General features: G+C 59.6%; 107 protein-coding genes and 3 pseudogenes (2 of these 110 cut by a window edge). 63 read left to right on the forward strand and 47 right to left on the reverse strand.

Features of this window, described 5'->3' with window-relative positions; genetic code table 11:
• A protein-coding gene (locus HNR03_RS15985) for a P1 family peptidase (protein ID WP_222587212.1) crosses the window boundary here: on the forward strand, positions 1–903 show its 3' portion. It extends 228 nt beyond the left edge of the window; 903 of the gene's 1,131 nt are visible here — the last part of the coding sequence; the start codon falls outside the window, past its left edge; its stop codon occupies positions 901–903.
• A 50-nt stretch (positions 904–953) separates the two neighbouring features.
• On the opposite strand, the gene HNR03_RS15990 is transcribed toward HNR03_RS15985, so the two are convergent.
• The gene (locus tag HNR03_RS15990) at positions 954–1,418 is read right to left on the reverse strand and encodes a cupin domain-containing protein (protein WP_259154570.1); all 465 of its coding nucleotides are present in this window, start codon (positions 1,416–1,418) and stop codon (positions 954–956) included.
• Between the two features lie 151 nt (positions 1,419–1,569).
• Positions 1,570–2,019 (reverse strand): helix-turn-helix domain-containing protein, encoded by a 450-nt coding sequence (locus HNR03_RS15995; RefSeq protein ID WP_222587214.1) that lies wholly within the window; start codon positions 2,017–2,019, stop codon positions 1,570–1,572.
• 211 nt (positions 2,020–2,230) lie between these two features.
• Between HNR03_RS15995 and HNR03_RS16000 the strand changes: the two genes are divergently transcribed.
• The 4 genes and pseudogenes from HNR03_RS16000 to HNR03_RS16015 all read left to right on the forward strand — a co-directional run.
• Positions 2,231–3,013 carry an SDR family oxidoreductase gene (locus tag HNR03_RS16000; RefSeq protein ID WP_259154571.1) on the forward strand — a complete coding sequence of 261 codons (783 nt, stop codon included), beginning with the start codon at positions 2,231–2,233 and terminating at the stop codon, positions 3,011–3,013.
• Between the two features lie 169 nt (positions 3,014–3,182).
• Positions 3,183–3,602, forward strand: a complete 420-nt coding sequence (locus HNR03_RS16005) for an organic hydroperoxide resistance protein (protein ID WP_259154572.1) — start codon at positions 3,183–3,185, stop codon at positions 3,600–3,602.
• 605 nt (positions 3,603–4,207) lie between these two features.
• Entirely contained in the window at positions 4,208–4,717 is a 510-nt protein-coding gene (msrA, locus tag HNR03_RS16010) for a peptide-methionine (S)-S-oxide reductase MsrA (protein WP_259154573.1), read from the forward strand.
• A 120-nt stretch (positions 4,718–4,837) separates the two neighbouring features.
• Positions 4,838–5,095, forward strand: a pseudogene (locus HNR03_RS16015) (LysR family transcriptional regulator); the annotation flags it as partial.
• A 114-nt stretch (positions 5,096–5,209) separates the two neighbouring features.
• Here the strand turns inward: HNR03_RS16015 and HNR03_RS16020 are convergent.
• Complete coding sequence (locus HNR03_RS16020) at positions 5,210–6,100, reverse strand: putrescine utilization regulator PtrR (RefSeq protein ID WP_259154574.1); 891 nt, start codon at positions 6,098–6,100, stop codon at positions 5,210–5,212.
• A 100-nt stretch (positions 6,101–6,200) separates the two neighbouring features.
• Here HNR03_RS16020 and HNR03_RS16025 point away from each other — a divergent pair, with 100 nt between their 5' ends.
• A complete protein-coding gene (locus HNR03_RS16025; RefSeq protein ID WP_259154575.1) occupies positions 6,201–7,592 on the forward strand; it encodes an aldehyde dehydrogenase family protein in 1,392 nt (463 codons plus the stop codon).
• Between the two features lie 47 nt (positions 7,593–7,639).
• Here HNR03_RS16025 and HNR03_RS16030 read toward each other — a convergent pair whose 3' ends face one another.
• Positions 7,640–8,011, reverse strand: a complete 372-nt coding sequence (locus HNR03_RS16030; protein WP_222587222.1) for a nuclear transport factor 2 family protein — start codon at positions 8,009–8,011, stop codon at positions 7,640–7,642.
• Positions 8,012–8,122: 111 nt separating this feature from the next.
• Between HNR03_RS16030 and HNR03_RS16035 the strand changes: the two genes are divergently transcribed.
• Positions 8,123–8,785, forward strand: a complete 663-nt coding sequence (locus tag HNR03_RS16035) for a glutathione S-transferase family protein (RefSeq protein WP_259154576.1) — start codon at positions 8,123–8,125, stop codon at positions 8,783–8,785.
• A gap of 5 nt (positions 8,786–8,790) precedes the next feature.
• Here the strand turns inward: HNR03_RS16035 and HNR03_RS16040 are convergent, their stop codons facing one another.
• Positions 8,791–9,735 carry an aldo/keto reductase gene (locus HNR03_RS16040; RefSeq protein ID WP_222587224.1) on the reverse strand — a complete coding sequence of 315 codons (945 nt, stop codon included), beginning with the start codon at positions 9,733–9,735 and terminating at the stop codon, positions 8,791–8,793.
• Positions 9,736–9,809: 74 nt separating this feature from the next.
• Here HNR03_RS16040 and HNR03_RS16045 point away from each other — a divergent pair, with 74 nt between their 5' ends.
• The 17 genes from HNR03_RS16045 (at position 9,810) to HNR03_RS16125 (ending at position 29,039) form a co-directional block, all read left to right on the forward strand.
• Complete coding sequence (locus HNR03_RS16045) at positions 9,810–10,598, forward strand: alpha/beta hydrolase (RefSeq protein WP_259154577.1); 789 nt, start codon at positions 9,810–9,812, stop codon at positions 10,596–10,598.
• Between the two features lie 139 nt (positions 10,599–10,737).
• Positions 10,738–11,637 (forward strand): bestrophin family protein, encoded by a 900-nt coding sequence (locus HNR03_RS16050; protein WP_259154578.1) that lies wholly within the window; start codon positions 10,738–10,740, stop codon positions 11,635–11,637.
• A 679-nt stretch (positions 11,638–12,316) separates the two neighbouring features.
• On the forward strand, positions 12,317–12,853 hold the full coding sequence (gene rfaH / locus HNR03_RS16055) for a transcription/translation regulatory transformer protein RfaH (protein ID WP_259154579.1): 537 nt from the start codon (positions 12,317–12,319) through the stop codon (positions 12,851–12,853).
• Between the two features lie 27 nt (positions 12,854–12,880).
• On the forward strand, positions 12,881–14,041 hold the full coding sequence (locus HNR03_RS16060) for an outer membrane beta-barrel protein (protein ID WP_259154580.1): 1,161 nt from the start codon (positions 12,881–12,883) through the stop codon (positions 14,039–14,041).
• Positions 14,042–14,053: 12 nt separating this feature from the next.
• Positions 14,054–14,587 (forward strand): polysaccharide biosynthesis/export family protein, encoded by a 534-nt coding sequence (locus HNR03_RS16065; RefSeq protein WP_259154581.1) that lies wholly within the window; start codon positions 14,054–14,056, stop codon positions 14,585–14,587.
• A gap of 2 nt (positions 14,588–14,589) precedes the next feature.
• A complete protein-coding gene (locus HNR03_RS16070; protein ID WP_259154582.1) occupies positions 14,590–16,905 on the forward strand; it encodes a polysaccharide biosynthesis tyrosine autokinase in 2,316 nt (771 codons plus the stop codon).
• A gap of 143 nt (positions 16,906–17,048) precedes the next feature.
• Positions 17,049–18,440 carry an undecaprenyl-phosphate glucose phosphotransferase gene (locus tag HNR03_RS16075; RefSeq protein WP_259154583.1) on the forward strand — a complete coding sequence of 464 codons (1,392 nt, stop codon included), beginning with the start codon at positions 17,049–17,051 and terminating at the stop codon, positions 18,438–18,440.
• Positions 18,441–18,498: 58 nt separating this feature from the next.
• Positions 18,499–19,203 carry a WecB/TagA/CpsF family glycosyltransferase gene (locus HNR03_RS16080; RefSeq protein ID WP_222587232.1) on the forward strand — a complete coding sequence of 235 codons (705 nt, stop codon included), beginning with the start codon at positions 18,499–18,501 and terminating at the stop codon, positions 19,201–19,203.
• 2 nt (positions 19,204–19,205) lie between these two features.
• The gene (locus HNR03_RS16085; RefSeq protein ID WP_259154584.1) at positions 19,206–20,276 is read left to right on the forward strand and encodes a glycosyltransferase; all 1,071 of its coding nucleotides are present in this window, start codon (positions 19,206–19,208) and stop codon (positions 20,274–20,276) included.
• Positions 20,273–21,385 carry a glycosyltransferase gene (locus tag HNR03_RS16090; protein WP_259154585.1) on the forward strand — a complete coding sequence of 371 codons (1,113 nt, stop codon included), beginning with the start codon at positions 20,273–20,275 and terminating at the stop codon, positions 21,383–21,385. Before HNR03_RS16085 ends, HNR03_RS16090 begins: the two co-directional genes overlap by 4 nt.
• Entirely contained in the window at positions 21,382–22,713 is a 1,332-nt protein-coding gene (locus HNR03_RS16095; protein ID WP_259154586.1) for an O-antigen ligase, read from the forward strand. Before HNR03_RS16090 ends, HNR03_RS16095 begins: the two co-directional genes overlap by 4 nt.
• Entirely contained in the window at positions 22,707–23,642 is a 936-nt protein-coding gene (locus tag HNR03_RS16100) for a glycosyltransferase family 2 protein (protein WP_259154587.1), read from the forward strand. Before HNR03_RS16095 ends, HNR03_RS16100 begins: the two co-directional genes overlap by 7 nt.
• 32 nt (positions 23,643–23,674) lie before the next feature.
• A complete protein-coding gene (locus HNR03_RS16105) occupies positions 23,675–25,093 on the forward strand; it encodes an oligosaccharide flippase family protein (RefSeq protein WP_222587237.1) in 1,419 nt (472 codons plus the stop codon).
• Positions 25,094–25,122: 29 nt separating this feature from the next.
• Entirely contained in the window at positions 25,123–26,178 is a 1,056-nt protein-coding gene (gene galE, locus HNR03_RS16110) for a UDP-glucose 4-epimerase GalE (protein ID WP_259154588.1), read from the forward strand.
• A complete protein-coding gene (locus HNR03_RS16115; protein ID WP_259154589.1) occupies positions 26,178–27,656 on the forward strand; it encodes a family 16 glycosylhydrolase in 1,479 nt (492 codons plus the stop codon). Before galE ends, HNR03_RS16115 begins: the two co-directional genes overlap by 1 nt.
• Before the next feature lie 104 nt (positions 27,657–27,760).
• Positions 27,761–28,390: a hypothetical protein gene (locus HNR03_RS16120; protein ID WP_259154590.1), complete on the forward strand. Its 630-nt coding sequence runs from the start codon at positions 27,761–27,763 to the stop codon at positions 28,388–28,390.
• 19 nt (positions 28,391–28,409) lie between these two features.
• On the forward strand, positions 28,410–29,039 hold the full coding sequence (locus HNR03_RS16125) for a metalloregulator ArsR/SmtB family transcription factor (protein ID WP_259154591.1): 630 nt from the start codon (positions 28,410–28,412) through the stop codon (positions 29,037–29,039).
• A gap of 41 nt (positions 29,040–29,080) precedes the next feature.
• Here the strand turns inward: HNR03_RS16125 and treS are convergent, their stop codons facing one another.
• Positions 29,081–31,147 (reverse strand): maltose alpha-D-glucosyltransferase, encoded by a 2,067-nt coding sequence (gene treS, locus HNR03_RS16130; RefSeq protein ID WP_259154592.1) that lies wholly within the window; start codon positions 31,145–31,147, stop codon positions 29,081–29,083.
• A 381-nt stretch (positions 31,148–31,528) separates the two neighbouring features.
• Positions 31,529–32,932, reverse strand: a complete 1,404-nt coding sequence (locus HNR03_RS16135) for an MFS transporter (RefSeq protein ID WP_259154593.1) — start codon at positions 32,930–32,932, stop codon at positions 31,529–31,531.
• Between the two features lie 129 nt (positions 32,933–33,061).
• Here HNR03_RS16135 and HNR03_RS16140 point away from each other — a divergent pair, with 129 nt between their 5' ends.
• Positions 33,062–33,964: a LysR family transcriptional regulator gene (locus tag HNR03_RS16140; protein WP_259154594.1), complete on the forward strand. Its 903-nt coding sequence runs from the start codon at positions 33,062–33,064 to the stop codon at positions 33,962–33,964.
• A gap of 88 nt (positions 33,965–34,052) precedes the next feature.
• A complete protein-coding gene (ilvD, locus tag HNR03_RS16145) occupies positions 34,053–35,735 on the forward strand; it encodes a dihydroxy-acid dehydratase (protein WP_208668852.1) in 1,683 nt (560 codons plus the stop codon).
• A gap of 106 nt (positions 35,736–35,841) precedes the next feature.
• Here the strand turns inward: ilvD and HNR03_RS31925 are convergent, their stop codons facing one another.
• Entirely contained in the window at positions 35,842–36,705 is an 864-nt protein-coding gene (locus HNR03_RS31925) for a methyl-accepting chemotaxis protein (RefSeq protein ID WP_405046057.1), read from the reverse strand.
• A pseudogene (locus tag HNR03_RS31930) lies at positions 36,700–37,455 on the reverse strand (MCP four helix bundle domain-containing protein); the annotation flags it as partial. The pseudogene HNR03_RS31930 and the gene HNR03_RS31925, both read right to left, overlap by 6 nt.
• 227 nt (positions 37,456–37,682) lie before the next feature.
• Between HNR03_RS31930 and HNR03_RS16155 the strand changes: the two are divergent.
• The gene (locus HNR03_RS16155; protein WP_259154596.1) at positions 37,683–38,543 is read left to right on the forward strand and encodes a CAP domain-containing protein; all 861 of its coding nucleotides are present in this window, start codon (positions 37,683–37,685) and stop codon (positions 38,541–38,543) included.
• A 67-nt stretch (positions 38,544–38,610) separates the two neighbouring features.
• Here the strand turns inward: HNR03_RS16155 and HNR03_RS16160 are convergent, their stop codons facing one another.
• From HNR03_RS16160 to HNR03_RS16170, 3 genes are all read right to left on the reverse strand, one after another.
• The gene (locus tag HNR03_RS16160) at positions 38,611–38,970 is read right to left on the reverse strand and encodes a hypothetical protein (RefSeq protein WP_259154597.1); all 360 of its coding nucleotides are present in this window, start codon (positions 38,968–38,970) and stop codon (positions 38,611–38,613) included.
• Positions 38,971–39,042: 72 nt separating this feature from the next.
• Positions 39,043–39,474: a DNA methylase gene (locus tag HNR03_RS16165; protein WP_259154598.1), complete on the reverse strand. Its 432-nt coding sequence runs from the start codon at positions 39,472–39,474 to the stop codon at positions 39,043–39,045.
• A gap of 78 nt (positions 39,475–39,552) precedes the next feature.
• Positions 39,553–39,825, reverse strand: coding sequence for a hypothetical protein (locus HNR03_RS16170; RefSeq protein WP_259154599.1), 273 nt, complete (start codon positions 39,823–39,825; stop codon positions 39,553–39,555).
• 485 nt (positions 39,826–40,310) lie between these two features.
• Between HNR03_RS16170 and katG the strand changes: the two genes are divergently transcribed.
• Positions 40,311–42,566 carry a catalase/peroxidase HPI gene (gene katG / locus HNR03_RS16175; protein ID WP_259154728.1) on the forward strand — a complete coding sequence of 752 codons (2,256 nt, stop codon included), beginning with the start codon at positions 40,311–40,313 and terminating at the stop codon, positions 42,564–42,566.
• A gap of 124 nt (positions 42,567–42,690) precedes the next feature.
• On the opposite strand, the gene HNR03_RS16180 is transcribed toward katG, so the two are convergent.
• Positions 42,691–42,888: a hypothetical protein gene (locus HNR03_RS16180; RefSeq protein ID WP_222587251.1), complete on the reverse strand. Its 198-nt coding sequence runs from the start codon at positions 42,886–42,888 to the stop codon at positions 42,691–42,693.
• 338 nt (positions 42,889–43,226) lie between these two features.
• On the opposite strand from HNR03_RS16180, the gene HNR03_RS16185 reads away from it, so the two are divergent.
• From HNR03_RS16185 to HNR03_RS16220, 8 genes are all read left to right on the forward strand, one after another.
• Positions 43,227–43,817 (forward strand): amino acid synthesis family protein, encoded by a 591-nt coding sequence (locus HNR03_RS16185; RefSeq protein WP_259154600.1) that lies wholly within the window; start codon positions 43,227–43,229, stop codon positions 43,815–43,817.
• 43 nt (positions 43,818–43,860) lie between these two features.
• Entirely contained in the window at positions 43,861–44,694 is an 834-nt protein-coding gene (locus HNR03_RS16190; protein ID WP_090185179.1) for an alpha/beta fold hydrolase, read from the forward strand.
• A complete protein-coding gene (locus tag HNR03_RS16195) occupies positions 44,691–46,172 on the forward strand; it encodes an aldehyde dehydrogenase (RefSeq protein WP_259154601.1) in 1,482 nt (493 codons plus the stop codon). Before HNR03_RS16190 ends, HNR03_RS16195 begins: the two co-directional genes overlap by 4 nt.
• A gap of 12 nt (positions 46,173–46,184) precedes the next feature.
• Positions 46,185–46,670: a flavin reductase family protein gene (locus HNR03_RS16200; protein ID WP_259154602.1), complete on the forward strand. Its 486-nt coding sequence runs from the start codon at positions 46,185–46,187 to the stop codon at positions 46,668–46,670.
• A gap of 136 nt (positions 46,671–46,806) precedes the next feature.
• Entirely contained in the window at positions 46,807–47,196 is a 390-nt protein-coding gene (locus HNR03_RS16205; RefSeq protein WP_259154603.1) for a carboxymuconolactone decarboxylase family protein, read from the forward strand.
• Between the two features lie 86 nt (positions 47,197–47,282).
• Positions 47,283–48,035, forward strand: coding sequence for a GntR family transcriptional regulator (locus tag HNR03_RS16210; RefSeq protein ID WP_222587253.1), 753 nt, complete (start codon positions 47,283–47,285; stop codon positions 48,033–48,035).
• Between the two features lie 2 nt (positions 48,036–48,037).
• A complete protein-coding gene (locus HNR03_RS16215) occupies positions 48,038–48,601 on the forward strand; it encodes an NUDIX hydrolase (protein WP_222587254.1) in 564 nt (187 codons plus the stop codon).
• A gap of 1,284 nt (positions 48,602–49,885) precedes the next feature.
• On the forward strand, positions 49,886–50,620 hold the full coding sequence (locus tag HNR03_RS16220) for an ABC transporter substrate-binding protein (protein WP_259154604.1): 735 nt from the start codon (positions 49,886–49,888) through the stop codon (positions 50,618–50,620).
• Between the two features lie 172 nt (positions 50,621–50,792).
• On the opposite strand, the gene HNR03_RS16225 is transcribed toward HNR03_RS16220, so the two are convergent.
• From HNR03_RS16225 to HNR03_RS16275, 11 genes are all read right to left on the reverse strand, one after another.
• On the reverse strand, positions 50,793–52,223 hold the full coding sequence (locus tag HNR03_RS16225; RefSeq protein WP_259154605.1) for an FAD/NAD(P)-binding protein: 1,431 nt from the start codon (positions 52,221–52,223) through the stop codon (positions 50,793–50,795).
• Positions 52,224–52,237: 14 nt separating this feature from the next.
• Positions 52,238–53,005 carry an ABC transporter ATP-binding protein gene (locus HNR03_RS16230; protein WP_259154606.1) on the reverse strand — a complete coding sequence of 256 codons (768 nt, stop codon included), beginning with the start codon at positions 53,003–53,005 and terminating at the stop codon, positions 52,238–52,240.
• A 3-nt stretch (positions 53,006–53,008) separates the two neighbouring features.
• Positions 53,009–54,349 (reverse strand): ABC transporter substrate-binding protein, encoded by a 1,341-nt coding sequence (locus HNR03_RS16235; protein ID WP_259154607.1) that lies wholly within the window; start codon positions 54,347–54,349, stop codon positions 53,009–53,011.
• Positions 54,350–54,374: 25 nt separating this feature from the next.
• Positions 54,375–55,424: a branched-chain amino acid ABC transporter permease gene (locus tag HNR03_RS16240; protein ID WP_259154608.1), complete on the reverse strand. Its 1,050-nt coding sequence runs from the start codon at positions 55,422–55,424 to the stop codon at positions 54,375–54,377.
• A gap of 4 nt (positions 55,425–55,428) precedes the next feature.
• Complete coding sequence (locus tag HNR03_RS16245; protein ID WP_259154609.1) at positions 55,429–56,310, reverse strand: branched-chain amino acid ABC transporter permease; 882 nt, start codon at positions 56,308–56,310, stop codon at positions 55,429–55,431.
• The gene (locus tag HNR03_RS16250; protein ID WP_259154610.1) at positions 56,310–57,086 is read right to left on the reverse strand and encodes an ABC transporter ATP-binding protein; all 777 of its coding nucleotides are present in this window, start codon (positions 57,084–57,086) and stop codon (positions 56,310–56,312) included. Before HNR03_RS16250 ends, HNR03_RS16245 begins: the two co-directional genes overlap by 1 nt.
• A complete protein-coding gene (locus HNR03_RS16255; protein WP_259154611.1) occupies positions 57,083–57,988 on the reverse strand; it encodes an AMP-binding protein in 906 nt (301 codons plus the stop codon). Before HNR03_RS16255 ends, HNR03_RS16250 begins: the two co-directional genes overlap by 4 nt.
• Positions 57,989–58,736: 748 nt before the next feature.
• A complete protein-coding gene (locus HNR03_RS16260) occupies positions 58,737–60,140 on the reverse strand; it encodes an LLM class flavin-dependent oxidoreductase (protein WP_259154612.1) in 1,404 nt (467 codons plus the stop codon).
• A complete protein-coding gene (locus HNR03_RS16265; protein ID WP_259154613.1) occupies positions 60,140–60,577 on the reverse strand; it encodes an acyl-CoA dehydrogenase family protein in 438 nt (145 codons plus the stop codon). The genes HNR03_RS16260 and HNR03_RS16265 overlap by 1 nt, the downstream gene beginning before the upstream one ends.
• A 10-nt stretch (positions 60,578–60,587) precedes the next feature.
• Entirely contained in the window at positions 60,588–61,790 is a 1,203-nt protein-coding gene (locus HNR03_RS16270) for an SfnB family sulfur acquisition oxidoreductase (protein ID WP_259154614.1), read from the reverse strand.
• A 155-nt stretch (positions 61,791–61,945) separates the two neighbouring features.
• Positions 61,946–62,509, reverse strand: a complete 564-nt coding sequence (locus HNR03_RS16275; RefSeq protein ID WP_208668873.1) for a helix-turn-helix domain-containing protein — start codon at positions 62,507–62,509, stop codon at positions 61,946–61,948.
• On the opposite strand from HNR03_RS16275, the gene HNR03_RS16280 reads away from it, so the two are divergent.
• The 7 genes from HNR03_RS16280 (at position 62,504) to HNR03_RS16310 (ending at position 69,906) form a co-directional block, all read left to right on the forward strand.
• The gene (locus HNR03_RS16280) at positions 62,504–63,526 is read left to right on the forward strand and encodes a DMT family transporter (RefSeq protein ID WP_259154615.1); all 1,023 of its coding nucleotides are present in this window, start codon (positions 62,504–62,506) and stop codon (positions 63,524–63,526) included. The genes HNR03_RS16275 and HNR03_RS16280 overlap by 6 nt on opposite strands.
• A gap of 316 nt (positions 63,527–63,842) precedes the next feature.
• Positions 63,843–66,761 carry a monovalent cation/H+ antiporter subunit A gene (locus HNR03_RS16285; RefSeq protein WP_259154616.1) on the forward strand — a complete coding sequence of 973 codons (2,919 nt, stop codon included), beginning with the start codon at positions 63,843–63,845 and terminating at the stop codon, positions 66,759–66,761.
• Complete coding sequence (locus HNR03_RS16290) at positions 66,761–67,105, forward strand: Na+/H+ antiporter subunit C (RefSeq protein WP_007986256.1); 345 nt, start codon at positions 66,761–66,763, stop codon at positions 67,103–67,105. The genes HNR03_RS16285 and HNR03_RS16290 overlap by 1 nt, the downstream gene beginning before the upstream one ends.
• Positions 67,102–68,787: a monovalent cation/H+ antiporter subunit D gene (locus HNR03_RS16295; RefSeq protein WP_259154619.1), complete on the forward strand. Its 1,686-nt coding sequence runs from the start codon at positions 67,102–67,104 to the stop codon at positions 68,785–68,787. Before HNR03_RS16290 ends, HNR03_RS16295 begins: the two co-directional genes overlap by 4 nt.
• Positions 68,784–69,272: a Na+/H+ antiporter subunit E gene (locus tag HNR03_RS16300; RefSeq protein ID WP_259154620.1), complete on the forward strand. Its 489-nt coding sequence runs from the start codon at positions 68,784–68,786 to the stop codon at positions 69,270–69,272. Before HNR03_RS16295 ends, HNR03_RS16300 begins: the two co-directional genes overlap by 4 nt.
• The gene (locus HNR03_RS16305; protein ID WP_157714510.1) at positions 69,269–69,547 is read left to right on the forward strand and encodes a K+/H+ antiporter subunit F; all 279 of its coding nucleotides are present in this window, start codon (positions 69,269–69,271) and stop codon (positions 69,545–69,547) included. The genes HNR03_RS16300 and HNR03_RS16305 overlap by 4 nt, the downstream gene beginning before the upstream one ends.
• Entirely contained in the window at positions 69,544–69,906 is a 363-nt protein-coding gene (locus HNR03_RS16310; protein ID WP_259154624.1) for a Na+/H+ antiporter subunit G, read from the forward strand. Before HNR03_RS16305 ends, HNR03_RS16310 begins: the two co-directional genes overlap by 4 nt.
• A 117-nt stretch (positions 69,907–70,023) precedes the next feature.
• Here HNR03_RS16310 and HNR03_RS16315 read toward each other — a convergent pair whose 3' ends face one another.
• The 4 genes from HNR03_RS16315 to HNR03_RS16330 form a co-directional block, all read right to left on the reverse strand.
• Positions 70,024–70,461: a DUF3995 domain-containing protein gene (locus HNR03_RS16315; protein ID WP_259154625.1), complete on the reverse strand. Its 438-nt coding sequence runs from the start codon at positions 70,459–70,461 to the stop codon at positions 70,024–70,026.
• A 120-nt stretch (positions 70,462–70,581) separates the two neighbouring features.
• Positions 70,582–71,601 carry an ABC transporter substrate-binding protein gene (locus tag HNR03_RS16320; protein WP_222587274.1) on the reverse strand — a complete coding sequence of 340 codons (1,020 nt, stop codon included), beginning with the start codon at positions 71,599–71,601 and terminating at the stop codon, positions 70,582–70,584.
• 116 nt (positions 71,602–71,717) lie between these two features.
• The gene (locus tag HNR03_RS16325) at positions 71,718–71,921 is read right to left on the reverse strand and encodes a hypothetical protein (RefSeq protein WP_222587275.1); all 204 of its coding nucleotides are present in this window, start codon (positions 71,919–71,921) and stop codon (positions 71,718–71,720) included.
• Positions 71,921–72,391: a hypothetical protein gene (locus HNR03_RS16330; protein ID WP_090185257.1), complete on the reverse strand. Its 471-nt coding sequence runs from the start codon at positions 72,389–72,391 to the stop codon at positions 71,921–71,923. The genes HNR03_RS16325 and HNR03_RS16330 overlap by 1 nt, the downstream gene beginning before the upstream one ends.
• Positions 72,392–72,861: 470 nt before the next feature.
• On the opposite strand from HNR03_RS16330, the gene HNR03_RS31935 reads away from it, so the two are divergent.
• The 3 genes from HNR03_RS31935 to HNR03_RS16345 all read left to right on the forward strand — a co-directional run bounded on the left by HNR03_RS31935 (position 72,862) and on the right by HNR03_RS16345 (position 73,810).
• A complete protein-coding gene (locus tag HNR03_RS31935; protein WP_405046058.1) occupies positions 72,862–73,050 on the forward strand; it encodes a hypothetical protein in 189 nt (62 codons plus the stop codon).
• Positions 73,051–73,208: 158 nt separating this feature from the next.
• On the forward strand, positions 73,209–73,439 hold the full coding sequence (locus HNR03_RS16340; RefSeq protein WP_222590456.1) for a hypothetical protein: 231 nt from the start codon (positions 73,209–73,211) through the stop codon (positions 73,437–73,439).
• 131 nt (positions 73,440–73,570) lie between these two features.
• The gene (locus HNR03_RS16345) at positions 73,571–73,810 is read left to right on the forward strand and encodes a DUF2789 domain-containing protein (protein ID WP_259154627.1); all 240 of its coding nucleotides are present in this window, start codon (positions 73,571–73,573) and stop codon (positions 73,808–73,810) included.
• A 9-nt stretch (positions 73,811–73,819) separates the two neighbouring features.
• Here the strand turns inward: HNR03_RS16345 and HNR03_RS16350 are convergent, their stop codons facing one another.
• From HNR03_RS16350 to iolC, 14 genes are all read right to left on the reverse strand, one after another.
• Positions 73,820–74,023 (reverse strand): hypothetical protein, encoded by a 204-nt coding sequence (locus tag HNR03_RS16350; protein ID WP_259154628.1) that lies wholly within the window; start codon positions 74,021–74,023, stop codon positions 73,820–73,822.
• Positions 74,024–74,144: 121 nt separating this feature from the next.
• On the reverse strand, positions 74,145–75,749 hold the full coding sequence (locus HNR03_RS16355; protein WP_259154629.1) for a methyl-accepting chemotaxis protein: 1,605 nt from the start codon (positions 75,747–75,749) through the stop codon (positions 74,145–74,147).
• Between the two features lie 199 nt (positions 75,750–75,948).
• Positions 75,949–76,353 (reverse strand): TraR/DksA family transcriptional regulator, encoded by a 405-nt coding sequence (locus HNR03_RS16360; protein WP_007907888.1) that lies wholly within the window; start codon positions 76,351–76,353, stop codon positions 75,949–75,951.
• Positions 76,354–76,680: 327 nt separating this feature from the next.
• Positions 76,681–77,703 carry an ABC transporter permease gene (locus HNR03_RS16365; protein WP_259154634.1) on the reverse strand — a complete coding sequence of 341 codons (1,023 nt, stop codon included), beginning with the start codon at positions 77,701–77,703 and terminating at the stop codon, positions 76,681–76,683.
• Positions 77,704–77,760: 57 nt separating this feature from the next.
• On the reverse strand, positions 77,761–79,326 hold the full coding sequence (locus HNR03_RS16370) for a sugar ABC transporter ATP-binding protein (RefSeq protein ID WP_259154635.1): 1,566 nt from the start codon (positions 79,324–79,326) through the stop codon (positions 77,761–77,763).
• Positions 79,327–79,396: 70 nt separating this feature from the next.
• On the reverse strand, positions 79,397–80,323 hold the full coding sequence (locus tag HNR03_RS16375) for a sugar ABC transporter substrate-binding protein (protein ID WP_259154636.1): 927 nt from the start codon (positions 80,321–80,323) through the stop codon (positions 79,397–79,399).
• Positions 80,324–80,472: 149 nt separating this feature from the next.
• Positions 80,473–81,525, reverse strand: coding sequence for a Gfo/Idh/MocA family oxidoreductase (locus tag HNR03_RS16380; RefSeq protein ID WP_259154637.1), 1,053 nt, complete (start codon positions 81,523–81,525; stop codon positions 80,473–80,475).
• A gap of 179 nt (positions 81,526–81,704) precedes the next feature.
• A complete protein-coding gene (locus HNR03_RS16385) occupies positions 81,705–82,715 on the reverse strand; it encodes a Gfo/Idh/MocA family protein (protein WP_259154638.1) in 1,011 nt (336 codons plus the stop codon).
• A 33-nt stretch (positions 82,716–82,748) separates the two neighbouring features.
• Positions 82,749–84,680, reverse strand: coding sequence for a 3D-(3,5/4)-trihydroxycyclohexane-1,2-dione acylhydrolase (decyclizing) (iolD, locus tag HNR03_RS16390; RefSeq protein ID WP_259154640.1), 1,932 nt, complete (start codon positions 84,678–84,680; stop codon positions 82,749–82,751).
• 130 nt (positions 84,681–84,810) lie between these two features.
• A complete protein-coding gene (locus HNR03_RS16395) occupies positions 84,811–85,626 on the reverse strand; it encodes a TIM barrel protein (RefSeq protein WP_259154641.1) in 816 nt (271 codons plus the stop codon).
• 22 nt (positions 85,627–85,648) lie between these two features.
• Complete coding sequence (locus tag HNR03_RS16400) at positions 85,649–87,151, reverse strand: CoA-acylating methylmalonate-semialdehyde dehydrogenase (RefSeq protein ID WP_259154642.1); 1,503 nt, start codon at positions 87,149–87,151, stop codon at positions 85,649–85,651.
• A gap of 44 nt (positions 87,152–87,195) precedes the next feature.
• A complete protein-coding gene (iolB, locus tag HNR03_RS16405; RefSeq protein ID WP_259154643.1) occupies positions 87,196–88,005 on the reverse strand; it encodes a 5-deoxy-glucuronate isomerase in 810 nt (269 codons plus the stop codon).
• Complete coding sequence (gene iolE, locus HNR03_RS16410; protein WP_222587287.1) at positions 88,002–88,895, reverse strand: myo-inosose-2 dehydratase; 894 nt, start codon at positions 88,893–88,895, stop codon at positions 88,002–88,004. Before iolE ends, iolB begins: the two co-directional genes overlap by 4 nt.
• A 160-nt stretch (positions 88,896–89,055) precedes the next feature.
• Positions 89,056–90,993 (reverse strand): 5-dehydro-2-deoxygluconokinase, encoded by a 1,938-nt coding sequence (gene iolC, locus HNR03_RS16415; RefSeq protein WP_259154644.1) that lies wholly within the window; start codon positions 90,991–90,993, stop codon positions 89,056–89,058.
• A gap of 309 nt (positions 90,994–91,302) precedes the next feature.
• Between iolC and HNR03_RS16420 the strand changes: the two genes are divergently transcribed.
• From HNR03_RS16420 to HNR03_RS16430, 3 genes are all read left to right on the forward strand, one after another.
• Positions 91,303–92,223: a MurR/RpiR family transcriptional regulator gene (locus HNR03_RS16420; RefSeq protein ID WP_222587289.1), complete on the forward strand. Its 921-nt coding sequence runs from the start codon at positions 91,303–91,305 to the stop codon at positions 92,221–92,223.
• 76 nt (positions 92,224–92,299) lie between these two features.
• On the forward strand, positions 92,300–92,911 hold the full coding sequence (locus HNR03_RS16425) for a glutathione S-transferase (RefSeq protein WP_259154645.1): 612 nt from the start codon (positions 92,300–92,302) through the stop codon (positions 92,909–92,911).
• Positions 92,912–92,936: 25 nt separating this feature from the next.
• Positions 92,937–94,040, forward strand: a complete 1,104-nt coding sequence (locus tag HNR03_RS16430; RefSeq protein WP_259154646.1) for a DNA alkylation repair protein — start codon at positions 92,937–92,939, stop codon at positions 94,038–94,040.
• A gap of 24 nt (positions 94,041–94,064) precedes the next feature.
• On the opposite strand, the gene HNR03_RS16435 is transcribed toward HNR03_RS16430, so the two are convergent.
• Positions 94,065–94,829, reverse strand: coding sequence for a tetratricopeptide repeat protein (locus tag HNR03_RS16435; RefSeq protein WP_259154648.1), 765 nt, complete (start codon positions 94,827–94,829; stop codon positions 94,065–94,067).
• A 298-nt stretch (positions 94,830–95,127) separates the two neighbouring features.
• Between HNR03_RS16435 and HNR03_RS16440 the strand changes: the two are divergent.
• Positions 95,128–95,769, forward strand: a pseudogene (locus HNR03_RS16440) (DNA alkylation repair protein); the annotation flags it as partial.
• 154 nt (positions 95,770–95,923) lie between these two features.
• Here the strand turns inward: HNR03_RS16440 and HNR03_RS16445 are convergent.
• Positions 95,924–96,835: a YeeE/YedE thiosulfate transporter family protein gene (locus tag HNR03_RS16445; protein WP_310504539.1), complete on the reverse strand. Its 912-nt coding sequence runs from the start codon at positions 96,833–96,835 to the stop codon at positions 95,924–95,926.
• Between the two features lie 420 nt (positions 96,836–97,255).
• Here HNR03_RS16445 and HNR03_RS16450 point away from each other — a divergent pair, with 420 nt between their 5' ends.
• A complete protein-coding gene (locus HNR03_RS16450; RefSeq protein ID WP_259154649.1) occupies positions 97,256–98,647 on the forward strand; it encodes an MFS transporter in 1,392 nt (463 codons plus the stop codon).
• A 361-nt stretch (positions 98,648–99,008) separates the two neighbouring features.
• Complete coding sequence (locus HNR03_RS16455) at positions 99,009–99,260, forward strand: DUF2790 domain-containing protein (protein WP_058426063.1); 252 nt, start codon at positions 99,009–99,011, stop codon at positions 99,258–99,260.
• A 76-nt stretch (positions 99,261–99,336) separates the two neighbouring features.
• Here the strand turns inward: HNR03_RS16455 and HNR03_RS16460 are convergent, their stop codons facing one another.
• Complete coding sequence (locus HNR03_RS16460) at positions 99,337–100,263, reverse strand: LysR family transcriptional regulator (RefSeq protein WP_116832068.1); 927 nt, start codon at positions 100,261–100,263, stop codon at positions 99,337–99,339.
• A 219-nt stretch (positions 100,264–100,482) separates the two neighbouring features.
• Between HNR03_RS16460 and HNR03_RS16465 the strand changes: the two genes are divergently transcribed.
• The 3 genes from HNR03_RS16465 to HNR03_RS16475 are packed head-to-tail and all read left to right on the forward strand — an operon-like array spanning position 100,483 to position 103,265.
• Entirely contained in the window at positions 100,483–101,919 is a 1,437-nt protein-coding gene (locus HNR03_RS16465) for an NAD-dependent succinate-semialdehyde dehydrogenase (RefSeq protein ID WP_058426061.1), read from the forward strand.
• A gap of 11 nt (positions 101,920–101,930) precedes the next feature.
• Positions 101,931–102,263 (forward strand): carboxymuconolactone decarboxylase family protein, encoded by a 333-nt coding sequence (locus tag HNR03_RS16470; RefSeq protein ID WP_163854186.1) that lies wholly within the window; start codon positions 101,931–101,933, stop codon positions 102,261–102,263.
• Positions 102,264–103,265 carry an NAD(P)H-quinone oxidoreductase gene (locus tag HNR03_RS16475; RefSeq protein WP_259154653.1) on the forward strand — a complete coding sequence of 334 codons (1,002 nt, stop codon included), beginning with the start codon at positions 102,264–102,266 and terminating at the stop codon, positions 103,263–103,265.
• Between the two features lie 871 nt (positions 103,266–104,136).
• Here the strand turns inward: HNR03_RS16475 and HNR03_RS16480 are convergent.
• Positions 104,137–104,499 (reverse strand): DUF6124 family protein, encoded by a 363-nt coding sequence (locus HNR03_RS16480; protein ID WP_259154654.1) that lies wholly within the window; start codon positions 104,497–104,499, stop codon positions 104,137–104,139.
• 523 nt (positions 104,500–105,022) lie between these two features.
• Positions 105,023–105,985 (reverse strand): isopenicillin N synthase family oxygenase, encoded by a 963-nt coding sequence (locus HNR03_RS16485; protein WP_259154656.1) that lies wholly within the window; start codon positions 105,983–105,985, stop codon positions 105,023–105,025.
• 405 nt (positions 105,986–106,390) lie between these two features.
• On the opposite strand from HNR03_RS16485, the gene hutH reads away from it, so the two are divergent.
• The 8 genes from hutH to hisC all read left to right on the forward strand — a co-directional run.
• A complete protein-coding gene (gene hutH / locus HNR03_RS16490; RefSeq protein WP_259154657.1) occupies positions 106,391–107,920 on the forward strand; it encodes a histidine ammonia-lyase in 1,530 nt (509 codons plus the stop codon).
• Positions 107,921–107,997: 77 nt separating this feature from the next.
• On the forward strand, positions 107,998–109,194 hold the full coding sequence (locus tag HNR03_RS16495; RefSeq protein ID WP_259154658.1) for an alpha-hydroxy acid oxidase: 1,197 nt from the start codon (positions 107,998–108,000) through the stop codon (positions 109,192–109,194).
• A 4-nt stretch (positions 109,195–109,198) separates the two neighbouring features.
• Positions 109,199–110,575: an FAD-binding oxidoreductase gene (locus HNR03_RS16500; RefSeq protein ID WP_259154659.1), complete on the forward strand. Its 1,377-nt coding sequence runs from the start codon at positions 109,199–109,201 to the stop codon at positions 110,573–110,575.
• A 128-nt stretch (positions 110,576–110,703) separates the two neighbouring features.
• Positions 110,704–111,540, forward strand: coding sequence for a transporter substrate-binding domain-containing protein (locus HNR03_RS16505; RefSeq protein WP_222587299.1), 837 nt, complete (start codon positions 110,704–110,706; stop codon positions 111,538–111,540).
• Between the two features lie 75 nt (positions 111,541–111,615).
• Positions 111,616–112,275 (forward strand): amino acid ABC transporter permease, encoded by a 660-nt coding sequence (locus HNR03_RS16510; RefSeq protein WP_259154660.1) that lies wholly within the window; start codon positions 111,616–111,618, stop codon positions 112,273–112,275.
• Positions 112,272–112,943 (forward strand): amino acid ABC transporter permease, encoded by a 672-nt coding sequence (locus tag HNR03_RS16515; protein ID WP_259154661.1) that lies wholly within the window; start codon positions 112,272–112,274, stop codon positions 112,941–112,943. The genes HNR03_RS16510 and HNR03_RS16515 overlap by 4 nt, the downstream gene beginning before the upstream one ends.
• A 104-nt stretch (positions 112,944–113,047) precedes the next feature.
• Complete coding sequence (locus tag HNR03_RS16520; protein WP_259154731.1) at positions 113,048–113,848, forward strand: amino acid ABC transporter ATP-binding protein; 801 nt, start codon at positions 113,048–113,050, stop codon at positions 113,846–113,848.
• A protein-coding gene (hisC, locus tag HNR03_RS16525) for a histidinol-phosphate transaminase (RefSeq protein WP_259154662.1) crosses the window boundary here: on the forward strand, positions 113,845–114,266 show its 5' portion. The gene runs 715 nt beyond the window's last position; 422 of the gene's 1,137 nt are visible here — the first part of the coding sequence; it begins with the start codon at positions 113,845–113,847; its stop codon lies off the right edge, out of view. The genes HNR03_RS16520 and hisC overlap by 4 nt, the downstream gene beginning before the upstream one ends.

Genomic DNA, 114,266 nt, shown 5'->3' on the forward strand with positions numbered 1-114,266 from the left:
GATGCCACCGGTCTTGAGTGGATTCGCGAAGCAGGGCTACTGACCAGCCCGATTGCCTTCACCAACACCCACAGCCTGGGCGTGGTGCGTGATGCGCTGATTGCGCTGGATCGCGAAACCCAACCCGACGACGGCCGACTTTACTGGAACATGCCGGTGGTGCTGGAGACTTACGACGGCCTGCTCAGCGACATCAACGGTTTTCATGTGAAGCCCGAACACGTGGCCCAGGCGCAGCGCAACGCAGTGGGCGGCGCGGTAACGGAAGGTGCCGTGGGCGGCGGCAGCGGGATGATCTGCCACGAATTCAAGGGCGGCATCGGCACCTCCTCGCGGCAATTGAGCAAGGCACAGGGCGGCTGGACCGTCGGCGCCATCGTCCAGGCCAATCACGGTATTCGCAACGAATTGCGCGTCGACGGCTATCCCGTCGGGCGGTACATGGAAAAGGCCGACTCGCCGTTTCTCAGGGCGTCGCTGCCTCATCCGGGGATGGGTTCAATCGTCGTTTGCCTGGCTACCGACGCGCCATTGCTGCCGCACCAATGCACGCGCCTGGCACAGCGCGCCAGCCTGGGCCTTGCCCGCACCGGCGGCGGCAACGAAGACCACAGCGGCGATATTTTCATTGCCTTCGCCACCGGTAATCAGCACGTGCCGCCAGCGGCCTATGAAGGCAAAGGCGCGCCAACCTGCGACAACCTGCGCATGGTCAACAACGACCACATCAGCGAGTTGTTCCTGGCCGCCACCGAAGCTGTCGAAGAAGCCATCATCAACGCCCTGCTGGCCTCTGAAACGACTGAAGGCAACGGTCACGCCGTACCGGGCCTGGATGAGAAAACACTGCTCAAGGCCCTGCGTCAGGCTGGATGGCCCGGAGATTCGACAGCCAGTCACTAAACGCGCGGTTTAAGCATGACGCCCGGTGCAACCCATCGGGCGTCCATCGCTTACTGCTCCAGCACCACCAGCGGCACGTCTTTCGTCACGATGTAAGTCGCCAGTTCCGAGGCTTTGCCGTCACCGACGTTCTTGGCAATGTGGGCAGTGCCAGCGGGGATGTACAAGGAATCGCCCGCCTTGAGCGTAACCGGGGCCCGTCCTTCAAGCTGATACTCGAACGTACCCGAGATGACGTGGGCCACTTCAACCCCTGGATGAGAGTGTTTGGGGGAAGCCACACCCGCATCGAAATCCACCAGAACCTGAATCACTTCACGCCCGGAGACGTCGAGGTCCTGACGCAACAGATCCGTGCGATGCAGCCCTGCCTGCCAGCTTTTTGCCGGCGCGGCTTGCGCGGGAACCTTCACCTCTTCGGCTTGAGAGAAACTCGCGAATGCGCCGAGCGCTACGACGACAGCCAGGGCGATGCCGAGCTTGCTTGCGGTGTTACTGGGTTTGATACGGGACATCTCGACTCTCCAATGGATGCACGGCAAGGCCGGCGAGAGCTGCATTACGAGGTCGCTGTGTATCGCACAAGTGTCAAACAAGCCTGAATTTGTATGCCAGGTTGGCTACCGGTGCCGGGGATACGTTCAGATACAAACCTGGGCGTACACGTTAGTGCGGTACGCCCAATTTGGTCACGATATCTTCTGGCTTTAGCTGACGGCCGTCCGTCGAAACCAACTGCAGTTTCTGCAGTGGCTTGCGGTCTTTTGCATCGACCATGACCGATCCCGATTCGCCGGGTTCGTACAAAAACTCGTTGCCCCATTGCGACAGCGCAATCAGCACGGTCTGCAACGCCCTGCCCTTTTCGGTCAGCACGTACTCCTTGTAAATACTCCCGTCAGCCGCCGGTTCCATGCGCATCACGCCCTCTGCCACCAGGCTTTTGAGGCGGGTGCTCAAAATGTTTTTCGCGACATCCAGGTTTTTCTGGAAATCACTGAAGCGCTTCGTGCCCGAGAGCGCATCACGGATGATCAGCAACGACCACCAATCGCCAATGAGATCCAGGGATCGAGCGACGGGACAGGGACTGCCCTGCAAACTTTTGCGCTTCACGTCAATAAACCTCCAACAGAAAAGGCCGCCGGTACTGGCGCATATCCGTCAGTCCGGTAGGTGGTTGCATAATACAACCGGCGTTGGTAGAAATAACACCACTTGGTTTCATCATGAAACCATGAACCTGTTCTCAGGTAGCTCATGGCTGTGCCAGACGCGCAGTCACTTCATCATCAATGGTTGCATGATAAAACCGTAGGAGAGTCCCATGAAACTGGCTGGAAAAACTGCATTCATCACTGGCGGCAACAGCGGCCTGGGCCTGGCCACCGCGAAACTGTTCATCGCCGAAGGCGCAAAAGTGGCGATCACCGGTCGCAGTCAAAAAACCCTGGATGAAGCCCGGGAAGCACTCGGTCCAAACCTGTTGGCAATCAAGGCCGACCTGACGGATGTGAGCGAGATCGAGCGCGCCGTCACCGAGGCGGTCGCCGCCTTCGGCAAGCTGGATATTGTTTTCGCCAATGCCGGCATTGCCGGGCAAACCCCAGTCGGCGGAACCTCATTGGAGACCTTCCAGAACATTATCCAGACCAACCTCACCGGCACGTTTTTCACCGTGCAAGCGACCGAGCCGCACCTCAATCCGGGTGCCTCGATCATCTTGAACGGGTCGGTGCATGCCATCCTCGGATGGCCGGGCTACAGCGCCTACGCGGCCAGTAAAGCCGCGGTTCGCGCCATGACTCGCGTGATGGCCGCCGAATTTGCGCCACGGGGTATTCGCGTCAATCAGATTACCCCTGGCGCGGCGCGCACCCCGGTTTGGAACCCTCACGCCGTCAAGGTTGGCATGGACGCGCTGGAGGAAAAACTGATCACCACCATTCCGCTGGGTCGCATCGGTGAAGCCGATGAAGTCGCCTCGGTCGCGCTGTTCCTCGCCTCCAGCGATTCTTCAAACGTGGTCGGCGCAGAAATCGTCGTCGATGGCGCTGCATCCAGTTCACCCATGGGCGCACCTGCTCACCGGAAAAACTGGCAGGCGTAATGGCTTTGTATCGGTGTGTAATTTCGCGGGGCGATCTTACACACCGATACACAAGCGCAGGTTCAGGACACACACGCACTACATGAAGGTGAAAAAGTGAGCATGTCGCCGGCTCTTCCAGCATCCGGCTGACATCAATGGTCAACCCAACTTTTCCGCAGGAACCGTCATGATCAATAAAATCGACACTGTGCTTTATACCGGCAAGACCCACACCATTGGCGGCCGTAACGGCGAATCACGAAGCGAAGATGGACGCCTGGACATCAAGCTTTCTCCGCCAGGCTCTTCGGGGAATGGCACCAACCCTGAACAGCTGCTGGGTGCAGGCTGGTCGGCTTGCTTCATCGGCGCATTGGGCAAGGCCGCTGCAGCGTTGAAGGTCGCGTTGCCAACCGACACCGCCGTCGATGCCGAAGTGGATCTGGGCAAAACCGAAAACGCTTTTTTCCTCCAGGCACGGCTCAATGTCAGCCTTCCGGGCCTGGATCCTGCCGTCGCACAGACATTGGTGGATGCCGCGCATCAAACCTGCCCGTACTCCAAGGCGACCCGTGGCAACATCGACGTAGAAATCAACCTGGTTTAACCCGCGTCCTTGGTACAGCCTGCCTCGCTGGCAGGCTGTATCGGGTTGTTGCCTATAGCAATTTTCAATCCTGAGACTGTGCCTAAAGGACGAAATCGGTCTAAAAATCCAGAGGCGCGTTTCGCAAGCTTTGCTAATCTGAATTTTGTAGGTGAAGACGCAGACTGATGCGCAAGAGGATAGCGAGGAAGCGTGGGGCGCGCTCCTAAGGGTACACGGTTAGAAAGATCTCCGAGGTGAGATCCAGCCCTTATGCCGTGTGAAGCAAGACAGCACAAGACTGTTCTGTCAGAAGCCTGATAAATCTCGTAAGCCAGAGACCAGCGCTGGCCACCTACTCGATTCCAAAGCCCGCCCCGTGCGGGCTTTTTCGTTTTGCCCCGACGCAAAACCGCAAGCCTGTCCCGGCCATCCGCGCAAACATCGACGTGGCGCTGAACGTCCCCCTGTGTCTAACCTGTCGCCCACCATTGATCACACACTGACCTGGAGCACTTGCGATACCATCGCAAAGCCTGACGCAAGAAGAGTTCACGCAACTGCAGAAGTCGATCGTGACGCTGCGCAACAACCTGATCAAATCAATGAACACTGAGGAGTAAGCAATGACCACGCACACTGAAACTGCACTTCTGGCCGGTGGCTGCTTCTGGGGCATGCAGGATTTGCTGAGGAAACAACCCGGCGTGCTGTCGACGCGAGTCGGTTACTCCGGTGGCGATGTACCCAACGCCACTTACCGCAACCATGGCACTCACGCCGAAGCGATCGAGATTGTGTTTGACCCGAGCATCACCAGCTATCGGCAAATCCTCGAGTTTTTCTTCCAGATTCATGATCCGTCGACCGCCAATCGTCAGGGTAACGACATCGGCCTCAGCTACCGCTCGGCAATTTTCTATTTGAATGAAGACCAACGAGCGATAGCCGAAGACACAGCGGCGGATGTCGATGCCTCCGGTCTGTGGCCCGGCAGGGTCGTGACTGAAATCGTACCCGCTGGCCCGTTCTGGGAAGCAGAGCCGGAGCATCAGGACTACCTGGAAAGATTGCCCAACGGCTACACCTGCCACTTCATCCGGCCAAACTGGAAACTTCCGAAACGCGCCTTATGAAAAAAATCCCCGGGAGCCAGTGTCGACTCCCGGGGATTTTTTTAGGCATGACCACCATGTCGAGCCACAGAGTCGAACCTTCATCCGGAATCGAATAGGCGATGTCGATGCCGTTCCCACGGCAAACCGCTGGAAGCCTATCGACACATCCCCTTCAATCTCGATGAACTGGCCCTGGATGCCGCCGCGCGCGGCTTGGGGGTGGCCGTGACTGACCTGACCCTGGCTGAAGAATCGATTGATCGCGGCGTGCTCGTTGTCCCGTTCGGGTTACCGCTCAAAACCCGGGGCGTTTATTCGCTGTGCCTGCAACCTTCGGCGGCGTCGCATCCCACGTGCGCACAGGTGATGCAATGGTTTTCCGCGCAGGCTGAATAGAACCCCATTCCCCTGTGGGAGCGAGCTTGCTCGCGATAGCGGTTTGTCAGTCAAAAAATTGATAACTGTCACACCGCTATCGCGAGCAGGCTCACTCCCACCGGGGGTTTGCGTTTATCCAGGGATTGCGGCCTCTTGCTGAACCACACCGCGTTCTTCCAGCAAACGCACAAACATCGTCAGGCTCTGCGACACCGTGCCCCTGCGCCACACCAGCCAGGTGCGCAAATAACGGAACGATTGCGACAACGGCCAGATGCTCACGGTGCTGCAGCCCGGCATGCTTTCGAGCATGCTGCGCGGCATCAGCGCCAGGCCGGCACCGGCGCTGACACAGGCCAGCATGCCGTGATAGGACTCCATCTCGAAAATCTTGCCGGGCACCGCCGCGTCGTTGGCGAACCAGCTTTCGAAGTGGTGGCGGTAGGAGCAATTGGAACGGAAGGCGTAGATGTTTTCGCCGTTCACATCCTGCGCACGCTGGATGGGCGAATGGTGCAGCGGTGCGATCAGCACCATCTCTTCCTCGAAGGCCGGCACGCCCTCCAGCGCCGGGTGCAACACCGGGCCGTCGACAAACGCAGCAGCCAATCGCCCCGACAACACGCCATCGATCATGGTCCCCGAAGGTCCGGTGGACAGGTCCAGCTCGACCTTGGCGTGTTTCTGGTTATAGGCGGCCAGCAGCTCGGGAATGCGCACCGCCGCTGTGCTTTCCAGCGACCCGAGCGGAAACGATCCTTGCGGTTCTTCACCGGCGACCGTCGCCCGGGCTTCCTGGACCAGATCAAGAATGCGCCGGGCATAGTCGAGAAAGCTCCAGCCGGCCGGTGACAGGCGCAGGCGGCTTTTCTCGCGGATAAACAGGTCCACGCCCAAATCCAGCTCAAGCTGTTTAATGCGCGTCGTCAGGTTCGATGGCACCCGATGGATATGCTGGGCGGCCACGCTGATGCTGCCGTGCTCGGCGACAGCTTTGAAGATTTCGAGCTGAACCAGATCCAAGTCATTCTCCAAACGTGAACGATATGCTCAGTATTATTCAGTTTCCAGAAAATTAACACCGCCGTAATCTGAGCACATCCCCACCTCGCAGGACGGTGCCATGACCAACGTTTCCAGCCTTACCCATGCCATTTCGATCAACCCCGCCAATGGCGAGCAGATTGGTCACTACGCTTTTGAATCCGATTCGGCGCTGCAAGCCGCACTGGCGCGTGCCGCGACCGGATTCCGTGCCTGGCGCAGCAAGCCGGTGGCGCAACGCGCGCAGCTGTTGATCGTGCTGGCCAAGGCCTTGCGCGACAACTCGGCAGCCATGGCCAACATGATCACCCTGGAAATGGGCAAGCCGATCACCCAGGCCCGTGGCGAAATCGAAAAATGCGCGCAACTGTGCGAGTGGTACGCCGAACACGGCCCGGCCATGCTCAACGCCGAATCGACACTGGTTGAAGGTGGCAAAGCGCGCATTGAATACCGCCCGCTCGGCCCGATTCTCGCGGTGATGCCGTGGAACTTCCCGATCTGGCAGGTCCTGCGCGGCGCCGTTCCAGCGTTGATCGCTGGCAACACCTACGTGCTCAAGCATGCACCAAACGTGATGGGCAGCGCCTATTTGCTGCTTGAAGCCTTCAAGCAAGCCGACTTCCCTGAAGGCGTGTTCGAAGTCATCAACGTCACGCCAGAAGGTGTTTCCACCGCGATCAAAGACACGCGCATCGCTGCGGTCACCCTCACCGGCAGCGTGCGCGCCGGCATGGCCATCGGCGCGCAGGCCGGTGCGGCATTGAAAAAATGCGTCCTGGAGCTGGGCGGTTCCGACCCGTTCATCGTGCTCAACGATGCCGACCTCGACGAAGCGGTCAAAGCCGCCGTGATTGGTCGCTATCAAAACACCGGGCAAGTCTGCGCGGCGGCCAAGCGCCTGATTGTCGAGCAAGGCATCGTCGAGGAATTCACGCGCAAGTTCGTCGAAGCGACCGACAAACTGGTGGTCGGTGATCCGCTGGCGAGCGACACTTACATCGGTCCGATGGCTCGCTTTGATCTGCGTGATGAACTCGATCAACAGGTACGCGACACCCTGGAAGAAGGCGCAACATTATTGATGGGCGGCAAGAAGGCCGAAGGCCCGGGCAACTTCTACGAGCCGACGGTCTTTGCAAACGTCACCGATCAGATGACCTCGTTCAAGCAGGAACTGTTTGGCCCGGTGGCTTCGATCATCACCGCTCGCGACGCAGCCCATGCGCTGGAACTGGCGAACGACAGTGAGTTCGGCCTCGCCGCGACGATCTACACGCGCAATGTCGAACTGGCCGAGCAAATGACCAGCGAACTGGAAACCGGTGGCGTGTTCATCAACGGCTACTGCGCCAGTGATCCACGCGTGACCTTTGGCGGCGTGAAGAAAAGTGGTTTCGGTCGTGAGTTGTCGCACTTCGGCGTTCGCGAGTTCTGCAACGCGCAGACCGTGTGGCTGGACCGCCGCTGATCGCCTCCGCTTGCCTGGGTGTCTTTCAACACCCAGGCAACTGCGCTTTATTCGTTGAGGTAATACACCTTGTTGACGATCATCCAGCGCTCCCTGATCTTCAATAACGACAGATAATCCGTGAACCGCATGCCGAGATAGTCATCAATGACTTTCACGGCGGCGGCATCGCCCGTTACATCAACGCTAACGGTTTGCCAGAACGGATTGACGTCCTTGGCTGCCGGTCCCTCGGCCTTGATCGCGTTGATAAAGTCATTCAACGGCAACCATTCCAGTTCATTGTGATAATGACCAATGATGCGACAGTCGGGATGAAACGCCTGCCGCAGCAGCACTTCGTCGGCGAATACCATCCCTTCCACGTAATTGCGCACCACAATGCTGATGAGCTCTTTGTCCAGCGTTTGAGCCGTCATGACACACCTCCAGCGAACTCATGCCACCTGAAAAGTCTAGCACCGCGTTTCAGTCAACCACCGGGGCGGCGACTATGCTGTTGAAGGCCAACTCTGCGGGAGGATTTGAAGATGTCATTGACGCTTTACTACCATCCGTTGTCGTCGTACTGCCACAAGGTGCTGATCGCGCTGTATGAAAACGCTACCGACTTCGACAGGCGAATCATCGAGCTGGGGGACGTGGCGCAGCGAGCAGAGCTTCAAGCACTGTGGCCACTGGTCAAGTTCCCGGTCATCCATGACGCCGCTCGCCAGCGAACGGTGCCGGAATCCAGCATCATCATTGAATACCTCGACCGGTTTTTCCCGGGCGCCAACGCGCTGATTCCCGGCGATTGGGAAAGCGCCTTGGAGGTTCGGCTCTGGGACCGGTTTTTCGACAACCATGTTCAAGGGCCGATGCATCAGATTGTTGTTGATCGCATGCGCTCGGCCCACGGCGATCTGACCAGGGAACGCGCGGCGCTGGACACCGCGTACGGCATTCTCGAACATCAGATGGCCTCTCGGATATGGGCGGCCAGCGCGGATTTCAGCCTCGCTGATTGCGCGGCGGCCCCGGCCTTGTTCTATGCCAGCACACTCCAGCCGTTCCACGACGAACATCATCACCTGCAGGCTTATTTCGAGCGGCTGATGGCGCGGCCGTCAGTGCGGCGAGTCCTCGACGAAGCCAAGCCCTACTTATCGATGTTTCCGTTCGCCGAGGCCATCCCGGAGCGGTTTCGCTAGCGCACTCATTTAACGATATCGATCAATTGCTCACGCTGCGCCCCGGTCAGCATCGGCCCGAAACCGGCACCGGCATTGTCGGCCATGTAGCGCGGGTTGCCGGTGCCGGGAATCACGCAGGTCACCGCCGGGTGGGCCAGGAGGAACTTCAGCGCCATTTGCGGCCAACTGTTGACCCTGACATCCGCCGCCCATCGCGGTAACGGTTTGTCCTGCAAGCGGGTGAGCAAGCCACCGCCGCCGAACGGCCGATTACAGATCACCGCCACGCCACGCTCGCGGCACAGGGGCAGGATGCGCTTTTCGACGCCGCGATCATCCAGGGCATAGTTGATCTGCAAAAAATCCAGCGGCTCGGCCTTGAGCACCGCTTCCACCTCGTCATACGCCGACGCGGTGTAATGGGTGATGCCGATGTAGCGGATGCGCCCTGCTTTCTTCCATTCGCGCAAGGTCGGCAGATGAGTTTGCCAGTCCAGCAGGTTGTGGATCTGCATCAGGTCGATACGATCGGTTTGCAGCAGCTTGAAGGACTGTTCCATCTGCGCGATGCCTTCTTCACGGCCACGGGTCCAGACCTTGGTGGCCAGAAAGGCCGGCGAGCGCGGCTGATGGATCGACAGCAATTCACCGGTGGTCTGTTCGGCGCGACCGTACATGGGCGAGCTATCGATGAGCGTCCCACCCTTCTCGAACAACGCGCGCAGCACGGCAGGCAGTTGTTTGTAAGCCGCACTGGAAGGCTCGACATCAAACCCGCGATACGTCCCCAACCCGACGATGGGCAATGGCTCGTTGCTGGAAGGTATGGGCCGGGTCAGCATGTTCATGCCTCCTGTTTCCGTCGACGGCGCAGATGCTGCAAAGGCCGGATCGAAGGTGAAAACCGCCGAAGCACCGGCAACCAGCCTGAGCAGTTGTCGACGCGTGTACCCATCAGTGTGGCTCATGGAATGGCCCTCTACCGATGAACTAGACTCTGGCTCCGATCCAGTGGATTGCATCCCTCAGCCCAGAGCCGTCAATGTTGCCCACTAAAGTTAGCCGAATGCCACGAATCCTGATGCTCATCGTCGTCATCCTGGCAGCGTTGTACCTGACGCTTTGTGCGGCACTGTTCCTGTTTCAGCGCTCGCTGATCTACTACCCGCGGCCCAGCGCTATCCAGACGCCGGAGTCGGTTCTGATGCTGGCGGTCGACGATGCCCAGGTTCAGGTGTCCGTCAGGCCGCACGACGGGCCCAAGGCGTTGATCTATTTCGGCGGCAATGCCGAGGATGTGTCGCGCAACCTGCCCGAATTTGCGAAGGCGTTTCCAGACCACGCGATCTACTTGCTGAACTATCGAGGTTTCGGTGCAAGCTCCGGCTCGCCGTCCGAAGAGGCGATCCAGCGTGATGCCATGACCCTGTTTGACAAGGTCTACGACAACCACGCACAAATCGCGCTGGTGGGTCGCAGCCTCGGGTCAGGCGTCGCCGTGCGCCTCGCCAGTCAACGCCCGGCTTCAAGCCTGATTCTGATTACGCCCTACAACAGCCTGGAAGACCTCGCCGTGCGCCAGTTCCCGTGGTTGCCGGTGAGGTGGCTGCTACAGGAACGGTTTGAATCATGGCGGTACGCGGCGCACATCACGATACCGACGCTGTTGATCGTGGCCGAACAGGACGAAGTCATACCGCGCGCCAGCACCGAACAGCTCTACACCCACTTCGCCAAAGGCGTGGCCACGCTGCAGGTCATCCGTGGTGTAGGCCACAACTCAATCTCCGAGAGTCCCGAATACTTGCCGTTGCTGGGCACCGGGCTGTGATGACAAACGATGCGGTGATAGAGCCCATCGATCATTCAGTCATAAACAGTGATTGGACGGCAGGCCCCCTTGCTCTTAGCCTGCGCCCGACCGGCTATCAACTATCTGGATCACACGTATTTTCCGTAGGCAGGACACCATGATCGTCAGACCCAAACCGAACTTCCTCAACATCATGAGTGCGATCAAGGGCTCGATCGCCAAACGGATTGCCCTGCGTTGCCTGATGGTGACGCTGCTCGCGTCAGTGATCGTGCTGGTCGAGACCTTGCACCCCAGCTACTTCTCCAAGGTCAGCGCGACACCGTTCACGCTGCTGGGCCTGTCGCTCTCGATCTTCATGAGTTTTCGCAACAACGCCTGTTATGACCGCTGGTACGAAGGCCGCAAGGCCTGGGGTGACGTGATGGTCGCCATCCGCTCGATGATCCGCGAAACCCGGATCATCCAGGACGCAAACGAACGTCGCACACTCCTTCGTCACCTGTGCGGGTTCGCCCACGCGCTCAACGCGAAACTGCGTCTGGAAAACGAACTCGCGGCCAGTGGCCGCTGGCTCGACGTCGTGCCGGACGACAATACGCCAGACTTCAGCGGACACCTGTTGCAGCAGGTCGGGCAGCAATGTTCGACACTCAGCGAGTCAGGAGTGATCAACGAATGGCGCTACACCATCATGAGCAATCATCTGACTCACCTGACCCAGGCGCAGGCGACCTGCGAACGCATCAAACACACGCCGCTGCCGTTCGCCTATACCTTGTTGCTGCACCGAACCAGCTACCTGTTCTGCTTCCTGCTGCCCTTCGCGATGGCCGAGCCCCTGGGCTGGCTGACACCGATTTTCACCGCGATTGTCAGCTACACCTTTTTCGGACTGGATGCGATTGGCGACGAGCTGGAGGACCCGTTTGGACGCGATGAAAATGACCTGCCGATCGATGCCATTGTGCGCACTATCGAGCGGGAGATTCTTGCGGCACTGGGAGAAACCCCTCTACCTCCGGTGCTCAAGCCAGTGGATTTTGTATTGGGGTGATAACACCTGAGGGCAGCGCTAATACCACGCAACATATTACAATATGGCAAGTTTGATTCTCAATTACAGTAACGCATATAGACCTGTCCCTTATTAATTCTTGCTCATTAGTTATAGCACTGTGATAGCAGTGGCTTGAACTTCATACCTAGACCCACTATCGGGGCACTGCAACACGCCATTCAGCCATACATGACTATTAATAATTTAAAAAGTTTAATCCGCCCGACGGAAGAAAATTCCTTTTCAAAAACAATCAGTTAAGCACTACCGAATTCACTATTGGATAAAAGGCATGTTTTTTGGCGAGGAACGTTTGACAGGGCGCCAAGACTGGTCGATAACTACACGGGTCCATTAGAACAGGGCGCGAGCGCATATTACTCGCTTCTTGCTGTTCCCCGGACAACTTGAAAATGACTTGTCTTCAGGCCCTTGTAAGGACCGTGCGGTAGCTTTGCCAACGGCAAATTGCCACCTCCCTACACCCAATATGCCATCTCACATATATCCCAATTATTACCTCACTGTTACAGGGACGCAACAGAGCCTGATTCACTATTGATACACGCTCAAGTAAACCACATAAAAATTATAATACTGTCCAACTCAACACTTTCCGGGACGCCAAAAGAGCCACTGCCTGTCTAAACTTTCGATAATTACGGAGTTTACCAGCATGTCTGCAATCAGTTGCGAACGTTCCGCCTGGTACCTGCTGCAATGCAAACCTCACCAGGATGAACGAGCCCGTATCAACCTGATTCAACAGAACTTTGTCGTGTTCCACCCTCAGTTGATAAGTGATCGCCTCATTCGCGGCAAACAACAGCGCGTGCGTGAATCACTTTTCCCCGGTTATCTGTTCATCCATCTTGGCGGCAACGACAACTGGGCGCCCATACGCTCCACTCGCGGCGTCAGTCGTATCGTCGAATTCAATCATGGTCCCGCGACGGTGTCCGAGAACGTCATCGAGCACCTGCGTGCGCGCTGTTTCGAATCATCGATTCCCCATGATGCGCCGCCCCTGACGCCCGGAGACCACCTGCAAATAATCCGCGGACCGCTGTCGACACTGGAGGGCGTTTTCATCGCTGCGCATGGGGCCGAGCGCGTGATGATCCTGCTGCAATTTCTGAATCGCGAGCAGCCTATCTGTGTGCCGTTAAGTGACCTCGAGCGCCAGCACACCCCGTTGCAGCTCAATATTTGACTGATTGATTATTCCAGGAGCCATCACATGGCCTTGAAATCACGTTGCCTTATTGCACTGATCATGGCCTCGCTGTATCCCTCAATGGCCTGGAGCATTCGCCCGGCGCCGATTGATCTATACGGGTTGGACTTCACACCGACCTTCCTGCTTTCAGAAAGTTATGACGATAATTTCCGGGAGCTGGAAAACAACAAGCAGTCTTCCATGATCACCCAATTGCTGCCCTCCTTCGAGCTCAAGGCCGAAGATCGCAACAGCGCCACGCGATTAATCTGGCAACCCTCCCGGCATATTTACCACGACGAACCGGATGCTTCGTACACGGCTCAACGGGTGCGGGGGGAAAGCATTATGGAGTTCACTGACAGGCACCGACTGAAACTTGAAGCCGACTACCATAAATACCAGACCACGGAATCAACGGCAGTCGAAGGCGTCAACGACAAGCTCAACAACAAACTCGTGGGCGGCCTCTACACCTACGGAGCCAAGAGCGCTGACAATCAGATCGATTTCGGCGCCAATTACGATGAACTTCGCTACGACAATGCCGACGGCGTCAATGACGACAAAGAGCGCAATACCACCGGCCTGACCACCACCTGGTATCACCGCATCGGCAGCAACACCCGCAGCCTGCTGGAATACGATCACACCCGTTTTGATTACCTGCAATCCAACAGTCCGCGCAGCAGTAATTCCGATGCCGTCCTCGCCGGTGCCGTTTGGGACATCACCGCTCGCACCACCGGTAAAGTCCGCGTCGGTTATGAGAAAAAGAACTTCGATAGCAGCCAATCCAACGACCTCAACAACCCCACCTGGCAAATAGACCTGCAATGGAAGCCACGCACTTATTCGACATTCACCTTCGTTGCCCGCCAGGCCCTCGCCGAGGGCGATGATGGCGCCGAGGCCGTCAAGTCGACCTTTACCCAGGTTGGTTGGCGCCACGGCTGGACCGAGCGGATCACCACAGTGGCCGAAGCCGGGATCGGTCGATATGTCTACGAAGGCCAAACTCGCACGGATAACCTTCAGGACTACAACCTGGCCGTGATGTACGCGATGCGTCGCTGGCTGGATATCGAACTCGGTTATCGATTCCGCGATAACAGCTCCGATGCCGACAATCAAAGTTTCACCCGCAATGTGGTGCACATCAGCTTCAACATAAGCCTCTAAGAGGGTTTAGATATGAACTCACAGACGCTTGGTTTGTTATTCGCGCTGGCGGTTCTACCCAATACGTATGCAGCAGACTCCGGGACCCAATACAAACTGGCCGCCGGCGATGTCTTGCGCATCACCGTATTTGGCGAACCGGAGTTGAGCCTGAAAAGAATCCGCCTCAGCGACGCCGGCACGTTTTCCTACCCGTTCCTGGGTGAGATATCCGCGAAGGGCCTGACACCCGGTCAAGTTGAAAAGATCATCGTCGACGGACTTAAACAAGGTTATCTGATCGACCCGAAAGTCAGCTTGAGCCAGATCGAATACCGTTCGTTCTACATCAATGGCGAAGTTCAGAAACCTGGCAGCTACCCCTTCGTTCCCGGCCTGACACTGGAGAAAGCCATTGCCCTGGGCGGCGGCTTGACGGAGCGAGCCTCGATCAAACGCGTGACCATCGTGCGCGGTGATGGCGGCGCCACGCTCACCGACGAAGTCACGCGCAGCACCACGATCGCCCCCGGCGACACCATTTCCATTGCTCAAGGGTTCTTCTGATCATGGACAACAGCCCCAGCACCTACGTCGAACGTCCTCTTCAAACACATCTGCATCAGCAGAACAGCGAAGACCAGGACACCATTGATCTGCTTAACGTCTGGCGGGTGATCTGGCGCGCCAAATGGAGCATCGGCTGGCTGGTCCTGCTGTGCTGTGCGTTGGCGACGATTGTGGTCTACACCCTTATTACGCCGCAGTACATCGGCAGCACCACCTTGCTGTTCAACGATAAAACGCCGCCGGTGGTGTCCTTCGAGCAGGTCAAGGATTCAGGCGGTACCGCCACCGAATACTTGCAGACCCAACAGGCGCTCCTGCAATCGCGGGACCTTGCCGAACGCGCGGTGAGAAAACTCAACCTGACGACCAACCCGATCACAGACCCACGCCAGCAGCCGAAATCCTGGTTCACTCCACGCCAATGGCTGGCGGACCTTGACCTTGACCAATGGCTGCCAGGGTTGAGCAAGTTGATACCGGTGAAAAATCCGCCCACCGAGGAGGATATTTTCAACGAGGTCACACAGAACCTCATGCTCCATACCAACGTCAAGTTCGTCGGCAAAAGCCAGTTGCTTCAAATCGACGTCGAACTGCCTGACCCGGATCTCGCGGCGGCTGTCGCCAACTCGCTGGCCCAGAGCTTTACCGACAGCCAGCTCGACACCAGCGAGAAGTCATCGCAGACCCTCACGGCCTGGATGAACACACGACTGATCAACCTGCGCGACAACTTGCGCGCAGCCGAGAAAAAGCTTCAGGGCTACCGGGAAGAGCAAGGTCTGGTTGACGTTGGCGGTGTCGCCACCATCAGCGCCAACGAACTGGAAATGACCGGCAATCGCATGGTCGACGCCCGTCGCAACCGTGCTGAAGCAGAGAGCGAATACCGCCAGGCGAAGGCCCTGAGCAATGGCGACCTGAGCCGACTGTCCAGTGTGCCGGCGGTCTTGAGTAACCCGTTGGTCCAGCAATTCCAGGCGGACCGTGCCAAGGCGCAAGCCAAGGTCGATGAGCTGTCGGCTCGTTACGGTCCAAAACACCCGAGCCTGATTGCCGCGCAGTCTGATTTGCGTGCCGCCACCACCAGCCTGCAACTGCAGGTGCAACAGGTGGTCGCCGGGATCGAGCGGCAATACCAGCTGGCCACGGCCAGTGAGGCCTCGCTGCGCCAATCCTTCAACAGTAACAAATCGCAGATCCAGGACATTGCCCGCAAGGAATTCCAGTTGCGTGAGTTCCAGCGCGAAGTCGACAGCACCCGCGCGCTGTATGAAACCTTCGTCACTCGCTTGAAGGAAACCGCAGCCACCGCCGACATGGACTCCACCAAAGTGCGCATCGTCGACCCGGCTATTGTGCCGGTGGAAGCGAGCAAACCGCGCAAAACCCTGATTGTCGGGATCGTCGGCTTGCTCGCGGCGATGATCGGTGTCGCGCTGGCGTTGCTTCAGGACAAACTGAGCAATACCTTCAAGACCGACGAGTCGATCGAAAGCACGCTTAACATTCCGCTGCTCAGCGTGGTGCCTTTGGTCGTGAAGAAAAGTCGCCGGCAATTGGCGCGGTTGTTCGAAGACAATGACAACCCGCGTTTCTCCGAGACCATTCGCAACCTGCGCACCTGGCTGATGTTGCAAAGCAGTGATATGCCGTCGCAAGTGGTGCTGGTCACCTCGACCGTTGCCGGCGAAGGCAAAAGCACCATCGCCAACAACCTGGCCAGCTCGCTCACCCCGCTGGAGCGGGTGCTGCTGATCGACGCCGACATGCGCCAACCGACGCTCTCGCTGAATTTCGATTTTCCACCTGAAAGTCCGGGGCTGGCCAATGTGATTGCCGGCACTGCCCGACTGGAAGATTGCATCGTCTCGGTGGGCAATCTGGACATGTTGCCGGCCGGAAGCATGACACCTCCCGCTCTTGATCTGTTCGGCGCGCCGCGCCTGCCTTCCCCTGCGGACACCAACGACTCGGCGAATCAGCCGCCGCCACAGGACCTGCTCAGCTCACCGCGGATGGCGCGCATGCTTGAAGTGCTCAAGACGCGTTACCGGCACATCATTATCGATTCACCCCCAGCAGAAATGATCAGCGATGCGTTGTTATTGGCCAGGCATTCGGATGCCGTGATCTATGTGGTCAAGGCCGACAGCACGCCGATCAATCAGGTGCAGAGAAGCATTGCGGTGTTGCAGCAAAGCCACGTTCCGGTATTTGGCGCCGTGCTCAATCAGGTCGATCTGCGCAAGGCACGCAAGTACGGCTACAACCATTCACGCCCGTTCTACAACTACGATTTCGTGCCCAGGTAACTCGATACCACGCTTGTCGCTGCACCTTCCTGCACCCTCAACATCACTTGCATCACCTGCGCCGAGCTTAGGACTACCCGGCGGGAGCCACGCCGTGTCTCCCGATCAGTGCCTTTGGAACATCCTGTCTCGAGGTCAAGCAAATGACACCGCAATACACCCATCACATCGCACACCGCCGAGGCCTGACGTTCTGGCTGCAATGGTTGAGTGCGATGACGCTGACCATCTCGCTGCTGACGCTGCTCGTGTATTGGCGCATCGGCACCCTGACCAGCGACTACCGCATTCTGATGATCATGACCGTGCTCGGTTCAGTGCCGATCTACAGCATGATGCAGGTTTACCACAAGCGTCACGGCCTGCTGGTAGGGCTTGGCCGATTACTGGCTGCCTGGTTGATCCTGCTGGCGATTCTGGCGGCCATCGCGTTCATTACCCAGACCAGCGCGATTTTCTCACGCCAGGTAATCATCGTCTGGATGGTACTGGGCTTTGTGGTGCAGGCCGCGAGTTTTCTGCCCCTGCACTGCCTCGCCCGATTGCATTCGCGAATGATGTGCAACGAGCGTCGCTCAGTGATCATCGGCACCTGTCCGACCGCCCATGAGCTGGCGAAAAAACTCAACAGGCCGAACCGCGCGCTGGTGCTGGGATTCATCGCCGCCGCCGATGACAGCGGCCCGGCACCCAGCATTCTGCCGCTGTTGGGTCGCGTCGACGCGATCCGCGAGATCATCACGCGCCTGAACGTGCGCCGCGTCTACATCGTGCTCAACATGGCGCATGCCGCCACCATCGAAGCGCTTTACATCGACCTGCTGGACATGAACGTCGACGTGGTGTGGATCCCGGATTTCAGCAGCATGGTGCTGCTCAATCATTCGATCTCGGAAATCGAGCGAATGCCGGCCATTTACCTCAACGAGAGCCTGATCAGCTCGCATCCTGCCAGCCTGTTTTGCAAGGACCTGTTCGAGCGCAGCCTGGCCGCCACGGCCATTATCGTGCTCAGCCCGTTGCTGTTGGCCGTAGCGATTGCCGTCAAGCTGACCTCCCCGGGGCCCGTGCTGTTCAAGCAGAGTCGCCACGGCTGCAACGGTGAAGTGATCAAGGTCTGGAAGTTTCGTTCGATGCGCCAGCACGATGATATCGAAGTACGCCAGGCCACTCGTGACGATGATCGCGTCACCCCGCTCGGGCGCTTTCTGCGCCGCAGTTCCATCGACGAACTGCCGCAGCTGTTCAATGTGCTGTTCGGCCAGATGGCCCTGGTCGGCCCCCGCCCACATGCCGTCACCCACAACATTTACTACACCGGCAAAGTGCGCGCCTACATGGCCCGTCATCGCCTCAAGCCGGGGATTACCGGGCTGGCCCAGATCACCGGGCATCGAGGCGAAACCGAAACAGTGGAAAAGATGCAGCTGCGCGTCGCCCAGGACCTCAACTACATCAACCAGTGGTCGCTGTGGCTGGACATCAAGATCCTCATCAAGACCCCCTTCACGTTGTTTTCCAAAAACATCTACTGACGCCCCGACCCATCGCAAATCCGTGTCACCTCCCCGTTGATCTGAATGGAGTCGCTCCATGATCAGGCTGCAAATAGTCAGGCATTACTCACCGAAGTTACTGGACGCCAACCAGGCCTATTCCTTCATTAACTTTGCCTCCATCGGCAGTTTGTTCGAACAGCCCCCCAGCACCGTCGCGTTTTTTTGCGACGGCATGCTGATGTCGACATTCATGTCCCGCGTGACGGGTACGACGGTCGGACGGGTCAGCTTCGACTTCACCTCGATTGCCGACCGCGTCCTGGGCAGCGCCGAGCAACAGGGCAAGCGCGTGTACTTCGTTGGTGCCCGGCAGGCTGAACTGGAACTGTTCATCGGCAAGATCAAGCTGCTCTACCCCGGACTGGCCATCGCCGGTTATCACCATGGCTACTTCACCCCGGACCAGGCCGCAGGCATCCGCGCCGACATCTGCCGTAGCCAGGCGAACATCCTGATCGTTGGCCTGGGAGCCGGACTGCAAGAACAGTTCGAGCAAGAGGCGTTGCGTGCCGGTTTCAGGGGGGTCGCCTTTACCTGCGGCGGCTTCATTCGCCAGGAAGCGTTGGCCACGCGTAACTATTACCCAGCCGTGATCAATCGCCTGCACCTGCGCGCGTTTTATCGCATGTATCGCGAGCCCCATACGATCAAACGCTACCTCGTCGACTATCCCGGCAATTTTCTGCAGCTGCTGGCGATGATCCTTCAGCGCAAAGTCGCTATCAGCGTTGGGGAATGACCATGCACATCCTGTTCATTCTCAAGGATTTCAAGGCGGGTGGCGGCGTCGAGCGCGTTCAGCAACGACTGTCCGAGCAGTTTCTCAAGGACGGCCAGCGCGTGAGTTTTTTCGTCATGAACGGCGACACGCCAGACACCGAGGGTGTTCACCGTCACAACAGTGGTGGCGGCGGCCTGCTCAGTTCCATCGTACGGGTGCGCCGGCTGATTCGTCGTGCGGGGGTCACGCATGTGATTTCCGCCAAGGAGCAAGCCAATCTCTGCACCTGGTTCGCCACATTGGGCAGTCCCTGCAAAGTGATCTATAGCCGCCACGCGGCACTGGATTGCACTGAACAGAAAACCGGTCCCTCAAGCCTGCGTCTGCTCTATGCGTTGTACCTGTGCGGCGGCGGCAAGGTGGTAACGGTCTCCAGCGCCCTGCGCCAATCGATGGTCGATTTGCTCCCATGGGGTCAGCAGCGAATCCGTTATTGCCCCAATGCCGTGGTCACCGATCAACTGCTCCAGGCCTCTCATGCGCCGCCGCTTGCCGGCCTGCCCAACGATTACTGGTTGAGCCTGGGCCGTCTGGTGGAACCCAAAGGTTTCCACCTGCTGCTCGATGCCTACGCCCTGGCGTTGCGCAGCGACGCACTGCCCGATTTGGTGATTGCCGGTGATGGTCCGTTGCTCGACGCATTGACCACCCAGGCCCGCCAACTGGGGATTGCCCATCGGGTGCATTTCACCGGTTTCCTGGCAAACCCCTACCCGCTGCTACGGCACGCGCGATTGTTCATCCTCAGTTCCGTGCAGGAAGGCATGCCGACCGCACTGATCGAGGCCCTGGCACTGGGCACGCCCGTACTGGCGTGCGACTGCGAGACCGGGCCCCGGGAGCTGCTGGACAACGGCCGACTCGGGCAACTGGTCAACGTCAACGACGTACCGGCGCTGGCGCATGGAATGTTGCAAAGCCTGACGTCACGGGGTTGCGTTGTGCCAAGCGCAAAAATGCTCGATGACGCCCTCCATCCTTACACCAGCCGGCACGCCGCGCAGGCTTATTACCAGGTATGGAACCAATGAAAAAGTTGCTGATTATCCTGCATGACTTGAGTGCGGGCGGGGCTGAAAAAATGATGGCGCGCCTCGCCAGTGCCCTGGTGGACGCGGGCAATGACGTGACATTGCTGATGCTCACCGGGGGAGGCCTGCATGCGACGCACCTTGATCCCCGGGTAAAAAAAGTCGAATTACGCAGCCCGCGCACCGCGCGTGCAGTGCCGGCACTCACGCGATTTCTGCGCGCCAATCGCTTCGATGCGCAACTGGCGGCCCTCACCCACGTCAACGTCGTGGCCATCGTCGCGGCTTGGCTGTCCGGCACGTTGGCACGACTGCACGTCAGCGAGCGCAACGCGTTTTCCCATGACAAGCACGTCAACCCCGACTTCATGGTGCGGCTGGCGTACCGGATAGCGCCGCTGCTCTATCGACTGATTCCCAACCCGGTGATCTGCGTCTCGCGAGGCGTCGCCCAGGATCTGGTCAACACCACCATCGCGCGTCGCCAGGACGTAACCATTGCCGACAATCCGGTCCTGGACGATGACTTTCGCGACAAGCTGCCGGGGCCGCCCAGTCACCCCTGGCTACTGGAAAAATCCAGTCCGGTGCTGGTCGCAGTGGGACGACTGGCGCCGCAAAAAGGCTTCGATACCTTGATCGCTGCCTTGGCGGCATTGCCGGATCCCAATGTGCGCCTGATCATTTTTGGCGAAGGCGCGCTCAGGGACAGGTTGCTTGAACAGGCGCGCCAGCTGGACGTGGCTGATCGTGTCGACCTGCCGGGTTATACCCCCGACCCCATGGCAGAAGTGGCCGCGGCCAGTTGCTTTGTGCTGTCGTCGCGTTTCGAGGGCAGTCCCAACGTGCTGGTTGAAGCGTTGTCCACCGGCACGCCGGTGGTGTCGACCCGCTGCCCCCATGGCCCGCAAGACATTCTCATTGGAGGCCTGGTCGCCCCGCTGGTGCCCGTCGACGACCCGATCGCACTGGCGCGGGCCATTGACCTGCAACTGTCGATACCACGGGATCTGCAACGTCAATCGCGCATCGATGCCGCTGCGCGCTTCATGAATGCCAGCGCGGTAGAAACCTACCTCGCCGCGTTGCTGCGCAGGCCATCGCCATGAACACACTGCGGATCAGATATTCCACGTTGCGGGACGCCTTCACCCTGTTCGGCGTGCTGTTCTACATCCAGATGATCACCTTTGTTCTCGGACTGGGCAGCGGCTCCGGCCTCGACGACTTCGATAAAGACCTCGAAGGCAACGTTGTCAACCAGGTGTGCGGCCTCATCACGCTATTGGTGCCGTTGTTCTTTTTCATCCGCAACAAAGTGTTCCTCAGCAAGACCTTTTACCGCAGCAACTTCTTTCTGCTGGTGTTCTTGCTCTGCGTCATCGCATCGATCGGCTGGTCGCAGGACCCGATGCTGAGTCTCAAGCGATTCATCGCGATGCTCAGCGTGGTGTTTTTTGCCGGGTTCATCGCCTACAACTACAGCCTCGAAAAAATCACCTTCATGCTGGGCTGTGCCATCGGCGTGGCGGCCTTGATCGGTTTGATCCTGGCATTGGTCATGCCCAGTGCCGCGTTTATTTCCGGAGGTATCCGCGACGGCGCGTTCAAGGGGATATTCACAGAAAAAAACGCCGGCGCGCGGCTCAACGCGATTGCCATCCTGCTGTTACTGCCGATGATTCGTCAGCGCAATCGCTGGGCCCTGTTCTGCTCGTTCTTTTCGTTTATCGCCATTGTGCTGGCTCAATCAGCCACCGGGGTGGTGTTGATCATTGCCGGGACGGTCAGCTATGGCTACTTCCTGATGTTGATCCGTTTGCGCGTCCATCGCTCCAGGCTGGCGTTCCTCGGTTGTACCCTGCTCTACCTGGCAGTGTGCCTGTTTCTCTACGACTACTCCGCGGTGTTGCTGGAACTGGCCGGACGCGACCCGTCACTCACCGATCGCACCATGATCTGGGAGCTGCTCGGCCCCTTTGTCGACAATCATTTCCTCAAGGGCTACGGCTTCGGCGCGTTCTGGTCCAGTATCGATGCCGATGAATTCATTACCCGCTGGGGCTACATCGGCAACGCTCACAGCGGTTATGTAGAAACCCTGCTCAATGGCGGCATCATTCAATTGACCGCGTTGACACTGCTGCTTGCCGAGGCACTGTTCAAGCAGTACCGGGCCGTGACCGCCAACCAGTACGCTCAATTTCGCGCCAGCGCGCTGGTGATCATCGGTTTGTTCGTCGTCACCAACTACGTGGCCTACGTCATTCCCAACTATCGCTCCGCCGAGTTTCTGGTGTTTTGCACGCTGGCGCTGTCCTTCAAACATCACGCTGTGCAGCGCCCTTTTGCGGCGGTCGCGTCCGCCCCTCGCGCTGAACGCGTGTCTCCCGACGCCGTAGCCCAGAGCTTTCGCAAGGAGAAACACCCATGCTGAACGAAGCCGCCTGCGCCCCCGGCTCGGTGTGTGTAGTCATCCCGATGTATAACGCCGCCGGTAGCATCCGAAAGACGCTCGACTCGCTGAAAGAACAAACACGCATGCCCGATCATGTCATCGTCATCGACGATGGCTCCAGCGATGAAGGGCCGCAGATCGTCGAGCACTACATCGCGCCCTTTCCCTTGACCCTGCTGCGCCAGGCCAACGAAGGGCCGGCCAGTGCGCGCAATAAAGGCGTGTTCAGTGCCCGGGAAACCTTTATTGCCTTTCTCGATGCCGATGACCAATGGCATCCACAAAAACTGGAAAAGCAACTGGCGCTTTATGCCCAGCTGACGCGCGAGGGGCACAGGGTCGGGCTCATCGATTGCTACCAGATGAGCGAATTCAGTGACGGCACCCGCCAGTTGGAGGACCGCTGCAAAGCGGGTCATCATTTCGCCGATTTCATCCACGAAAACGTGATCAACGGTACCTCCGGCGTGCTGGTGGTACGCGAGGTGGTGACGGCCCTCGGCGGCTTCGACCAGTCCCTGCGCTATGCCGAAGATCGCTTGCTGTGGACCCGGATCGCCGAACACTGGGAGATCCACACGGTGCCGCAGATCCTGCATCGGCGTGGCGTCAACAGCGGCAACATCACTGCGCAACCTCAAAAGTACTATCCGCACAAAGTCAAATTCATCGAGCTGTACCTTGACCGTTACGGCGACCGGCTGACTGAGCAACAACGCATCCATTTCGTGCTGGCCAATCATGCCGATTTCCTCAACGCATTCTCCCGCCGCGGCGAGCACGTACAGGTCATCCAGGTGTTCCAGCGGATGCTCGAGCATTCCTGGAAGGCGATGTTTTTCTTCAACGGCAAACCGACCCTGCGTTACCTCTACGCCTTGGCAAAAACGTTTGGCAGGACTTCCTGAGTCGGCATCCCCTTATCTTCCGCGGTTCAACCATGGCCAATCATCGTCTGGTGACATTGATCTGGATCTTCACCGAGAAATTCGGCCTGATTGTCCTGTCCATGATCACGTTCGTTGTCTACGCCCGGCTGCTGTCACCGGAAGAACTGGGGGTGGGCACCGTGATCATCGCGAGTGTCGAGTTGATCGGCATGATCTACTCCTCGGTGCTGGAAGACCCGCTGGTACGGCTTGAGCGCCTGGAAGACAAACACATTTCCACGGCGTTCTGGGCCGCGGTGCTGGCGAGCCTGGTGTCGATCGTCGTGATCTCGCTCGCGGTGATCGTGTATTCACCCTCCCCGGTACTGCGCTGGATGGTGGCGGTGGCCTCGGTGAAAATCCTGTTCACCATGATGGCGAGGGTCTACGTGGCGCAGATGCGCCGCAGCAGCAACTTCAAAATGCTGGCATCGCGCACATTGTTGGGCAAGGTGTTGGGCGGTGCCGGCGGCATTGCGGTGGCGCTCTGGGGCCTGGGGGCGTGGGCGGTGATTGCCCAGGCACTGCTCATGGAACTGGTTTCCATCATCGTGTTGATGCTCGGCGACCGGCGCCGAATCGCATTTCACATTGACGGTGCGGTGCTGCGCGATCTGCTCAAATCCGGTTTTCCGGTGGCGATCAACGCGCTGAGTTCGCAAGCGTTGCAGCGCGGGGTCAATGTGGTGCTGGGCATGACCGCCGGCACCCATGCCGTGGGCATGTTCAACATGGCGATGCGGATCATCGACCTTCCGCGTAGCGCGATCTATAACGGCTTGATGAGCTATGCGCTGCCGGTGTTCGCACGGCGCAGCAGCGAGCCGTTGCGGCTGCTGGGGATTATCGGCGACTCGACGGCGGTCAGTGGCTTTCTGCTGACCCCACTGTTCATCGGTATCGCGCTCACGGCGAGCGACCTCATCCTGTTGATTTTCGGCGCCAAGTGGGCCGAGGCCATTCCAATGCTGCAAGTGCTGGCCTGTACCGCAGCCATCGGCAATACCGCGATGTTCGCCACCACTGCGCTGGTGGCGGTCAATCGCAGCCACCTCACGATCAAGGCCGAAGTCGCCACCACGGTTCTGGCGCTGGGGCTGGTCTACAGCTTCGGCAGCGCCTATGGCGGCATGGCCGCCGCACTGGCACTGCTGGTGCGAATGCTGCTCATCACACCGCTGCAAATTCGCGGGTTGAACACCGCCATTGGTTACGGCTGGCGGCGCTTCTTCGACTCCAACTACCGCAGCGTGATCGCCTCGCTGGTCATGGCCGCAATCGTGGTCTGGGTATCGAGGCAATGGAGTTTCCAAGGCTATCTGCACCTGATCTGCAACATCGGCATCGGCGCCCTGACCTATGCCGTGGCCTATAGCGTGTTGCACCCGCGCTGGCCGCAAGAATTCAAAACGGTCTTCACCGCACACTGAATTCAGTCCCGAGACAGGAACATCTCACCATGCGCAAAACTACGCTGATCACTGGCGGGGCCGGCTATATCGGCTCCCATACGGCCGTCGCACTCATCAACGCCGGGCACCGCGTGCTGGTGCTCGACAACCTGTGCAACAGCTGTCGAGAATGCATCGCCCGCCTGGAACTGCTGACCCATACCCGCGTCGATTTCATCAATGGCGATATCGGCGACTCGATCCTGCTCGACAAGATTTTCAGCCGCTACGACATTGATGCGGTGGTGCATTTTGCGAGCCTCAAATCCGTGGAGGAAAGCATTCGCAAGCCGCTGGACTACTACGCCAACAATGTCGCCGGTACGTTGAACCTCTGCCGGGCGATGGCCAGGCACAAGGTATTCAACCTGGTGTTCAGCTCCTCGGCGACGGTGTACGGCGACCCCGTGAAAACCCCGATCCCGGAAGACATCGGCACTGGAAAACCGGTCAATCCGTATGGCCGCACCAAGCTCATGATCGAGGAATTGCTCACCGATCTTTGCTACGCCGATCCGCGCTGGAGCATTGGGCTGCTGCGCTACTTCAATCCGATTGGCGCCCACGAAAGCGGGATGATCGGCGAAGACCCCAGCGGCCGCCCGAACAACCTGTTGCCGTGCCTGACGCAGGTGGCGATAGGACGGATTCCCGAGCTCACGGTGTACGGCTGCGACTATCCGACGGTGGATGGGACCTGTGTGCGCGATTACATTCATGTGGTCGACCTTGCCCACGGCCACCTCAAGGCGCTGGAGGTGTTGCACGAAAAAGGCGGCGTCAACGCCTGGAATCTCGGCACCGGCGTTGGCTATAGCGTGTTGCAGATCATCCAGAGTTTTGAAGACATTACCGGCATCAGCATCCCCTACCGTTTCGCCCCGCGCCGCGTCGGCGATATCGCCAAATGCTGGGCCGATCCCCGCAAGGCAGGACGCGAACTGGGCTGGACTGCACAACGCGATCTGGAACAGATGATTGTCGATACCTGGCGCTGGCAGTCGCGCAATCCGCACGGGTATCGGTCGCCCTGTGTCATACCGTCCTTGATGACGGTGAAATAATGCAGGGGCTCAAGGCCGGTTTGCTGCTGGGTCTGTTGTGGTTTGCGCTGACCTGCACGGCTGCGCAGGTGCCCTCGCGTCCGCCGGCGGCCGGGCTGGTGCTGTGGCTCGACGCGAACGATGCATCGAGCTTGACGGTCGACGGGCAGAACCGTGTGCAGCACTGGCGCGACAAGTCCGGCCTCGCCAATGACGCCACGGCAGACGATTCCGCCAAGGGGCCGCAGCGGGTGGCAAACGCCCTGAACGGCCATCCTGTGGTGCGGTTCAGTGGCACTTCGGCGTTTCTGGGAAAAACCATCCGCAGTGAAAAAGGGCCAGTCACGGTGTTGATCGTGTCGCTTCGGCCGCCCGAACAGACCAACGTCGATCCCTGGCAACGGCTGTTCAGCTCTCGGCCACACACCGACAGCAACGATAACGTGTTGCCGAATTTCGCCATCAGCCTGGAACAGGGCACCGCGTATGCGCCGACCATTTCCGTCCTGGAACTTTACGATGTGCCGATTGGCCCCTATGCCGTCGGGCGCAACGCCATCGGCACCGCCGACAACTTTCGCGGCTACATCGCCGAAGTGCTCGTCTACGACCGGCCGTTTGCCTCTCTTGCGCAGCGCCAGCAAACCTTTCAGTACCTGGCACACAAGTGGTCCGTTGCCGTCCCGCAACTAGCCGACACCTGGACCCGGGTCGGACCACTGGGCCCTTTACCGAGCCAGACCGACGCCAATCTGCCGCTGTCCGATCAGAGCAATACCGGCCGGTGGACGCTCGACACCAAGCTGTCCGACGACTTCAACGGCACAACCCTCGACCCCAAGCGCTGGCACGTCAACAACGCCATCGGCAACGAATCGCTGGGACGCAAACCGGCGCTGTTCAAGCCGGACAATGCCAGCGTCCAAAATGGCCATCTGAACATCGTTTTTCGCAAGGAAACCTTGCCGCAGAAGTACGTCCAGCTGGGTTTCAAGGATTACAGTTCGGCGATGGTGCGCACCAATGAGCGCGGTTTCTATGGCTACTACGAAGCCCGCGCCAAACCGATGAACTCGGCAGGCTCCAGCGCCTTCTGGCTGGCGTGGACGGGCATGACCGACAACGCCACCGAAATCGACATCTTCGAAATCGGCGGCAAGACCAAAAACGCCGCCTTCGACCGTTTGTACAACATGAACGCCCACCTGTGGGCTACGCCGCAAAGCACCGAACATATCGCCAACGGCAGCACCTGGGTCGCGCCCTGGCGTCTGGCGAACGCCTTTCACGTCTACGGCTTCGACTGGCAGCCCGACACCTTGCGCTGGTACGTCGATGGCGTGCTGGTGCGGGAGTCGACGAACACCCACTTCTTCTTCCCGATGCAGATTGTCTTCGACAGTGAGGCTATGTGGAACTGGTTCGGCGTGGTCGACGATGCAGACCTGCCCTCCACCTTCAGCGTCGATTACGTCAAGGTCTGGCAACGCAGTCGATAAACGGCGGCACCGTTTATCTGCGTCTTTTCTGCACACCCAATAAAAACATATTTGTATGCTTAAATTGATATTGTCGAACAATCCCACGATCAGAGGGTGCCGTCATGAATATCAAGACTTTGGCTTTATTGCTGTTGGCTTTCTGCGCACAACCTGCCTGGAGCCAGACTCCCCCCGCCTCACCTCCGGCAGCCGATAGCGCTGCGCTCACCACACGACTGTCGATGCGCGACCTTTGGGTCGAGCATGTTTTCTGGATCAGGAATTACGCGATCGCCAACCAGGCCGCTGACAAACAGCAGGCTAAGGTCGCGGCTGACCAAGTCGTCGACAACGCCACCAAAATCGCCAACAGCCTCGCTCCGCTTTACGGCCAGCCCGCCGCCGACCAGTTGCTCAAGCTGCTTGCCGGTCACTGGGGCGCGGTGAAACACTACAGCGACGCCACCGTCGCCAAAGACACCAAGGGCAAACAGGCCGCCGTCATGGACCTGACCAACAATGCCAAGGCCATCGCGGCATTCCTGGCCAAGGCCAACCCGAACCTGCCTGAAGCGACGCTGGTGACGATGCTGGCCGCTCACGGTGGCCATCATGTGAGCCAAGTCGATCAACTCGCCGCACACGATTATGCCGGCGAAGCGAACACCTGGCAGATGATGCGCACCCACGTGCTGGCACTGGCGGACGCGCTGACGGCCGCCGTGGTCAAGCAGTTCCCGGACAAGTTCTGATCCCGCGCGAGGGCACACCATGCTTGAAGGATTGGGCCGAACACAGCAGGACTTGCTCAATGCGTTGCTGCACCATGCCGGTGGTATGAGCATTGATGAGTTGGCTGACCAACTGGCGGTCACGCGCACCGCGATTCGCCAACATCTGGCGGCGCTGGAGCGTGACGGCCTGGTGCTGCGCGGCGAAACCCGGCCGACGGGTCGACGACCGGAGCAGTTGTATCGGCTGACCGAGCATGGGCAGGAGCAGTTCCCGCGCCAATACCAGATGCTCGCCAGTGTGCTGATCGACGAAGTGGCCGACATCATCGGCCCCGACTCTCTGAAGACCCTGATGCGCAGCATGGGCCGCAAACTGGCGCTGGACCGTGAGCATCAGGTCGTCGATGAAGCCCGGATCGTGCAGCACATGAACCAGGCGGGCTACCAGGCCCAAGTGTTCTTTCGCGCCCCGGCCGAGCCGGAAATCGTCGCCCACAACTGCGTCTTCCACCGCCTGGCCGCGACGCATCCTGTGGTTTGCGAGCTGGATCTGGCCTTGATCGGGGCGTTGGGTGGCGCTGATGTCGACCACACCGAATGCATGGTCAGGGGCGGCAACGTTTGCCGTTTCAAACTACGACCGGCTGAGCCGCCGAAGAACGGGTAACGGCTATAACCGCGCCCCATTCTTCAATCCGCAGGCAGCGCTCAAATCATCGGTGAAGCACTCACAACGCGCAGGGCCAGCCCTTCGTAGGCATCCAGCGTAATGGTGAACTCACCCTCAGGGGTGAGATCCCCTTCTACTCGCTCGTTGATGATGTCGACCACCGGCCCCGGCGCAATATTGGGCAGGTGCAGGGTTTCAGTGATCGGCGTCGAGCCGAAGTTCAGCGCAGTGATTTGCGTGCCTTTACCGGCCGGCAATTCGTGAACCATGATCAGCAGCCCCGGGTGCTGGACATCCGGGATCAGGATCTGCCGACTCGCGGCGATGTCATAGGAGCGCCGCGCGGCGAGAATTCTGCGCAGTTGCGAGACGAACGAATCCGGGTCCTTCAATTGGCTGGGCAGGCTGCCATACAAGGTCTTCGGACGCGGCATCTGGCCGGCGGAGAGTGGTGCCTCTGGATTGAGGTCGACCAGATCGTAGGCGCCCCGGTGAATCCAGCGCGTGTCGCCGTCACCCATCAAATGGGCAACCTCTTCAGCCGGCAACGGCAACGCGCCCACCAGGTCCCAACCTGAGAGTGCGAACACCCCCGGTTGCATGGCGTTGTACATCACCAAGAGCAAATGGACCTGGCGAATCTGCTGGATATCCGCCGCCGAGATCGCGTCCAGATCACGAATCCCCAACGCCGCCGTGATGATGCTGACGGTGGTGCAGGACACGCCGTTGGTGACGAACTTCAAGTTGTAGGGTGCATGCTCGCCGGACAGACGTTCGTACATCTGCTCGCGAATGTGTTCGCGCAAGATGTTGCCGGGGAAGGTCTGGCCCTGAAAGAGATAAGTGTCGTGGGCGTGCAGCGTCCAGAAATGCACCAGCTCCAAGGTCAACTCGTCGTGGTTCTGCAGAGCATGGATCAACGAACCCGGGTCGATGCCGAGGGTGTGCATCTGGCGCAGCATCAAGCGCAGGAATTCGGTATCGCCCATCAGCAACGCGTGTTGATAGGCCGGGCGGGTGATGAAGTCGTAGGACAGATCGGCGCCACCGTGGGACATGCTGGCGATGTCGTCGACGGTCAGGTTGAGCTCTTGGAAACTGAAACCGCCAGCCTTGCGGATCGCGCCGGCCAGAAGCTGGTTACCGGTGATCGATAGCGGGTGGCTTTCAGACCAGGCCGTGCCGTCGAGTTTGCGCTCCACACCGAGAAATCCGTTGGCGTCCAGGCGCAGAATCTTCGCGCCCATGACGTCAATGGCGTGCAAGGCATCGCCGATAATCATCTGCTGCGCGGCAAAAGTCGGGTCCAGCCAGTTCAGTGACGGCTGCCCTTCCTTGAAGTAATGCAGATAGACCCAGCGTCGCGGCTTGCCATCGACACCGATGACGATCGATGTCGCGCTCCAGTCGGTTTCCTTGACTCCCGGTTCGAAGAAGATCACTCGTTGCAACTGGCCAACGATGTAGTGCTTGTCGCGCAGCACGTCGACCTGCAACGGGCTGAGGTTTTGTGAATCACGGCCGTCGGCGATGTCCGGCAGCAGCGGCCAGTCTTCTTCGCGGATTTCGACCATGTGGTAGAGGCCCGGATAGTCTTCGTAGGCCATCTCGGCCAGGCGGAAGTCCGCGCCTTTGCCGGTGTGCGAAGGAATAACGTCGTCGATGATCACGGCGTTGTGCGCGGCGGCCATGCGCACCAGGGCTTGAAGTTGCGCTTCGGTGCCCAGTTGCGGGTCGATTTCGAAGCTGATGCGGTCGAAGTTGCCGTCAATGGTTGGTGTGAGTCGGGTGCCTGTGAGGCCACCAGACATTTTCAGCGGGCCGTTGTGTATGCCCTGGATGCCGATTCTTGACAAGGCATGCCACAGGGTTTCGTCGCCCAGGGCTTCGAGCACGGTGCCGTTTTCGCGGGTGACGATGGATGCCGGGTAGGCGGTGAACCATACCGATGCCAGGGCGGAGGCATCTCGGGGCCGGGTATGGGCGTAGGGCTGTTGCCACATGCGGCCTTGCCCTGAGTAGAGTTTGGCCCGCTGTCTGGCGGCATGAAGCATCGATTGTTCAACCAACCAGGTCACGTGGTTTTTGTCAGCCGCGGTCATAGAAACGATTACCTGTTGTTTGGGTAAATATCTGTTGGGGCATCGTTCGCTTGTGGGCGTCGGTGGCCACTTCCTCCTTATATGAGGGCCTGGGTTTGTATTCGTTGCATTGGGGGTTGATTGGGCTGTGTGTATATCCGTTGTTGGGGTAACGGCGGCTATTGGTTCCGCTTTTACAGCGGGTCACTTGGAGAAGCGCCAAGTAACCAAGCGCTTTTGCCCCTGACGTTCGGCCTCTCGAGGCGGCGTGTGCATCAAGATCAAGAGCTGCAAGCGAGCTACCGCTCGGCTTGTTGAGTGGTGAAGGGCGAAAGACGCATGCGATCCATTGTGGGAGTGAGCCTGCTCGCGATGCTGTTGATCTTGCTGTTGCATTCGGGTTTACGCGGCTACCGGTTCACTTTTTAAGGCTGGTAGTGCGATGGCGAGTGCCAGGATTAAAAGTCCTGCTGCTACCGCGAAGGTGATTGTCATGCCGTTGGCAACTTCCTCTGGCGTTGCTCGTGTGATGTCGGGGGTTGATGTGGCGAGTGCGAAGATTGCGCCCATGAGGGAGGCTCCGGTGATGAGTCCCAGGTTGCGCGACAGGCTGAGCAGGCCGGCGATGACGCCTCGTTGGTCGGGGCTGATGCCGGTCATGATCAGTGTGTTGTTGGCCGCCTGGAACAGTGCGTAGCTTGCGGTGATGACTGCGATGGGCGTGAGGTAGCCGAGGACGCCGAAACCTGTCGGCATCGTCGCTAATACGCAGGCACCGAGCACCATGCAGGCCAGTCCGGAGATAGTCATGCGTTGTGCGCCGAATCGGTCGACCAGGCGCCCGGCGGGGACGCCTGCCAGTGCGGCGACCAGCGGGCCGACTGATAAGGCGAGTCCGACCAGCGCGGCTTTTAGCCCTAGCGTCGCCGAGAGGTAGAACGGCCCGACCACCAGTGTCGCCATCATCACGGTCGAGACCAGCAGGCTCATGATCAGGCTCGCGCGCAAACTCCGGTCCTGGAACAGTGCCAGTTTGATCAGTGGCGATGCCACCTTCGCCTCGACGAACAGGAAAATCCCGCTGCCGACCACCGCCATCAGCAACAACGCAAGATTAAGCGAGCCCCATTCGCCACCGCCCCACGTCATCGCCAAGGCGTAGGCGCCAAGAGTCAGCGCCAGGACCAGCGTGCCGGCAACGTCGAACCCGGCTCGTTGTGCCTTTGGCATGGGGCGATCGGCGGGCAAGTAGAGAAATGCGAGGGCCCAGTTCAAGACGCCCAATGGCAGGTTGACCAGAAAAATCGCTTGCCAGCCGAAGCCCGAGATCAGCAGGCCACCGAGCGAGGGGCCCAGCGTGGTGCCGATTGCCGACATCGTGCCGAGCAAGCCCATGGCGCTGCCGGTTTGTGCTTTAGGCACGGTCTCGCCGACAAATGCCACGGTGAGCGCCAACATGATTGCCGCCCCCAGGCCCTGCACTGCCCGGGCCGCGACCAGCCACCACAGCGTCGGCGCCAGACCGCACGCCAGTGACGCCAATGTGAAAATCGCGATGCCCGACAACATTAAACGTCGCCGACCGATGAGATCACCGAGCCGTCCGACGCTGACGATCAACGTGGTGATCGCGAGCAGGTAAGCCAGGACGATCCACTGCACTTGCTGGAAAGAAGCCTCGAGTGCCTGGGCCAACGTCGGCAAGCCGGCATTGGCAATGCTGGTGTCGAGCGACGGCATCAACATCGACAGGGAAAGGCTGGCGAGCGCCCAGCGCACCGAGCCTGATTGCGTCATGAGTTTCATGGGTTTTGGCCACTGATGAAAAGTTGACCTTCAGCGTATGCCCGCACATGACCGGGCGGAAGACGCACGGCTTGCACTGAATACCTGCACGCGACGCCATGTCAGCGTCAGCCGTGCTAACGTTGACGCATGACGACTCCTGATCTGAATTTGCTGATTACCCTGGATGCGCTGCTCACCGAAGGCAGCGTGGCACGCGCCGCCCAGCGCTTGCGTTTGAGCCCTTCGGCGATGAGCCGGGCGTTGGCGCGATTGCGTGAAACCACCGGCGATCCGTTGCTGGTCCGGGCCGGGCGCGGCCTGGTGCCGACACCCCGTGCGCTGCAATTGCGTGAACAGGTCAGCCAATTGGTGCAGGACGCCGAAGCGGTCCTGCGCCCTGCCGAGCAGCTCGACCTCAAACAACTGGTGCGCACCTTCACGCTGCGCACCAGTGACGGTTTCGTCGAGAACTTCGGCCCGGCATTGATTGCTCGCCTCGGCGATGAAGCGCCCGGCGTGCGCCTGCACTTCTTGCAGAAGCTCAACCAGGACAGCACGCTGCTGCGTGACGGAACGGTCGATCTGGAAACCGGCGTGGTCGGCGACACCACCAGCCCGGAAGTACGCACCCGCGCCTTGTACCAGGACCGCTTTATCGGCGTCGTGCGCATGGGGCATGCACTGAGCAAGGGCAAGATCACGCCCGCCCGTTATGCGTCCGGCAAGCATATTCTGGTGTCGCGACGCGGACGGGACCAAGGGCCGATGGATGACGCCTTGAAAGCCCTTGGCCTGGCGCGGGAGATCGTCACGATTGTCGGTGGTTTTTCTGCGGCACTGGCGCTGGCCCGGGCCTCGGACCTGATCGCGACGGTGCCGGAACGCCACACGCACAATCTGCGCGCCGGCCTGCACTGTTTCCCTTTGCCGGTGGTCACGCCGACGATCACGGTTTCCATGCTCTGGCACCCGCGAATGGACGCTGATGCCGCGCATCAATGGTTACGCGGCTGCATTCGTGAGGTGTGCGCGGGTTTCCAGGAATCGTGAACTGATTTTTGTGGCCTGCAGGACTAGACTCAATCGGCTGCTTCGGACCACACCGGTCAGGCTAGCGATCTGGATATGAGGGAACGTCATGAGCGACAAAGACACGCTGCGTAAATACTCCTCTCAAGTGGTCGACGGCGTGGAACGCGCCCCCGGCCGTTCCATGCTGCGCGCGGTGGGTTTCACCGACGAGGATTTCAAGAAGCCGCAGATCGGCATCGCCTCCACCTGGGCGATGGTTACCCCGTGCAACATGCACATCGACAAACTGGCCATCGAAGCCGAAAAAGGCGCGAATGCCGCCGGCGCCAAAGGCGTGATTTTCAACACCATCACCATTTCCGACGGTATCGCCAATGGCACCGAAGGCATGAAGTATTCGCTGGTGTCGCGCGAGGTCATCGCCGATTCCATCGAGGTGGTGGCCGGTTGCGAAGGCTTTGACGGCCTGGTGACCGTGGGCGGTTGTGACAAGAACATGCCAGGCTGCCTGATCGGCATGGCGCGCCTGAATCGTCCGTCGATCTTCGTCTATGGCGGCACCATCCGCCCGGGCGCCGGGCACACCGACATCATTTCCGTGTTCGAAGCCGTCGGCCAGAATGCACGGGGTGATATCAACGAGATCCAGGTCAAGCAGATCGAGGAAGTGGCGATTCCCGGCCCCGGCTCCTGCGGCGGCATGTACACGGCCAACACCATGGCCTCGGCTATAGAGGCATTGGGCATGAGCTTGCCGGGGTCCAGCTCTCAGGACGCGGTCGGCAGCGACAAAGCCTCAGACAGCTTCCGCGCCGGCCAACAGGTCATGGAGCTGCTCAAGCTGGACCTCAAGCCGCGCGACATCATGACCCGCAAAGCCTTCGAGAACGCTATTCGCGTGGTGATCGCCCTCGCCGGCTCGACCAATGCCGTGCTGCACTTGCTGGCGATGGCTCACGCGGTGGATGTCGAGCTGACGCTGGATGATTTCGTCGAGCTGGGCAAGATTTCCCCAGTGGTGGCCGACCTGCGCCCCAGCGGCAAATACATGATGAGCGAGCTGGTCGCCATCGGCGGCATCCAGCCGCTGATGAAACGCATGCTCGCCGCCGGCATGCTGCATGGCGATGTGCTGACAGTCACCGGCAAGACCCTGGCGGAAAACCTGGCGAACGTGCCCGATTATCCCGACGGTCAGGATGTGATCCTGCCGTTCGATCAGCCGGTCAAAAAGGACTCGCACCTGGTGGTGCTGCGCGGCAACCTTTCGCCCACCGGCGCCGTGGCCAAGATCACCGGCAAGGAAGGTCTGCGCTTTCAAGGCTCGGCACGCGTGTATCACGGCGAGGAAGGCGCACTGGCCGGGATTCTCAATGGCGAGGTCAAGGCAGGCGATGTGATCGTGATTCGCTACGAAGGCCCCAAGGGTGGGCCGGGCATGCGCGAAATGCTTTCGCCGACCTCGGCGGTCATGGGCAAAGGCTTGGGCAAGGACGTTGCGCTGATCACTGACGGACGCTTTTCCGGTGGTTCCCACGGTTTCGTGGTGGGACACATCACCCCGGAAGCCTTCGATGGCGGGCCGATCGCGTTGATTGAAGATGGCGACACGATCACCATCGACGCCGAAACCCGGCAGATCACGGTGGATGTCTCCGATGCCGTGCTGGCCGAGCGCAAGACCCGTTGGGTGCGCCCGGAATCCAAATACAAGCGCGGGGTGTTGGCCAAATATGCGAAAACCGTGTCGAGCGCCTCGGAAGGCGCGGTGACGGATAAATACCTCTAGGATCAAAAGATCGCAGCCTCGTTTCACTCGACAGCTCCTACCGGGGAACGCAAAAACCCTTGTAGGAGCTGTCGAGTGAAACGAGGCTGCGATCGTTTAAAGACACCTACAGTCGGAACCGGTCCACCGACTGCGACAGCTTGCCCGCCAGCGTCGACAGTTCATCGGTGGTCGTAGCGGTCTGGCCGATGACCTTGCTGTTGCCTTCGGACATGCCGGCAATCATGTCCACCTGATGGGCGATTTCGTTGCTGGCCAGGCTCTGTTCGCCAATTGTGCGGGTGATGTCGTTGACCAGCTGAGTGGTATTGAGCGTGGCCTCGAGGATTTCGCGGATGGCGCGTTCGACGTCGGCGGTCACGGCCATGCCTTTGTCGACCTGTGCCACGCCCGCCTCCATGCTGGTTACCGCCTCGCGTGTGCTCTGCTGGATGCGCGAGACCATGCTGGCAATTTCCTGGGTGGAGGCGCTGGTGCGCCCCGCCAGACTACGCACTTCGTCAGCCACCACGGCAAAACCACGGCCCTGCTCACCGGCACGGGCGGCCTCGATGGCGGCGTTCAGCGCCAGCAGGTTAGTTTGATCGGCGATGCCCTTGATCACCTGGATGATGCTGAAGATGCCCTCGGACTCCTTGTCCAGCGTGCGAATCACCTGGGCTGACTGCTGCGCCGAGCGCGCGATGCCGTCCATGTCGTTGACCACCTGATGAATCACCCGGCCGCCATCCTTGGCCAGTGCCTCGGCCTGGTTGGCCATGTTCAGTGCCCGCTCGGCATGCCGGGTGATTTCCTCGATGCTCGCGGTCATTTCACTGGCGGCAGCGGCCATGGTGCTGGCCGCGACGCTTTGCTGCTGGCTGCTGTCGGCCACCTGGTGGCAGCCGCTGCTCAGTTGCACGCTCATGCCACTCACGCCGTGCGCGTTGCTGCGAACCACTTCGATCATGCCGCGCAAGTCGCGCTGCATGGTCGCCAGGCTGCGGATCAGCGCGCTGGCTTCATCCTTGTGGGTGGGCTCGACAATCGGCTCGCTCAGGTTGCCATGGGCGATGCTTTCGGCGATCCGGCTGGCGGTCTGCAACGGCGCCATGATGCTCGAAATCACCCAGCGTCCCTGGATCAGCAATAACAACAGACTCGCAACCAGCACGATCCCCAGGGTGAAATTGGCACTGTTGATAGCGTGTTCAGTGCCTTGGCTGGTCTGTCGGGTATTGGTTTCGATCAGGCCGCTGAGAGCGGCCATCTGGTCTTCAAGCTGGCTGAACGCGGCATTGAAGCTGCCGAGTTCCTTTTGCGCCGAATCCGGATTGTCCAGCGCCAGCCCGACGATACGCTCGGCGGCACTGATGTAGGTGTCGAGGCTCGGTTTGACCTTGTTCAGGCCTGCCAGAATGGTGTCGTTGACCGGCAGCTTGAGGTTTTCACCCAGCACCTCGCGGAAATGCGCCGCATGTTCCTCGATGGAAGTGTGCACCTCAGCCTTGGTGCTGGTGCTTTTACCCAGTCCGACCAGCATCGCCGACAACACATCGGCGCGCAGCGCGTCGTGCATCATGTCGGCTTCAAGGTGATTGCGCAGCGCGGTCATGCTGACCTCGTTGTCCTTCACCGCCTCAGCCATCCGGGTGTTTCCCACGTAGCTGACCAAACTCACGATCAACGCCGTCAGCAAGCTCGTACCAATCAACAACAGCAAGCGTAATTTTATCGACACGATGTATTCCTCTTGGCACGTCGCTTTTATGAATACGTTATCGGCAGCGCCAGCCGCTTTTTTAAGCCTTGAACCGGACTTTCAGTGTTTTGCGACATGCGGTAGGTGCAGGCCCATTTGCAACGCAAATTTGCCCCTGTGCCTCGTGAACCTAGTGCCTGAATGCCAGTCTTAGGCGAGCCGTGAATTCCCATTACCCTTGTCATCTGACCTGAGCTGTCCGCCTCATGCGCCCAACTGCCCTCGCCTTGCGCTTCATTTCGCTCTGCTTCATGCCTTTGATTCCCCTGTTTGCCAGTCCCGCCCATGCCAGCGGGGAACGACAACTGGTGGAAGCCATCAACGACTACCGCGCCCACCCGCAACGCTGCAACAGACGCCCTGCACAGCGTTTGTCGCCGCTGTCACTGAAACAGAACCTGGCGCTGCCGATTGGTTATCGCGGCGGCTTGCGGGATGGGTTGAAGGCTTCCGGCTACTCGGCGGTGACGGTGCGCACTCTGCGGGTGGTCGGCGCGCAGGATGCCGATGAGGCCTTTGATCTGTTTGAGGACGAATACTGCGGGGCCTTGCTCGATAACCAGTACGCCGACATTGGCGTCAGCCGCGCCCGAAACGAGTGGCAGATCGTGCTGGCGCAACCCGTTCTCGACAGCCGCGTGGGTGATACGCGCTCGGCGAGCAAGGCCCTGTTGGCCGAGGTCAATGCCGCGCGAGCCAAGCCACGGATGTGCGGTGGCCAGCGTTTTGCCGCCGCCCGACCGCTGAGCTGGAACGCCGCCCTCGGTGCCGCCGCGCAGGGGCACAGCAAGGCTATGGCTTACGGCAATTATTTTGCGCACCGCGACCCCGACGGTGACATGCCGGCTGATCGAGCAAGAGCAGCCGGCTACCGTGGCCGGCAGATCGGCGAGAACATCGCCGCCGGCCAGAGCTCACCGGGCAAGGCCATGGCAGGCTGGCTGGCCAGCCCCGGGCATTGCGCCAACTTGATGAACCCAATGTTTACCCAGGTGGGCGCTGCGTATGCGGCGGATGCGCGTAGCGATGAAGGGGTTTATTGGACGATGCTGTTTGGGGCGCCGTGAGACCGCAGTATTGGACGCGGCCGATAAGCGGCCCCCCGAAAACCAGCCACCTGCGTGCCTGCCAGTGCTAGCGCCGGCGCGCCAGGCGCTGCTGCCAGTTGCCACCATTGGCGCGCTGGCATTGTTCTTCCGAATCGAAATGCACGTGGGCAGAGACCGGGCTGACAAGCACATCGGCGTTCTTTAACGCCATCGACGTCAGTTCAACCATGCGTTCGCCCTGCCCACTGGCCAATGCCTGTTCTTTGTTGGCTTGCGTATCGAAGACCCAAATCACTCTCAGGCTTGAGGGGAAATCGCTGTAATCGACTTCGTGGGTCAACCAGTCGAACCCGACGATTTCAGCCTTGGCTGTTTCACAGGCCTCGGTCAGGGTGGCGACCAGAAGTCGTTCGATGTGTGCCTGTTCGCGTTTGCTTGAAGCCATGGGGAATCCTTGTGACCTTCGACAATATGGACCGGACGCCATCATGCACGTGTTCTAACCATTGATGCGCCCTCAATACAGTACGGCCGCCGCATCACGCATGAAAATTTCGATGGTCTTGGGCCCGACACCTTCGAACTCCGCCAGGCGTTTTTCGAACATTGTGCGGTTTTCGCTGGCGCGCTGGATGTTGCCGATTTTCCCGGCGTATTCATCGTTGAGTTTGGCACTCAGCTTCAGCAATCGCTCGGCAGTGGTTTCGTCATACCGCACATAGTGAGCCTCGCCCAACATGCCCACCAGTTGCCGGTGCGTACAGTGCCCAAGCTTGAGCGCGGTATCCCGGGCGTGCTTCTCGACAATCACCCGATAAGCCTGCGCGGCAATTTCAGCCTGGATACGCTTGCCCATGAGAAAGCTGGCGATGAACCATTTGAACAAGGCGCCCTCGTCCCCTTTCTTCAAATCGATGCCCAGATCGCTGGCGCTGATTGTTTTGTTCATGCGGTTAATACCGGCTCACTCAAACAGGATTATCGAAATGGCACTCTCGGACGTCGGCCGTTGCCGAGGCAAAGTTCATCAGCCGCTGCCGTTTTTTAGCGTTCGGTGATAGTCCTCCCCCGCTATCGCACGCAGATACGCCTGATCGGCTTCAATCCTGAGGTCGCGCCATTCTTGCCAGCTGACGATTCCCAGACGGTCCATTTCGTCAGCCTGACGAATCAGTTCCTCGTGGTAGGCATCGGGACATTCCATGCGCAGCCTTACGTCCTCAACCACAAGATGCCAGGCGTTCAGCGCACGAAGTTTTTGCTCTTGGGCGGCTGTCAGCAGATGGGTAAATGAGTGCATGGCAGCGCCCCGAGAGTTCTTTCAAAGTGGATCAATCCTCCATGAACCCGGTTCAGGTACACCGACCAAAGGCAGGCACAAAGCGAATTCTGACCGGATCTCCCCCTTTCTACCCGCGCCTATAATCGATATATAAAGCAGGCCCCCGCCGCATCGCCGCTAAAAGACTCTGCCTATCGCCCCCCAATACTCCACCTATTAGCTGAGTTCCCAAGTGGGGTCTAACCTGTATCCAGCGCTGGCAGAACACGCTGGCCGGTTTAGTGCTGATATGGAGACAGGAATGAGCCCGAAGCTTGACTAGGCCATCCGTGGGCCACCGCACAGGCAACTCGGTTGCCGCTGTTCAGCATCCTCGTGTGGTCAAGACAATCAGTTGATCCAACTGCTGGCCCTGCAGCCTATGTCATGGATTTCGCTCGTCGCTATCTGACGCCCATCCCGGGCCGGATAGCCTGATGAACACGACCAAAGGTAGCTCGCACATGGCAAATGAATCGAAATGCCCGTTCAATCACGCCGCTGGCGGTGGCACGACGAACCGCGATTGGTGGCCGAACCAACTGAATCTGAAGATCCTGCACCAGCACTCGTCCCTGTCCGACCCCATGGACGAAGGCTTCGACTATGCACAAGCGTTCAAAACCCTGGACTTTTCGGCAGTCAAAAGAGACCTGACTGCGCTGATGACCGATTCCCAGGACTGGTGGCCTGCCGACTTCGGTCACTATGGACCGCTGTTCATCCGCATGGCCTGGCACGCCGCAGGCACCTACCGTACCGGTGACGGTCGCGGCGGCGCCGGCTCTGGCCAGCAGCGCTTTGCGCCGCTTAACAGCTGGCCGGATAACGTCAGCCTCGACAAGGCCCGCCGTCTGCTCTGGCCGATCAAGCAAAAGTACGGCCGTAAAATTTCCTGGGCTGACCTGATCGTTCTCACCGGTAACGTCGCGCTGGAGTCCATGGGCTTCAAGACCTTCGGTTTTTCCGGTGGCCGTCCCGACGTCTGGGAACCGGATGAAGACGTCTATTGGGGCTCGGAAAACAAATGGCTGGGCGGCGACGTGCGCTACGGCAAACACAAGGAACCGATGCAAGAGCCCGGCGAAGGCCCGCTGGTGGCTGAACCGGGGGAAAATGAGGAAAGCCGCACGGACCAGGGACGCAACCTGGAAACCCCGCTCGCGGCTGTGCAAATGGGCCTGATCTACGTCAACCCGGAAGGCCCGGAAGGCAATCCCGATCCGGTCGCCGCCGGTAAAGACATCCGCGAAACCTTTGCACGCATGGCGATGAATGACGAAGAAACCGTGGCGCTGATCGCTGGCGGCCACGCCTTCGGCAAAACCCACGGTGCAGGACCCGCCGATAATGTCGGCGCCGAGCCCGAGGCCGCTGGCCTTGAACAACAAGGCTTTGGCTGGAAAAACAACTTCGGCACCGGTAAAGGCCCGGACACCATCACCAGTGGCCTGGAAGTGACCTGGACCACCACGCCCACGAAATGGAGCAACAACTACCTGGAAAACCTGTTCGGCTTCGAGTGGGAGCTGAGCAAAAGCCCGGCGGGAGCGAATCAGTGGGTGGCAAAAAACGGCGCCGGTGCCGGCACCATTCCGGATGCTCACGACCCGTCCAAGCGCCGTAATCCAACCATGCTGACCACCGACCTGGCGCTGCGATTCGACCCGATCTACGAGCCGATTTCACGGCGCTTCCTGGCCAATCCGGATCAACTGGCGGATGCCTTCGCCCGCGCCTGGTTCAAACTGATCCACCGCGACATGGGCCCGCTCTCACGCTACCTCGGCCCGGAAATGCCGAACGAAGAGCTGCTCTGGCAAGACCCGATTCCAGCGGTCGATCACCCGTTGATCAACGACAGTGACGCCGCCGCACTCAAGAGCAAAATCCTGGCCTCGGGCTTGAGCGTTCCGCAGCTGGTGTCAACGGCCTGGGCGGCGGCTTCCACTTTCCGTGGCTCCGACAAACGCGGCGGCGCCAACGGTGGCCGGCTGCGTCTGGCGCCACAGAAATTCTGGCAAGCCAACCAGCCTGAGCAACTGGCCAATGTGCTGGGCAAACTCGAGGGCATTCAGAGCGAGTTCAACAACAGCGGCAAGAAAGTCTCGCTGGCGGATCTGATCGTGCTGGCCGGTAATGCCGGCATCGAACAAGCCGCAAAAAATGCGGGCCTCAGCGTGACGGTGCCGTTTACGCCAGGACGGATGGACGCCTCGCAAGAGCAGACGGATGTCGAATCGTTCGGCTTCCTGGAACCTGTCGCCGATGGCTTCCGCAACTTCCTCAAAACCCGCTACCGCGTACCGACCGAGCATCTGTTGATCGACAAGGCGCAACAACTGACCCTGACCGCACCGGAAATGACCGCATTGATCGGCGGCCTGCGCGTGCTGAACACCAACGTCGGACAGACCCGCCACGGTGTATTCACACAACGGCCGGAAGCATTGACCAACGATTTCTTCAAAAACCTGTTGGACATGAGCGTGGAATGGAAGCCCGTGTCGCAAGACAACGAAGAATTCGAAGGACGCGATCGCAAAACCGGGGAAGTAAAATGGACCGGGACACGTGTTGACCTGGTCTTTGGCTCGAACTCGCAGTTGCGCGCGTTGGCCGAAGTCTATGCGACCAGTGACGCGCAGGAGAAATTCGTCAAAGACTTCGTGGCGGCGTGGACCAAGGTGATGAACCTGGATCGCTTCGACGTGAAGTGAGGCAATCTTGAACCTGTGAGGCCTTGAATGGGCCATCGCGACCCGGTGACACGGATCGCGGTGGCCTCATTCTTTAAACGGCAAGGCCGAAATCGCGAAACATTCCCCTGCCATTTGCGCAAGCTTAATGCCCCGTGCCACCCATGCACTCCGCCGTCGTGGCAAGCGCCATGCCGGCCTGCTGGACGAGTTTGCGCCACTCATCGGCAGTGATCAGATCGGCGCGCTCCATGTCGTCCGCCGTCCTCAGTAACCTGAAGTACCTTTCCTCTGCACTTATATGGTTTGCAGGCAGTGCAAACAGCTTGGTCCAGGCGGTCATCGCCAACCTTCTCTGTACTTCTCTCATGGTCCCCCCTGCGTATTCATCTCAGGCAAATGAATACCTGCCAATCGAGACCGTTCACACGGATGACGTTAAACCGACCAGTGCTGGCATTAAGCCACAAATGTCCAGATAGCGCTGATCCGATGGCGGTTGGGAGATGAACGGTCGGGGCGCGCCTTACATCGAGGTCAACGACCCAGCCGCCTGGCCTGCTGTCCCCTTCCTGCTTTTTGTCGCCTTCCTGACGCAAATTCAATCTGGCGCTTGCACAACCTATATTATGGTATACCATCATACGCACAGACACCCCAAAACCTCATACGGAGCAGCTCATGAGTTTCGAAATCCGCAAGATCGTCAGCTATGTCGAAGAGACCTTTATCGAAGGCGGCAAGGCCACCGATAAGCCCGTCACCATGGTCGGCCTGGCCGTCGTCATGAAAAACCCATGGCTGGGTCGCGGCTTCGTCGAAGACCTGAAACCGGAAATCCGCGCCAACTGCTCTGACCTCGGTGCACTGATGGTTGAGCGTCTGGTCGGCATCATCGGTGGTGCCGAAAAAATCGAAGCCTATGGCAAAGCGGCCGTGGTCGGTGCCGATGGCGAGATCGAGCACGCCTCGGCGGTCATCCATACCCTGCGCTTCGGCAACCATTACCGTGAAGCGGTCAAGGCCAAAAGCTACCTCAGCTTCACCAACAAGCGCGGCGGCCCGGGCACCTCGATCCAGATCCCGATGATGCACAAGGACGACGAAGGCCTGCGTTCGCACTACATCACCCTGGAAATGCAGATCGAAGATGCGCCGCGTGCCGGCGAAATCGTGGTGGTCCTGGGTTGCGCCGATGGCGGCCGCCTGCACCCGCGTATCGGCAACCGTTACATCGATCTGGAAGAACTGGCTGCCGAGAAAGCTCAGTAATCACGGTCGGTCACAACAACAAAAAGGCATGCAGGAGCGCTCCATGATTCGGCTCACCGCTGAACGCACCCCGGCTGGCACCAGTTACCTGGCGACCGGCCAAGGCCAGCCCGTGGTATTGATCCACGGCGTGGGCCTGAACAAAGAAATGTGGGGCGGCCAGGTCGTTGGCCTGGCCACGAAATACCGTGTGATTGCCTACGACATGCTCGGCCACGGCGCCAGCCCGCGCCCGGAAAGCGGCACGCCGCTGCTCGGCTATGCCGATCAGTTGCTGGAGTTGCTCGACCACCTGCAACTGCCCAAGGTGACGGTGATCGGCTTTTCCATGGGCGGGTTGGTCGCGCGGGCGTTTGCCCTGCATTACCCGCAACGCCTGCAAGGCCTGGTCGTGCTCAACAGCGTGTTCAATCGCAGTGCCGAACAACGTGCCGGCGTCATTGCCCGCACCGCACAGGCGGCCGAACACGGGCCGGACGCCAACGCCGAGGCCGCGCTGTCGCGCTGGTTCAGCCGTGAATACCAGGCTGCCAACCCGGCACAGATCGCTGCCCTGCGTCAGACCCTGGCCGGTAATGACCCCCAGGGTTACCTGACGACTTACGAACTGTTCGCCACCCAGGACATGTACCGCGCGGAGGATTTGGGCAGCATCCAGGTACCGACGCTGGTCGCCACCGGCGAGCTGGATCCGGGTTCGACGCCGCAAATGGCCGAGCAACTGGCCGCACACATTCCGGGTGCAACCGTTGCCGTACTCGCCGAACAGCGGCATATGATGCCCGTAGAATCGCCGCGCCTGGTCAACCAGCTGTTGCTGGAGTTTCTCGACAACGCGCACTCCCGACAAAACCAGATCAAGGGGATCGTTGCATGACACTCGCACGCTTCCAGATGTGCATCGGCGGTGAATGGGTCGATGCCCTCTCCGGCAAGACCTTCGAAAGCCTGAACCCGGCGCTGGCCGAACCTTGGGCCGCACTCCCCGACGCTGATGAAGCCGACGTCGAGCGCGCCGTACAAGCCGCACAGACCGCTTTCGACAGCCCGGCCTGGCGCGGCCTGACCGCCACGGCGCGGGGCAAATTGCTGCGCCGCCTCGGCGATCTGATTGCCGAAAACAAGGAACATCTGGCGCAGCTGGAAAGCCGCGACAACGGCAAGCTGATTCGCGAAACTCGTGGTCAGGTCAGTTACCTGCCGGAATTTTTCCACTACACCGCGGGCCTGGCGGACAAGCTCGAAGGCGGCACCCTGCCGCTGGACAAGCCGGACCTGTTTGCCTACACCGTGCATGAAGCCATGGGCGTGGTCGCCGCGATCATTCCCTGGAACAGCCCGCTGTACCTGACCGCAATCAAACTGGCGCCAGCCCTGGCCGCCGGTAATACCATCGTGATCAAGCCGTCCGAGCACGCCTCGGCAACCATTCTGGAACTGGCTCGCCTGGCGCTGGAAGCCGGCATTCCGCCGGGCGTGGTCAACGTCGTCACCGGTTACGGCCCGAGCACCGGCGCCGCCCTCACCCGCCATCCGCTGGTGCGCAAGATCGCCTTCACCGGCGGTGCGGCCACGGCGCGGCATGTGGTGCGCAGCAGCGCCGAGAACTTCGCCAAGCTGTCGCTGGAACTGGGCGGCAAGTCGCCGAACATCATCTTTGCCGACGCCGACCTCGACAGCGCAATCAATGGTGCCATCGCCGGGATCTACGCCGCGTCCGGTCAAAGCTGCGTCTCTGGTTCGCGCCTGTTGGTTCAGGATGAAATCTACGACGAGTTCGTTGAGCGCCTGGTGGAGCGTGCCAAACGCATCCGCATTGGCAACCCGCAGGAAGACAGCAGCGAAATGGGCCCGATGGCCACCGCGCAGCAACTGGCCGTGGTCGAAGGGCTGGTCGCCGATGCGATCGCCGAAGGTGCCCGTCTGCGCCTGGGTGGCAAGCGTCCAGAGAATCTCGGCGAAGGCTGGTTCTATGAGCCGACCTTGTTCGAATGCGACCACAACTCGATGAAGATCATGCAGGAAGAAGTCTTCGGCCCCGTGGCGTCGGTGATTCGTTTCAAGGACGAAGCCGAAGCGCTGGCGATTGCCAACGACTCCCAGTTCGGTCTGGCTGCCGGCATCTGGACACGCGATCTGGGCCGCGCCCATCGCCTGGCCCGAGACGTGCGTTCCGGGATCATCTGGGTCAACACCTACCGCGCCGTATCGGCCATGGCGCCGATCGGTGGCTTCAAGAACAGCGGCTATGGACGCGAAAGCGGCATCGATTCGGTGCTGGCCTACACCGAGCTCAAGACGGTGTGGATCAACCTGTCCCAGGCGCCAATGCCTGATCCATTTGTGATGCGCTAGGAGATTTACGAAATGATCGAACCCGGCATCTACAAAGACGTCATGAGCTCGTTCCCATCCGGGGTCACGGTGGTCACCACCCTGGACCCGAACGGCGGGATCGTCGGCATCACCGCCAGCGCCTTCAGTGCGCTGTCGATTGATCCGGCACTGGTGCTGTTCTGCCCCAACTATGCCTCGGACACGTACCCGATCCTGCGCGACAGCAAGCAGTTCGCGATTCACTTGCTGTCCGCCGACCAGACCGCCGAAGCCTATGCGTTCGCCAGCAAGGGCAAGGACAAGGCCAAACACATCGAATGGCACTTGAGCGAATTGGGTAATCCGCTGCTGGGCAAGGCCACGGCGATCATCGAGTGCGAACTGTGGCGCGAATACGATGGCGGCGATCACGCGATCATCGTCGGCGCGGTGAAGAATCTGATTCTGCCCGAGCAACCCGTCACGCCGATGATTTACCACAAAGGCAAACTGGGCCCCCTGCCCGCGCTGGCCTGAAAGGTCTACACATACCCTTGCAGGAGTGAGCTTGCTCGCGATAGCGGTGGTTCAGCTCGCATAGATGTTGAATGAGCTGACGCCATCGCGAGCAAGCCCGCTCCCACAGGGGATCTGCGGTGAAAGGATGACGAAGATGAGCAACGAGAAGTATGAAAAAGGCCTGAAAATCCGCACGCAGGTGCTGGGCGAAGCGTATGTGAACCGTTCCATCGAGAACGCCGACGACTTCACCCGGCCACTGCAGGAGATGGTCACCGAGTACTGCTGGGGCCACGTCTGGGGCCGTGAGGGTTTGTCGCTTAAAGAACGCAGCATGATAAACTTGGCCATGATTTCGGCCCTCAATCGGCCTCACGAACTCAAGCTGCATATACGCGGCGCCTTGCGTAACGGGCTGAGTCGTGAACAAATACGCGAAATTCTGCTTCAGGTCGGTATTTATTGCGGTGTCCCCGCTGCCGTAGACAGTTTCCGGCTCGCCCGTGAAGCGTTCGCCGAAGCCGATGCCGAGGCCTCCAGTTAACCCTTGGCTGTTGTGATGACCTGAGCACGATGATCCTGGATCGGAGTGCTCTTTTTGCATGGACAGCCACATTCAGAGCGGACCCCATGAAACGCCTGCCACTCGACGACAGCTTCAAGGTCAATCGCAACCCCGTTACCCTGCGCGAAATCGTGCTGGATAAACTGCGAAGCGCCATCATGAACTTCCAGCTACTGCCGGGAGACCGTCTGGTCGAGCGCGACCTGTGCGATCGCCTCGGGGTCAGCCGCACCTCCGTGCGTGAAGCCTTGCGTCACCTGGAATCCGAAGGTCTGGTGGAATTTGCCGATGCCAAGGGGCCGCGCGTCGCCATTATCACCCTTGCCGATGCCGTCGATATCTATGAGCTGCGCTGTGTGCTTGAAGGGTTGATCGTGCAGCTGTTCACCCTTCGCGCCAAGGCCAAGAACATCAAGGCCCTGGAGAAAGCCCTCGAGGAAAACCGCAAGGCCCTCAAGGATGGCGAACTGCAACAGGTCATCGACTCGGTGCAGGGTTTCTACGACGTGCTGCTCGAAGGCTCCGGCAACCATGTCGCGGCCACTCAACTGCGCCAGTTGCAGGCGCGCATCAGCTACTTGCGTGCGACTTCGGTCTCCCAGGAAAACCGTCGCGGCTCAAGCAATCAGGAGATGGAGCGCATGGTCGAAGCGATCAAGAGCGGCGATCCGCTGGCCGCTCACCAGGCGTGCGTCGACCACGTTCGCGCCGCCGCCGCCGTGGCGCTGGATTACCTGAAGCGCAAGCAGGAAGAAACCGGGGCAATCCCCGCGATCACCCTGCCCATCGCGCTCAAAGAACCGCGCATAGGCCGCTGAACATGTTCAGCCCGAGCTTTTGTCCTAAGTGCGGCGGCAACGACTTGAAGTCGCAGCTGCCGCCGGGCGATACGCACGAGCGCCTGATGTGCCGCAGCTGCGGCTACATCCATTACGTCAATCCAAAAATCATCGCCGGCTGCATCATCGAGCAGGACGGCAAATACCTGCTGTGCCAGCGCGCAATTCCGCCGCGCCCTGGCACCTGGACCCTGCCCGCAGGCTTCATGGAAGGTGGCGAAACCACCGAACAAGCCGCATTGCGTGAAGTCTGGGAAGAAAGCGGCGTACGCGCAGAAATACTCTCGCCTTACTCAATCTTCAGCGTGCCAAAGATCAGCGAGGTCTACATCATCTTCCGCGCCATCGCGCTGGAGATAACCGGCCAGTACGGCCCGGAAACCCTCGACTACAAATTCTTCGCACCCGAGGACATTCCCTGGGACAGCATCTATTACCCAGCCATCCGGCAAATCCTCGAACGCTACATCGAAGAACGCCAGGCCGGGGTCTACGGCATCTACATCGGCAACGATGACACCGGCAAGATTCACTTCATTCGGTAGTGGACATGCGGCTGGTGGTCTAGAGGGCGCTTCATGACGCCTGAACATCACTTTATGGATTTGGGGCTCGGCGCTTGCTGTTAGAGCGGGCGTAGTTGCTCATCTATTGTTTTTATCTGCTTTGGATTTTGATTTATCCGCCCCTTCGGATGCATCTGAGAGAGATTGGTCGGCTGGCGGGGCGTTTTCGCTGGCAAGCCAGCTCCCACAGGGTCGGTGTACACCTGCAGGAGACTGGTCGGCTGGCAGGCCGCCATCGCTGGCAGGCCAGCTCCCACAATTGAATTTTGTACACCTGCAAGAGATTGGTCGGCTATCAGGCCGCCATCGCCGGCAGGCCAGCTCCCACAATAGATCGGCGTACACGCTTCGCTCTTAACCACTCAACAGGCCGAGCGGTAGCTCGCCTGCAGCTCTTGATCTGGCTTTTGATCTACCCGCCCCTTCGGCAGGCTGAGTGGAGGCATTCATCTGGGGGGTAGGCGCGTAGCGCCGTGCGGCGAAGCCGCACACATCGAGAGGAGGTCGTCGCGAAGCAGACCGGAGGCGATGCCCCAAGATGAATGCCGGAGCGAAGGAACACCGAGCCCCAGCGAGGGGCCGGACGTCGGGGCGAGCCTTTTTTTTGCTTACTTTTTTTGAGGCGTTTGTCAAAAAAAGTGAGTCGCCGTCAGGGCGAAACCGCCAGCCGCCGTTACCGCAGCAACGGATATGTACACCTGAAAGAGACTGGTCGGCTATCAGGCCGCCATCGCCGGCAGGCCAGCTCCCACAATAGATCGGCGTACACGCTTCGCTCTTAACCACTCAACAGGCCGAGCGGTAGCTCGCCTGCAGCTCTTGATCTTGATCCACGGGCGACATCGGAAGGCTGAGAGGAGGGATTCATCCGGGGTGGGAGCGCAGCGACCGTTCGACGAAGTCGAACACATCGAGAGGAGGTGCAGCGAAGCAAACCGGAGGCGATGCCCCCCGGATGGATCCCGGAGCGAAGGAACCCCGAGCCCCAGCGAGTGGGCCGAACGTAGGAGCAAGCGTTTTTTTGCTTACTTTTTTTAGGCGTTTGTAAAAAAAGTGAGTCGCCGTCAGGGCGAAACCGCCAGCCGCCGTTACCGCAGCAACGGATATGTACACCCACAAACAAAATGATCGGTTGTAAGGACTCCTCAGCCTCACCCACCAGCCTATAAATCCTCAAATCTGACGCAATAGTCCGACAATTCGTCAGGACAGTCGCATCAAGCGCGTACTAATATTTGCACCTCATTCAATCAAGGACGATTCATGAAGCGCATTGCCGCCTGTCTATTGTTTTTCCTGACCTTTACCACCCTCGCAGCCGACCTCAACCTGCTCACCGACAACCACCCACCCCTGCATTTCCAACAAGACGGCAAACTGGTGGGGTTCGGTGTGGACGTGGTGCAAGCACTGGCCGAAAGCACCGGCGATCAAGTGCATCTGCAACAAATGCCCTTGCTGCGCGCCTTACGCGTTGCCGCCACCGAGCCTGCCACCGGCGTGTTTACCGTGCTGCGCAGCGCCGAACGCGAAGGACAGTACCAGTGGGTCGGCCCACTGATGGACGTCGAAATCGCCCTCTATGCCGCGCGCGACATCCAACAACCGGTGCGCAGTCTGCAAGACGTCAACAACCTGGGCCGTATCGCCATCCCGCGTAAATGGCTGGCTTACAGCTACTTGCAAAAGCAAGGTCTGACCAACCTGTATGGCGTGGAAACACCCGAGCAAATGATGCGTCTGGCGCGCCTCGGTCGCACTGATTTCGTGGTGGCCGATACCCTTTCCGTGGCGACGATGGCGCGTGAAGAAGGGTTGCCGCCCACCCAGTTGCACTACCAGATGCCGCTGATGAAGCAAGGCACCTACATCGCTTTTTCCCCACAGACCGATACCCGTCAGGTCATCCGCTGGCAACAGGCGCTTGATGAGATGAGCCGCGATGGCCGCCTCGAACAACTTAAACAGCGTTGGCTAAGCGAGCACACGCCCCGCTGACAATGGAATGAAAAGCACCATCGGTCCTGGTTTCACCCATCAGCGCAATTGATTCACCGCTCAACTGTAGGAGCTGTCGAGTGAAACGAGGCTGCGATCTTTTGATCTTGATCCTTTTAAAAACAAGATCAAAAGATCGCAGCCTCGTTTCACTCGACAGCTCCTACAGGGATTATTTTTTAGTCAGGCGGGCGGCGAGATTTTTTGCCTGGCTCGCGACATCAGTCACGGCCGTGCTTTCCCACCAGATGCCGCGCAATGGCGGACCCATGGCGAACAGTCGATGGGCGACCTGTCCATTAGCGTCGATTACCGCCCCATCAACTGCCGCCGCAATCCCCAACGCCAACGGCCCAGGTCGAATCAAACCGCGTGCCAACAGTTGCTGTGGCAGCGGCCGGGCGACCCGACGCCAGTCGTATTCGATGCCGCTGGAATTGATCAACGCCGCGCCGCTGACAACCGTGGTTTCAACTTCGCCACGACGGCGAATACGAATGCTCACCTGCCCTTCGACTGTCGGCTCAAGCCCCTTGAACGACGCAGCCTGAATCCGCAACCGCCCTTGCTCGTGCAACCGCGCCACCAACTCGGCACTCAACGGTGGCGAGCGGTGGTGATGACTTTCCCACCATGGCCGCACGTGCCGCACGAATTGCCGGCGCTGCACATCCGTCGCCTGGTTCCACAAACGGCCGATATGCGCGCGTACCGTATCGAGCGGCGCCTGCCAGTCGATGCCTTGGGCGATGGCGTCCCGGCAATGCCGACGCAGTTCGCGCACCAGCTGCCGGGGGGTGCGAATGCTTGGGTCCTCGGCAAGAAAATCCACCCAGGCCGGCGGTTGCCGGCGCACGTGCGGGAGCAAGCCATGCCGGGAAAACACTTCGATGGGCCCACGATGCCCGGCCTGTTCCAGCGACACCACGGCATCGACCATGGTCAGGCCGGAGCCGATGATCAGCACCGTCGATTGCGGGTTGAGCCGGCGCATGGCGGCTACGTCCCACGGATCGAGCGCCGCCGCGTTCAAGCCGCTGGACTCGGTCTGCGGCGTGCGCGCGGCGGGAAACATACCCGTGGCCAATACCGCATAAGCCCCTTGCAGACGTTGCCCGTCACTCAAGCTCAGCAGCACCGAATCGTCCCCGGTTTGCAGGTCGATCACTTCGGCCCGCACATGCTCGACCGTTGAACCGTTCAACGCCCCCACCGCTTGCGCCTCGGCCAGACGTTGCTGCACGTACACCCCGAACAGCCCGCGGGGCGGAAACAATTCGCTGACCGGCACATGCTGTTCATCCGACTCCGGCCAGCCGCCGGCCGCAATGTAATCGGTCAGCCATTGGGTCAAGTCATCGGCGTTGTCCGGGTCGACGCTCATGCGCGCCGCGTTGCCGTTGAGCGTATGGCCCAGTTCAACCGCGCTGTACGCCTCGCCCCGACCAAGTTCGGCGCGTGGTTCGATCACCAGCACCGATCGTCGGCCAGGCAAGCGCAACAACTGCGCCGCCAGCATCGCGCCGCTGAGGCCGCCGCCGACGATCAGGATATCCGCGTGACGGATGGCGTCGGTCGCCTGTCCGCTTGGGGTTTGAGTCATGGCGTTCTCACTGGTCAATGTTTTCCTAGATAGAAATCGTGCAGATCGCCCCGCGCCAGCAACGACTCGCTGCTGCCGGACAGCACCACGCGGCCGGTATCGAGGACGTAGGCCGTCGATGCGTACTTGAGTGCCACGTTAATATTTTGCTCGGCAATCAGGAAGCTCACCTGCGCGTCACGATTGAGTTGGGCGACGATCTCGAAAATCTCCTGGACGATAATAGGCGCCAAACCCATGGAAGGTTCATCAAGCAGTACCAAAGTAGGACGCGTCATCAACGCCCGGCCGATGGCGACCATTTGTTGTTCGCCGCCGGAGGTCAATCCGGCCTGGGTCTTGCGCTTGGTTTTCAGGCGCGGGAACCAGGTGTAGATCCGTTCCAGATCATGGGCCATGTCCTGGCGACTCAGACGCCGGACAAACCCGCCACTGCGCAGGTTGTCCTCGACCGTCAACTGCGCGAATACGTGCCGGCCTTCGAGCACGTGGACCATGCCTTGGCGCACCCGCACGCTGGGATCGACGCCTGCGGTATCGCGTCCAAGAAACTCGATGACCCCGCGACTCACTTCCGCGCGCTCGGCCCGTACCAGCCCGGAAATCGCCTTGAGCGTGGTGCTTTTGCCCGCGCCGTTGGCCCCGAGCAACGCGACGATGCCCCCCTTGGGCACCGTCAGCGACACCCCGGCCACGGCCAGGATCGCGCCGTCGTAAATGACTTCGATGTCTTTGACCTGCAACAGGTCAGGCGCGGCAATGTCGCTGGCGGCTTGGCTCATGACTTATTCATCTCCGGTGCAGGTGCGCGGCGTCAGGCCTTTTTCCTTGGCGAACGCCGCCGATTTTTCATCGATCAACGGCCGCAACAGGGCACGGTCGGCGGCGATCCAGTCGCTGATCAGCGTCCAGTTGGCGCCATCCCACTGCTGCACCCGCGCCGAACCGCCACCCTCATGATCCTTGCAGGACAGCTTGAGGTTCTGCATCAGGCCCAGATAGCCCATGTCCTTGAGCCGCGCGTCGTCGATGTTCAAGTGTTCCAGGCCCCAGCGTCCTTCCTCGCCGTTGAGCGGACGCTTGCCGAATTTACCTTGGGCGGTGCGGATCGCTTCCACCATCACCGCCGCGTTCACCAGCCCTGAGTTGTAATAGACGCTGCCAAAATTCTTCAGATCCTTGAGGTCGCTCTTGCCCTTGTCGAGGACGTATTGCTTGAGGCGTTTGTGGATCTCGAAATCGCTGCCGGCCGGGTATGGCGTCAGCGCCAGATAGCCTTTGGCGGCAGCGCCTGCAGGCAGTACATCTTCGCTGGAACTGGCCCAGATATCGCCGACGATGTGGTCCACCGGGAAGCCGAATCGCGCCGCCGTCTTGACCGCCACTGGCGTCGACACGCCCCACGTGCGCAGGAAAACCCAATCCGGGTTGAGCTGACGAATCTGCCGCCACTGCGACGATTGTTCGTTGCCCGGATCGGCCACCGGAATCTGGATGTTTTCGAAGCCGTACTTCTCGGCCAGCAACTTCAGCGGCCCAAGGGTTTCCCGGCCGTACGCCGAGTCGTGGTAGACCGTGGCGATTTTCTTGCCCTTGAGTTTGTCGAAACCACCCTCTCGTTGGGCGATGTAGTTGATCAGACTCGACGCCTCGCTGTAGAACGTCAGCATCACCGGGAAGTTGTAGGGGAACACCGTGCCGTCGGTGGCTTCGGTGCGGCCGTAACCGAGGGTGATCAACGGGATCTTGTCGACCTCGGCGCGCTCGCTCAGCGCATAAGCTGCCGGCGCGCCGTTGGGCGAATAGATCGCCACTGGCGCGCCGTCCAGGCCTTTCTTGAAGCGCTCGTAGCACTCGATGCCCTTCTCCGCCGTCCACTCGGTTTCGCATTCCTGCCAGACCAGTTTGACGCCGTTGATCCCGCCTTCCACCTCGTTGATGTAGTTCAGGTAATCGAGCATGCCGGCCCAGACCTGCACGCCGCTGGAGGCATACGCGCCAACGCGATAGGTGGCCAACGGGAAGAATTGCTGATCCGGCGATGCCTGGACCATCGGCACCGTAGCGCCATAAACCGCCAGCGCCAGAGCGGCGCCAACCAACGAACGTTTCAAGGATGCACGCATGTTGTCTCTCTAATCGTTGAGGAATTCAGAAGCGCAGCGGCCAGTGGCTCAGCCGTTCACGAAGGTTGCTCAGCAGGCGGATCAGGCCTTCCGGTTCCTTGATCAGGAACACGATGATCAGCACGCCGAAGATGATTTTTTGCAGGTTCTGCAACTGGCCGGCGTCCACCGCACCACCGAACAGCGCCTGGCCGGCGTGGCTCAGCAGGGTCGGCAGCAGGCTGATGAACGCCGCGCCGACGAAGTTGCCGGCGACGCTGCCCATGCCGCCGATAATGATGATGAACAGGATCTGGAATGAGCGATTGATATCGAAGCTGCTGGCGCTGGCGGTGCCCAGATAGGCGAAGGCCCACAGCGCCCCTGCGATGCCCAGGTAGAAAGAGCTGACGGCGAACGCCAAGTGTTTGTAACGCACCACGGGAATGCCGATCACCGCGGCGGCGGTATCCATGTCGCGGATCGCCATCCAGTTGCGGCCGATCTGGCTTTTCACCAGATTCACCGCAACCCAGGTCAGCACCAGCACCGTGGTCAAGGTCAGCAGGTAACGGCCCAGCGGTGTGTTCAGGTCATGGCCGAACAACGTCAGTTTTGGCGCGGAAATGGTCCCGGAGGATCCGTAGTTGTAGAACCAGGGAAATTTGACGAACAACCACTCCAGAAAGAACTGTGCGGCCAGGGTCGTGACCATCAGGTAAAAACCCTTGATCCGAGAGCTTGGCAAACCGAAAACGAAACCGACCACCGCGCTGATCAGCCCGCCGCCGAGCAGCGCCACCGGCAGACCGAGTTCGGGCAAACGCAGCAGGAAGCCATAAGTGGCAAACGCGCCGACCGCCATAAACCCCGCCGCTCCTACCGACGTCTGGCCGGTGTAGCCGGTGAGCAGGTTCAAGCCGAGCCCGGCCAGGGACAGCACCAGGAACGGGATCAGGATGGCGTTCAACCAATAGTCATTGCCGGTCAACGGCACGACGATGAAGGCGATCAACAGCAACGCAACCAGGCCAATCGGCACACGGCGTTCGATCAGCACCGACGGCGCGGTTTCGCGGGTAAGGGAAATCGTCATGGGTTCAGACTCGCTCGATGGCGCGCTCGCCGAACAGGCCGGCGGGACGGATGTAGAGGAAGGCCAGGGCCAGGACGTAAGCGAACCACGGTGTGATGCCGCCGCCGATCAACGGGCCGACGTACACTTCGGCGAGGTTTTCCGCGGCGCCGACAATCAGCCCGCCGACAATCGCCCCGCCAATCGAGGTGAAACCGCCGATGATCAGCACCGGCAAGGCTTTGAGCACCACCAGCGACAGGGAAAACTGCACCCCTTGGCGCGCGCCCCAGAGCAATCCGGCGACCAGGCCGACAATGCCCGCCACAGCCCAGACGATCTGCCAGATGCGGTTCAGGTTGATGCCGATCGATAACGCGGCGGTGGTGTCATCAGCCACCGCGCGCAACGACACGCCGATGCGGGTCTTGTTGAACAGCAACGCCAGCACCGTCACCAGCACGATGGCAGCAGCCGCCGCGATCAGGTCGAACTGGCTGACCATCAAGCCGCCTATAAACAGCGGTACATCATCGATGCCCAGGTCCAGCGCCCGAACCTGCGAGCCCATCAAACCCTGCGCCAGGCCTTCGATGATGAACGACAGTCCGAGCGTGGCCATGAACAAGGTGATCTGCGAGCGATTGACCAGGGGCCGCAACACCAGCCGTTCGATCAGCAACGCACCGATGATCATCACTGCCACGGTCAGCAACAACGCGAGGGCAAACGGCACGCCTTGATCGTGCAGGCTGACAAAGGTCAGCGCGGCAAACAGCAGCATCGCGCCCTGGGCGAAATTGAACACGCCGCTGGCCTTGTAGATCAGCACGAAGCCGATGGCGACCAGCGAGTACATGGTCCCGGCGAGCAGGCCGCCGAGCAGGGTTTCAAAGAAAAACGTCATCAGTGCACCACTCCCAGATAAGCCGCAATCACTTCGGGGTCGGCCTGCACTTCGGCGGGTGTGCCGTCGCCGACCTTGCGTCCGTAATCGAGCACCACGACGTGGTCGGACAAGCCCATGACCACGCTCATGTCGTGCTCGATCAACACCACCGTGGTGCCGAGGTCGCGGTTGATGTCGGCGATGAACCGGGCCATCTCTTGTTTTTCTTCGGCGTTCATCCCGGCCATCGGTTCGTCGAGCAGCAACAGGCGCGGCCCGGCGATCAAGGCGCGACCCAGCTCCACGCGTTTTTGCAGGCCATAGGAGAGATTGCCGACCGGCACATCGCGATGCGCTTGCAGTTCTAGGAACTCAAGAATGGCCTGGGCTTGCTGGCGGAAGTTCTCGGCTTCGCGTCGGGCTCGCGGCAGGTTCAACGCCTGCTCGATGAAGCTGCTGCGCAAGTGCCTCGAAAGCCCGGTCAGGACGTTGTCGATCACGCTCATCTTCTTGAACAGCGCGTTGTTCTGGAATGTGCGACCGATGCCACGCCGCGCGGCGGTCAAGGGATCGATGTGGGTGAACGGCTGCTGTTCAAAGACAATCGAACCGGCGTCAAACCGGTACACGCCGTTCAGAACGTTCAGCAGCGAACTCTTGCCCGCGCCGTTGGGGCCGATCAGCGCGCAGATCTCGCCTCGGCGCACCTCGAACGACAATTCATTGATCGCCTTCACGCCTTTGAACGACAGGGAAATACCGCTGACTTGCAGGATGGAATCGGTCGAGCTCATGCGATGTCCCGTTTGAATTCGGTGAGCCAGGTCGGCGTCGGTTGAGCGTGTGCGGTGCGGGTGGCTTGCCAGATGAAATGCAGGTTGTGGAAACCGAGCAGTCGGCGAACGCGATTTTTGATCAGGCGTTGCAGACCTTTTTCCGGGTGGGCGATGGCCCAGTCGCACAGGCGGCGGCGCCAGGTGCGGTGCGGGGCGAGACGACTGTCGATTTCATCGGCCAACCGTTGCAAGCGTCCGGCGGACAGCACCAGCCCCGAGGGCGCGACTTCGCGGCGATCCCGGCTGGCGCTGCCCGGACTTTCCGGGAAGGCCAGGGAGTGGCCGCTGCTCAGCCATTGTTCAAGCAACACCGTCAGGCCGGTCTGCCATTGCGTGCCCTCTTCGCTCCACAGTTGCGTGCCCTGGCTCCAAGGCTTGAGGCGTTGCGGGGTGTCCACCGGGCCGAGCAACTGGTTGTAATCCAGCAGCGTCTGGCCCTGCTCGAGCCACTGTTGGCGCGTCTGCCGGTCCTGAACGAAGGCGTGAGTCGGACGACTGCGCCCCAGAATCTTGCGCAGGGTTGGGGGATCGAGGTTGTCCGGCAACGTCAGCGATTGCCCGCCCAGGTGCTGCGCGGCGAGAGCCAGCAACAACAGATTCGGTTCGAAAGCACCGCTCAGGGCCAGGCGCGAATCCTCGGTGAAGCCTTGCTGGCGCAAGCCGTCGGCCAGGCGCTCGACATCACGCAAGGCGTCGATCCAGCGCCAGACAAACCACTGCCCGTGGCGCTTGTGGCGCAACGCCGGTTGCAACGGACTGACCTGCGCCCGATGGCGCAGTTGCTCCAGGGCCTGGGGCAGCTCGACCCGCCACTGGGCGGTGTCCGCTACGGGCGGACGTTTGAGTTCGTGCACGCTCATGGGTGACCTCCTGTTCATGGGCAAAAGCGTGCGGTGGTCCGCTGGGCTGAAGGATTGACGCGATGATCGTTCCCACGCTCCGCGTGGGAATGCCGCCATGGACGCTCTGCGTCCGCTTTGGAGCAAGGAACGCGGAGCGTCCCGAGATGCATTCCCACGCGGAGCGTGGGAATGATCATGTGTGTAAGACCCGGTCAACTGTGGGAGCGGGCTTGCTCGCGATAGCGGTCTATCAGGCAACATCAATGCTGGATGTACTGGCCTCATCGCGAGCAAGCTCGCTCCCACAGGGGATTCGTGTCGGATCGGGCATCTGTGTACGACCCGGTCAACTGTGGGAGTGAGCCTGCTCGCGATAGCGGTCTATCAGGCAACATCAATGCTGGATGTACTGGCCTCATCGCGAGCAGGCTCGCTCCCACAGGGGATTCGTGTCGGACCGGGCATCTGTGTACGACCCGGTCAACTGTGGGAGTGAGCCTGCTCGCGATAGCGGTTGGTCAGGCAACATCAATGCTGGATGTACTGGCCTCATCGCGAGCAGGCTCGCTCCCACAGGGGATTTGTATCGGACCGGGCATGTGTGTACGACCCGGTCAACTGTGGGAGCGAGCTTGCTCGCGATAGCGGTCCATCAGGCAACATCAATGCTGGATGTACTGGCCTCATCGCGAGCAGGCTCACTCCCACATTGGATCTCTGGTGTACCTGGTATTTGCATGCGACTTCGCTCCCACATTGAATGAGTTCAGGCCGACACCACTTTCTTCTCCTGCTGGCGCAACACTCCCAGGTCCCGATACCCCGCCCCCGGATGAATCTCCGGCAATCGCGGCCCTTCCCCGAACAACTTCTCGCGCAAGGTCCCCGGCGCGTAGTCGGTCTTGTACACGCCCCGCTTCTGCAGCTCCGGCACCAACAATTCCACGGCGTCGACAAAGGTCTCGTGAGTCAGCGCATAGGCCAGGTTGAATCCATCGACATCGGTCTCTTCAACCCACTCCTGCAGCAGATCGGCAACCGTCTCAGGACTGCCCACAAACAACGGACCAAACCCGCCGATGCCCACCCAATCGGCCAATTCGTTAGGCGTCCAGACCTTGTTCGGGTCTGCCGTAGAGAACGCCTCCACCGCCGACTGAATGGCGTTGGTGTGCACATGCTTGAGGGGTTCATCCGGTTTGAACTGGCTGAAATCGATCCCGGTCCAGCCCGAAATCAACGCCATCGCGCCCTCGTAGCTGACCCAGGTTTTGTATTCTTCGAACTTGGCTTTGGCCTTGGCATCGGTCTCGCCGAGGATCACCGTTTGCAAGTTGAAGATCAGAATCTTCGACGGATCGCGACCGGCTTCAGCGGCACGACGACGAATGTCGGCCACGGTTTTCTTCAGCAGCACTTTCGAGGGGGCGGCGACGAACACGCACTCGGCATGTTCGGCGGCAAACTGCTTGCCGCGACTCGATGCTCCGGCCTGATAGAGCACCGGCGTGCGTTGCGGCGAGGGTTCACAAAGGTGAATGCCAGGCACCTGGAAATGTTTGCCGACATGCCGGATCTCATGGATTTTGCTCGGATTGCTGAAAATCCGCCGTTCGCGATCACGCAGAATCGCGCCCTCTTCCCAACTGCCCTCCCAGAGCTTGTAGCAAACCTCCAGGTATTCCTCGGCGTAGTCGTATCGCGCGTCGTGCTCGGTCTGGGCCTTCTGGCCGAGGTTCTTCGCACCGCTTTCCAGATACGAAGTGACGATGTTCCAGCCAGCTCGGCCCTTGGTCAGATGGTCGAGGGTCGACAGCCGCCGGGCGAACGGATACGGATGCTCGAACGACAGCGAAGCGGTCAGACCAAAGCCAAGGTGCTCGGTGACCAGCGCCATCGGCGGGATCAGTTGCAGCGGATCGTTGACCGGCACCTGCGCCGCCTGGCGGATCGCGGCGTCCCCATTACCGTTGTAGACGTCATAGATGCCCAGCACGTCAGCGATGAACAAACCGTCGAATTTGCCACGCTCGAGAATTTTCGCCAGATCGGTCCAATACTCCAGATCCTTGTATTGCCATGAGCGATCACGCGGATGCGCCCACAACCCCGGCGACTGGTGGCCGACGCAGTTCATGTCAAAAGCATTGAGGCGGATTTCCCGGGCCATCAAACAGCACTCCGAACGCTTGGGGGATGGATACCGTTGAGGCGAAAGTTACCGATGAGGTGGAGTTTCCAGCGCAGCGGATCGTGCAGCGACCCCGGCAATACAGTGCGTTGTCCGGTGAGTTCGAATTCGGCGTTGCTGACGGTGTTAAGCGCCTCCGCGCTGGCAAGATGCGACTCGGCAATCGCGACGCTGATTTCCGTATCGTCTTCATGTCCGTCAAGAAACGCTTCGGCGCGTTCGAGCAGCGCCGCGGCGACTTCAATGCGAATGTGCAAATCGCCGAAACGGCTGATGACGTAAGGATCCTCCGCAACATGTTTTTGCTGGCGGACAAACCGCAGCGTCGCATCGAGCAGGCTGCGGGCGTTGTGCAGGTCATGCTGACTTTTGGCCAGGGGTTGCCCGGCAATTATCGGTTGGGTCAAGGCGTTCATGGTGGGCTCCTCAGTTCCAGGCGTGGCGCGCAGGCTTCACGCCGTTGAGCAAGTAGTTGCCGATCAGGTGGTATTTCCAGCGAGCCGGGTCGTGCAGGGTGTGGGTGCGGGCGTTGCGCCAATGCCGGTCGAGGTTGTATTTGCCGAGCACCGAGCGGGTGCCGGCCAGTTCGAAGAGCTTGCTGCTGGCAAGCAAGGAGATTTCGGCGGACAGCACTTTGGCTTGGGCGACCACCACTGAAGCGTGGGCCACGGTGTCTTCATTCGGAGTGAGCAACGCCGCGTCGATGGCCAGGCCGGCTTTTTTCAGGATCGCTTCGGTACCGTGGACGCGCCATTCGAGGTCGCCAATCGCGGCAATGCTGAACGGGTCCTGCCAGCCGTGATCCTGGCCGCTGTCGATCCATGGCCGGGCTTCGCGGGCGTAGCGTTTGGTTTCTTCCAGGGCGCCAACCGCGATGCCGGTATCCACGGCCGCCTGGATGATTTGCGAGATCGGGCCGTCGGCGGTGGGTTCGTCGAACGCCTTGTGGGCCGGGATCACCGCACTGAGCGGGACCTTGACCGCGTTCAAGGTGACGCCGCCGCTGGCCGTGGTGCGCTGGCCGAAACCGTCCCAGCTGTCGATCACCGTCAGGCCGGGCGTGTCGCGCTCGATAAACGCGATGAACGCCTTGTTCTCTTCATCGACCGCCACCGCCGGCACGATGTGCGCAAACAAGGCACCGGTGCAGTAGAACTTCTCGCCATCGATCTGCGCGGTGTCTTGATCAAACCGGATACGGGTTTCGAACGCGCCGGCATTTTTGCTCTTGGATTCGGAAAAGGCGTTGCCGAAGCGATAACCCTGCAGGACTTTGCCAAAGTAGTAGCGCTTCTGCTCTTCGGTGGCGGTTTGCAACAGGATGTCGAGCACACCGAGGTGGTTTTGCGGGATCTGGCCGAGGGACGAGTCGGCGGCGGAAATGATCTTGATCACTTCCGCGACGGTTACGTAGGAGACACCTGCGCCGCCATAGGCCTTGGGAACGGTGATGCCCCAGAGGCCACTGGCGGAGAACTCGTCGAGCTCGGCGACCGGCAAACGTCGCTCGCGGTCGCGGACGCTGGCCTCGATGGCGAAGCGCGCGGCGAGCTTTTGAGCGACGGCGATGGCTTCGGCGTCCGAACGAATCACGTGGGCGGTGCTAGGGGATTGGGCAGAGGCTGTCATGGGCGACTCCGGGATTCTGATGAATGCATCAGAGCTTTGCAGGAGTCGTGCCTGAAATTAATAGCGTTTAATTTCAATAACTTAATGAATAATGTGGAGTAACTTCAGCAGCTTCAAATCAACAAAGTGTCTATCAAGTGTTGATCGGCAAACAGTTAGATCACCACATTTCTGACAAACCGCGCAGCCACCAACCCATCATTGCGATAGGCATGGGGCTGGTCGCTGGCGAACATGTAGAACTCGCCGGCGGCGATCTCATGTGGCGTATCACCCAGCATCAATGTCAGGCAGCCTTCGAAGACAAAAATCTGCTCGCTCCAGCCTTCGGCGTCCGGTTGCGAAGGATAGATTTCCCCCGGTTGCAGGCACCACTCCCATTGTTCAACTTCGCGGGTGGCGGTGGCTTTGGACAGTAGAACGGCTTTGCTGCCGGGAATCTTTCCGGCCCAGGCCACTTCGTTGATGCGGCTGGGGTCGCGGGCATCCGGGGCCTGGATCAGGTCGCTGAACGCCACGTCCAGCGCTTCGGCCACGCGGTCGAGGGTGGTCAGGCTGACGTTCTTCTCGCCGGCCTCGATGGCCACCAGCATGCGCCGGCTGACACCGGACTTTTCAGCCAACGCGGTCTGGCTCATGTCGGCAGCATGGCGCAAGCGTCGAACGTTCTGGCTGACGTGCTGGAGGACCGAAGCCCGAGGAGTAGAATCTTTGTGCACTATATTGCTCACTTGGTGGGGTTGGGCAGTATACTGCGCAACATTCGGCGCATTGTGCGTCTCCCTCAGGTAGCGCGCAAGGTCATGACGTCGGTGAACTCCCCTCACACTTCTCCCCGCTTCTCGCGGTTCAGCAAGGCCGAGTGCGTGCTGGTGCTGATCACCATGGTCTGGGGCGGGACATTCCTTCTGGTGCAGCACGCCATGACGGTCAGCGGACCGATGTTTTTTGTCGGGCTGCGCTTTGCCGCGGCGGCGATCATTGTGGCGCTGTTCTCTTGGCGCCATCTGCGTGAGCTGACCCTGTTCGAACTCAAGGCCGGGGCGTTTATCGGCGTGGCGATCATGCTCGGCTATGGCCTGCAGACCGTGGGGTTGCAGAGCATCCCCAGCAGTCAATCGGCGTTTATCACCGCGTTGTACGTACCCTTCGTGCCGTTGCTGCAATGGCTGGTGCTGGGGCGGCGCCCGGGGTTGATGCCTAGCATCGGCATCATGCTGGCCTTTACCGGGTTGATGTTGCTGTCGGGACCTGCCGGTGCTTCGTTCAATTTCAGCCCGGGTGAAATCGCTACGTTGATCAGCGCCGTGGCGATTGCCGCAGAGATCATCTTGATCAGCACCTATGCCGGGCAGGTCGATGTGCGCCGGGTGACGGTGGTGCAATTGGCGACCACCTCGGTGCTGTCGTTCCTGATGGTGGTGCCGACCCGGGAAGTGATTCCGGATTTCTCATGGTTGCTGTTGTGCAGCGCGTTGGGCCTGGGCGCGGCGAGCGCGGCGATCCAGGTGGCGATGAACTGGGCGCAGAAAAGTGTCTCGCCGACCCGGGCGACACTGATTTATGCAGGAGAGCCGGTGTGGGCCGGGATTGTCGGGCGGATCGCCGGGGAGCGGCTGCCGGCGATTGCGCTGGTGGGCGCGGGGTTGATCGTGGCGGCGGTGATTGTCAGTGAGTTGAAGACCAAGGCCGTGTCCCAAGCGCAAGTTGATCTGGAGCGCGAATCAGAGCACTGATCGTTCCCACGCTCCCGCGTGGGAATGCAGCCCGGGACGCTCCGCGTCCCACGAAGCGGACGCAGAGCGTCCATTGAGGCATTCCCACGCAGACGGTTCGACGCCTCGACGTGGGAACGATCTAATCTGCGGTGTTTGAAAGATCGCTTTCGCGGGCAAGCCAGCGAAGGGGCCGGACCTGCTGAAAACACGCCTCCGAAACAATGTGAATCAGGGTTTTTCCGTCTACCTTGTAGGATTCTGCGACAGCTTGGCGTTTGGTGATCGGGGAGCTGGCACGTATGATGCTTCACAAACTTCCGCAGATTAGAAGCCTATGTCCCTGATAGTTCTACTGCTTCTGCCTTTTATCGGCAGCTGTCTGGCGGCTTTGCTGCCACACAACGCGCGTAACACCGAATCCTTGCTGGCGGGTCTGGTTGCTTTGATTGGCACCCTCCAGGTTGCCCTCTTGTACCCGCAGATCGCCCATGGCGGCGTCATTCGTGAAGAATTTTTCTGGTTACCCAGCCTCGGCCTGAACTTCGTCCTGCGCATGGACGGTTTCGCCTGGCTGTTCTCGTTGCTGGTGCTGGGCATCGGCACGCTGGTTTCTCTATACGCCCGCTATTACATGTCGCCGGACGATCCGGTGCCGCGATTCTTCGCGTTTTTCCTGGCGTTCATGGGCGCCATGCTCGGGCTGGTGATTTCCGGCAACCTGATCCAGATCGTGTTTTTCTGGGAGCTGACCAGTCTCTTTTCGTTCCTGCTGATCGGCTATTGGCATCACCGCGCCGATGCACGACGCGGCGCCTACATGGCGTTGATGGTCACGGGCGCAGGCGGTCTGTGCTTGCTGGCGGGGGTCATGCTGCTCGGCCATGTGGTCGGCAGCTATGACCTGGACAAGGTCCTGGCCGCTGGCGATCTGATTCGCGCGCACCCCCTCTACCCCATCCTGCTGCCCCTGATTTTGATTGGCGCCCTGAGCAAAAGCGCGCAATTCCCCTTCCACTTCTGGCTGCCCCACGCAATGGCGGCGCCGACACCGGTCTCGGCCTATCTGCACTCGGCAACCATGGTCAAGGCCGGGGTGTTCCTGCTCGCACGGCTATGGCCGTCGCTGTCCGGCAGTGAAGAATGGTTCTACATCGTCAGCGGCGCCGGCGCGTGTACGCTGTTGCTCGGCGCGTATTGCGCGATGTTCCAGAACGACCTCAAGGGTCTGCTGGCCTACTCGACCATCAGCCACCTCGGCCTGATCACCCTGCTACTGGGCCTTAACAGTCCGCTGGCTGCCGTGGCCGCGGTATTCCACATCCTCAACCACGCCACCTTCAAGGCGTCGCTGTTCATGGCCGCGGGGATCATCGACCACGAAAGTGGCACCCGCGATATTCGCAAGCTCAGCGGCCTGATCAAGCTGATTCCGTTTACCGCGACCCTGGCCATGGTCGCCAGCGCCTCGATGGCGGGCGTGCCATTGCTCAACGGCTTCCTCTCCAAAGAGATGTTCTTCGCCGAAACTGTGTTCATCAACGCCACCGCCTGGGTCGAGATGACCTTGCCGATTGTCGCGACCATCGCCGGTACGTTCAGCGTCGCCTACTCCCTGCGCTTCACGGTCGACGTGTTCTTCGGCCCGACCGCCACCAATCTGCCACACACCCCGCACGAGCCGCCGCGCTGGATGCGCGCGCCCGTGGAATTACTGGTGTTCACCTGCCTGATCGTCGGGATTTTCCCCGCGCAAGTGGTCGGCTCATTGCTGGCCGCCGCAGCCCTGCCCGTGGTGGGCGGCACCCTGCCGGAATACAGCCTGGCGATCTGGCATGGCTGGAACGCGCCGATGATCATGAGCCTGATCGCCATGTCCGGCGGCATCGTGCTGTACCTGCTGTTGCGCAATCAGCTCAAGCGCGGACGGTTCAAATACCCGCCGTTCATTGGCGGCTTGAACGGCAAGCGCCTGTTCGAGCGCGGCCTGGTGATCATGATGCGCCTGGCCCGTCGCCTGGAGCGGCGGATCAGCACGCGGCGCCTGCAAGCGCAGTTGTTCCTGATGGTGCTCGTCGCCGTATTGGCCGGGTTGATCCCGATGCTCCACAGCAGTCTGAGCTGGGGCGAGCGGCCGAAGATTGCGGGCTCGATCGTGTTTGTGATCCTCTGGCTGCTGGCAATTGCCTGTGCCCTCGGCGCAGCATGGCAGGCCAAGTATCACCGGCTCGCGGCCCTGACCATGGTCAGCGTCTGCGGCCTGATGACCTGCATCACGTTCGTCTGGTTCTCGGCGCCGGACCTGGCCTTGACGCAATTGGTGGTCGAGGTGGTGACCACCGTGCTGATCCTGCTGGGCCTGCGCTGGCTGCCGCGACGCATCGAAGAGGTCTCGCCGCTGCCGGGCAGCCTGCGCAGGGCTCGTATCCGGCGGATCCGCGACTTGCTGCTGTCGACCGTGGTCGGCGGCGGCATGGCATTGCTGGCCTATGCAATGTTGACGCGCCAGACCCCCAACGACATTTCCTCGTTCTACCTCAGCCGCGCCCTGCCCGAAGGCGGTGGCAGCAATGTGGTCAATGTGATGCTGGTGGACTTCCGCGGCTTCGACACCCTCGGTGAAATCACTGTGCTGGTGGCCGTGGCCCTGACCGTGTTCGCGCTGCTGCGACGCTTCCGCCCGCCCAAGGAAAGCCTGCAACTGCCGGCCCAGCAGCGCTTGCTGGCACCCGATGTTGTCACCGACCTGGTCAACCCGCGTCACGCCAGCGACACCGCGCTCGGTTTCATGATGGTGCCGGCGGTGCTGGTGCGGTTGCTGTTGCCGATTGCGCTGGTGGTGTCGGTCTACCTGTTCATGCGCGGGCACAATCAACCGGGCGGTGGTTTTGTCGCCGGGCTGGTGATGTCGGTGGCGTTCATCCTGCAATACATGGTCGCCGGCACCCAGTGGGTCGAGGCGCAAATGAGCCTGCGACCGCTGCGCTGGATGGGCACCGGTCTGCTGTTCGCCACGGCCACCGGGCTTGGGGCGATGGTGGCCGGGTATCCGTTCCTGACCACCCACACCTGGCATGTCGACCTGCCGGTGCTGGGCGACATCCATATCGCCAGTGCGTTGTTCTTCGACATCGGCGTGTACGCCGTGGTGGTCGGTTCGACGCTGTTGATCCTTACCGCCCTCGCTCACCAATCGGTACGGGGCCATAAAACCGCGGCCCTGCCCAAGTCCGTCGCCAGCAAAGGAGCCGTCTGATGGAAGAAGTCATCGCAATCGCCATCGGCGTGCTGGCCGCGTCAGGCGTCTGGTTGATCCTGCGGCCACGGACATTCCAGGTGGTGATGGGCCTGTGCCTGCTGTCCTACGGCGTCAACCTGTTCATCTTCAGCATGGGCAGCCTGTTCATCGGCAAGGAGCCGATCATCAAGGACGGCGTGCCGCAAGACTTGCTGCATTACACCGACCCATTGCCGCAAGCGTTGGTGCTGACCGCCATCGTGATCAGCTTCGCCATGACCGCGCTGTTTCTGGTGGTGCTGCTGGCCTCTCGCGGCTTGACCGGGACCGACCATGTCGATGGCCGGGAGCCTAAAGAATGAATGCGATGACGCACCTGATCGCCGCACCGATTCTGCTGCCGCTGCTGACCGCCGCCATCATGCTGATGCTGGGCGAAAAACATCGCCCGCTGAAGGCCAAGATCAATCTGTTCTCCAGCCTGCTGGGCCTGGGGATTTCCGTGGCGCTGCTGCAATGGACACAGTCCACCGGTGTGCCCGGCTCCATCGGTGTTTACCTGCCGGGTAACTGGCAGGTGCCGTTCGGCCTGGTGCTGGTGGTCGATCGCCTGTCGGCATTGATGCTGGTGCTGACCGGGATCATCGGCGTCAGCGCCCTGCTGTTCGCCATGGCGCGCTGGGACGGCGCCGGTTCGAGTTTCCATGCGCTGTTCCAGATTCAGATGATGGGCCTTTATGGCGCGTTCCTGACGGCGGATCTGTTCAATCTGTTCGTGTTTTTCGAAGTGCTGCTGGCCGCGTCCTACGGCCTGATGCTCCATGGCTCGGGTCGGGCGCGGGTGTCGTCGGGGCTGCATTACATCTCGATCAACCTGCTGGCTTCGTCGCTGTTCCTGATCGGCGCGGCATTGATCTATGGCGTCACCGGCACCTTGAACATGGCCGACCTGGCGCTGAAAATCCCGCTGGTCCCGCAAGCCGATCGCGGGCTGTTGCATGCTGGCGCGGGGATTCTGGCGGTGGCGTTCCTGGCCAAGGCCGGGATGTGGCCGCTGAACTTCTGGTTGGTGCCGGCCTATTCCGCGGCCAGCGCGCCGGTGGCGGCGATGTTCGCGATCATGACCAAGGTTGGCGTCTACACCTTGCTGCGTTTGTGGACGCTGCTGTTTTCGGGTCAGGCCGGCGCCTCGGCGTATTTCGGCGGCGACTGGCTGATCTACGGCGGCATGGCAACCATCATCTGCGCGGCCGTCGCGATCCTCGCGGCACAGCGCCTGGAACGCATGGCCAGCCTGAGCATTCTGGTGTCGGCGGGGATTCTGCTGTCGGCCATCGGTTTCGCCCAGCCGAACCTGATCGGCGCGGCGCTGTTCTATCTGGTCAGCTCGACCTTGGCGCTGAGTGCGCTGTTCCTGTTGTCCGAGTTGATCGAGCGTTCACGCTCCGCCAATGAAATGCCGCTGTTCGACGACGGCGACCTGCTGCCTCGCCCCATGGAATCCCTGCAACCGCCAAAGGGCATCAACCTCGACGACGAGCAGAAAGCCATGGTGGGCCAGGTAATTCCGTGGACGATGGCGTTCCTCGGCTTGAGCTTTATTGCCTGTGCGTTACTGATCATCGGCATGCCGCCGCTCTCGGGCTTCATTGGCAAGCTTGGCCTGCTCAGCGCCCTGCTCAATCCGTCGGGTTTGGGCAATGGCGCTGACGAACCGGTGTCGAACGCGGCGTGGGGGTTGCTGGCGTTGTTGATCCTGTCCGGGCTGGCGTCGCTGATCGCCTTCGCGCGCGTGGGCATCCAGCGCTTCTGGACACCTCAGGAACGGCCATCGCCATTGCTGCGCCGCTTCGAATGCGTGCCGATCATCGTGCTGCTGGGGCTCAGCGTAGCCCTGACGTTCAAGGCCGAACCGCTGCTGCGCTACACCCAGGCCGCCGCCAATGCCTTGAACAATCCGCAGCAATACGTCATGGCCGTGTTGGGCACGCGCGTGGTACCGAGCCCCGAATCCCGGGCGGCGATGCTGGAGGTGCAGCCATGAAGCGTCTGTTGCCTGCTCCATGGTTGTCACTGGTGCTGTGGCTGTTGTGGCTGCTGCTGAACCTGTCGCTGAGCCCCGGCAATCTGTTGTTGGGTGCGATGCTCGGGTTCTGTGCGCCGTTGATGATGCGCAAGCTGCGGCCGCGGCCGATCCGCATCCGTAGGCCCAGTGTGGTCGTACGTTTGTTCCTGCTAGTGGGCCGTGATGTGGTGGTCTCCAATCTCGCCGTGGCCTGGGGCGTGCTCAACGCAGGACGGCGCGCGCCCCGCTCGCAGTTCGTCAAGGTGCCGCTGGCATTGCGCGACGCCAATGGCCTGGCTGCGTTGTCGATGATCTGCACAGTGGTTCCCGGCACGGTCTGGTCGGAACTGGCGCTGGACCGCAGCATCCTGTTGCTGCACGTATTTGATCTGGAGGATGAAGCGCTGTTTATCGAGCACTTCAAGGCGACCTATGAGCGCCCCTTGATGGAGATCTTCGAATGAGCGAATTACTGTCGAACGCGATCCTGCTGAGCCTGTTCATCTTTTCCCTGGCGATGATCCTGACCTTGATCCGGCTGTTCAAAGGGCCTTCGGCCCAGGACCGGGTTCTGGCACTGGATTACCTGTACATCATCGCCATGCTGATGATGCTGACGCTGGGCATTCGTTATGCCAGTGACACGTATTTCGAGGCGGCGCTGCTGATCGCCCTGTTCGGCTTCGTCGGCTCGTTTGCCCTGGCCAAATTCCTGCTGCGTGGCGAGGTGATCGAATGACGACGCAACTGTCCCTGTGGGTGGAAATCCCGGTGGCGATCCTGTTGGTGCTCAGCAGCCTGTTCGCGCTGATCGGGGCGATTGGCCTGGTGCGGATGAAGGATTACTTTCAGCGCATGCACCCGCCAGCACTGGCCTCGACGCTGGGCGCGTGGTGCGTGGCCCTGGCCTCGATCGTCTACTTTTCAGCGCTCAAGTCTGCGCCCGTGCTGCACGCCTGGCTGATTCCGATTCTGTTGTCGATCACGGTGCCGGTAACCACGTTGCTGCTGGCGCGGGCGGCGCTGTTTCGCAAGCGCATGGCCGGGGATGATGTGCCGGCTGAGGTGAGTAGCCGGCGGAATGAGACCGGGAGCTAGACGCTAAAAGATCGCAGCCTCGTTGCACTCGACAGCTCCTACCGTGGGAGCGTAAACCCATGTAGGAGCTGTCGAGTGCAACGAGGCTGCGATCTTTTGATCTTGCATTACCTCAGCTCAAATCCAGGCAACCGCCAACAACCCGGCTCCCAGCACCACACACAACGGCGAATAAGCCCAGGTGTCGAGTCGGGCAAACGTCGAGCCCTTGACCTGCTTGAAGAACCCCATCAGGTTCGAATCGCCGATTGCCCGGGCGAACATCAGCATCGCAATTGCGCTGATCACCCATTGCAGCGACCAGTGCTGCACCGTGGGCAGGTACAGGCCGACCCGCAGGCACACCAGCATCGCGATCAGCAGCAACCCGACCGCTACCAGCAGCGTGGTAAATCCAGAAGGTTTGAAGGCAGGCCTTGATTCTCCCCCGCCCTCCCCGGGCACGCGCGGCACCGCCGCCTCGCTCCCCAATGTGCCACCTGCCGCCCAATACAGGTGGATCAAGCTGATCAACAGGAAGATGGCAGCGATCCATTGCGCGATCATCAAGCTCATATTCAGACATCCAACGTTAAATGTCGCAGGAGGATGGACCTCCTTGAACGTTTTTGTAAGGACATTCGTCATTGGCCGGGTACGTGACCCGACCAATGAGGTGTTTGCCAAACGTCTGTATCACTTCAATCCGGCAGCGACTTTATCCGCCACATCCTTGGGCACCCAGGCTTGCCACACGTCGGGGTGCGCCTTCATGAACGCCTCCGCCGCTTGACGTGGCGGGGTGTGTTTTTCGCTCATCTGCGCCAGGGCCTTGTTTAATGGATCGATCGGCAAATCGACTTTGCTGAAGAATTCGGCAATCTGCGGATACTGTTTCTGAAAAGGCGTGGACACACCAATCGACAGCTTGGAGGGCAGCGAGCGAGTCGGCTTGGGGTTGGGGTTGTCAGCGTCGGTCAGGGTTTTCCACGCCTCGGCATCAAAGGGCGGCTCCTCCAGCTGAATCAGCTTGTAGCGGCCGAGCAACGGCGTCGGTGACCAATAGTAAAACAGCACCGGCTTGCCACGACGGATCGATGAACTGATCTCGGCATCCAGCGCCGCCCCCGAACCGCTGCGGAAATTCACATAGCTGTCGTTCAGGCCATACGCCGTGAGCTTCTGCTTGTTGACCACTTCCGACGTCCAGCCAATCGGGCTGTTGAGGAAGCGCCCCTTGCCCGGACTTTCCGGATCACTGAACACGTCCTTGTACTTGGGCAGGTCACTGACGCTGCGCAAGCCTGGCGCCAGCGGCTTGATGCCCTTGGCCGGGTCGCCCTTGATCACATACTCGGGCACCCACCAGCCCTCGGTGGCGCCTTTGACCGTATCACCCAGGCTCGCGACCTTACCTTCAGCCTCGGCCTTGACCCAGACCGGACTGCGTCCGGCCCATTCCTCGCCAATGACCTGAATGTCATTGTTGGCCAATGCGGTTTCCAGGGTGATGGTGGTCCCGGGTAACGTATCGGTCGGCAAGCCGTAGCCCTTCTCGACGATAATCCGCAGGATATCGGTGATCAGACTGCCGCTTTCCCAGTTCAGATCGGCGAAATGAATCGGCGCCTGCGCAGCGGCGGATACCGGAGCAGGTGAACTCAATACTACAAACGTGGCCAGGGTAGCGACCAACAACCGTCGAAATCCTTTCATGCCTTTGCACCTCGTGCTGTCACAGCATTAGCAGGATGGCCTGACAGAAGACCGCAAGCCTCTGAATACTCAGTCATCTGACTGTAGTAGAGGTTCCTGCTTTCGAGGGGCACGAATTAATTTTCGGAAGTTTCCTGCAACCGTGCCAGCTCTCTTCTTACCATGCTGGCGTAGGCCGCCGGACGCAGCGCGTATATCTGTGACGCCACCCAACTCAGCCAGGCTCCCTGCAGAACCGCCTTGTGCTCGTACAACCGTCGGGCTTCGACGTGCGCACTGGCCTGGTTCTGTTGGTGGAAATCAGCGCGGGTCAGGGTCATTACTCGCTGGCCTTGAACGTCACCAGTTCGCCCTTGCGCCACTTGGCGGCTTTGGCGGTGACGGCCTTCAGGGTCTTGGTCAGGCCTTCCTGCAGCTGTTGGTGGGCGGCAAAGACCATCACCACGCTATGACCTTCCTTGAACACGATCCCATGACCATCGGCGGTGGTGACAAAGGCGTAATCGCCCAGGCCATACACCGTCAGTTTGATTTCGCGGAACTTGATGTCGAGCTTGCCGCCTTCACGACTGGGCAGCACAGAGGCACTGAAATGATCGCCAACCTTGAGCTTGAGCCCTGGTTTGTCATCGACCACCAACGCTTCTTCAGTGTCGAGTTCGGCAATGTAAATGCCTTCAGCGTTTTGTTCGGTGATGTAAACGAAACGTGACTGGAACTGTTTAACCAGCTTTGCGCGCAAATCACCCAGCACGAACAAAGCATGCATATCGAGATTACTTACTGCCAAGGAAACATCCCCACATCTGAAAATGATGCCGCACGCAGAAAAAGCGCACAGCAGAAAAAAGCGGCCATGCCGAAAATGTTGCCATGAGGCCCGGGTTGAAATCCTGAGCTGAGCGTAGCGCTCAGGCGTCGCGAGGTAGTGAGACTACTGGAATATCACTCGCGCCGTCCTCTGGGAAAGTCGTCAGAAGTTGAAGGAAAAAGCCCTTCTAGCCGCCAGAGGAAACCGGATTACCAACTTTAAGGAAAAAACTCTTTAAAAAAAGCACTTTTCCGACATATCGCCAGCAAAAAATTGCTTTAGATGAACGCCATTCGCCGGACAGTGATGGCGATTCTAGAGCAGCCATGCTCATTGAGACTACCCATAACGACGTACGCACGTCGGCAAAACAAGGAAAAGGACTTCTTATGTGCACCATGACTCACTTCGCCATCCCCATGCCACGACACAACGATAGCGCTCGCTCGATGCTTGCGCTGGACTTTCAGCCCCATGCGTATGCGCCTGAAAGCCCCCGAATGCCGCAATTTCAGGTTGTATTGGCAGGTAGCGCGTTCTTTCATATCAAGGAAACGGCCACCGGCCGCGTCAGAGGTTTCCGCGCCAGCCATAACGCAGCCTGCGCTCTTGCCCGCGTACTCGAGTCACGCGGCTGACGAATTCCAGGTTTTCATTGCCATAGACGTTTCGTCACACCGATGACTTAACTCAGCCGTCGACAGGCAACAACTGCCATACTGCCCGACCAATGAAATCCGTCCCCAGGGCGGACGGCGTTCAATACAACAGAAAATTTCCAAGGGAAGGCAGCTACGTGACGGAATTTGATATCGGTGAATTTTTTATCCGGGGCGAAGCCAGAGAGGTCGAAGGCGAATTCCAGGCTGTCATTGTCATGCGTGCCAAACCACCATTGACCGCGGTGACCTATCACCAGGTCGAGAAAGATCGCTGGTTCAAAACCTCGGATGTCGCCGACATTGCCGCAAAGGAAGCCGCCAAGGCCCTGAAACTTGCCGTCGATGAAGGTGCGTTGAAAGCCTGATCCTCAGATTTGCAGTCTATGCTCTCTCCTGCTTTCCACCATCGCTTTCGAACTCCTGACGCGCGGCCCCCTCAGATGCAATGAAGCCGCACTCAGATATCGCATTCGACGCGACCCGCAAGGAGATGACAATGGATTCACCTATACATGACTTGAAAGGCCTGTTCGACCAGCTTGGCCTTGATTCCAGCGAGAAAGCCATCGACGACTTCATCGCCGACCATTCTCCGTTGGCTGATGACAAGAAACTCATCGACGCCGAGTTCTGGACCCCGCAGCAAGCAAGCTTCCTGAAAGAGCAATTGCGAGAAGACGCGGATTGGGCGCGGGTGGTCGACGACCTGAACCTGCGCATGCACCAAGCTCACTAAACCGCACGGTCAATGCAGGCTGCCAGGTGCTACGGCGTTCAATTGCGCCAGCCAGGCAGCCCTGCACTCTTCGGCTTCATCGCGACTGCAATACACCGTCCCCCGGCGCTCGCCATTGAGCAACACCACCCAACAAACGCTCTGCCCCATCGCACGCAAATAGGCGGGTACGCCGCTGCCAATCATGACCGCGACATCGACTTTACTGTGCATGCTGCCCCCTCGAATTTCATTAGCAACCTAACTATGTAGGCATGTTAATGAGTTCATTCGCGAGGAAACAGCAACGAGCCTGCACAGCTTCGTTGCCAATCCGGTAACAATGGTCAGCTACTCAGCGAGCACTCTGCGGCTTGTAGCCCAATCGCAATCCGCCCCAATGCCGGCCCTTGAGCATGATCGGCACCGAGAGGTCGTGCATCAGTTCGCCCGTGTCTCGGGTATAGGTTTGCAACAACACAGGCTGTTGATGGCTGCCACAGCGAATGCCGGTACGGTCGGCGAACTTGCGTTTGGTGCGGTTCTGCAAGGTATCGACCTGCGCATCGCCGGTCAGCGGCAGGCTGAAGGCCTTGTTATGGGTCGGCACATAACCTTGCTGAGTACAGGCGATGGCGAACACCAGCCCGTCATGGCGCGGCAACAACGGTTCCTGAATGGCCGGCAAAACCTGATCGGTGTAGCGGTCGAAGCGCGTCTGAAACTTGGCCGGGCTGGTGTTGGGGATCGCCTGGTAGTTGCGGTCAAACAAGTCGTCGAGACTGATCCGGCCCTCGTCTATATCCGCCTCAAAACGCGCAGTGATCTGGCTTGCGCCTTCGCGGGCCAAGTCATAAATCCTTTGGTGATAGTCATCCAGCCCGACTTCGGCGAGGCGCTCGCTGATGGTTTCGGCTTGCCCCTCCATTTGCACAGCAGCCTGAGCCAGACGCTGGGTCTGTTGGTCGCTGACCGTCAGGTCGCTGCGCATCTGTTCGATGGCGTGAAACAGGCTGTCGAGTTGTTCGCGGTTGGTGTCCGTGCCCCGAGCGATTTCTGCGACCTGGTGTTCGACGCCAGCGGCCAGCCGCGCGATGTTCTCCAGATGCTGACCGGTGTGCTCGACCTGCTGGACGCCGGTGTCGAGATCGCTGGACAGTTGCCGGATCTGCTCCACCACTTGCGCTGTGCGTTGCTGGATATCGGCAACCATCTCCCCGACTTCGCCGGTCGCCGTCGCCGTGCGCGCCGCCAGGCCACGCACCTCATCAGCCACCACCGCAAACCCGCGTCCGTGTTCCCCGGCCCGGGCCGCTTCAATGGCGGCGTTCAAGGCCAGCAGGTTGGTCTGGCTGGCGATGGATTGAATCACAAGCGTGACCCGTTGAATGTCATCGCTGCGCAGGCTCAAGGCTTCGATCAGCTCACGGCTGTTGTTCGCGCGCTGGCTGAGCTGATGCATGCGGGAGATCGATTCGATCAATTCCGTACGACCGGCCGCGCTGCTCTGGTGGGCCTCGCTGGCAGCGTTCAAGGCTTCTCGACTGAGTGTCGACGTGGCTTGTTCGGTGGAAATCATCACTTCGGCGTTGCTGACAATCCGCTTGGCCGCATCGAGTTGCGACTGGACCCTGTCGGCCAGTTGCTTGACCGAAAACGCCACGCCAGCGGCGGACAATGCGTTGTGACTGGTGGTGTAGGAAAGGTCGCGGGTCAACTCGGCAATGGCACTTGAGCTGTCGGCTGGGGTTGAATCGGCGACGGCTCGCGTACGCAAGCGTGGCAGCCAGACGATCAGCACGGCCACCGGCAGACCGATGTAAAGCGAAGCGCCGCCCAAGGTCATGCCACAGAGCAACAGCACCAGGGCGATGCTTTGCAAAGTCGGCGTCAGCCAAAGGTTTTTTCGCGCAAGCACTGGTGCAGGCACATGCCCAACCAGAGATCCGTCTCTCGTCATCTTCGTCACCCCGTGGAGCTTCTAATTGTTGTGTCTGCATTAAACGCCACTAAGGGGCCATTATCTATGGTCCATTAGTAGTGGGCCTTGCAGCAGATCAATAGAAGGACGCGGGTTTTTCGCAGACGAAAAAAAGCATCGCGGGCAAGCGTCGTTCCTTCAGGAACAAGGCTTGCCCGCGATGCGGGGCGTTACGAAATCAGGCCTGACGCTGGTGCTTGTCGATCTGTTCGTGACGCTCTTGAGCTTCGATGCAGTACTTGGTGGTCGGGCTGATCAGCAAGCGCTTGAGGCCAATGGCCTCGCCGCTGTCATCGCACCAGCCGAAGCTGTCTTCTTTGATGCGTTCCAGAGCCTGTTCCAACTGAGGCAGCATGCGCTGGTCGCGATCGATCGCATTCACCAGCCAGGTGCGCTCTTCTTCGACAGAAGCAGCGTCGGCCGGATCGGCTGGGGTGTCCAGGCTCTCGATGGCGATGCGGTTCTGTTCGATGCGCTCATGGGTTTCGACTTTCATGTTCTGCAACAGCTCGGAGAAAAAAGCATGTTGCTCGGCATTCATGTAGTCATCCGCCGGCATGGCCAGCAACTTGTCCTTTGTCATTGATATCTCTATAAAAAAACGTGCATTAAGGCGAATTAGGGAGCGTTCCGGCTGACCGGGTCTGGCCATCGGAAAGGCGCCATTTATTCCAAGCGCCACCCGGCACTCAATTTACGAGGGGCGGCAGTCTAAGGCCGACTTGAGGCCTCAGCAACTGAAAAGACAGCGAATTCGTCCGACAAAGCCACGAAAGTGCTTTATGGCAGCCTTTGCGTTGGTTATCGGAGTGCGTTTATAGCAAGAAATTCAATCAAGCGGCTGTATATAGAAGACAAACGGCTGCGCCACGCGGGTCAGGCGTGGCGCATGTTGCTGTTTCGTCCGGCTTCAGCGCTTGAGTTTACGCTTGTTGCGATACTGGTCGATGACCACCGCCACCACAATAATCAGTCCCTTGATGATGTCCTGAATATACGCATCAACCCCGACAAAGGTAAACCCGCTGGCCATCACCCCGAGAATCAGCGCACCGATCACGGTGCCGGTGATGCGCCCGACCCCACCGGCCAGGCTCGTGCCGCCGATGACCGCGGCGGCAATCGCGTCCAGTTCATACGACATGCCCATCCCGGCCTGCCCGGTCGCGGCGCGCGCTGAAGCCACCACACCTGCCAGGCCGGCCAGCAATCCGGCGATGCTATAGACGATGACCAGATGGCGCTTTACGTTGATCCCCGAGGTGCGCGCCGCCTGCATGTTGCCGCCGATGGCGTAGGTGTACTTGCCGTACTTGGTGTAACGCAGGGCGATGTGAAAGATCACCGCCACGACCAGGAAAATGATCACCGGCATCGCGCCGTGCCCGATCGCCGTGTAGGAATCCGACAGCATGCTCACCGGCTGGCCCTCGGTGTAGAACCGCGCCAGGCCCCGCGCCGATACCATCATGCCGAGGGTGGCAATGAACGGTGGGATGCCGGTGATGGCAATGATGCTGCCGTTGATTGCCCCCGCCAACAGCCCCACCCCAAGTCCAGCGATGACCGGTATCCACACCGGCAAGTCCGTCAGTGACGGAAACACCGCCCGGGCAAAATCCGAGGTCTGTGCCAGGCTGGCCGCGATCATCGCCGACAACGCCAGCACCGAGCCGGAAGAAAGGTCGATCCCGGTGGTAATGATCACCTGCGTCACGCCGATGGCCAGCAGACCGATGATCGACACCTGCAGGATCATCAGCACCAGACGCTGGGAGTTCATCAGGAAGCTTTGATCGCGCACGATCCAGCCAAACAGTTCAAAGACCAGGCCGATGCCGATCAGCACCAGGAAAATGCTCATCTCGGTCGGAAAGCGCCGACGACTTTTGATCGGTGCCGTTGCTGGCTTATTTTCCAGTATCGCGTTCATAAACACTCACCCTTCTCTTGCGTCGCCAGCCGTGACCATTGTCACCACCGGCATCAATTAGTGAACCAGGGACAGGCCCGAGGCCAGTTGCATGACCCGCTCCTGGGTCGCTTCGCTGCGGTCGAGGGTGCCCATCAGGTCGCCCTCGTGCATGACCATCACCCGGTCGCTCATGCCCAGCACTTCCGGCAGTTCAGAGGAAATCATGATCACCGCCATGCCTTCGCTGGCGAGGCAGGAAATCAGTCGGTAGATTTCGGCCTTGGCCCCGACATCGATGCCGCGGGTCGGCTCGTCGAGAATCAGGATTCGCGGGTTGGTCATCAGCCAGCGCGCCAACAAGGCTTTCTGCTGATTGCCGCCGGACAAGGTGTCGATGCACTGTTCCAGCGAAGGAGTTTTGACCCGCAGCTTCTTGCACATGTCTTCGCACAGCGCACGCAGGGCTTTCTGTTGAATAAAGCCATGACCGGCGTAATGCGGCAGCACGGCCATCTCCATGTTTTCCAGGACCGACAGGCACGGGAACAGACCGCTGAGCTTGCGATCCTCGGTGAGCAAGGCGAAGCCCTTCTCGATGGCCAGGTGCGGATCGCTGATGCGCACCACTTCGCCATCGAGGCGAATCTCGCCGCCATCGCTTGGGGTAATGCCGAAAATCGCTTCGGCGACATTGGTGCGGCCCGAGCCCATCAACCCGGCGATCCCGAGAATCTCGCCCACATGCAGGTCGAAGGAGACGTCTTTGAAAATGCCGTCCAGCTTGAGGTCGCGCACCGACAGCAGCAGATCGCCGATCGGCTTCTCGCGCACCGGGAACAACTGGCTCAGTTCGCGACCGACCATCATCGAAATCAGGCTGTCGCCGTCCATGCTGTCGGCCCGTTGCAGGCCGATGTAGGCGCCGTCACGAAACACCGCCACTTCATCGGCGATGCTGAACACTTCATTCATTTTGTGGGTGATGTAGATGATGCCTTTGCCCTGGCTCTTGAGGTCGGCAATGATCGAGAACAGGTGGGCGACTTCCTTGTCGGTAATGGCCGAGGTCGGTTCGTCCATGATCAGGATGTCGGAGTCGTAGGACACCGCCTTCGCAATCTCGACCATCTGCCGCTCGGCGATGCTCAGGTTGCCGACCTGCTCTTCGGGATCAAGATTGATCCGCAGACGCTCCAGCAACTCGGCGGTGCAGCGATGCATTTTGCGGTGGTCGATCATGTGCAGGCCGTTGAGCTGCTCGCGGCCGATCCAGATGTTTTCGGCGATGCTCATGTGCGGCATCAGGTTGAGTTCCTGATGGATCATTGCGATCCCGGCTTGCAGCGCCGCCAGTGGCGTTTCGAAGACCACCGGTTTGCCTCGCAGGCGAATTTCACCGGCGTCCGGCTGGTAGATGCCGGCGATGATTTTCATCAGCGTCGATTTGCCCGCGCCATTCTCACCCATCAGGGCCAGCACGGAACCGGGGCGCACCCGAAGCTGCACGTCGGACAAGGCCACCACACCGGGAAACCCCTTGCTGACGTTGAGGATCTCCAGCAGGTACGGCTCATCGACAGGTGTTGCGGTTGGCTGGATACCCACCAACGGGGTGCTCGAAGCAGTCGCTGAAGCGAACATGATCAGGTACTCCATCAGCAAGGTCGCCGTGGCAACCTTGCATACTTATTGTTGTTATTGAACGGACGGACTATTTGAACGTGTCGACGTTTTGCGGGGTGATCAAGCGATACGGCACCCAGACGGCCTGCTCAACCGGCTCGTTCCTGGCCATCCTCACCGCGGTATCGATGGACCCGTCTGCCTGACCTTTGGCGTCCTGGAACACCGACACCGCCATGCTGCCCTTCTTGATGGCGTTCAAGCCATCTGGCGTACCGTCTACACCGGCGATCAGCACACTGCCCTTGTCGACACCGGCCTGTTGCAGGGCCATTGCGGCACCGATGGCCATTTCATCGTTGTTGGCCACGACCGCATCGAACTTGCGGCCCTGGGTCAGCCAGTCGTTGACCAGGGTCATGCCCTTGTCGCGCAGCCAGGTCCCGGTCTGCTCTTGCTCGATCTTGATGTTCGGGTACTTGGCCAGCACCTCTTTGACGCCTTTGGTGCGGTTGGTGGTGGAGTTGTTCGCCAGGTCGCCCAGCAGAATCACGATGTCACCCTTGCCGCCCATTTTGTCGGCCAGGTACTGCATCTGCATTTCACCGGCCTCCAGGTCGTTGGAGGCCACCGTGACCACGCCCTTGGGCAGTTTCAGGTCATCCGGGCGGCGGTTGACGTAGACCAGCGGGATGCCGGCCTTGACCGCCGCTTCGGTGATTTTTTTGGTCGCGGCGGTATCCACCGGGTTAACCACGATGGCATCAACCTTCTGGCTGATGAAGCTTTCGACCTGGCTCAGCTGCTTGACCACGTCGCTGCGAGCGTCTTCGAATTGCAGCTTTACACCCTCGGGATAGGCCTTGGCTTTCTTGTCCATGGACTCGCGCAGGTAGGTCAACCAAGTGTCATCGAACTGGGACATGCTGACGCCGATCTTCATGTCGGCGAGTGCTGCGCCGCTGGCGAACATCAGGGACAAGGCAAGCGAGGCGAAACGGATCTGGGTCTTCATGAAAAGTCTTTCTCCACATTCTTGTTGGTTTTATGGATAAGGCGGAACGATTTTTCAGTAAGCGGGAAAGCGTTGAAAACGAGCGAGAGGCAGGTCGTTGGAAACGACTTTATTGGAATATTATTTCTATATCAACTCATTTTAGAATTTTATTCTGATTTTATTCCACGGTGATCAAACTGCCCCAAAACCACCACTTGCTGGCGCTCTGCACTCAAGCGCGCCGCGTCCAGAACTCGGGTGGTCGCCAGTGCATCACGAGCCTCGACCGGCAGTGGGCCACCGCTCTGTAACGCGGTTTGTAGCTCTAAATAGAACTGCTGCCAGCAGCCGCGTTCGGAGGGCACCCGCTCGCGCACTTCGCCCTGTTCGAACCAGCCCCAGCGCCGATGCTCTTCGACGCCCCAGCGTTCGCCTTCGGATTTTGGCGAGAGCCCGGCTAGCGCCGAGGCCTCCTGCCCGTCCAGCCCGTCGACGCTGTAGCAACCCTGTGTGCCGGTGACGCGGAAGCGCGGCCCGGGGGTGTTTTGCAGGCAACTGCCCCCCAGGTGCGAGGTGACGCCGCTGGCATGGGTCAAGGACATAAAGAAGCCGTTATCGAACACCTGATCTTTTTCCAGGTAGTCCAGTTCGGCGTACACCCGCGTGACCGGGCCGAACAGTTGCAGCGCCTGGTCCACCAGATGGCTGCCCAAATCACGAAGAAAGCCGCCGCCACTGCCGTTATTCACGGCTTGCGGGGCATAACGCTCGATTCGCGATTCGAAACGGGTAACCTGCCCCAACGCGCCGGACTCGATGAGTTTGCGCACGGTGAGGAAGTCCGAATCCCAGCGCCGGTTCTGGTAGACGCTGAGCCGCACACCCTGACGCTCGGCCATGGTGATCAGGGTCTGTGCCTGTTGCGCATCGGCGGCGAAGGGTTTGTCACTGACCACCGCCACGCCATGTTCGATGCCATCGAGCACCAGCGCCGGTCGCCCTTTGAGCGGTGTGGAAATCACCAACACATCCACCCCGGCCTCCACCAGTTGGCCAATGCTGTCGAAGGCCGGCACGCCCGGGTGTTCGGCTGCCAGCAGCTGTCGGCGTTCCGGTGAACGGGTGACCACGCCGACGAACTTGGCGGTTGGCAGGCTGCTGATCAGCGGAGCATGGAAAAACCGGCCGCCATGGCCGTAACCGACAAGTCCGATACGCATCTGTGCATTTCCTTCTTATTGTTCTATGAACCGCTCACCGGGTGTATATGGCCCGCTCGTAGGAAGCTGATCGTTCCCACGCTCTGCGTGGGAATGCCGCCATGGACGCTCTGCGTCCGCTCTTGGACGCGGAGCGTCCCGGGATGCATTCCCACGCAGAGCGTGGGAACGATCGGAACTCAGCCGTAGAAGTGGGGGCGGTCTGGCAAGCTGACTTTGACGATCTGGCCGTTATTCTGAGCTTCGATGCACGCATCTGCTGCAACGGCGGCGGCGAAGCCATCCCACGCCGATGGTCCGCCCACCTGTCCAGCGCGTACGCCATCGATGAACGCCTGCAACTCCACGTCATAGGCCGCGATGAAGCGATCTTTCCAGTCCATCAGAATTGCGTTGGACAGCTTCGCGCCGCTGCGTAACTGAACCTGCGACGGCTCCGGCAGTTTGGCGATGCCGGTCTCCCCCACCACTTCGCACTGGATGTCGTAGCCGTATTGGCAGTTGACGAAAACTTCCACGTCGATGCGCGTGCCCTTGGCGGTTTCCAGCAGGACAATTTGCGGGTCTTTCAGGTGTGCGAGCGCCTTGCTGCTCTTGCGCGGAAATACAACCTGCACCGAAACGTAATCGTCGTCGAGCAACCACCGCAGCACGTCCAGCTCGTGGATCAGTGTGTCGGTGATCGCCATGTCGGTCTTGTAGTTCTCACCCACAGTCGGGTTGCGGTGCGCGCAGTGCAGCATCAACGGTTCGCCGATCTGACCGCTGTCGATCACCGCTTTGAGGGCGCGATAACCTTCGTCATAGGGACGCATGAAGCCGACTTGCACCAGGCGTTTGCCGTGGGCCACTTCGGCTTCGACGATCTTGCGGCAGCCTTCAGCCGTGACCGCCAGGGGCTTCTCGCAGAAAACCGGTTTGCCGGCTGCGATTGCTGCCAACACGAACTCTTCGTGGCTCGGGCCCCAGGAAGTGACCAGGATCGCCTCGACTTCCGGCGCCTTGATCAGCGCGTGGCCGTCAGGGTAAACCTCGGCCGTGAGCTTGAGGTCGGACACCACTTTCGCCGCTTGCTGCAAATTAATGTCGGTCACCGCAACCACCTGGCTATTGAGCAAGGTCTGGCTGCAACGACGGATGTGGTCCTGGCCGATGGCCCCGGTGCCGATAACGCCTAGCTTCAACGACATGTCTGTTCTCCTGTTGGAATTTTTGTAGAGCAATCAGTACTGACGGGCCTTGGCCAGTCGTTCATTCAGGGTCTTGGCCACCGCGTCGGTGCGGGCGCTGGTGGAGACTTGCGCCACGCCGACCCGCCACCACGACAGGTAGCCGTGAATCATGGTTTTGGGCAGGACCTTGATGTCGATCAGCGTCGACACCGTCTGCAACCGTGCATCCGCCAGTGCTGCCCGCAGCTCGTCCACGGTGCTGACCTTGTAAGCCTTGCAGCCGTAAGCCGCCGCACTCATGGCGAAATCCACCGGCACGAAGTCGCCATCGAGCTTGCCGGTGTCCGGGTTACGGAAACGGAATTCGGTGCCGAAGCTGTCCATCCCATTGCCCATTTGCAGGTTGTTGATACAACCGAAGGTCATGTTGTCCAGCAGCACCACGTTGATCTTGCGCCGCTCCTGGATCGAGGTTGCCAGCTCCGAGTGCAGCATCATGTAGGAGCCATCACCAACCAAGGCGTAGACCTCGCGCTGCGGCTCAGCGAGTTTCACCCCCAGCGCGGCGTTGACCTCGTAGCCCATGCACGAATAGCCGTACTCGACGTGATAGGTGTTCACGCCTTTGCTGCGCCAGCTGCGCTGCAAGTCGCCGGGCAGACTGCCAGCGGCGGCGACGATGATGGCGTCATCGGCGAGGGTTTCATTGAGCACGCCGAGTACGCGGCTCTGGGTCAGGCAGGAACCGGTCAGCTCGATGAATTCGCGCAGCACCGCCGGGTCCATGTGGTCGTTGATTTCCGGGACGAAATCCTTGGCCTGGTATTCGACCTGATAGAGGCGATCGACTTCTTCGTCCAGCTGCACCTTGGCCTGCCGAGGCTGATCGCCCCAGCTGGAGCGGTAATCGCCCAAGGCTTCGGCCAGCGCTTGCAAACCGGTTTTGGCGTCCGCCAGCAATTGCACGCCATCGAGTTTCAGCGCATCGCACGGACTGATATTGAGGTTGAGAAATTGCACCTCGGGATGCTGGAACAAGGACTTCGACGCGGTGGTGAAATCACTGTAACGGGTGCCGATACCGATGATCAGGTCCGCGTCCCGAGCCAAAAGATTCGCCGCCAGGCACCCGGTTTCGCCGATGCCGCCGACGTTCAGCGGATGACTGGACACCACCGCGCTTTTGCCGGCCTGGGTTTCAGCGAAGGGAATGTCGAAGCGCTCGGCAAACGCCTGCAACTCAGCGTTCGCCCCGGAATAACGCACCCCGCCGCCACAAATGATCAGCGGCTTGCGCTTGCGCTTGAACAGCGCCAACGCGTCACTGAGCATCGCTTCGGTGGCCGGACGCCGCTCGATTCGGTGCACGCGTTTCTGCAGGAAATAATCGGGATAGTCGTAGGCCTCGGCTTGCACATCCTGCGGCAAGGCCAGGGTCACGGCGCCGGTTTCGGCGGGATCGGTGAGCACGCGCATGGCGTGGATCGCCGCCATCATCAATTGCTCGGGACGGTTGATGCGGTCCCAGTATTTGCTCACGGCTTTGAAGGCATCGTTGGTGCTGATGCTCAGGTCGTGAAACTGCTCGATCTGTTGCAGCACCGGGTCCGGCTGGCGACAGGCGTAGACATCACCGGGCAACAACAGCAAAGGGATGCGGTTGGCGGTGGCCGTCGCGGCGGCGGTCAACATATTCGCCGCGCCGGGACCGACCGATGAGGAGCAGGCGTAGATCTTGCGGCGCAGGTGCTGCTTGGCAAAACCGATGGCGGCGTGGGCCATGCCTTGTTCGTTGCGGCCTTGATGGACGACGAGGTCGCCGCTGTCCTGCTCCAGGGCCTGGCCCAGGCCCAGCACGTTGCCGTGGCCGAAAATGGTAAAGACCCCGGCGACGAATTTGCTCTGGACGCCATCGACCTCGATGTACTGGTTATCGAGGAATTTCACCAGGGCCTGGGCCATGGTCAGTCGTGTTGTGGTCATAACCGATCCTTTCAAATACCCCCCATCCCTGTAGGAGCTGTCGAGTGAAACGAGGCTGCGATCCTTAAAAGCAGGATCAAAAGATCGCAGCCTCGTTTCACTCGACAGCTCCTACGGGAGGTGGGTCAGGTTAAAGACTTCTCAGGTGATCCATGCTCGCGCCGATGGCCTGCTCAATGTCGGTCAGGCCATGCACGCTCTCGGCAAACGGTTCGAACGACAGGTAGCCGTTGTAACCGGCGCTGAGCAGTGTCTCGATCTGCAGCGCATTGCCCAGAATGTCGCCCTCGCCCACCAGCACCCGATGACCGTCGCGAATGGTCGCCAACGGCGCATCGGCATCTTCGACGCCGGAGATATGCACCAGTCCGGTCAGCTCGGGGAAAAACTCGGATTCGCCCGCCAGGTGATGGTGGAAGGTGTCATGGACCAGGCGGAATACATCCAGCCCGCCGATGGCCTTGATCGCGTCCACCGCCGTGCGTTTACGCCGCAGCGAGCACTCTTCGAACCCCAAGGGCTCGATGAAACCGAGAATGCCGTGATCGCGCAGAATCGGTGCCAGTTCGGTCAACGCGGCGCGCAACCACGTCGCGCGTTCGGCTTCGTTGCGCGGATCGGCGCGATCATTCAACGGGCACATGACCAAGCCCTGCGCGCCACACTTTTGGGCATACGCGGCCAGCTTCAACGCTTGCTCGCGGCGCTCCGCGTTCCACACATCGAACGGGTACAACGCGTTGATCGACAGTACGGTGATGCCATTGGCGGCGCACAGTTCGCGCACCCGTTCCGGGGTGGTGCCGTCTTTGATCTCGACGCCTTCGAGATCGTTGCGAATCTCGATGGCGTCAGCCTTGAGGGCCACCGCCAACTCGATGAATGCCGGCAGGGACAAACGGGGGGCGACCATACGGTTCAGGGCGAAACGCAGGGGCTTGCTCATTGTAGTTCTCCGCAAGAGCGAGTTATTTGGCAGTCGGCATGCTGAATTCAGGGCCCTTGGCAATGCTGTCGGGCCAGCGCTGCATCACGCTTTTGTAGCGACTGTAGAAGCGGATGCCTTCTTCGCCGTAGGCGTGGTGATCACCGAACAGCGAGCGTTTCCAGCCACCGAACGAGTGCCAGGCCATCGGCACCGGAATCGGTACGTTGATGCCGACCATGCCGACCTTGATGGTGCGGGCAAAGGCGCGGGCAATGCCGCCGTCGCTGGTGAAACACGACACACCGTTGCCGAATTCATGGGCGTTGATCAACGCCACGGCGCTGGCGAAATCCGGCACCCGAACGATACCCAGCACCGGGCCGAAGATTTCCTGCTGATAAATGCTCATCTCGGTCGTGACGTTATCGAACAGCGTGGCGCCAACGAAGAAACCGTTCTCCGCGCCCGGCACTTTGAACCCTCGACCATCGACAATCAGTTGTGCGCCTTGCGCCACACCCTGATCGATAAAACCTTCGACCTTGGCCTTGTGCTCCGCCGTCACCAACGGCCCCATATCACTGTCACCCTGCATGCCGTTGCCAACCTTGAGCTGATCGATGCGCGGCAGCAGTTTGGCAATCAACGCGTCACCGACATCGCCCACCGCAACCGCAATCGAGATCGCCATGCAGCGCTCGCCGGCCGAGCCAAAAGCGGCGCCGATCAAGGCGTCTGCGGCTTGGTCCAGATCCGCGTCGGGCATGACGATCATGTGATTCTTCGCCCCGCCCAGCGCCTGTACGCGCTTGCCGCGTGAGGTGGCTTGCTGGTGGATGTACTCGGCAATCGGCGTCGAGCCGACAAAGGAAATCGCTTCGATGTCCGGGTGTTGCAGCAGCGCGTCGACCGCCGTCTTGTCGCCCTGGACGACGTTGAATACACCGTCCGGCAAACCGGCTTCGGTCAGCAGGCGGGCCATCAGCAGACTGGCCGACGGATCACGCTCGGACGGCTTGAGGATGAAGCAGTTACCGGTGACCAACGCCAGCGGGATCATCCACAACGGCACCATCACCGGGAAATTGAACGGTGTGACACCTGCGCACACGCCCAGTGGCTGACGCAGGTTCCAGTTGTCGATGCCGCCGCCGATGTTGTCGCTGAATTCGGTCTTCAGCAGGTTCGGCGCGCCGCAGGCGTATTCGACGATCTCGATGCCACGGGTGACTTCGCCCTTGGCGTCGGAGAACACCTTGCCGTGTTCGCGGCTGATGATTTCGGCCAGCTCATCGTGATGACGGTCGAGCAATTCCTTGAACTTGAACATCACTCGCGAACGGCGCAGGGACGATTGTTCGGACCACGCGGGGAAGGCTTTCAGGGCCGAGGCGACGGCCTCGTCCACGGTCTTCTCGCTGGCCAGCCCGACGCGCGCTTGCACCACGCCGGTGGCCGGGTTGAAGACGTTGCTGAACCGCTCGCTGGTGCTGTCTTGCACTTGACCGTCGATGTAATGGCCGATGACCGGGACGTCACTCATTGTTCTTGTTCTCCGTGCAAAAGGTGGAATTCAGGTTATTCAGTTCACAGATCCAGCAGCCAGCTGTGCTGCGGATCGTTATGGAACTGCCAGACGCGTTTCGGGCCGGCCATCACGTTCAGGTAATACGACTCGTAGCCGTAAGGCACGCTGACCGGGTGATAGCCCTTGGGCACGACCACCAGGTCGCTGTTTTCCACGGCCATGGCTTGATCGATGCTGCGGTCGTCGGTGTAGACCCGCTGAAATACAAAGCCCTGAGGCGGATTGATCTGGTGGTAATAGGTTTCTTCGAGAAAGCTCTGGTGCGGCAAATCGTCGGTGTCGTGCTTGTGCGGCGGATAGCTCGAGGAGTGCCCCGACGGCGTGCGCACTTCCACCACCAGCAGCGAATGCGCAGGCTCGGTGTCCGGCAGGATGTCGCAGACGTAACGGGTGTTGGCGCCCTTGCCGCGCACGCTGCGCTTCATGGTCTCGGGTTTGATCAGCCGTGGGCCCAGACCATTGCTGGCCAGCCCCGGCGCGGCGCAGACGGCGATTTGCACATCGCTGAGCGCAACCACTTGCGCCTGGCTGCCCGGTGGCAAATACGCGGCGAACGGGGATTTGTCTTCGAACACCGACTGGCGATCGCCGAGGTTTTCCCAGTCGAACGCGCCCTGCCCCGGAGCTTCGCCCTTGATGCTGACGCGACCGCTGAGCAGCACCAGGCACAATTCCTTGTCGCCTGCCGCCACCGGCAAGGTTTCGCCCAGGCTCAAACGGTAAGCGGCGAAACCGACGTATTCCAATTCACCTTCGGCCAACTCGACCATAGTCCGGCCACGGGCGTTGCTTTTGACCAGCAGGCTCATCGCGCAATCCTCTCGTCGAGCAACGCACGCAAGGTGTCGAAGCCTTTTTTCGCATAGACGTAGCTGGGCGCCACCGCCGGATCCTGTTCGGCCTCGACCACCAGCCAACCGTGGTAATCGTTGGCCAGCAACACATCGAGCAGCGCGGCGAAGTCGATGTCGCCATCACCGGGCACCGTGAAGGTGCCGTTGATGATGCAGTCCGGGAAACTCCACAGGTTGTTACGCGCCAGTTGCACCACCGGTTTGCGCACGTCCTTGAAGTGCACGTGGCAAATGCGCTCGATGTGTTTGCGCAGCACTTGCAACGGTTCGCCACCGCCCATGTAGCAATGACCCGAATCGAACAGCAGACCGACTTCGCTGCCGGTCAGCGCCATCAACTGATCGATGTCCGCCGGGGATTCGACGTAGGCGCCCATGTGGTGGTGATACGCCAGACGCACGCCTTGGGACAGGGTGAAACGCGCCAGTTCGGTGAGCTTGTCGGCGTATGCCTGCCACGCCTGCTCGGTGTGGAAGCGCGGGCGCTCGACCAATGGAATGCGCTGGCCCTGGATGGAATCAGCGACCTCGCCGTAGACCAGCACGTTGGCGCCGTTCTTCGCCAGTAGCTCGACATGGCTGCCGATGGCGTCGATTTCTTCCGCCACTGAACGCTGCGCCAGGCGACTGGAATACCAGCCGGAGACCAGCGCCAGGTCATAAGGCCGCAGCACGTCGCCGACGCCTTTGGCATCCTTGGGGAATTTGCCGTTAAGTTCAAAACCTTCGTAGCCGATTTCCTTGCCTTCGCTCAAAGCGGTGCTCAGCGGCGTCTCGCCGCCGAGGGACGGCAGGTCGTCGTTGCTCCAGGAGATCGGGTTGATGCCAATTCGGATAGCGGGCATGTCTGCACCTATTATTGTTGTACCTAACCATTGAATACGGCGCGAATCCCTTGTGGGAGCGAGCTTGCTCGCGATGGCGGTGTATTAGGCGACATTAATGTTGAATGTGCCGCCGTCATCGCGAGCAAGCTCGCTCCCACAAGGAGGTCGCGGTGTTGCGTCAGGCGCGGGCCGTGCGCCAGGCATCGATCAGTTCGACAAACGTGCCCTGCACCTGGCGAATCAGTCCTTCATCATCGATTTCACCGGCCATCCACGCGCGGCTCGGCTCCTGGAAAATCGTGCGGCCCACGGCGAACCCGCGACAGGTCTGGCTCTGGCTCGCTTGCACAAAGCCTTCGGCCAATGTCGCCGCCGGCGCATTCAGGCCCAACAGCACCACACCCCGGCAGTACGGATCACGTTCCTGAATCAACTCATCGAGCTGTTTCCATTCCTCGGCGCTTTGCGCTTCGATCTTCCACCACGCCGGGTAGATGCCGAGGTTGTAGAGGCGTTTCAGCGCGCGATACAGCACGTCCGGGTGGGTTGACGGGTGGTCTTTGGGCGGGATGATTTCCAGCAGCAGTTCATGACCGCTGACTTGTGAAGCCTGATACAAACCCTTGATCTGCGCTTCCTGTTCCAGGCGCAGCATTGGCTCGTCGTCCGGGTGGAATTGCACCAGGCACTTGATGATCTGTTCTTGCGGCCAGGCGATCAGGTTGCTGCCAATCGAGCGCCCGTGTTCGAACGCCAAGGGCCGCGAGCCCTGCACTTCCACCGGCCGCGCCACCCACCAGCCACGGCCGGTGGCGGCGTTCAGCGATTCCTGGCCGAAGCGTTGATCGGCCAGCAACCCGACATCGGCCTCGATGCCCTGCTTGCGCAAATCGGCTTCGACCCGTTCCACAGCCTTGATAAAGAGTTGCTTGAGTTCACCGATAGCGTTGAGGTCGCGACCGCCCTTGTGCGCCAGTTCGACCAATTGCCCGCGATGATCGAACGCAAAGATGAACAGCTGTTTCCACTGCTTGCGCGGCACGCTGACCTGATGCAAACGCTGCAACACCGCGTCCTGATCCGGCCGGGTAATCGGCACCGGGCTGTTGAACAGGTAATCGAGTTCGGCGCGGGTCGGCATTGCCGGGGCGCACGCATGGCGCGACACCACCAGACCGCCGCAGGCATTGGCCAATTGGCAGCAACGCTCGTCGCTGGCGTCGTCCAGCCAACCGCTGAGGAAGCCCGACATGAAAGCGTCGCCAGCGCCCAACACGTTAAGCACTTCGACCCGCACGCCGGGGTAAATCGCGCCGTCTTCAAGTCGCGCCGGGATCACACCGTGAATTACTGTGCAACCTTGCGGGCCAAGTTTGACCACCAAGGTTGCGTCGCTCAGGCGCCGCACATTGCGCAGCGCAGTGAGCAAATCCTCGGAGCCACCGGCAATCAAAAACTCTTCTTCAGTGCCGACGATCAGGTCGAAACGCGGGAGGATTTTCTGCACGTGCTGGCTGACGTTCTGATCGGCGACGAAGCGGGTCTCGCCGTCGGCCTTGCCGGCCAGGCCCCAGAGCACTGGGCGGTAGTCGATGTCCAGCACGCGTTTGACGTTGTGCTTCTCGGCGTAGTCCAGCGCCTGGATGCTCGCCTTGTACACGCCGTCGGTGGAGAAATGAGTGCCGGTGATCAGCAGGGCCTTGCTGGAGGCTATAAAGGCTTCGCTGATGTCTTCGGCCCGCAGCGCCATGTCGGCGCAGTTTTCGCGGTAGAAGACCAAGGGAAAGGTTTCGCGGTCCTTGAGGCCCAGCAGCACCATCGCGGTGAGGCGTTCAGGGTCGACCTTGATGCCGCTGACGTCACAGCCTTCACGCGCCAGGGATTCCAGGAGGAAGCGGCCCATGTGGTCGTCCCCTACCCGGCTCAACATCGCCGACTTCAGACCCAGCCGGGCGGTGCCGAAGGCGATGTTGGCGGACGATCCGCCGAGGTATTTGGCGAAGCTGCTCACATCCTCAAGCCGCGCCCCGACTTGCTGCGCATAGAGGTCGACGCCAAGGCGCCCCAGGCAAATCAAATCCAATTGACGCCCACTGGCAAAACGAGTCTGGCCCATGCTGGCTCCTGTTATTTTTATCAGCCTGCGTTCGGGCACTGGAGGCGCCGAACGCTCTTGGTGGATGCAGACTAAAACGAGCAAGACCGAACAATCAATAAATATTCCAATTATTTTTTACGTGGAATATTTTTTCCAATAAACTCTTGTACGGGCGCTCCAGGTGCAGTGCATCGTTTCAGCAACCCCGCACACGCTGCAAGCTCAAGATTTTATTCGGGCCTACCCTGTAGACTGCGCACAGCCAACCTATTGTCAGGGGATGACGCGATCTGTCGTCCCTATAAGAACAAGCCAGAAGGATTCCTTATGTCCCGCACCGATCAGCCGGCTACGTCCGAGAGCACGCCCGACAGCGATCTCGTCAGCCCCCCGATCAATGCCGAGCGTCTGCTGCAGTTGATCACCAACGAATACGAAAGCCTGCCGCGCCAGCTCAAACGCATCGCCAGCTACATGAGCCAGCAAAGCGACCGGATCATGGTCGACCGCATCAGCGATATCGCCCGTGAGTGCGAAGTGCACCCCTCGGCCATCGTGCGGTTTTCCCAGCGCTTCGGTTTCAGCGGTTTCAGCGAGATGCAGGCCTTGTTCCGCGAGGCGTACACGCACAAGACCACGCCGGTGCAGAACTACCAGCAGCGCATTCGCAGCATGATCGCCAACAAATCGCAGAAGGCCAGCGGCGGCGACCTCGCCCGCGAGTGCATCGACGCGACCCTGTCCGGCATCGAACGTCTGGGACAGGAACTCGATGACGAAGCCTTCGACAAGGCCGTGGACCTGGTCGTAAACGCCGACAACATCTACGTGGTCGGCGTGCGCCGCTCGTTCGCCGTGGCCGATTACCTGGTCTACAACCTGCAACACACCAACAAGCGCATTCATCTGGTTTCGGGCCTGGGCGGCAGTTATCGCGAGCAGATGCGCAGCGTGCGCGCCAATGACCTGGTGATCGCCATCAGCTTCACGCCCTACGGCAAGGAAACCCAGCACTGCCTGCGCATCGCCCAGCACAATCAGGCGAAAACCCTGATCATCACCGACAGCAACCTGTCGCCGCTGGCCAAGCGCGCCAATACCGTGCTGCTGGTCAACGAAGGCAGTTCGTTTGCGTTTCGCTCACTGAGTGCGACGTTGTGCCTGTGCCAGGCGCTGTTTATCGCCGTGGCCTATCGACTGGAATTGAAGGTCGACGAGATCCACGAGCAGGTCGGCTTCGAAGATTAACCACGCGCCACTTGCAGGTCATGGAAGCTCAGCTAAGGTAGTCCATCCCGACATCGACACCTGAAGGAACGGCGCTATGAAACTGATTGGCATGCTGGATTCGCCCTACGTGCGGCGCGTGGCCATTTCCGCCCGATACCTGGGCATCGACCTGGAACACGAATCGGTGTCGGTGTTCCGCCACTTCGAGCACTTCCAGCAGATCAACCCGGTGGTCAAGGCGCCCACCCTGGTGCTGGACGACGGCGAGGTGTTGATCGACTCGACCCTGATCATCGACTACCTGGAAGCCCTGGCCGGTCCCGGCAAAAGCCTGATGCCCGGCGACCTCAAACAGCGGCTGCGCTCCTTGCGCCTGATCGGCCTCGGGCTGGCGGCCTGCGAAAAGTCGGTGCAGCTTTACTACGAACGCAACCTGCGCCCGGCCGACATCCAATACCAGCCGTGGGTCGAACGGGTTGAAGGTCAATTGGCGGCGGCGTACTCATCACTTGAGCGCGAACTGGAAAAGCAGCCCCTGGCGAACGGCGCCTTGATCGGGCAAGACGGCATCACCCTCGCGGTCGCCTGGAGCTTCACCAACCTCGTGGTGCCGGATCAAGTCGATGCCGAGCAGTTTCCGCGGATCGCTGAATTCACCGCGCAGGCAGAAAAGCTTGAGGCGTTCATCAGTACCCCGATAACCTGAGCGGCCTCCTCCATCGGACCCGACCATGACCGCCGCTGAACAACCTGCCCCGGCGCTGAAGGAAATCTTCAACGCCGCGCGCCTCCAGCACATCGCGACCGAAATGACCGCGGTCTACCCGGCGTTCAACGCCAAAACCTTCCTGAAAATGGCCAACGACGGCCTCACCGACCTGTCGATCATGCAACGCATGGCCCGGGTCAGCGAAAGCCTGCACGCGGTGCTGCCGCTGGGTTATGACGAGTCCCTGGAGATCCTGCGCGCCCTCGCCCCCCGCCTCAACAGCGGCTTCGTCAGCATCTCGCTGCCGCATTACGTAGCGATGTACGGCGCGCACGATTTCGAACAGTCGATGGACGCACTCAAATACTTCACCACGTTTGGCTCTGCGGAATTCGCGATCCGCTATTTTCTGCGCAGCGATCTGCAGCGGTCATTGGCGTTGATGCAGCAATGGTCCCTGGATGAAAACGAACACGTGCGACGCCTGGCCAGCGAAGGCAGTCGACCGCGTTTGCCGTGGTCCTTTCGGTTGGAACAGATTCAGAGCGACCCGACATTGGCCGCGCCGATTCTCGACAACCTCAAGGCCGATGAAAGCCTCTACGTGCGCAAGTCCGTGGCCAACCATCTCAATGACATCACCAAGGACCATCCGGAGTGGGTGCTGGATTTGATCGAGGGTTGGTCGCTGGAAAACAAACACACGGCCTGGATTGCCAAGCATGCGCTGCGCAGTTTGATCAAACAGGGCAATCAGCGGGCGTTGGCGATTATCGGGGCGAGTGGCAAGGCTGAGGTGGAGATTGTTGGGGTGAAGGTCGAACCGGCGGTGATTCGGCTGGGGGAGAAAATTACGTTGTCGTTTGGCGTGAAATCCACGGTGGCGGAGAGTCAGCGGCTGGTGATCGATTATGCGATTGATTATGTAAAGGCCAATGGCGGGACTTCGGCGAAGGTGTTCAAGCTTAAGGCGTTGACGTTGGCTGGCAAGGCGACTGAACAGGTCAGCCGTGGGCAGCAAATCAAAGAGCTCACCACTCGCAAACACTATGTGGGCGAACACGCAGTGCACATTCTGGTGAATGGCGAACGCCTGGCCAGCACCTCATTCGAAATCCTCCCCTAAAAAACGTCGCTCTGGTGTAGAAACTCAACCGCGAACCAGATAGGCCCCTAAAGGCACCCGATGTCGCAGCTTTTTGCAACTACCGGGTGCGGGCTGATGTCCGGGCGGGCGATCAGGAAACCAGATCCGACATTTACCCCGAGGCGGCCAATGGCCGCGGGGAATTTTGACCCCGTCGTACACGGACTCTGGATCGACGGAAGCCACTGGCAATTCTCCTTCGGGACGAAGCCTGCCAGCCGTCGGCGAATCCGATACCCCCTCTGCCTTTGCGCGAGCGAAGTCGCCAGCGTAGCGCCCAGCGTCCTGAGCGGATAGTTCAGCAGCGGCCATTTCCGCCACGCGGCGCCTTTGGGCTTCTTCTTCAAGCCCCTTCTGAACTGCGATCAGGTCCTCTTTGGCGTTGGGTAAGGTACTCGAAGCCTTGGCCTGCTGCGCCGCCTGGATCAATTGGAAGTTGCGGTTACGCAACTCGACGTTGCGACCAACCCGCATGTTCGAGCGCGCCGCCAACGTTTCAGCCTGCTGGTACTGCCCCTGCTGAAGACGCAACACACCAAGATAATGCAGCGTCGCGGGATTGTTCGGCTGGATATGCAGGGCACGCTCCAGCGTGGCAGCGGCCTGGTCCAACTGGCCAGCTTCATACTGCCGCGAGGCGGTTTCGATCAGGGTGGTTGATGCGCTGTTACTTTGCGAGGGCGCTCTTCGCTCGGCAGCAACCGAGCAAAACGACGCGACGGCGCAGAACGCCAGGATGAGACCCGGCAGAAAACTTTTGGTTGGCATCAGGGGGTCGGACTCAGTTGATCTCGGACGGCACTGCCGTAAAACAGTCCACCAGCACTGCTCGGCATCGCCGATACAGGGCCCCCATTGACCTGACCAGTGCCTTGAAGTTCCCGCTGCAACGGCTACTGCGGATGGTTTGGAATTCACAGGCCACTGCGACCATTCTCATTTATTACCACCCCCACCCTGAAAGCGTGATCCGTTGCTCGACTTCACGATGGGGCAGAAAAAACGGCTGAATGAAAAACGGCGGATTTATTGCCCGGAAAAATAAATCCGTCCCGTTATTTCTCCCCTGGCCAGCGAAGGCAGCCGACCGCGTTTGCCGTGGTCGTTTCGGTTGGAACAGATTCAGAGCGACCCGACATTGGCGGCGGGGATTCTCGACAACCTCAAGGCCGATGAAAGCCTCTACGTGCGCAAGTCCGTGGCCAACCACCTCAATGACATCACCAAGGACCATCCGGAGTGGGTGCTGGATTTGATCGAGGGTTGGTCGCTGGAAAACAAACACACGGCCTGGATTGCCAAGCATGCGTTGCGCAGTTTGATCAAACAGGGCAATCAGCGGGCGCTGGCGATTATTGGGGCCAGCGGCAAAGCTGAGGTGGAGATTATTGGGGTGAAGGTCGAGCCGGCGGTGATTCGGCTGGGGGAGAAAATTACGTTGTCGTTTGGCGTGAAATCCACGGTGGCGGAGAGTCAGCGGCTGGTGATTGATTATGCGATTGATTATGTGAAGGCCAATGGCGGGACATCGGCGAAGGTGTTCAAGCTTAAGGCGTTGACGCTGGCTGGTGGGGGGAGTGAGTTTGTGAGTCGGGGGCAGCATATTAAGGAACTGACTACTCGCAAACACTATGTGGGCAAACACGCGGTGCACATCATGGCGAATGGCGAACGCCTTACCAGCACCTCATTTGAGATCCTCGCGTAACGTGTAGCAACGCGAGGCTGCGTCCGACCGCCTCCAATGCTATTAGAAGTGACGGAGTCTACCCGTGAGGGCCGCTTAACTCGGCATGTGGATGCCTCGGATCGATAGAAAAAGGGGGGCGGACATATTGTCCCTGGAGCGCTCTTTAGAGCGTTCAACGCGTCGCGCGGTTTTTGCACCACAACGACACCAGCATGCCTGTGGCGATCGACATCAGTGGAATGCTCGAAGCAACGCTCAGCGTTGGAAACACCAACAGTATTTGTGAGTCGTTACCGCCAAGCATCATCGAAGCCCCAATCCCCATCAAAATACCCGCCAACAAATGAATGCCAGCCTTTGATGGGGTAAAGGCCTCGAAACGGAACTTTTTCCTGGAAAGGGTAAAACTCAGCATGCCTGCCAGCAACATGACAAACACCGCAATACGCCGGGCGCTGATTGCCATATCGGCTTGCCAGAACATCTGCGAAACATTGTAAAAGAACACACTGGGTGTCCATGACGGCTCGAACGCATAGAGCGCACTCGTCAACGCACCCAGCAGCATACTGGAGAAAACCAGGTGTTTATTACCGTGTATGCCGACCAGAAATATCAGCACCAGCGCCACTACACCGATCAACAGCCAGTAATGACGGCCGGAAATTTCCGGCATCAGAATGCTCTTCTGTTCGGGCATCATGCGCATGTAATACCAGAGCACCATCCCCAGGATCCAGCCGATCATCGTGAACAGTTTATTGAAATTGCCACAGGCAAACCTGGTTAGCGTGCCGACGCTGCACCCGTTGTTCAGCACCGATGCCACCCCGAACAACAAGCCTCCCGAAACCAGTAAAGGATAGGAAATATCAGGCGAGTACAGCGGCAGGCTGACCCCGGAGAAACGATAGATCGGGGCCAGCATCAACCCGAACAATCCACACGATGTCAGCGCCACAAACAACGTCGGACGCCCCGCCAGTAATTGTTCGCTCGCTTTGACAAGGCACATACCCATGCGCTGCGAAACCCAGCCAATCAGGAACGCTAATACCAACGCCATGAGTAGAGAGAACACCATGTTCGTGCGCCACTGCTGATTTGGATGGGCCGGGCATCACCAAGTATTAGCGTAGCTCTCGATCAGGTTAACTGTGTATCTGACGCGGCTGTAATCTGACGGTCGCTTTGTGTCGCTCCCTGGTTTCGTAGAAGTTGAATGACTGTTCTTGGCAGACTGTTGCCGGTCACGACCGGCAAAAACCTCCACAAAGCTGACTTTCGCGTAAGGCGGCGATTGGTCAATGGATGTGTCGCTGCGAACTAGAACACTCGACATTTTTAACTATAGGCTGGGCCTATATAAAAGATTGTATATCGGTCTTGGACGCTATCAAGCAAGCGACAGAAGATTGCTTCTCACCTAAGCACCATCCAATGAGCAATACCAACGAAGCAAACTTGATAGAAGAAACCACTTCCTCTACATCTTGGAGCCAGCATGTCCAGACAAACAACAATGGATGCAGAGACCGTCACTTCTCAGCCAGATGGGTTGCCTGAAAACGCCCGCCGCCTCGCGATATTTTCGTTGGCGATCGGTGTCGCCATGGCATCACTCGACACCGCAATAGCCAATGTCGCTTTACCTGCAATAGCTGCTCAATTGCAGACAACACCTGCATCATCGGTCTGGATCATCAACGTCTATCAGTTAGCGATGGTCGCAACGCTCCTCCCGTTCGCTGCATTGGGTGAAATCATCTCCTACCGGCGGGTACTACTTTTCGGACTGTTTTTATTCACATTGGCATCGCTTGCCTGTGCTCTGGCCTGGTCGTTGCCTTCACTGGTCATAGCTCGGCTGTTACAGGGAATTGGGGCTAGCGCCGTTATGGGTGTGAATACAGCCATGCTTAAAGCCATCTACCCGACGCGCATGCTGGGACGTGGTTATGGGACCAACGCCTTGGTCGTTGCAGTGGCTTTTGCAATCGGGCCGACCTTGTCATCCCTCATTTTGTCAGTTGCCAGTTGGTCGTGGTTATTCGCAATCAACGTTCCGCTTGGCTTGGTCGCACTTTTCCTGGGGCGAAAAGTATTGCCTGATACCCGCCGGGCGACCCACAAGTTTGATGGTCTGACTGCCCTCTACAACATAGTCGCGTTCAGCTTTTTGATTTTGTTATTCGGGGATGCTGCCCACCAAGAGAAACTCACTACCCTGGCATTGGAATTGGCCGCAACTGCTTTGTTCTTCGCACTGCTCATGCATCGTCAGGCAGGTCATAAGGCGCCGATGCTGCCGATTGATCTGCTGCGTCGGCCCATGTTTGCGCTTTCTGTCGTGACGTCCATTTGCACCTTCGCAGCACAAGGACTGGCGTTCGTAGCCCTGCCGTTTTATTTCTATACGACGCTTGGGAAATCCCAAGTAGAGGCTGGTTTTCTAATGACGCCATGGGCTGTCATGGTAGCGATAATGGCCCCAATTGCCGGCCGCTTGAGTGATCATTATTCTCCCGGCGCATTAGGAGGAATCGGTCTTTCGATACTGGCGGTTGGGTTGATAGCTCTAGTACTTATGCCTGATAACCCCTCGACTTTGAATATTAGCTGGCGCATGGCTATGTCAGGCATTGGGTTTGGTTTTTTCCAAGCACCTAACCTCAAAGGTTTTATGGGCAGCGCGCCACCGACACGTGCCGGCAGTGCAAGCGGTATGGTTGCTACGTCAAGGTTGGTTGGACAGGCAATTGGTGCAGCGCTGGTTGCTTATTGCTTCATGTTATCGAGCGAGCATGGAGCAACGTTTGCGTTATGGGGGGCAGTTGCATTCGCAGCCATTGCAAGCATTGCAAGCTTTGCCCGAGTCGTTGCTGTCCGAACTTGAGCTGGCAAACGTCATGAACTGAATCGCACCACGTTTTGTAAATACTCTTAATGACCGATCAGCCGATTACCGGCCTCGACCATAGGCAATAATCGCAATAAAAAGTGGACACCCATTAGCCTTGACGAGACCGGCTAATGGGTGCCTCCTTTTTGGATTTTGGCCGATTGTTGCCTGTTGCGACCGGCTGAAAACGGCCAATAGCGGACGGTCACAGACGAACCGCCTTTACCTCAGACATCCCCACATTGTGTTCGGAATTTAGAAAAGTCTTTCCCTGATTCGCTCCTGTTTCCAAAAAACCCTCGAACCTAAAGTACGTCCTGCCAGCAACATCACACTTACTTTAGGAAATCTCATTATGAAAACGGCAATGATCATCGTCGCACTCTTGGGCTTCAGCTCTGTGGTAGCGGCACAGGACGGCGCTGCAAATACTCAGCCTGTAGAGCAATACGGTTATGGCAGCCACCTTGATGTCGCCAAGGTCATCTCTGAAGACCCGGTGCCAGATGTTTGCGCTGTAGTGCCGACGCACATGACCTACCAGGATTCACAAGGCAAACAGCACGTATTGGCCTATAACGTCATGGGCCGTTGCAGCCAGGGATAACCAAGCTGTTCGCCAATCATTGCGCCTCGAAGCGTTGTTTCATCGAGGCGCAAATACCTTTTTGCTCCGTGGCATTTCAATCGATCAGTTCTTTGGCCGTGGCGGCCAGTTGACTGCCAACCCGATCTTTCAGCGTTTCAATAAACCGCGTGATTTTTGCATCGACAAACTGCCGAGAGGTATAGACGGCGTACACGTTGCGCTCATAGGTATGGTAGTCAGGCAAAACCCGCACGAGCTTGCCGCAACGCAAATCGTCGACGGCCGTGAACCCGGCCAGCAAGCCAATCCCCGCCCCATCTCGAATGGCATATGCCATCGCATCCATATCGTTGACGCTGAAACTTGGCCCTGTCGGGACAAATGTCGCGTCTCCTGCCTTGCTTTTCAGCTGCCACTCATCCCGCACATAGTCAACGGTACCCAACAGCAAACACTGGTGATCGCGCAGATCTTCAGGCGTCTCGGGGGCCGCATTCCGAGCCAGGTAGTCTGGCGACGCCACCAGCACACAATGGCTGACACCAATTTTTTGGCTGACATACGCCGAATCGGGTAACGCTCGGGCGATCAGAATCGAGACGTCCAGTTGGTCTTCCAACAGGTTAGGCATACGTTGCGAGAGCAATAAATCCACGGTCACTTCCGGGAATTGCTGACGGTATTCCAGCACGGCCCCGGTGACCAAATGCCGAGCCAGCCCGGGTACGCAATGCACCCTCAGTGTTCCCCGAGGCTCCAGGGCGGCATTGCTGGCTTCGGCTTCGGCACTCTCCAGATCAGCGAGAATTTTCGTGCAGCGCTCATAGAATCGTCGCCCCGCATCGGTGACCGACAGGCGTCGGGTCGAGCGTTGCAACAGGCGCGCATCGAGCACGTTTTCCAGCGCAGAGACAGCACGCGAGACGTTACCGACCGTGGAGTCCAGATGATTGGCCACGGCCGTGAAACTGCCCATCTCGACAACCTTTATGTACACCGACATGTTCGAAAGCTTATCCATCGCGACCTTCCTATAGATCTGACACTCACCCGTGCTAACGCGCATTTTCCGGATGCTACACGTTCGGCCCGCGGCTCGATATTACCTCTGGCGACAACAATGATTCCCTTTGGCCCGTCTAAATCAATGGGCCCTCCTTCCATAAACTTGGTTGCACAGGCCGCCTGAACAGGCGCCGGGTTTCATTCGAATCTCTGACAACCAACTGAAGGGCACATCATGAAAACCTCCTACGACCCGCTTTATCTTTTCATCGGTGGTGAATGGATCAGTGCTGAAGGGCGCGATACTGCCGCCGTCGTTAACCCGGCTACCGGCCGCGAAATCGGACGCGTCCCACTCGCCACCGCAGGCGACCTTGATCACGCCTTGGAAGTGACTCGCCTGAGCTTCGAGCAATGGCGCCAGACCGTGCCTGACAAGCGCGCCAAGATCCTCAAGCATGCCGCCGACCTGATCCTCGAACGTGCACCGCAGATTGCCGCGCAGATGACCCTGGAGGAAGGCAAACCGCTGGGTGAAAGCCTGGATGAAGTGACCCGCGCGGCGGAGTATTTCGAATGGTTTGCCGAAAGCGCCCGGCGTATTGATGGCCGTGTGGTGCCGGCCAACCGTCCCGGCGTGTTGCAACTGGTCAAACGCCAGGCCATCGGCCCAGTGGCCGCATTTACACCGTGGAATTTCCCGGCCATCACCCCGGCACGCAAGCTCTCGGCAGCGCTGGCTGCGGGTTGTAGCGTCATTCTCAAACCCGGTGAAGAAAGCCCTTCCACAGCGCTGGCCCTTGCGCGTGCACTCGATGATGCTGGATTGCCCAAAGGTGTACTGCAAGTGGTCTTCGGCGTACCGGATCAAGTGTCCAGCCATCTGATCGCCTCGCCGATCATTCGCAAAGTGACCTTCACCGGTTCAGTGCCGATCGGGCGCCTGCTGTCTGCACGAGCTGCCGAAGGCGTGAAGCCCATCACCCTTGAACTGGGTGGGCACGGACCGGTGCTGGTGTTCGAAGATGCCGACATTGAAAAAGCCGCTATCGAAGGCGTCGCGAACCGGTTTCGCGGCACCGGGCAAGTGTGCATTTCATCTACTCGGTTTCTCATCCAGCGCGGCGCCTATCAAGCCTTCGTCGATCACTTTGTCGCAGCGACCCAAGCGCTGAGAATAGGTGACGGCCTGCATCCAGACACGCAGGTCGGCCCCCTGGCCAACCCAAGGCAATTGGCAAAAATGGAAGAACTGGTCGCCGATGCCGTCGAAAAAGGTGCACGGGTATTGGTCGGTGGTGAAGCCTTGTCAGGCGAAGGCTACTTCTTTCAACCCACGGTTCTGGCAGATGTGCCGATGAACGCCCGCGTCATGCACGAAGAACCCTTTGGCCCCATTGCCGTGCTGATGGCGTTCGATGAACTGGCCGATGGGCTGAAAGAAGCCAACCGCCTGCCGTACGGACTCTCGGCCTACGCGTTCACCTCCAGCGCGCGCACGGCCATTGACGTCGCCGACGGGTTAGAGGCTGGGATGATCGGGATCAACCAATATCGCATCGTCGCGACTGAGCTCCCGTTCGGCGGCATGAAAGAAAGCGGTCACGGCTCCGAAGGCGGCATTGAAGGCATAGAGCACTATCTCACCCACAAATTCATCAGCCAGGTTTAAGGAACTCGCCCATGTCCAAGCTCAATTTCAGCAGTCCTCGCGAAGCCGCGCGCGCGTTCACGCCAAAGCTGGCGCAATTCGTCGACTCGACGCTTTATCCGCAAATCTGGAGCGATCCCGCGCTGTCCCCGCGCGACCGTAGCCTGATCACCGTGGCGGCATTGATTGCCGGTGGTCACGCGGAGGAGTTGCCTGCTCACTTACGCAGGGCGGCTGGCAACGGTGTGACCCAAGACGAACTGGCGGCAGCCATCACGCACCTGGCTTTCTACGTGGGCTTCCCTGGCGCCATCACCGCATCGGCTATCGCCAACGCCACGTTCAGCGAAACGGAGAACAACTGAATGAAAGCCATCAACATCAGAGAATTTGGTGCGCCAGACGTCCTGGAACTCGTAGTAGTCGACAATCCTGAAGTGCGGCCTGACGACCTGCTGGTGCGTGTCTATGCCGCCGGGGTAAACCGTGCGGATCTGACTCACCGTACCGGAGGGTACGGCCATCCGAATTTCGGTGACTCGCTGATCATCGGTCTGGAAATCGCCGGCGAAGTGATCGGCAAAGGTAGCGCAGTGACCGGATTCGAGGTCGGAGATCGAGTCATGGGCGTGGTCGGCGGCGGTGCCTACGCCGAGCTGGCCCGCATCGATTACCGCATGGCCATGCACATCCCCGCGCAGTTGGACTATGTACACGCGGCAGCCATTCCCGAGGTCTTCGTCACGGCCCATGAAGCGATGATGCACTTGGCTCGGCTCAAGGCCGGCGATTCGGTGTTGATTCACGCGGCCGCCGGCGGCGTCGGATCAGCCGCGGTGCAGTTGGCTTACGCCACCGGCGCCACGGTGTATGCGACCACCGAAGGCAGCAAGCTGGCGCGTGTCGAGCATTTGGGCGCAGACGTGGCGATCGATTACAAGACGCAGGACTTCGCTCAAGTGATCGCCGACAAAACCCAGGGGCGTGGCGTCGATGTGATCATCGACTTTATCGGTGAGCCCTACTTCGCCCGCAACATCGCGTCCCTTGCCAAGGGCGGTCGCCTGATTCAGGTCGGCATCCTTGGCGGTGGCGGCAACGTCACGGTGGCGCTGGAGGACATTCTTTACCGCCACTTGCAAATCATCGGCACGGTGATGAAGTCGCGCACGCAACCGGAGAAGCACGCCATGATCAAGCGATTCCGCGATCACTGGCTTGATCGCTTCGAGGGTGCCGGAAGCCTTGAGCCGGTCGTCGATAGCACGTTTGCGCTAGCGCGGGCTGCCGATGCGCATCGCCGGATGGAGTCTTCCGAAAACGTCGGGAAAATCATTTTGACGATGCGACCTGAAGATTTGCTTTAAGTACGGCCACATGAGGCATAGAGCTGAAAAATGGTGCCCTTAGTGGACACCTTCAACGGGAGAGGGGAACACCTCTGAGCAGTGCGTTCTAAATCGGCTGATCGCGACAACCGGGCTAATCGTGACAGGCAGCTATTGGCCGTTTGCTGCCTGTCACTAGTCCTTAAAATAACCTGGTTATTTCATTCAAGATCCGATCCTGCGTTTCAACACTGGGTCTGTGGCGATAAGCCACTGCTAAAAATGCAACGCCTTCGTAGTCGCAGCGGATCGAAAAAGTCATTCCTTGACGAAATCCAAAAACGGACCTGTCTCCGGCATCAACAAAATATCTCGCTTTTGTAAGCGCTGATTGAGCGTGCTTCAGGCATTCAGCTTGACTAAGCGAGTGTTGTATCCAACTGGTAGTGACACGTACAGAAGACGTCTCGCTATCATCGATCGGTGGTCGAGCAATGGCTGTGGCAGGTGTATTGATATTGTCGTTACTGGAACAAGCGGTAAGGCCCATTGAGATAACAGTCAGCAAAAAGCCAAAACGAAGGCTCGAATGCTTAAGTGAGTGTCGCATCGCGGGGCGTTCCTCTGACGATGTGCAATGAATAAAAAATGCTTTGTGCTGCCATTCTGCTCGTCTCTGACGCAGAAACAGACGTTGTTAGCATAGCAATGGAAAAGTGGCTTTCTGGCAGCCGATCTGCAAGGTCAGCCATTGGCCGTTAACTGCCTTTCACGAAAAGCAGCCATGGGTCGAACGAAACCCGGTACCGATCCGAATCTTCACCTGAAAGCTGAGACTTCATGGATACGGTTGCCGACTGCCCCTCCCCTCTGTGACGACGGACTAACCATCGCCACACAGGGCTTGCTCTTACTCCTTCACCTCAACCTGATCCAACGCCTGATTCACCGCCAATTCCCCCAGCATCACGACCTGCGTAATTCCCAGCAGGGTCTTGCGGTGTGAGTGGTCCAGTAACGCCGCGAAATTGCTGAGCATGGTGGTGGCCGAGCCCAGTGATTCACTCGCGTTGGCCAGCAGGGATTCGGTGTCGTACTTGGGATTGACGAGGAACATGCGTTCGGGCTCGTTGGCCGCGGCCATGATGAGGGCGCCTGGGTTGAGGTAATGGTCGAGAGCGCGCTCGGCGGCGTCGTGGAATTTCTTGGAGTCGACGGATTCGTAGGGGGATGCCGGATCGGTATCGGGTGGGTTGGGTGTTGGTTTAGGCATAGATGGATCTCCTGGACGAGCTCATTAGGAGCCATCACCCTTCGCTACCAAACGATGGGTGGCGGCCATACGCGGGTTGGTAGACCGGTCCAGGAACCCGGCGCCCCCGAAGGAGCCCTGCGCATGGCCACCATAAAAATCAGAGGTTAAAAACAACCTCTGCAAAAGGTGGCGCTATGCGCCTGGAATACCGGGCTACCAAACCCGATCACTGTTTTTCAGTGACCCAGCCACGATAGAACCCGTGCCCTAGACGCACAAGCCGGCGGATTCTGGCGTACGCGTAGGTAACGACGCAAGGCGTTGTAGCCGTTGGGACGTAACACCGAGTGTCTTTAAACGTGCGCCTTGAAATCTGTTTAAGGCATCAAACGTTGGGCGAATATTTCTTGGCTGAAATCGATGGCGCCGGGTCTGACGCCATCGCGAGCAGGCTCACTCCCACAGGGAAATGTGGCGAATTCTCGGTCTCGGGATGGGCTTCGCGGTGCCGGCCATGACAACGTCGATCTTGTCCGCGTCGTTAACCCTTTTTGCGATACGCCATTGAGTCATCGATTCGTTTGAGGATGTAGTCGCCGGCCGCTACCGGTGGATACAGGCTCAGCGCCGGATCGATTCCCAGATCGCAGGGATCGACAACAGCGCTATAAGTCGGGTCGTAGAACGTGGCAATGGAGTAGCGCTCGTGACCCGAAGAGTTAATCACCCGGTGCAGGGTCGAACGAAAGCGATCATTGGACCAATGAGCCAACAGGTCTCCAACGTTAACAACCAGACTGCCAGGAATAGGAGTCGCCTCGATCCAACGGTTGGAGCCAAGCTCGCGGACCTGCAGACCGCCGCTGTTATCTTGGTAGAGCAAGGTAATGCAACCGTAGTCCGTGTGCGGTGCCACGCCGAATTGGTCAGCCTCCGCCTGTGCAGGCTGTGGTGGGTAATAGACCATCTGCGTACGCTGCAGGGGCTTGGTGTATTTATCGATGAAAAAATCTTCTTCGATACCCAACCCTACCGCCACGGCCCTCAGTAAATCCGCTCCGGCCTTACCGATTTCTGAATAGTATTCCGCCAGTGCGTCTTGCAACTCGGGCATGAATTCCGGCCACTGATTCGGCCCGCGCAAAGCCTCGCCGGCAACAACGCATGGATCATCCTCCGCCAGCTCCAGACCGATACTGAAGAACTCCTTGTGATCAGGCTTGGTGGCTTCATACATGGTCGCCCCACCCAGCGCATGCCAGCCTCGATGCCGCTTGTTCACCGCCACCTGGCGCTTGATCTCAGTCGGATAAGCAAAGAACTTTGCAGCTGCCGCCATCGCTCTGTCGATCACCGGCTGCGGTACGCCGTGATTGATAATGTAGAAAAAACCGATTTCGCTGCAGGCTTTTCGAATGGCATCACCGGCCCGGCGAATGCTTGCCTGATTACCCTCACGAACTCCGGTCATATCGATCAGAGGCAGATTGGTGATAGAGGTCATGTTCACTCCTGCAAAAGTAAATACAGCGGTGGCGAGGTTGCGGCTTTGCCAGTGAATGACGAGCCGGTATATACAGGACATAGCATTTACTGTGCCGCCTCACCAGTTACCTATCTGCAAGCCTCGAGCTAATGCGAATATTGCGACGCAAGCGCCCGATCAAACCTGTTACGAGCCCGTTTCCCTTCGCCCCAGCAGTGGGCAGAGCGCCCACAACTGGTGCAACCTTCGGTTACATACCTTAGAAAAACCGTCCTGATCGATTTCCCTTTTCGTCTGAACGAGCGGGTCTGGAATGCTCGTTGGCGAGCCGGAATGGAAAGCTGGCCTGCATTTTGCCTTACCTGTATATACAGGAACATGTAGCTCTCTATTCCCCATCACCCTGCCATCAGGACACTCTCAATGTACGCACCGTTGCAGCTCAAACCCGGTCATCTCACCCTCGATCAATTGCGCGCCATCTATCAGCTGCAAAGTCCTTTCGAACTGGACCCGGCTGCGCGCGACGTCGTCGATGCAAGTACTCGTACAGTAGACGAAATCATCGCCAACGAGCGGACGGTGTACGGCATAAACACCGGGTTCGGCCTGCTGGCACGGACCTCAATCCCTACCGAGTCGCTGGCCAAACTGCAGCGCAACCTTCTGCTTTCACATTGCACCGGCACCGGCCCACTGCTGGATGACGCCAGTGTCGCTCTCATCATGGCGCTCAAGGTGGGCTCCCTTGCCCGTGGTTTTTCCGGGATTCGCTGGGAGGTGATTCAGGCCCTGAGCAAGCTCTATGCAGCCAGGGTTTACCCGTGCATACCGTCGCAAGGGTCGGTCGGTGCTTCGGGCGATCTGGCACCGTTGGCGCATATGTCCGCGGTGTTGATCGGCGTCGGCCGGGTGCGTCATGAGGGCCGTGAAATGGAGGCTGTCGAGGGTCTGGCAATTGCCGGCCTCGAACCGATGGTGTTGGGTCCAAAGGAAGGCCTGGCGCTGATCAATGGCACTCAGGTCTCGACGGCGCTGGCCCTGCGCGGCCTGTTCGCCTGCGAAAAGCTGTTCAGCGCTGCGGTAGTCGCTGGCAGCCTGAGCGTTGAAGCCTTGAAAGGCTCGGACGTGCCGTTTGACCCACGCATCCAGGCCGTTCGTGGACAACCAGGGCAGATCGACGTGGCGCTGCTTTACCGCGAATTGCTGGCTACCAGTGAAATTCGCGAATCCCATCGCCACTGCGACCGAGTGCAGGACCCTTACTCGCTGCGTTGCCAGCCTCAGGTCATGGGCGCGTGCCTGGACCATATGCGTTTCGCCGCCGGAGTCTTTCTGCGTGAAGCCAATGCCGTCTCGGATAACCCGCTGGTGTTCTGCGCCGACGGCGACGTGCTTTCCGGAGGAAACTTCCACGCCGAACCGGTCGCCATGGCCGCCGATGTGCTGGCCTTGGCCATCTCCGAGATTGGCGCCCTTTCCGAGCGACGAATCGCACAACTGGTCGACCCGGCACTCTCAGGCCTGCCGGCCTTTCTGGTGCGCGAAGGCGGCCTGAATTCTGGCTTCATGATCGCTCAGGTCACCGCGGCCGCCCTCGCTTCGGAGAACAAGACCCTGGCGCATCCTGCCTCAGTCGATAGCCTGCCAACCTCAGCCAACCAGGAAGACCATGTGTCGATGGCGACCTTTGCGGCACGTCGTTTGCTGGACATGGCCGGCAACAGCAGCGCGGTGGTTGCCATCGAACTACTGGGCGCAGCGCAAGGCGTTGACTTGCATGCCCCACTGCAGACTTCGGAAAAGCTCAGCGAAGTGCTGACGATGATTCGCCGTGAAGTGGCTCACTACGATGAAGATCGCTATTTCGCCCCGGATATCGCCGCTGCGCGCGCCTGGGTCGAGAACGCGGCGTTCACTCGCTGGTTGCCGGCAGAGCGCCTGTATGCCTGATTCATAACTCTGAGCTGAACCCGTTCGCCGCCTGACGGCGGCGAACACCTATTCTTACGTAGCCGATGGGATATGCCATGCGCCGCTATTATTCAGGCCCGGACTATCGTCGAGCACACAGCATTGCCGAGTTGGCAGTGATGGCCCGTCGACGCTTGCCGCATTTCGCGTGGGAATACCTGGAGGGTGGTGCCGAAGAAGAATTGACCTTGCGCCGCAACCGTCAAGGCTTCGCGGATATTGCCCTGCTGCCGCAAACCCTGGTGCCCTGCTCCGAAACGCAACCCCAGCGCTCGCTGTTCGGTCGAGAGCTGCCGCTACCCATCGCAATCGGTCCCACCGGCTATAACGCCATGCTTTATCGCGATGCCGATATTCATCTGGCCCGCGCTGCAACGGAGCGCGGCCTGCCCTTTACGCTGAGTACCGTTTCCACCAGTTCCCTGGAGCAAGTCGTCGCGGCGGTGCCAGAGGTGAATCTCTGGTTCCAGCTCTACTGCCTGCGTGACCCGAAGGTCCAGGAAGACCTGCTCCTGCGCGCAGCCTCCGTGGGCTGCAAGACCTTGTTGCTGACCAGCGACGCGGTGCTGCTGGGCAACCGGGAGTGGGACAAACGCAACTTTGTCCGGCCGCGGCAACTGAGCCTGCGCAACAAGATCGACGTGCTCAATCATCCTAGGTGGATGGCCCAGACACTGTGGCCTCATGGCCTGCCGAACCTGGGCAACATCGAACGCTATCTGCCCTCCGCGCAACGCACTATCGAAGGTGCCGCCCATTTCATAGGCTCGCAAATGGACACCGGCCTGGATTGGGATGCCCTCGCCCGCTTGCGCGACCGCTGGCCACAACGGTTGTTGCTCAAAGGCGTGTTGCACCCGTCTGATGCCGAGAAAGCCATCGCGCTGGGCCTGGATGGCGTGGTGGTCAGCAACCACGGCGGCCGGCAACTGGACGGCGTCCCGGCGAGTATCGATTGCCTCCCGGCGATTGCCGCCGTCGCCAAAGGCAAGCTGACGCTGCTGCTCGACAGTGGCATCCGCCGTGGCACCGACATTCTCAAAGCCTGCGCCCTCGGTGCTGATGCGGTTTTGCTTGGGCGCGCTACCTTGTATGGAGTGGCGGTCGGTGGGCAGGCAGGTGCCGGACATGCGCTCGACCTGCTTGCACAAGAATTGCGTCTGGCCCTGTCGCTGCTCGGAACACCAGACCTGAACCAGCTCCACCGTCGCCAGCTGTGCGCGACGCCCTCCACATCCTTCACCGTGAGTTGAACCGATGAACGATTTGCAACAGACCCTCGAACAATTGCGCCTGGCGCTGGGTGATGGCGCGGTAGTGACGGGTGCCGATATCAGTCAACGGCACTACAGCGACTGGACGGGCCATGCACCGGCCTGCCCTGCCGCACTGTTGCTGCCACGCACCACCGAGCAGGTCGCGAGCGCTTTGCGCATCTGCAATAACGCGCAACAGCCAGTGGTCCCCCAAGGCGGAATGACCGGGCTGGCCGGTGGCGCAGTGCCTCGTGAAACGGACATAGCCCTGTCACTTGAGCGCCTGCGCGGCATCGAAGAAATCGATCCTGCGGCGGCGACCATCAGCGTCTGGGCCGGCACGACGCTGCAAGAGATTCAGCAAGCAGCGCTTGATGCCGGGTTCGTCTTTCCCCTGGATCTCGGCGCCCGCGGTTCGTGCCAGATCGGGGGCAACATCGCCACCAATGCCGGTGGCAATGCGGTGATTCGCTACGGCATGACCCGGGATCTGGTACTCGGTCTGGAAGTGGTTTTGGCCGATGGCCGGGTACTGAATCTGCTCAACAAGATGATCAAGAATAACTGCGGTTATGACCTGAAACAGTGCTTCATCGGCAGCGAAGGCACTCTTGGGGTGATTACCCGTGCGGTATTGAAGCTGGCACCTCAACCTGGTGAAACCACCACCCTGCTCTGCGCCCTTCCCGATTACGCCAGTGCGGTCAGCCTGCTGCGCCGGGTGCAGCGCAGCGTCGGTACGCCGCAAGCGTATGAGCTGATGTGGCAGGACTTTTTCCGCCTGGGGGTTTCCTGGCTGGAAAACCCAAGCGCGCCAATGTCGCTCGATCATCCGCTGTATGTGCTGCTCGAATGCGCCAGCCCTCGGGACTTGCTTGAGCAGACACTGGAAGAAGCCTTCGCCGCCGGTGAAGTGGTCGATGCGGTATTGGCCAGCTCCCAGACCCAGGCCCGGGCACTCTGGAAGATCCGTGAAGCGACGGGCGAATTCCCCCTGCGCATGAAGCCTTTGAACTTCGACATCAGCCTGCCCATCGGCCTGATAGGCGACTTTGCCGAACGCTGTCGCCAGCGCCTGGAACAGCGCTGGCCGGGCAACCACAGTGTGTATTTCGGCCATATCGGTGACAGCAATCTACACCTGACGGTGGACTGCGCTTCCTTGCCCGAGCCCGCCCCCATCCTGGAGGTCGAGGAACTGGTCTACAGCGCTGTCGGCGAACTGCGCGGTTCGGTCTCGGCCGAACATGGCATCGGCTTGCTCAAGCGAGACTTTCTCCATCACTCGGTCAGCCTCGAGGCTCGCCAGGCGATGCAACAACTCAAGGATTGCTTCGATCCCAAGGGCATTCTCAACCCGGGGAAAATCCTCGGTTGAGTGCTGATTCAAGCTGTATATACCGCTCTGGCACGTTAACTGCTGTAGCCGTAATGATTCATACGCAACGCATAACCAGAACCAACACACACCATAAGCCTCGCTGCACCTGATGAAGGAGTTACACCATGCAACTCGATTCTCTGTTCAGTAAAAAATTCAACGGTCTGTGCATCGCCTTGACCCTGGCTGGCGCCTGTATGGCAGCCCAGGCCGATCAGCTTGCCGATGTGAAAAAGTCCGGTGAACTGGTGGTGGGCACTGAACTGCAATTTGCGCCTTTCGACTTCACCGAGAACGGCAAACAGAAGGGCTTGAACGCCGAGCTGTTCGAGCAACTGGGCAAAGAGTTGGGCGTCAAGGTCAGATTCATGGACCTGCCATGGCCAAGTGTGTTGCCGGGGTTGGAAGCGAAGAAATTCGACGTCGTCGCGGGGCCAATCATCGTTACCAAGGCACGCAAGGAGCGTTACCATTTCGTCATGCCGATAGCCGAGGCCACCGTAGCGTTGATGGTCAGCGCCAAGGACAGCCCCATCAGTAAACCTGAAGACATTGCCGGCAAAGCCGTGGGCGCAGGTAAAGGCTCGGCGCAACTCGAAGAGCTGAAAACTTTCGCCGCCACCCTGCCGAAAAAAGTCGATGTCCGTGAATACATCGACAACAACCAGGCCTACGCAGAGCTGGGAACCAAGCGCATCGTTGCCGTCGCCAACTCGCTGCCGAACATCTCCTATGTCGCCGCCCAACACCCGGACAAGTACAAAGTGGTGATGCCTCCATTTGGCAAGAAATCCTACTTCGCCTACCTGGGACGCAAGGATGATGACGCCAACAGCCTGATCGCCGCTCTCGATAGCGCCATGCTGAAAATGCACGAAGACGGTCGCCTCGCCGCCCTGCAAAAGAAATGGCTGGGCACCGAAATGGATGTGCCGAAAGCCGACTTCGAGCCGACCTGGTAAAGCACGGTCACGGGGTTTATGAACGGATCGCCGGCTCAGCCGAGCCGGTGATTTATCCATGCTGGAGGCACGACGATGTTCGATTGGCCTTTACTGCTGCAAAACCTGCCCCTTCTGCTGGACAGCCTGCTGGTGACCCTCGAAATTTCCGTCGCGGCACTGGCCATCGGCTTTGTCATCGGCGTTGTCGTAGGCAGTCTGCGTCTTTCACCCCTGCCGTTGCTCAGGCGCTTGGGCGGCGCTTATATATTCGTGTTCCGTGGCATTCCGCTGCTGGTGCAACTGCTGTTCATTTATTACTTCCTGCCGCGTATCGGCCTGCCCAACGTTTCGCCCATGGTGGCAGCGGTGATCGGGCTGTCCCTGGCGGCGGGTGCGTATATCGCTGAAATCATGCGCGGTGGTTTTCTCGCCATCCCTGGCGGTCAGCTGGAAGCCGCCGGCCTGCTGGGCCTGAGCTCAGGGCAAATGCTGGTGCGCATTCGCGTCCCTCAAGCCGTACGCCTGACCTTGCCGGCACTGGTCAACGAAATGATCCTGCTGATCAAGGCTTCGTCACTGGTGTCGGTGGTGGGTTTGGCCGACCTGACGCGCACCGCCCAGAACATTGCTGCCAGTGATTACATGTTCGTTCAGGACTACCTGATGCTGGCCGGCTTCTATTGCCTGATCAACATTCCGCTGGCGTTCTTTGGCGGCCTGCTGGAGCGTCATCTGAAGGAGCGCTACGCATGATCTTTGACCCCACGATCATCACCGACCATCTCGGCGACATCGGACAAGGCTTCATGATCACCCTCGGCACCTGGTCTGCCGGTGTCGCGCTGGGCCTGACGCTGGGCATGTTGATTGCGGTTGCCCAACTGTTCGGCAACAGCCTGGTGCGCGCGCCGTTGCGAGCGTTCATCGAGATGATTCGAAGTACACCGTTTCTGGTCCAGCTGTTCCTGGTGTATTACGGCGGCCCGTCTTTTGGCTTGAACCTGGACCCCATTCCAGCCGGCATTCTCGGCCTGGGCATTTATGGCAGCGTCTATTTCGCCGAAATTTTCCGCTCCGGCTTTCAATCCGTTGCCCGCGGGCAACTGGAAGCGGCCGACTGCCTGGGCATCACCCGCCTGCAATGCATTACGCGCATCCAGATTCCACAAATGCTGGTGATCATCCTCCCGGCACTGGTCAATCTGATCACCATCCTGTGCAAGGAAACGGCCGTGTTGTCGATCATCACCATCCCCGAATTGACCATGGTCCTCACCGGCATCGGTTCGGAAACCTTTGCCTTTGTCGAGACCCTGCTGGTGCTCTGCATCGGCTACCTGCTCCTGGTGGAAGCCTGCTCACGGATGGGCATGCTGCTGGAAGTGCGCGTCGGGCGATTCATGCAGAAGCAGCCGCGATGAGCAACTTCCATTCGACGCCGACAGCTGCGCCACACTCATCCGTATTGAACGAATCAGGTGAAGCGATGAAGACTTCCAAGACACTCTCCGACAACAGCGCGCCGATGCTGAAACTGCACAACGTCGGCAAGAGCTTCGGCAACCTGCGGGTACTCAAGGGTATCGACTTGCAGGTCCGGCACTCTGAAGTGGTGTGCCTGATCGGTCCTTCCGGCTCAGGTAAAAGTACCCTGCTGCGCAGCATGGCGTTCCTTGAAGAGTACGACGAGGGCGAAATTTACATAGAAGGTCAGCTGCTTGGCTGGGTGCCGGAGAACGGCAAGGGCCACAAGCGTGCGCCCCAGTCGCAAATCAATCAGGTGCGGCGCAACGTTGGCATGGTCTTCCAGCAATTCAACCTGTGGCCGCACATGACCGCCCTTGGCAATGTCAGTGAAGCCTTGCTGCGTGTGCGCAAATTATCCGCCGATGACGCCCGGCAACGCGCCATGGCGATGCTCGATAAAGTCGGCTTGGCCCATAAGGCCGCGGCTTATCCGGCGCAGCTCTCCGGTGGCCAGCAACAGCGTGTGGCGATTGCCCGGGCACTGGCCATGGAGCCGCACATCATGCTGTTCGACGAACCCACCTCGGCCCTCGACCCGGAACTGGTCGGCGAAGTACTGCAGGTCATGAAAACCCTCGCCAAGGAAGGCATGACCATGGTGGTGGTCACGCACGAGATGGGATTCGCCGCTCAGGTCGCCGACTCGGTGGTGTTTCTCGATCAAGGCCAAGTGGTCGCTCAGGGCACCCCTCACGAAATCTTTCACAACGCCGAACAGCCACGCCTGCAGCAATTTCTGCAGAACTACCTGGACCGCAACGCTTTCTGGCAGGACACCAAAGAGGTTAGCCCGGTATGAATTCCAACGACCTGAATCTGCTGGCCCGCGCCGAAGTGCGTGACCTGGCCAGCTACAACGCCGGCCTCGGCTCGGAGGCAGTGCGCAAGCGCTTTGGTCTGACTCGGGTAGCCAAACTGGGCAGCAATGAAAACCCGATGGGGCCGGCACCCGCCGTCACCCCCGCGATGGCTCAGGCCTGCAGCGAGATTGCGCTGTATCCCGACGCCGGTTGCCAGGCATTACGCGCCGCACTCTCGGAAAAACTCGACGTACCGGAAGATCAATTGGTATTCGGCAATGGCTCGGAAGACTTGCTGAGCGTCATCAGTCGCGTGTTCCTGGACCATGACGATGAAGTCGTCACCGTGGTGCCGTCCTTTGGGCTGCATTTCATCTACCCAATGGCCGCCGGCGCCCGGGTAGTGGGCGTGCCAAT

The sequence above is a fragment of the Pseudomonas sp. JAI111 genome, assembly GCF_024809425.1.
Classification (GTDB): Bacteria; Pseudomonadota; Gammaproteobacteria; order Pseudomonadales; family Pseudomonadaceae; genus Aquipseudomonas.

Bases quoted from the DNA above. Each gene is read 5' to 3' on its own strand.
- HNR03_RS15990 (WP_259154570.1), bottom strand. From the start codon at position 1,418: ATGTCCCGTATCAAACCCAGTAACACCGCAAGCAAGCTCGGCATCGCC.
- HNR03_RS16000 (WP_259154571.1), top strand. From the start codon at position 2,231: ATGAAACTGGCTGGAAAAACTGCATTCATCACTGGCGGCAACAGCGGC.
- HNR03_RS16005 (WP_259154572.1), top strand. From the start codon at position 3,183: ATGATCAATAAAATCGACACTGTGCTTTATACCGGCAAGACCCACACC.
- msrA (WP_259154573.1), top strand. From the start codon at position 4,208: ATGACCACGCACACTGAAACTGCACTTCTGGCCGGTGGCTGCTTCTGG.
- HNR03_RS16025 (WP_259154575.1), top strand. From the start codon at position 6,201: ATGACCAACGTTTCCAGCCTTACCCATGCCATTTCGATCAACCCCGCC.
- HNR03_RS16030 (WP_222587222.1), bottom strand. From the start codon at position 8,011: ATGACGGCTCAAACGCTGGACAAAGAGCTCATCAGCATTGTGGTGCGC.
- HNR03_RS16035 (WP_259154576.1), top strand. From the start codon at position 8,123: ATGTCATTGACGCTTTACTACCATCCGTTGTCGTCGTACTGCCACAAG.
- HNR03_RS16040 (WP_222587224.1), bottom strand. From the start codon at position 9,735: ATGAGCCACACTGATGGGTACACGCGTCGACAACTGCTCAGGCTGGTT.
- HNR03_RS16045 (WP_259154577.1), top strand. From the start codon at position 9,810: ATGTTGCCCACTAAAGTTAGCCGAATGCCACGAATCCTGATGCTCATC.
- HNR03_RS16050 (WP_259154578.1), top strand. From the start codon at position 10,738: ATGATCGTCAGACCCAAACCGAACTTCCTCAACATCATGAGTGCGATC.
- rfaH (WP_259154579.1), top strand. From the start codon at position 12,317: ATGTCTGCAATCAGTTGCGAACGTTCCGCCTGGTACCTGCTGCAATGC.
- HNR03_RS16060 (WP_259154580.1), top strand. From the start codon at position 12,881: ATGGCCTTGAAATCACGTTGCCTTATTGCACTGATCATGGCCTCGCTG.
- HNR03_RS16065 (WP_259154581.1), top strand. From the start codon at position 14,054: ATGAACTCACAGACGCTTGGTTTGTTATTCGCGCTGGCGGTTCTACCC.
- HNR03_RS16070 (WP_259154582.1), top strand. From the start codon at position 14,590: ATGGACAACAGCCCCAGCACCTACGTCGAACGTCCTCTTCAAACACAT.
- HNR03_RS16075 (WP_259154583.1), top strand. From the start codon at position 17,049: ATGACACCGCAATACACCCATCACATCGCACACCGCCGAGGCCTGACG.
- HNR03_RS16080 (WP_222587232.1), top strand. From the start codon at position 18,499: ATGATCAGGCTGCAAATAGTCAGGCATTACTCACCGAAGTTACTGGAC.
- HNR03_RS16085 (WP_259154584.1), top strand. From the start codon at position 19,206: ATGCACATCCTGTTCATTCTCAAGGATTTCAAGGCGGGTGGCGGCGTC.
- HNR03_RS16090 (WP_259154585.1), top strand. From the start codon at position 20,273: ATGAAAAAGTTGCTGATTATCCTGCATGACTTGAGTGCGGGCGGGGCT.
- HNR03_RS16095 (WP_259154586.1), top strand. From the start codon at position 21,382: ATGAACACACTGCGGATCAGATATTCCACGTTGCGGGACGCCTTCACC.
- HNR03_RS16100 (WP_259154587.1), top strand. From the start codon at position 22,707: ATGCTGAACGAAGCCGCCTGCGCCCCCGGCTCGGTGTGTGTAGTCATC.
- HNR03_RS16105 (WP_222587237.1), top strand. From the start codon at position 23,675: ATGGCCAATCATCGTCTGGTGACATTGATCTGGATCTTCACCGAGAAA.
- galE (WP_259154588.1), top strand. From the start codon at position 25,123: ATGCGCAAAACTACGCTGATCACTGGCGGGGCCGGCTATATCGGCTCC.
- HNR03_RS16115 (WP_259154589.1), top strand. From the start codon at position 26,178: ATGCAGGGGCTCAAGGCCGGTTTGCTGCTGGGTCTGTTGTGGTTTGCG.
- HNR03_RS16120 (WP_259154590.1), top strand. From the start codon at position 27,761: ATGAATATCAAGACTTTGGCTTTATTGCTGTTGGCTTTCTGCGCACAA.
- HNR03_RS16125 (WP_259154591.1), top strand. From the start codon at position 28,410: ATGCTTGAAGGATTGGGCCGAACACAGCAGGACTTGCTCAATGCGTTG.
- treS (WP_259154592.1), bottom strand. From the start codon at position 31,147: ATGACCGCGGCTGACAAAAACCACGTGACCTGGTTGGTTGAACAATCG.
- HNR03_RS16135 (WP_259154593.1), bottom strand. From the start codon at position 32,932: ATGAAACTCATGACGCAATCAGGCTCGGTGCGCTGGGCGCTCGCCAGC.
- HNR03_RS16140 (WP_259154594.1), top strand. From the start codon at position 33,062: ATGACGACTCCTGATCTGAATTTGCTGATTACCCTGGATGCGCTGCTC.
- ilvD (WP_208668852.1), top strand. From the start codon at position 34,053: ATGAGCGACAAAGACACGCTGCGTAAATACTCCTCTCAAGTGGTCGAC.
- HNR03_RS31925 (WP_405046057.1), bottom strand. From the start codon at position 36,705: ATGCAGCGCGACTTGCGCGGCATGATCGAAGTGGTTCGCAGCAACGCG.
- HNR03_RS16155 (WP_259154596.1), top strand. From the start codon at position 37,683: ATGCGCCCAACTGCCCTCGCCTTGCGCTTCATTTCGCTCTGCTTCATG.
- HNR03_RS16160 (WP_259154597.1), bottom strand. From the start codon at position 38,970: ATGGCTTCAAGCAAACGCGAACAGGCACACATCGAACGACTTCTGGTC.
- HNR03_RS16165 (WP_259154598.1), bottom strand. From the start codon at position 39,474: ATGAACAAAACAATCAGCGCCAGCGATCTGGGCATCGATTTGAAGAAA.
- HNR03_RS16170 (WP_259154599.1), bottom strand. From the start codon at position 39,825: ATGCACTCATTTACCCATCTGCTGACAGCCGCCCAAGAGCAAAAACTT.
- katG (WP_259154728.1), top strand. From the start codon at position 40,311: ATGGCAAATGAATCGAAATGCCCGTTCAATCACGCCGCTGGCGGTGGC.
- HNR03_RS16180 (WP_222587251.1), bottom strand. From the start codon at position 42,888: ATGACCGCCTGGACCAAGCTGTTTGCACTGCCTGCAAACCATATAAGT.
- HNR03_RS16185 (WP_259154600.1), top strand. From the start codon at position 43,227: ATGAGTTTCGAAATCCGCAAGATCGTCAGCTATGTCGAAGAGACCTTT.
- HNR03_RS16190 (WP_090185179.1), top strand. From the start codon at position 43,861: ATGATTCGGCTCACCGCTGAACGCACCCCGGCTGGCACCAGTTACCTG.
- HNR03_RS16195 (WP_259154601.1), top strand. From the start codon at position 44,691: ATGACACTCGCACGCTTCCAGATGTGCATCGGCGGTGAATGGGTCGAT.
- HNR03_RS16200 (WP_259154602.1), top strand. From the start codon at position 46,185: ATGATCGAACCCGGCATCTACAAAGACGTCATGAGCTCGTTCCCATCC.
- HNR03_RS16205 (WP_259154603.1), top strand. From the start codon at position 46,807: ATGAGCAACGAGAAGTATGAAAAAGGCCTGAAAATCCGCACGCAGGTG.
- HNR03_RS16210 (WP_222587253.1), top strand. From the start codon at position 47,283: ATGAAACGCCTGCCACTCGACGACAGCTTCAAGGTCAATCGCAACCCC.
- HNR03_RS16215 (WP_222587254.1), top strand. From the start codon at position 48,038: ATGTTCAGCCCGAGCTTTTGTCCTAAGTGCGGCGGCAACGACTTGAAG.
- HNR03_RS16220 (WP_259154604.1), top strand. From the start codon at position 49,886: ATGAAGCGCATTGCCGCCTGTCTATTGTTTTTCCTGACCTTTACCACC.
- HNR03_RS16225 (WP_259154605.1), bottom strand. From the start codon at position 52,223: ATGACTCAAACCCCAAGCGGACAGGCGACCGACGCCATCCGTCACGCG.
- HNR03_RS16230 (WP_259154606.1), bottom strand. From the start codon at position 53,005: ATGAGCCAAGCCGCCAGCGACATTGCCGCGCCTGACCTGTTGCAGGTC.
- HNR03_RS16235 (WP_259154607.1), bottom strand. From the start codon at position 54,349: ATGCGTGCATCCTTGAAACGTTCGTTGGTTGGCGCCGCTCTGGCGCTG.
- HNR03_RS16240 (WP_259154608.1), bottom strand. From the start codon at position 55,424: ATGACGATTTCCCTTACCCGCGAAACCGCGCCGTCGGTGCTGATCGAA.
- HNR03_RS16245 (WP_259154609.1), bottom strand. From the start codon at position 56,310: ATGACGTTTTTCTTTGAAACCCTGCTCGGCGGCCTGCTCGCCGGGACC.
- HNR03_RS16250 (WP_259154610.1), bottom strand. From the start codon at position 57,086: ATGAGCTCGACCGATTCCATCCTGCAAGTCAGCGGTATTTCCCTGTCG.
- HNR03_RS16255 (WP_259154611.1), bottom strand. From the start codon at position 57,988: ATGAGCGTGCACGAACTCAAACGTCCGCCCGTAGCGGACACCGCCCAG.
- HNR03_RS16260 (WP_259154612.1), bottom strand. From the start codon at position 60,140: ATGGCCCGGGAAATCCGCCTCAATGCTTTTGACATGAACTGCGTCGGC.
- HNR03_RS16265 (WP_259154613.1), bottom strand. From the start codon at position 60,577: ATGAACGCCTTGACCCAACCGATAATTGCCGGGCAACCCCTGGCCAAA.
- HNR03_RS16270 (WP_259154614.1), bottom strand. From the start codon at position 61,790: ATGACAGCCTCTGCCCAATCCCCTAGCACCGCCCACGTGATTCGTTCG.
- HNR03_RS16285 (WP_259154616.1), top strand. From the start codon at position 63,843: ATGTCCCTGATAGTTCTACTGCTTCTGCCTTTTATCGGCAGCTGTCTG.
- HNR03_RS16290 (WP_007986256.1), top strand. From the start codon at position 66,761: ATGGAAGAAGTCATCGCAATCGCCATCGGCGTGCTGGCCGCGTCAGGC.
- HNR03_RS16295 (WP_259154619.1), top strand. From the start codon at position 67,102: ATGAATGCGATGACGCACCTGATCGCCGCACCGATTCTGCTGCCGCTG.
- HNR03_RS16300 (WP_259154620.1), top strand. From the start codon at position 68,784: ATGAAGCGTCTGTTGCCTGCTCCATGGTTGTCACTGGTGCTGTGGCTG.
- HNR03_RS16305 (WP_157714510.1), top strand. From the start codon at position 69,269: ATGAGCGAATTACTGTCGAACGCGATCCTGCTGAGCCTGTTCATCTTT.
- HNR03_RS16310 (WP_259154624.1), top strand. From the start codon at position 69,544: ATGACGACGCAACTGTCCCTGTGGGTGGAAATCCCGGTGGCGATCCTG.
- HNR03_RS16315 (WP_259154625.1), bottom strand. From the start codon at position 70,461: ATGAGCTTGATGATCGCGCAATGGATCGCTGCCATCTTCCTGTTGATC.
- HNR03_RS16320 (WP_222587274.1), bottom strand. From the start codon at position 71,601: ATGAAAGGATTTCGACGGTTGTTGGTCGCTACCCTGGCCACGTTTGTA.
- HNR03_RS16325 (WP_222587275.1), bottom strand. From the start codon at position 71,921: ATGACCCTGACCCGCGCTGATTTCCACCAACAGAACCAGGCCAGTGCG.
- HNR03_RS31935 (WP_405046058.1), top strand. From the start codon at position 72,862: ATGCTTGCGCTGGACTTTCAGCCCCATGCGTATGCGCCTGAAAGCCCC.
- HNR03_RS16345 (WP_259154627.1), top strand. From the start codon at position 73,571: ATGGATTCACCTATACATGACTTGAAAGGCCTGTTCGACCAGCTTGGC.
- HNR03_RS16350 (WP_259154628.1), bottom strand. From the start codon at position 74,023: ATGCACAGTAAAGTCGATGTCGCGGTCATGATTGGCAGCGGCGTACCC.
- HNR03_RS16355 (WP_259154629.1), bottom strand. From the start codon at position 75,749: ATGACGAGAGACGGATCTCTGGTTGGGCATGTGCCTGCACCAGTGCTT.
- HNR03_RS16360 (WP_007907888.1), bottom strand. From the start codon at position 76,353: ATGACAAAGGACAAGTTGCTGGCCATGCCGGCGGATGACTACATGAAT.
- HNR03_RS16365 (WP_259154634.1), bottom strand. From the start codon at position 77,703: ATGAACGCGATACTGGAAAATAAGCCAGCAACGGCACCGATCAAAAGT.
- HNR03_RS16370 (WP_259154635.1), bottom strand. From the start codon at position 79,326: ATGTTCGCTTCAGCGACTGCTTCGAGCACCCCGTTGGTGGGTATCCAG.
- HNR03_RS16375 (WP_259154636.1), bottom strand. From the start codon at position 80,323: ATGAAGACCCAGATCCGTTTCGCCTCGCTTGCCTTGTCCCTGATGTTC.
- HNR03_RS16380 (WP_259154637.1), bottom strand. From the start codon at position 81,525: ATGCGTATCGGACTTGTCGGTTACGGCCATGGCGGCCGGTTTTTCCAT.
- HNR03_RS16385 (WP_259154638.1), bottom strand. From the start codon at position 82,715: ATGTCGTTGAAGCTAGGCGTTATCGGCACCGGGGCCATCGGCCAGGAC.
- iolD (WP_259154640.1), bottom strand. From the start codon at position 84,680: ATGACCACAACACGACTGACCATGGCCCAGGCCCTGGTGAAATTCCTC.
- HNR03_RS16395 (WP_259154641.1), bottom strand. From the start codon at position 85,626: ATGAGCAAGCCCCTGCGTTTCGCCCTGAACCGTATGGTCGCCCCCCGT.
- HNR03_RS16400 (WP_259154642.1), bottom strand. From the start codon at position 87,151: ATGAGTGACGTCCCGGTCATCGGCCATTACATCGACGGTCAAGTGCAA.
- iolB (WP_259154643.1), bottom strand. From the start codon at position 88,005: ATGAGCCTGCTGGTCAAAAGCAACGCCCGTGGCCGGACTATGGTCGAG.
- iolE (WP_222587287.1), bottom strand. From the start codon at position 88,895: ATGCCCGCTATCCGAATTGGCATCAACCCGATCTCCTGGAGCAACGAC.
- iolC (WP_259154644.1), bottom strand. From the start codon at position 90,993: ATGGGCCAGACTCGTTTTGCCAGTGGGCGTCAATTGGATTTGATTTGC.
- HNR03_RS16420 (WP_222587289.1), top strand. From the start codon at position 91,303: ATGTCCCGCACCGATCAGCCGGCTACGTCCGAGAGCACGCCCGACAGC.
- HNR03_RS16425 (WP_259154645.1), top strand. From the start codon at position 92,300: ATGAAACTGATTGGCATGCTGGATTCGCCCTACGTGCGGCGCGTGGCC.
- HNR03_RS16430 (WP_259154646.1), top strand. From the start codon at position 92,937: ATGACCGCCGCTGAACAACCTGCCCCGGCGCTGAAGGAAATCTTCAAC.
- HNR03_RS16435 (WP_259154648.1), bottom strand. From the start codon at position 94,829: ATGCCAACCAAAAGTTTTCTGCCGGGTCTCATCCTGGCGTTCTGCGCC.
- HNR03_RS16445 (WP_310504539.1), bottom strand. From the start codon at position 96,835: ATGGTGTTCTCTCTACTCATGGCGTTGGTATTAGCGTTCCTGATTGGC.
- HNR03_RS16450 (WP_259154649.1), top strand. From the start codon at position 97,256: ATGTCCAGACAAACAACAATGGATGCAGAGACCGTCACTTCTCAGCCA.
- HNR03_RS16455 (WP_058426063.1), top strand. From the start codon at position 99,009: ATGAAAACGGCAATGATCATCGTCGCACTCTTGGGCTTCAGCTCTGTG.
- HNR03_RS16460 (WP_116832068.1), bottom strand. From the start codon at position 100,263: ATGGATAAGCTTTCGAACATGTCGGTGTACATAAAGGTTGTCGAGATG.
- HNR03_RS16465 (WP_058426061.1), top strand. From the start codon at position 100,483: ATGAAAACCTCCTACGACCCGCTTTATCTTTTCATCGGTGGTGAATGG.
- HNR03_RS16470 (WP_163854186.1), top strand. From the start codon at position 101,931: ATGTCCAAGCTCAATTTCAGCAGTCCTCGCGAAGCCGCGCGCGCGTTC.
- HNR03_RS16475 (WP_259154653.1), top strand. From the start codon at position 102,264: ATGAAAGCCATCAACATCAGAGAATTTGGTGCGCCAGACGTCCTGGAA.
- HNR03_RS16480 (WP_259154654.1), bottom strand. From the start codon at position 104,499: ATGCCTAAACCAACACCCAACCCACCCGATACCGATCCGGCATCCCCC.
- HNR03_RS16485 (WP_259154656.1), bottom strand. From the start codon at position 105,985: ATGACCTCTATCACCAATCTGCCTCTGATCGATATGACCGGAGTTCGT.
- hutH (WP_259154657.1), top strand. From the start codon at position 106,391: ATGTACGCACCGTTGCAGCTCAAACCCGGTCATCTCACCCTCGATCAA.
- HNR03_RS16495 (WP_259154658.1), top strand. From the start codon at position 107,998: ATGCGCCGCTATTATTCAGGCCCGGACTATCGTCGAGCACACAGCATT.
- HNR03_RS16500 (WP_259154659.1), top strand. From the start codon at position 109,199: ATGAACGATTTGCAACAGACCCTCGAACAATTGCGCCTGGCGCTGGGT.
- HNR03_RS16505 (WP_222587299.1), top strand. From the start codon at position 110,704: ATGCAACTCGATTCTCTGTTCAGTAAAAAATTCAACGGTCTGTGCATC.
- HNR03_RS16510 (WP_259154660.1), top strand. From the start codon at position 111,616: ATGTTCGATTGGCCTTTACTGCTGCAAAACCTGCCCCTTCTGCTGGAC.
- HNR03_RS16515 (WP_259154661.1), top strand. From the start codon at position 112,272: ATGATCTTTGACCCCACGATCATCACCGACCATCTCGGCGACATCGGA.
- HNR03_RS16520 (WP_259154731.1), top strand. From the start codon at position 113,048: ATGCTGAAACTGCACAACGTCGGCAAGAGCTTCGGCAACCTGCGGGTA.